This is a genomic window from Thermonema rossianum DSM 10300, from assembly GCF_000426825.1.
In the GTDB taxonomy this organism is placed as follows: domain Bacteria; phylum Bacteroidota; class Bacteroidia; order Cytophagales; family Thermonemataceae; genus Thermonema; species Thermonema rossianum.
The window spans coordinates 16,877-132,219 of sequence record NZ_KE384579.1 but is presented as its reverse complement, the minus strand read 5'-3'; the positions used below and the strand labels follow the sequence as shown (position 1 = coordinate 132,219).

Annotated in this window: 99 protein-coding genes (1 of these 99 cut by a window edge); 43 read left to right on the top strand and 56 right to left on the bottom strand. The window is 49.0% G+C overall.

Annotated features, from left to right (window positions below):
* Positions 1-481 carry the 3' portion of a ribosome maturation factor RimM gene (gene rimM / locus K384_RS12205; RefSeq protein ID WP_038032771.1) on the top strand. Its footprint begins 107 nt before the window's first position, so only the last 481 of its 588 coding nucleotides appear in the window; the start codon falls outside the window, past its left edge; its stop codon occupies positions 479-481.
* Positions 478-714, top strand: a complete 237-nt coding sequence (locus K384_RS12200; RefSeq protein WP_038032769.1) for a hypothetical protein — start codon at positions 478-480, stop codon at positions 712-714. Before rimM ends, K384_RS12200 begins: the two co-directional genes overlap by 4 nt.
* Here the strand turns inward: K384_RS12200 and K384_RS12195 are convergent.
* From K384_RS12195 to K384_RS12160, 8 genes are all read right to left on the bottom strand, one after another.
* Entirely contained in the window at positions 696-2,114 is a 1,419-nt protein-coding gene (locus K384_RS12195) for a hypothetical protein (protein WP_038032766.1), read from the bottom strand. The genes K384_RS12200 and K384_RS12195 overlap by 19 nt on opposite strands.
* The gene (locus tag K384_RS12190) at positions 2,089-2,676 is read right to left on the bottom strand and encodes a Maf family nucleotide pyrophosphatase (protein WP_038032764.1); all 588 of its coding nucleotides are present in this window, start codon (positions 2,674-2,676) and stop codon (positions 2,089-2,091) included. The genes K384_RS12195 and K384_RS12190 overlap by 26 nt, the downstream gene beginning before the upstream one ends.
* A 32-nt stretch (positions 2,677-2,708) precedes the next feature.
* The gene (locus K384_RS12185; protein WP_038032763.1) at positions 2,709-3,230 is read right to left on the bottom strand and encodes a DUF4442 domain-containing protein; all 522 of its coding nucleotides are present in this window, start codon (positions 3,228-3,230) and stop codon (positions 2,709-2,711) included.
* Positions 3,231-3,245: 15 nt separating this feature from the next.
* Positions 3,246-5,174: a sensor histidine kinase gene (locus K384_RS13515; protein ID WP_051633381.1), complete on the bottom strand. Its 1,929-nt coding sequence runs from the start codon at positions 5,172-5,174 to the stop codon at positions 3,246-3,248.
* A gap of 36 nt (positions 5,175-5,210) precedes the next feature.
* Positions 5,211-6,602: a histidine--tRNA ligase gene (gene hisS, locus K384_RS12175; protein WP_038032762.1), complete on the bottom strand. Its 1,392-nt coding sequence runs from the start codon at positions 6,600-6,602 to the stop codon at positions 5,211-5,213.
* 85 nt (positions 6,603-6,687) lie between these two features.
* Positions 6,688-8,181 (bottom strand): NADH-quinone oxidoreductase subunit N, encoded by a 1,494-nt coding sequence (locus K384_RS13510; RefSeq protein WP_051633380.1) that lies wholly within the window; start codon positions 8,179-8,181, stop codon positions 6,688-6,690.
* Complete coding sequence (folD, locus tag K384_RS12165) at positions 8,178-9,059, bottom strand: bifunctional methylenetetrahydrofolate dehydrogenase/methenyltetrahydrofolate cyclohydrolase FolD (protein ID WP_038032760.1); 882 nt, start codon at positions 9,057-9,059, stop codon at positions 8,178-8,180. The genes K384_RS13510 and folD overlap by 4 nt, the downstream gene beginning before the upstream one ends.
* A gap of 90 nt (positions 9,060-9,149) precedes the next feature.
* The gene (locus K384_RS12160; RefSeq protein WP_038032758.1) at positions 9,150-9,713 is read right to left on the bottom strand and encodes a hypothetical protein; all 564 of its coding nucleotides are present in this window, start codon (positions 9,711-9,713) and stop codon (positions 9,150-9,152) included.
* Positions 9,714-9,950: 237 nt separating this feature from the next.
* Here K384_RS12160 and infC point away from each other — a divergent pair, with 237 nt between their 5' ends.
* The 3 genes from infC to rplT all read left to right on the top strand — a co-directional run bounded on the left by infC (position 9,951) and on the right by rplT (position 11,362).
* Positions 9,951-10,541, top strand: a complete 591-nt coding sequence (gene infC / locus K384_RS12155) for a translation initiation factor IF-3 (RefSeq protein WP_051633379.1) — start codon at positions 9,951-9,953, stop codon at positions 10,539-10,541.
* Positions 10,542-10,689: 148 nt separating this feature from the next.
* Positions 10,690-10,887 carry a 50S ribosomal protein L35 gene (rpmI, locus tag K384_RS12150; protein ID WP_038032757.1) on the top strand — a complete coding sequence of 66 codons (198 nt, stop codon included), beginning with the start codon at positions 10,690-10,692 and terminating at the stop codon, positions 10,885-10,887.
* A 118-nt stretch (positions 10,888-11,005) separates the two neighbouring features.
* Positions 11,006-11,362 carry a 50S ribosomal protein L20 gene (gene rplT, locus K384_RS12145; protein ID WP_038032755.1) on the top strand — a complete coding sequence of 119 codons (357 nt, stop codon included), beginning with the start codon at positions 11,006-11,008 and terminating at the stop codon, positions 11,360-11,362.
* 538 nt (positions 11,363-11,900) lie between these two features.
* Here rplT and K384_RS12140 read toward each other — a convergent pair.
* Both K384_RS12140 and K384_RS13505 read right to left on the bottom strand, forming a co-directional pair.
* Positions 11,901-14,321 carry an alpha-ketoacid dehydrogenase subunit alpha/beta gene (locus tag K384_RS12140; RefSeq protein WP_038032753.1) on the bottom strand — a complete coding sequence of 807 codons (2,421 nt, stop codon included), beginning with the start codon at positions 14,319-14,321 and terminating at the stop codon, positions 11,901-11,903.
* Positions 14,322-14,584: 263 nt separating this feature from the next.
* Positions 14,585-16,582 (bottom strand): ComEC/Rec2 family competence protein, encoded by a 1,998-nt coding sequence (locus tag K384_RS13505; RefSeq protein WP_084147230.1) that lies wholly within the window; start codon positions 16,580-16,582, stop codon positions 14,585-14,587.
* A gap of 247 nt (positions 16,583-16,829) precedes the next feature.
* On the opposite strand from K384_RS13505, the gene K384_RS12130 reads away from it, so the two are divergent.
* The 6 genes from K384_RS12130 to K384_RS12105 all read left to right on the top strand — a co-directional run bounded on the left by K384_RS12130 (position 16,830) and on the right by K384_RS12105 (position 23,703).
* Entirely contained in the window at positions 16,830-17,276 is a 447-nt protein-coding gene (locus K384_RS12130) for an ATP-dependent zinc protease family protein (RefSeq protein WP_038032751.1), read from the top strand.
* 5 nt (positions 17,277-17,281) lie between these two features.
* Positions 17,282-18,196: a 30S ribosomal protein S6--L-glutamate ligase gene (gene rimK, locus K384_RS12125; RefSeq protein WP_038032749.1), complete on the top strand. Its 915-nt coding sequence runs from the start codon at positions 17,282-17,284 to the stop codon at positions 18,194-18,196.
* 228 nt (positions 18,197-18,424) lie between these two features.
* The gene (locus K384_RS12120; RefSeq protein WP_038032748.1) at positions 18,425-18,901 is read left to right on the top strand and encodes a hypothetical protein; all 477 of its coding nucleotides are present in this window, start codon (positions 18,425-18,427) and stop codon (positions 18,899-18,901) included.
* Positions 18,902-19,172: 271 nt separating this feature from the next.
* Positions 19,173-20,312 (top strand): NAD(P)/FAD-dependent oxidoreductase, encoded by a 1,140-nt coding sequence (locus K384_RS12115; protein ID WP_038032747.1) that lies wholly within the window; start codon positions 19,173-19,175, stop codon positions 20,310-20,312.
* 93 nt (positions 20,313-20,405) lie between these two features.
* Positions 20,406-22,634 (top strand): DUF5916 domain-containing protein, encoded by a 2,229-nt coding sequence (locus tag K384_RS12110; protein WP_211245255.1) that lies wholly within the window; start codon positions 20,406-20,408, stop codon positions 22,632-22,634.
* Positions 22,635-22,650: 16 nt separating this feature from the next.
* Complete coding sequence (locus K384_RS12105; RefSeq protein WP_038032746.1) at positions 22,651-23,703, top strand: ferredoxin--NADP reductase; 1,053 nt, start codon at positions 22,651-22,653, stop codon at positions 23,701-23,703.
* Here the strand turns inward: K384_RS12105 and K384_RS12100 are convergent.
* The 14 genes from K384_RS12100 to recF form a co-directional block, all read right to left on the bottom strand.
* Positions 23,700-24,344, bottom strand: a complete 645-nt coding sequence (locus tag K384_RS12100; RefSeq protein WP_038032745.1) for an alpha/beta hydrolase — start codon at positions 24,342-24,344, stop codon at positions 23,700-23,702. The genes K384_RS12105 and K384_RS12100 overlap by 4 nt on opposite strands.
* Before the next feature lie 5 nt (positions 24,345-24,349).
* Entirely contained in the window at positions 24,350-24,787 is a 438-nt protein-coding gene (locus K384_RS12095) for a hypothetical protein (protein ID WP_038032744.1), read from the bottom strand.
* 74 nt (positions 24,788-24,861) lie between these two features.
* The gene (locus K384_RS12090) at positions 24,862-25,791 is read right to left on the bottom strand and encodes a hypothetical protein (RefSeq protein ID WP_038032743.1); all 930 of its coding nucleotides are present in this window, start codon (positions 25,789-25,791) and stop codon (positions 24,862-24,864) included.
* A gap of 52 nt (positions 25,792-25,843) precedes the next feature.
* Positions 25,844-26,284 carry a hypothetical protein gene (locus K384_RS12085; protein ID WP_038032742.1) on the bottom strand — a complete coding sequence of 147 codons (441 nt, stop codon included), beginning with the start codon at positions 26,282-26,284 and terminating at the stop codon, positions 25,844-25,846.
* A gap of 18 nt (positions 26,285-26,302) precedes the next feature.
* Positions 26,303-27,208, bottom strand: a complete 906-nt coding sequence (locus K384_RS12080) for a hypothetical protein (RefSeq protein WP_051633376.1) — start codon at positions 27,206-27,208, stop codon at positions 26,303-26,305.
* Between the two features lie 26 nt (positions 27,209-27,234).
* Positions 27,235-30,441, bottom strand: coding sequence for an ATP-binding cassette domain-containing protein (locus K384_RS12075; protein ID WP_051633375.1), 3,207 nt, complete (start codon positions 30,439-30,441; stop codon positions 27,235-27,237).
* Between the two features lie 67 nt (positions 30,442-30,508).
* Positions 30,509-30,877 (bottom strand): DUF1987 domain-containing protein, encoded by a 369-nt coding sequence (locus tag K384_RS12070; RefSeq protein WP_038032741.1) that lies wholly within the window; start codon positions 30,875-30,877, stop codon positions 30,509-30,511.
* A 51-nt stretch (positions 30,878-30,928) separates the two neighbouring features.
* Positions 30,929-31,480, bottom strand: a complete 552-nt coding sequence (locus K384_RS12065) for a SiaB family protein kinase (protein ID WP_038032740.1) — start codon at positions 31,478-31,480, stop codon at positions 30,929-30,931.
* A 115-nt stretch (positions 31,481-31,595) separates the two neighbouring features.
* Entirely contained in the window at positions 31,596-35,261 is a 3,666-nt protein-coding gene (locus K384_RS12060) for a PAS domain S-box protein (protein WP_051633374.1), read from the bottom strand.
* Positions 35,262-35,276: 15 nt separating this feature from the next.
* Positions 35,277-36,122 (bottom strand): GAF domain-containing protein, encoded by an 846-nt coding sequence (locus K384_RS12055; RefSeq protein ID WP_038032739.1) that lies wholly within the window; start codon positions 36,120-36,122, stop codon positions 35,277-35,279.
* Between the two features lie 18 nt (positions 36,123-36,140).
* Positions 36,141-36,737, bottom strand: a complete 597-nt coding sequence (locus K384_RS12050; RefSeq protein ID WP_038032738.1) for a chemotaxis protein CheB — start codon at positions 36,735-36,737, stop codon at positions 36,141-36,143.
* A gap of 31 nt (positions 36,738-36,768) precedes the next feature.
* Positions 36,769-37,611, bottom strand: coding sequence for a CheR family methyltransferase (locus tag K384_RS12045; protein ID WP_038032734.1), 843 nt, complete (start codon positions 37,609-37,611; stop codon positions 36,769-36,771).
* A 54-nt stretch (positions 37,612-37,665) separates the two neighbouring features.
* Entirely contained in the window at positions 37,666-37,974 is a 309-nt protein-coding gene (locus K384_RS12040) for a DUF721 domain-containing protein (RefSeq protein WP_038032732.1), read from the bottom strand.
* Positions 37,971-39,080: a DNA replication/repair protein RecF gene (recF, locus tag K384_RS12035; RefSeq protein ID WP_038032730.1), complete on the bottom strand. Its 1,110-nt coding sequence runs from the start codon at positions 39,078-39,080 to the stop codon at positions 37,971-37,973. Before recF ends, K384_RS12040 begins: the two co-directional genes overlap by 4 nt.
* A gap of 63 nt (positions 39,081-39,143) precedes the next feature.
* Between recF and K384_RS12030 the strand changes: the two genes are divergently transcribed.
* From K384_RS12030 to murG, 5 genes are read left to right on the top strand one after another with little or no spacing between them, the layout of a single operon-like run.
* Positions 39,144-39,392, top strand: coding sequence for a DUF3098 domain-containing protein (locus K384_RS12030; protein WP_038032729.1), 249 nt, complete (start codon positions 39,144-39,146; stop codon positions 39,390-39,392).
* A 27-nt stretch (positions 39,393-39,419) separates the two neighbouring features.
* On the top strand, positions 39,420-40,220 hold the full coding sequence (locus tag K384_RS12025) for an undecaprenyl-diphosphate phosphatase (protein ID WP_038032728.1): 801 nt from the start codon (positions 39,420-39,422) through the stop codon (positions 40,218-40,220).
* On the top strand, positions 40,217-40,915 hold the full coding sequence (gene truB, locus K384_RS12020; protein ID WP_038032726.1) for a tRNA pseudouridine(55) synthase TruB: 699 nt from the start codon (positions 40,217-40,219) through the stop codon (positions 40,913-40,915). The genes K384_RS12025 and truB overlap by 4 nt, the downstream gene beginning before the upstream one ends.
* A complete protein-coding gene (locus K384_RS12015) occupies positions 40,899-41,831 on the top strand; it encodes a bifunctional riboflavin kinase/FAD synthetase (protein WP_038032725.1) in 933 nt (310 codons plus the stop codon). Before truB ends, K384_RS12015 begins: the two co-directional genes overlap by 17 nt.
* A complete protein-coding gene (gene murG / locus K384_RS12010; RefSeq protein WP_038032723.1) occupies positions 41,828-42,934 on the top strand; it encodes an undecaprenyldiphospho-muramoylpentapeptide beta-N-acetylglucosaminyltransferase in 1,107 nt (368 codons plus the stop codon). Before K384_RS12015 ends, murG begins: the two co-directional genes overlap by 4 nt.
* On the opposite strand, the gene K384_RS12005 is transcribed toward murG, so the two are convergent.
* Positions 42,903-43,790: a cupin-like domain-containing protein gene (locus K384_RS12005; protein WP_038032721.1), complete on the bottom strand. Its 888-nt coding sequence runs from the start codon at positions 43,788-43,790 to the stop codon at positions 42,903-42,905. The two genes, murG and K384_RS12005, sit on opposite strands and share 32 nt — an antisense overlap.
* A 187-nt stretch (positions 43,791-43,977) precedes the next feature.
* On the opposite strand from K384_RS12005, the gene murC reads away from it, so the two are divergent.
* The 6 genes from murC (at position 43,978) to K384_RS11975 (ending at position 51,705) form a co-directional block, all read left to right on the top strand.
* Positions 43,978-45,390: a UDP-N-acetylmuramate--L-alanine ligase gene (murC, locus tag K384_RS12000; RefSeq protein WP_038032720.1), complete on the top strand. Its 1,413-nt coding sequence runs from the start codon at positions 43,978-43,980 to the stop codon at positions 45,388-45,390.
* Positions 45,371-46,129, top strand: coding sequence for a cell division protein FtsQ/DivIB (locus K384_RS11995; RefSeq protein WP_051633373.1), 759 nt, complete (start codon positions 45,371-45,373; stop codon positions 46,127-46,129). The genes murC and K384_RS11995 overlap by 20 nt, the downstream gene beginning before the upstream one ends.
* 9 nt (positions 46,130-46,138) lie before the next feature.
* The gene (gene ftsA / locus K384_RS11990; RefSeq protein WP_038032719.1) at positions 46,139-47,464 is read left to right on the top strand and encodes a cell division protein FtsA; all 1,326 of its coding nucleotides are present in this window, start codon (positions 46,139-46,141) and stop codon (positions 47,462-47,464) included.
* Between the two features lie 206 nt (positions 47,465-47,670).
* Positions 47,671-49,242, top strand: a complete 1,572-nt coding sequence (ftsZ, locus tag K384_RS11985; protein WP_038032717.1) for a cell division protein FtsZ — start codon at positions 47,671-47,673, stop codon at positions 49,240-49,242.
* A gap of 134 nt (positions 49,243-49,376) precedes the next feature.
* Complete coding sequence (locus K384_RS11980; protein ID WP_038032716.1) at positions 49,377-51,185, top strand: T9SS type A sorting domain-containing protein; 1,809 nt, start codon at positions 49,377-49,379, stop codon at positions 51,183-51,185.
* 13 nt (positions 51,186-51,198) lie between these two features.
* Positions 51,199-51,705, top strand: a complete 507-nt coding sequence (locus K384_RS11975; RefSeq protein ID WP_038032714.1) for a SixA phosphatase family protein — start codon at positions 51,199-51,201, stop codon at positions 51,703-51,705.
* A gap of 27 nt (positions 51,706-51,732) precedes the next feature.
* Here K384_RS11975 and K384_RS11970 read toward each other — a convergent pair whose 3' ends face one another.
* Together K384_RS11970 and K384_RS11965 are read right to left on the bottom strand one after the other, a co-directional pair.
* Positions 51,733-52,698: a nucleoside hydrolase gene (locus K384_RS11970; RefSeq protein WP_084147226.1), complete on the bottom strand. Its 966-nt coding sequence runs from the start codon at positions 52,696-52,698 to the stop codon at positions 51,733-51,735.
* Between the two features lie 116 nt (positions 52,699-52,814).
* Positions 52,815-57,101, bottom strand: a complete 4,287-nt coding sequence (locus K384_RS11965; RefSeq protein ID WP_169737655.1) for a choice-of-anchor D domain-containing protein — start codon at positions 57,099-57,101, stop codon at positions 52,815-52,817.
* 208 nt (positions 57,102-57,309) lie between these two features.
* Here K384_RS11965 and K384_RS11960 point away from each other — a divergent pair, with 208 nt between their 5' ends.
* The 3 genes from K384_RS11960 (at position 57,310) to K384_RS11950 (ending at position 60,672) form a co-directional block, all read left to right on the top strand.
* On the top strand, positions 57,310-58,758 hold the full coding sequence (locus K384_RS11960; protein ID WP_038032712.1) for a trypsin-like peptidase domain-containing protein: 1,449 nt from the start codon (positions 57,310-57,312) through the stop codon (positions 58,756-58,758).
* Positions 58,759-58,951: 193 nt separating this feature from the next.
* Positions 58,952-60,070 (top strand): hypothetical protein, encoded by a 1,119-nt coding sequence (locus K384_RS11955; protein WP_038032711.1) that lies wholly within the window; start codon positions 58,952-58,954, stop codon positions 60,068-60,070.
* Positions 60,071-60,093: 23 nt separating this feature from the next.
* A complete protein-coding gene (locus K384_RS11950; RefSeq protein ID WP_038032710.1) occupies positions 60,094-60,672 on the top strand; it encodes a DUF350 domain-containing protein in 579 nt (192 codons plus the stop codon).
* Positions 60,673-60,739: 67 nt separating this feature from the next.
* Here K384_RS11950 and K384_RS13870 read toward each other — a convergent pair whose 3' ends face one another.
* The 3 genes from K384_RS13870 to K384_RS11935 all read right to left on the bottom strand — a co-directional run bounded on the left by K384_RS13870 (position 60,740) and on the right by K384_RS11935 (position 65,275).
* Entirely contained in the window at positions 60,740-61,501 is a 762-nt protein-coding gene (locus tag K384_RS13870) for a DUF1573 domain-containing protein (RefSeq protein ID WP_071837500.1), read from the bottom strand.
* A gap of 41 nt (positions 61,502-61,542) precedes the next feature.
* On the bottom strand, positions 61,543-62,802 hold the full coding sequence (aroA, locus tag K384_RS11940; RefSeq protein ID WP_038032709.1) for a 3-phosphoshikimate 1-carboxyvinyltransferase: 1,260 nt from the start codon (positions 62,800-62,802) through the stop codon (positions 61,543-61,545).
* 70 nt (positions 62,803-62,872) lie between these two features.
* Positions 62,873-65,275 carry an endonuclease MutS2 gene (locus tag K384_RS11935; RefSeq protein ID WP_038032708.1) on the bottom strand — a complete coding sequence of 801 codons (2,403 nt, stop codon included), beginning with the start codon at positions 65,273-65,275 and terminating at the stop codon, positions 62,873-62,875.
* Positions 65,276-65,590: 315 nt separating this feature from the next.
* On the opposite strand from K384_RS11935, the gene K384_RS13500 reads away from it, so the two are divergent.
* From K384_RS13500 to K384_RS11920, 3 genes are read left to right on the top strand one after another with little or no spacing between them, the layout of a single operon-like run.
* Positions 65,591-67,561 carry a hybrid sensor histidine kinase/response regulator gene (locus tag K384_RS13500; protein WP_084147225.1) on the top strand — a complete coding sequence of 657 codons (1,971 nt, stop codon included), beginning with the start codon at positions 65,591-65,593 and terminating at the stop codon, positions 67,559-67,561.
* 28 nt (positions 67,562-67,589) lie between these two features.
* Positions 67,590-68,156, top strand: coding sequence for a DUF2911 domain-containing protein (locus tag K384_RS11925; RefSeq protein WP_038032707.1), 567 nt, complete (start codon positions 67,590-67,592; stop codon positions 68,154-68,156).
* Positions 68,157-68,160: 4 nt separating this feature from the next.
* Entirely contained in the window at positions 68,161-69,969 is a 1,809-nt protein-coding gene (locus tag K384_RS11920; RefSeq protein ID WP_038032706.1) for a tetratricopeptide repeat protein, read from the top strand.
* Here K384_RS11920 and hutG read toward each other — a convergent pair.
* The 9 genes from hutG to K384_RS11875 all read right to left on the bottom strand — a co-directional run bounded on the left by hutG (position 69,953) and on the right by K384_RS11875 (position 80,699).
* Entirely contained in the window at positions 69,953-70,942 is a 990-nt protein-coding gene (hutG, locus tag K384_RS11915; RefSeq protein ID WP_038032705.1) for a formimidoylglutamase, read from the bottom strand. The two genes, K384_RS11920 and hutG, sit on opposite strands and share 17 nt — an antisense overlap.
* 130 nt (positions 70,943-71,072) lie before the next feature.
* The gene (gene porN, locus K384_RS13495) at positions 71,073-71,849 is read right to left on the bottom strand and encodes a type IX secretion system ring subunit PorN/GldN (protein ID WP_084147224.1); all 777 of its coding nucleotides are present in this window, start codon (positions 71,847-71,849) and stop codon (positions 71,073-71,075) included.
* Positions 71,850-71,961: 112 nt separating this feature from the next.
* A complete protein-coding gene (porM, locus tag K384_RS11905) occupies positions 71,962-73,560 on the bottom strand; it encodes a type IX secretion system motor protein PorM/GldM (RefSeq protein ID WP_051633369.1) in 1,599 nt (532 codons plus the stop codon).
* Positions 73,561-73,637: 77 nt separating this feature from the next.
* On the bottom strand, positions 73,638-74,450 hold the full coding sequence (gene porL / locus K384_RS11900; RefSeq protein ID WP_038032704.1) for a type IX secretion system motor protein PorL/GldL: 813 nt from the start codon (positions 74,448-74,450) through the stop codon (positions 73,638-73,640).
* A gap of 91 nt (positions 74,451-74,541) precedes the next feature.
* Complete coding sequence (gene porK, locus K384_RS11895) at positions 74,542-75,744, bottom strand: T9SS ring complex lipoprotein PorK/GldK (RefSeq protein ID WP_038032702.1); 1,203 nt, start codon at positions 75,742-75,744, stop codon at positions 74,542-74,544.
* A 122-nt stretch (positions 75,745-75,866) separates the two neighbouring features.
* Positions 75,867-76,829: a PorP/SprF family type IX secretion system membrane protein gene (locus K384_RS11890; RefSeq protein WP_038032701.1), complete on the bottom strand. Its 963-nt coding sequence runs from the start codon at positions 76,827-76,829 to the stop codon at positions 75,867-75,869.
* A 149-nt stretch (positions 76,830-76,978) separates the two neighbouring features.
* Positions 76,979-77,770 (bottom strand): uroporphyrinogen-III synthase, encoded by a 792-nt coding sequence (locus tag K384_RS11885; RefSeq protein WP_038032699.1) that lies wholly within the window; start codon positions 77,768-77,770, stop codon positions 76,979-76,981.
* 16 nt (positions 77,771-77,786) lie between these two features.
* Positions 77,787-78,941 (bottom strand): DUF4271 domain-containing protein, encoded by a 1,155-nt coding sequence (locus K384_RS11880; RefSeq protein ID WP_038032696.1) that lies wholly within the window; start codon positions 78,939-78,941, stop codon positions 77,787-77,789.
* Between the two features lie 27 nt (positions 78,942-78,968).
* The gene (locus K384_RS11875) at positions 78,969-80,699 is read right to left on the bottom strand and encodes a BamA/TamA family outer membrane protein (RefSeq protein ID WP_038032693.1); all 1,731 of its coding nucleotides are present in this window, start codon (positions 80,697-80,699) and stop codon (positions 78,969-78,971) included.
* Positions 80,700-80,714: 15 nt separating this feature from the next.
* Here K384_RS11875 and hemW point away from each other — a divergent pair, with 15 nt between their 5' ends.
* Positions 80,715-81,848, top strand: a complete 1,134-nt coding sequence (gene hemW, locus K384_RS11870; protein WP_038032692.1) for a radical SAM family heme chaperone HemW — start codon at positions 80,715-80,717, stop codon at positions 81,846-81,848.
* Positions 81,849-81,929: 81 nt separating this feature from the next.
* Positions 81,930-84,926 carry a tetratricopeptide repeat protein gene (locus tag K384_RS11865; protein WP_169737654.1) on the top strand — a complete coding sequence of 999 codons (2,997 nt, stop codon included), beginning with the start codon at positions 81,930-81,932 and terminating at the stop codon, positions 84,924-84,926.
* Positions 84,927-84,985: 59 nt separating this feature from the next.
* Here K384_RS11865 and K384_RS11860 read toward each other — a convergent pair whose 3' ends face one another.
* From K384_RS11860 to dacB, 11 genes are all read right to left on the bottom strand, one after another.
* On the bottom strand, positions 84,986-86,479 hold the full coding sequence (locus tag K384_RS11860) for an LptF/LptG family permease (protein ID WP_051633368.1): 1,494 nt from the start codon (positions 86,477-86,479) through the stop codon (positions 84,986-84,988).
* On the bottom strand, positions 86,479-86,871 hold the full coding sequence (locus K384_RS11855; RefSeq protein ID WP_038032974.1) for an START-like domain-containing protein: 393 nt from the start codon (positions 86,869-86,871) through the stop codon (positions 86,479-86,481). Before K384_RS11855 ends, K384_RS11860 begins: the two co-directional genes overlap by 1 nt.
* Positions 86,872-87,031: 160 nt before the next feature.
* On the bottom strand, positions 87,032-87,337 hold the full coding sequence (gene rpsJ / locus K384_RS11850; protein WP_038032688.1) for a 30S ribosomal protein S10: 306 nt from the start codon (positions 87,335-87,337) through the stop codon (positions 87,032-87,034).
* Between the two features lie 53 nt (positions 87,338-87,390).
* Positions 87,391-89,523: an elongation factor G gene (gene fusA, locus K384_RS11845; protein WP_038032686.1), complete on the bottom strand. Its 2,133-nt coding sequence runs from the start codon at positions 89,521-89,523 to the stop codon at positions 87,391-87,393.
* 27 nt (positions 89,524-89,550) lie between these two features.
* Entirely contained in the window at positions 89,551-90,018 is a 468-nt protein-coding gene (gene rpsG / locus K384_RS11840) for a 30S ribosomal protein S7 (RefSeq protein ID WP_038032685.1), read from the bottom strand.
* Positions 90,019-90,124: 106 nt separating this feature from the next.
* Positions 90,125-90,505 (bottom strand): 30S ribosomal protein S12, encoded by a 381-nt coding sequence (gene rpsL / locus K384_RS11835; protein WP_038032683.1) that lies wholly within the window; start codon positions 90,503-90,505, stop codon positions 90,125-90,127.
* 160 nt (positions 90,506-90,665) lie between these two features.
* The gene (locus K384_RS11830; protein WP_038032682.1) at positions 90,666-91,676 is read right to left on the bottom strand and encodes a FecCD family ABC transporter permease; all 1,011 of its coding nucleotides are present in this window, start codon (positions 91,674-91,676) and stop codon (positions 90,666-90,668) included.
* A 66-nt stretch (positions 91,677-91,742) separates the two neighbouring features.
* Positions 91,743-93,887 (bottom strand): ferrous iron transport protein B, encoded by a 2,145-nt coding sequence (gene feoB / locus K384_RS11825; protein ID WP_038032973.1) that lies wholly within the window; start codon positions 93,885-93,887, stop codon positions 91,743-91,745.
* Positions 93,888-93,905: 18 nt separating this feature from the next.
* Entirely contained in the window at positions 93,906-94,136 is a 231-nt protein-coding gene (locus K384_RS11820) for a FeoA family protein (protein WP_038032681.1), read from the bottom strand.
* 423 nt (positions 94,137-94,559) lie between these two features.
* Positions 94,560-95,774 carry a lysophospholipid acyltransferase family protein gene (locus tag K384_RS11815; RefSeq protein ID WP_051633367.1) on the bottom strand — a complete coding sequence of 405 codons (1,215 nt, stop codon included), beginning with the start codon at positions 95,772-95,774 and terminating at the stop codon, positions 94,560-94,562.
* Positions 95,775-95,873: 99 nt separating this feature from the next.
* Complete coding sequence (gene dacB, locus K384_RS11810; RefSeq protein WP_038032680.1) at positions 95,874-97,325, bottom strand: D-alanyl-D-alanine carboxypeptidase/D-alanyl-D-alanine endopeptidase; 1,452 nt, start codon at positions 97,323-97,325, stop codon at positions 95,874-95,876.
* On the opposite strand from dacB, the gene K384_RS11805 reads away from it, so the two are divergent.
* The gene (locus K384_RS11805) at positions 97,324-98,244 is read left to right on the top strand and encodes a DUF58 domain-containing protein (RefSeq protein WP_038032678.1); all 921 of its coding nucleotides are present in this window, start codon (positions 97,324-97,326) and stop codon (positions 98,242-98,244) included. The two genes, dacB and K384_RS11805, sit on opposite strands and share 2 nt — an antisense overlap.
* Before the next feature lie 83 nt (positions 98,245-98,327).
* Positions 98,328-98,888, top strand: coding sequence for a ferritin (locus K384_RS11800; protein ID WP_038032970.1), 561 nt, complete (start codon positions 98,328-98,330; stop codon positions 98,886-98,888).
* Between the two features lie 51 nt (positions 98,889-98,939).
* On the opposite strand, the gene K384_RS11795 is transcribed toward K384_RS11800, so the two are convergent.
* Positions 98,940-99,362, bottom strand: coding sequence for an EVE domain-containing protein (locus K384_RS11795; protein ID WP_038032677.1), 423 nt, complete (start codon positions 99,360-99,362; stop codon positions 98,940-98,942).
* A 439-nt stretch (positions 99,363-99,801) separates the two neighbouring features.
* On the opposite strand from K384_RS11795, the gene K384_RS11785 reads away from it, so the two are divergent.
* From K384_RS11785 to K384_RS11755, 7 genes are all read left to right on the top strand, one after another.
* Positions 99,802-100,170 carry an ArsR/SmtB family transcription factor gene (locus K384_RS11785; RefSeq protein ID WP_038032672.1) on the top strand — a complete coding sequence of 123 codons (369 nt, stop codon included), beginning with the start codon at positions 99,802-99,804 and terminating at the stop codon, positions 100,168-100,170.
* Between the two features lie 24 nt (positions 100,171-100,194).
* On the top strand, positions 100,195-100,821 hold the full coding sequence (merTP, locus tag K384_RS11780) for a mercuric transport protein MerTP (protein WP_038032671.1): 627 nt from the start codon (positions 100,195-100,197) through the stop codon (positions 100,819-100,821).
* A gap of 45 nt (positions 100,822-100,866) precedes the next feature.
* A complete protein-coding gene (gene merA / locus K384_RS11775) occupies positions 100,867-102,546 on the top strand; it encodes a mercury(II) reductase (RefSeq protein ID WP_038032668.1) in 1,680 nt (559 codons plus the stop codon).
* Between the two features lie 200 nt (positions 102,547-102,746).
* Positions 102,747-102,953: a PQQ-binding-like beta-propeller repeat protein gene (locus K384_RS11770; RefSeq protein WP_211245254.1), complete on the top strand. Its 207-nt coding sequence runs from the start codon at positions 102,747-102,749 to the stop codon at positions 102,951-102,953.
* 153 nt (positions 102,954-103,106) lie between these two features.
* Entirely contained in the window at positions 103,107-104,771 is a 1,665-nt protein-coding gene (locus K384_RS11765; protein ID WP_038032665.1) for a TonB-dependent receptor, read from the top strand.
* A gap of 44 nt (positions 104,772-104,815) precedes the next feature.
* Complete coding sequence (locus K384_RS11760) at positions 104,816-106,036, top strand: HU domain-containing protein (protein ID WP_038032664.1); 1,221 nt, start codon at positions 104,816-104,818, stop codon at positions 106,034-106,036.
* A gap of 70 nt (positions 106,037-106,106) precedes the next feature.
* The gene (locus tag K384_RS11755) at positions 106,107-106,793 is read left to right on the top strand and encodes a MotA/TolQ/ExbB proton channel family protein (protein ID WP_038032663.1); all 687 of its coding nucleotides are present in this window, start codon (positions 106,107-106,109) and stop codon (positions 106,791-106,793) included.
* 153 nt (positions 106,794-106,946) lie between these two features.
* On the opposite strand, the gene K384_RS11750 is transcribed toward K384_RS11755, so the two are convergent.
* The 3 genes from K384_RS11750 to fabG form a co-directional block, all read right to left on the bottom strand.
* Positions 106,947-107,636, bottom strand: coding sequence for a TapB family protein (locus tag K384_RS11750; RefSeq protein ID WP_157630161.1), 690 nt, complete (start codon positions 107,634-107,636; stop codon positions 106,947-106,949).
* 132 nt (positions 107,637-107,768) lie between these two features.
* Positions 107,769-109,829 carry a hypothetical protein gene (locus tag K384_RS11745; RefSeq protein WP_038032661.1) on the bottom strand — a complete coding sequence of 687 codons (2,061 nt, stop codon included), beginning with the start codon at positions 109,827-109,829 and terminating at the stop codon, positions 107,769-107,771.
* A gap of 4 nt (positions 109,830-109,833) precedes the next feature.
* The gene (gene fabG, locus K384_RS11740; protein WP_038032660.1) at positions 109,834-110,577 is read right to left on the bottom strand and encodes a 3-oxoacyl-[acyl-carrier-protein] reductase; all 744 of its coding nucleotides are present in this window, start codon (positions 110,575-110,577) and stop codon (positions 109,834-109,836) included.
* 129 nt (positions 110,578-110,706) lie between these two features.
* Between fabG and K384_RS11735 the strand changes: the two genes are divergently transcribed.
* Positions 110,707-111,927, top strand: coding sequence for a DUF445 domain-containing protein (locus K384_RS11735; RefSeq protein WP_038032659.1), 1,221 nt, complete (start codon positions 110,707-110,709; stop codon positions 111,925-111,927).
* Here K384_RS11735 and aroQ read toward each other — a convergent pair.
* Both aroQ and K384_RS11725 read right to left on the bottom strand, forming a co-directional pair.
* Entirely contained in the window at positions 111,910-112,347 is a 438-nt protein-coding gene (gene aroQ, locus K384_RS11730; protein WP_038032658.1) for a type II 3-dehydroquinate dehydratase, read from the bottom strand. The two genes, K384_RS11735 and aroQ, sit on opposite strands and share 18 nt — an antisense overlap.
* A gap of 88 nt (positions 112,348-112,435) precedes the next feature.
* Positions 112,436-112,657: a YgaP family membrane protein gene (locus K384_RS11725; protein WP_038032657.1), complete on the bottom strand. Its 222-nt coding sequence runs from the start codon at positions 112,655-112,657 to the stop codon at positions 112,436-112,438.
* A 141-nt stretch (positions 112,658-112,798) separates the two neighbouring features.
* Here K384_RS11725 and efp point away from each other — a divergent pair, with 141 nt between their 5' ends.
* The 3 genes from efp to K384_RS11710 all read left to right on the top strand — a co-directional run bounded on the left by efp (position 112,799) and on the right by K384_RS11710 (position 114,826).
* Positions 112,799-113,359, top strand: coding sequence for an elongation factor P (gene efp, locus K384_RS11720; RefSeq protein ID WP_038032656.1), 561 nt, complete (start codon positions 112,799-112,801; stop codon positions 113,357-113,359).
* 149 nt (positions 113,360-113,508) lie between these two features.
* Entirely contained in the window at positions 113,509-114,225 is a 717-nt protein-coding gene (locus K384_RS11715; RefSeq protein WP_038032969.1) for a DsbA family oxidoreductase, read from the top strand.
* Positions 114,226-114,238: 13 nt separating this feature from the next.
* Positions 114,239-114,826: a class I SAM-dependent methyltransferase gene (locus tag K384_RS11710; protein WP_038032655.1), complete on the top strand. Its 588-nt coding sequence runs from the start codon at positions 114,239-114,241 to the stop codon at positions 114,824-114,826.
* Positions 114,827-115,343: the final 517 nt, after the last annotated feature.

Below are 115,343 nucleotides of genomic sequence, written 5' to 3'. Positions count from 1 at the left end.
CATAGACACTTTGTGGGTAGAGCGCTTCGGCAGCCTCATACCCTACAAAGTAGAGTATGTGCACCCGCTCATGCACAAGCGCAACCGCGTAATTGTGAAGCTTGCCGGCATAGACCATATAGACCAAGCCGAGACCTTAGCCAAGAGCAAGCTGTATTTGCCTTTGTCTATGCTGCCCCCACTCGAAAGCGAAAACGCTTTTTACTATCACGAAGTTATAGGGTTTCAAATCATCGATGAGGAAAAAGGAAGACTGGGCAGCGTCAATACCATTTATGACTTGGAAAGCAACGCCCTCATATCCATGATATATCAGGGCAAAGAGGTGCTTATTCCCATCCAAGATGCTTTTATCTTGCGTGTGGACCGCGACAATCGCTGCCTGCATGTGCGCCTGCCCGATGGCTTGCTGGAAGTGTATTTGGAAGACAAGCACGACGAAGAAGCCGATGATGGTTTTTTTGAAACAGACCTGCTATGAAGCTCATAGATACCTTATTACTCTCTTTGACAGTGGCGCTGCTCATCATAGGCATTTATGAGGTATTCATGGGGCGGTTTGTTGAAAACTACTGGGTTTTTATGCTTATGATGGCTTCCTTCTTTGGATATGCCTACCGTCGCCGCCAACAAGCAGACGCGGCACCGCCTCCTGGGCAAGAGCCCCCGGCAAAGAAAAAAAGCGCCAAGAAACATCAAAAGCGCCGCCGGTAAATGATGCAGTTATAGCCTGTGCGCTCGGTAGAAGACAAACGAAAGAGGCGCTCCCAGCCGGTCAGGCAAGCAGGCGCCTGCCGCTCATAACGGGCTATAGGCTGCCATTCGCTGTTGGCTTGGTAAAGCGCCACTATGCCGGGCTTTCGCCAAGCCAAGTGGTCCGTAACAATCATATATTCTGCCCTGTATTCCTCTCTGTGAATGCGCTCCCGCTCTCCGGGGGTGTTGTAGTAATCCATCAGCTGGAGGTCGGCACCTGCTTCCAATAGTGCGTAATAAGGCATGGGCTCGCTGACCACCTTGCTGCCGGGCGGTATATGCCGGCGCACGAAAGCATGAAAGGCGTGGTAGTCGCGCATGGGCAAAGACATAAACACCTGCACTTGCTTGGCAAACGTATAGCCCACATTAAACAGCAACAGGCATCCCAATACAAGGCTGCGCAGGCGTTTGTTTGCAGCTTGCAAAAAGAAAAAAAGAAGGTAGTAATAAAGCGGTAAAATAAAAACGGAATACGGACCATAGTCAAAAACCAGCAAATAAAAAGTGAAAATGCTGCTTACGGAAGCAATAAAAAGTGGTTCTTTTGGAAGGCGCCGCCTGCCGGCAAAATAAAGCACCGCCGATAAGCACACACTTCCTATCAAAAGATATTCATGCTTGGGTACATAGCCGCTATTGCCCACGTAGTTTTTCAGCAGCGCAAAATCATATAGATAATGATTAAGCCATGCCTGTGGCGAACCAAAAGCCCACAGTATCCAAAGCGCATAGCCCCCGCACAGTGGCAAGAAGAAACGCCACTCGCCCCGCCTCAGTGCCGTAAACACAGGCGGCAGCAACAACACAAACGAGCGCGGCGTGGTCAGTATGGCAAGCAGCGCCATGACTCCTGCCATCCAAGAGGAATGCCGGCTTTTCCCTGTACGACAAAGGAAGTACCAGGCACTTAAGCTCCAAAAAACAGCCTCCAGGTCCATGCGCCCCTCATGCATGGAAAGCTGCAGGAAAGGGTCAAGGGAAAAGACAAGCAACATCTGCCACGGCAAGCCAAACAAACGACGGCACAAAAGCAACAGCAAGCAAGCAAACAAGAAAGTAGGCAGCCGGTAGCCCAGCGGTAGCGGCAAAAGCTGCATGGCAATACCATGAATGGTGAAACTGACAAAACCGTAAATCTTAAATGGCAAGCCATGCAAGGCTGCCGAAGTTACGCCGGGCACCAATGAGGCGCTTTCTATCCACTGGCGGCTGATAGATGCAAATACCACCTCATCGAACCAAGGCAGCGGTGCATAGGGCAGCGTCCACACATGCCACACCACATAAAACAAAGCATAGGCAATGGCTGCTGCCTTTGCGCCGGGCAGCTTACAACATGCTTTTAAGTGCCGCATATAGCTTATGAGTAGGCAAGCCCATCACATTGAAGTAGGACCCTTCGATGCGCTCAATGAATGCCATCCCCAGCCAGTCTTGGGCACCATAGCTGCCCGCTTTGTCATAGGGTTTATACTGCGCTATGTAATATGCTATTTCGTTGTCTTCCATCTCACGGAAATAGACTTGCGTGCTGTCTTGGATAATACGGCTTCCTTCGGCGGTAGCCAAACACACGGCGGTGATGACTTCATGCTGCTGCCCCGACAAACGACGCAACATGCGCGCTGCCTCTATCACATCGGCAGGCTTGCCCAGCACTTCGCCTTGATGAATCACTACCGTATCGGCTGTAATCACCAGCGTATCGGCGGGTATAGGCACAAAAGCAGCTGCTTTCTGTCTTGCCAAATAGGCGGCTACCTTCGAAGGCTCCGTGCCTTCGGGCACGAACTCCTCGCTATGGCGCACATCTACAATAAAGGGGATATCGAGTGCCTGCATCAGTTGGCGGCGGCGGGGCGAAGCCGAAGCCAGCACAATACGCGGGAAACGCTCTAAAAGTTGCTTTTGAATCATCCGTTTTTTGTGGCAAATATACCTATTTCCCTTTAAGCCGGCTTGGCAGTCTGTTTGCGGCTGCGCTTTTGCTTGTAGTATTCCTTAGAGGCTATGTAGAGCACCTTGTCTATATGAGCATATACATTTCCCTCTTTGTCTCTCCACTCTACGGGCAAGGTGATTTCCATTTCCTGTGTTTGCGCTATCTGCTGTTTGATTTGCTCTATGAGTGCGTCGTCTATTAAAAAGCGCGCATATACTTTCTTTTTGATGGGGCGCAGGAAACGGATGGTCGCCGCTTTATCCCATACTACATATTCTTTGCCCAAGATATGAATCAGCTGCAACATATAGAAAGGGTCCATGGCTGAGTATATGCTGCCGCCATAAACCACGCCCACATAATTGTAGGTAAAGAGGTTAAGCGAAAGCCGGATATGTATTTCCTTCCAGTCGGAAGAAATAAACAGGATGCGCCCCCCGGTGCCAAAGTAAGTAGGGAAGCAGTTCATCATCCAGCGGAAACGGCGTGTTTTCCAGCTCTCTTTGCGCTTGGTGGGGAATGCAGACATGGCAACAAGTCAACTTTAGTGGGTGTGTGGTGCTTTGTTTAACAAATTGGGTATTACAAAACGGAAGGTGGTACCTTCACCATATTTGGACTTCAGGGATATTTGCCCTCCCAGCTTTTCTATGGTTTCTTTTACTATGTAGAGCCCCAGCCCTGAACCGGCTTGGTCTTGCGTAGCCCGGTAAAACATATCAAAGATGCGTGGCAAATGTTTTTCTTCTATGCCTATGCCATTATCTTCTATGACGAACTCCCCTTGCTCTTCGTTTATTTTAATACTCACTTTGATATAAGGGTGCTCGCGGCGGGACGAGCTGTAGCGAATAGCATTCGATATCAGGTTGTTAAGTATAATTGTCAGGCGGCGGCGGTCCGAATAAAAAGGCACCGGCGCTTCTATGTGTACTTGTTTATCGATACGCCCGGCATTATCCATGTAAGCATACTGCTCAAAGACCCCTTTGATGAGCGCCTGCAGCTCTATTTCTTCGCGCTGCACTTCCAAACGTGCATTGCGCGAGTAGTCGAGGATATCCTGAATGAAACTGTCGAGTTTTTTAAGTCCTTTTTCCTGAAGGTCCAGGTAATGTTTTATCTGCTCCGGGTCGTCAAGCATCTTGCAGACAGTAATTACGCCCAATGCCGAAGCGATGGGGGCGCGCAGGTCATGCGAGGCACTGTACACAAAGCGGTCAAGCTCTTGGTTGATTTTTTTGAGCTCTGCGTTGTTCTTTTCAAGCATTTCATTGGTTTGGCGCAGCTCCTCCTGACTGGCAATCAGCTCAGCTTTGTGCTGTTCCAGTTCTTGGTTGAGGCGCTCGGCTTGCTGCAGTGCCTGTATGATGCGCTCTTCTGCCAGCACCTGGTTGGTTACGTTGTGTGCACTGATGAGAATGGCGCCGATGGCTTCTTCCCGGATCAGGTTTTTGGCTTGTGCTTCCAGCCAGTTGTAATAGCCCTCTTTGTGCAAAGAGCGATAGGTAAGCTTAAACAGCTTTTTGGGGGTGGAAGCAATTTCCTTAAATACCTTTTCGAAGAAGTCGCTGTCATCGGGATGCACCAGCTTTTGTATGCTCTGCCCCACCAGCTCTTCTACGGTATATCCCCATTGTTTGAAGCAAGAGGGCGAGGCATACAGGATAAACCCTTCTTTATCAACGAGCAGCAGGGTGTCTTCGGTGCTTTCGATGAGCGTTTCGAAGAACTTTTCCTTCGAGTCCAGTTTTTTCTCCAGAGCTACCTGCTCGCTGATGTCCCGCGCTATCACAATGATATACTCTTGATTCAGATAGCGCTCCAGCTTCAAGGTAGCGTCCACATCCAGTGTTTCGTCGGGGGTCAGGCGCAGCGAGGTGCGCACACTGCGGCGCTGTTGGGGTTCTTCGCGCAGTTTTTCCACAAAATCCTGCCACTGTGCCTGTGTCGTATATAGGGGGAAAGAGGTATCTATTTGATACAAATGACGCTTCAAGAGCACCAGCCGGCTGAAGCCCAGTTGCTGCACGGCGGTTTCGTTGGCATCGATGATGCGCCCGGTGGCGGCATCTACCACGATGATGAGGTCGGTGGTCTCGTCGAGCACTGCCCGGAAACGCTCCAGCAACTGCTGCGAGGGCGAAAGCGGGTGTGCAAGCATATACACACGCCCCTCTTGTTCTTTCAACTTGCCAAGAGTAACCGCCGCATTGGTCAGCTGCTCTCCTACTTTGAAGGTCCACTGTCCTTGCCATTCGCCCTTGCGCTGCACCTGTGTCAAGGCGTGAGACAACTCTACCGGATTCAGCAGCCAAGCTGCCAATGGTTGTTCCGGCTTGAAGTCGGTAAGTTGCAGAAAAGCAAGCAGGCGGTCGTTGACAGAGAGCAACTCCCCCTCGGGGCTTAGCTCTGCCAACAATACAAAGCGGTTGAGCAGCTCACCATATACATGCTCCAGTGTTTTTTGCATAAGACCAAAAACGTAAGCGTCTTATAAAAGGCAATATTAACGATTATACAATTTTTGTTTCAAAAATCCAACTACTTCGTCCACAGCTATCTCGACCTGCTCACCGGTATGCATGTTCTTCAACTGCACCGACTGCCTTTGCAACTCTTCGCTTCCTGCCAAAAGCACCCAAGGGGTTCCTTTCTTATTGGCATATTTCATCTGCTTTTTAATCTTATCGGCTTGGGGGTAAAGTTCTGCCTTGATACCAGCACCGCGCAAGCGCTGCAACAAAGGCAGGACGCCCTTACGCGACTCCGCATCAAAATGCACGAGCATTACATCGACGCCGGCGCGTGTGTCTTTTGGAAACAAATCGAGCGCTTCCATGACGTCATAGAGGCGGTCCAAACCGAAAGAAAAGCCCACGCCGGTCAGCCCCTCTTTGCCAAAAGTACCGGTCAGATTGTCGTAGCGCCCGCCGCCGCTCACACTGCCTATTGCCACATTGTTCACCTTCACTTCGAAGATAGCCCCCGTATAGTACGAAAGACCACGCGCCAGGGTTGGATCCAGCATCAAGGGGAAGGTATTCAATGGTTGCCCGCTTGCTTCCTCCAGCAGGCTTTGAATCGCCTGCAGGTCTTCAATTGCTTTTTTTGCCGAAGCAAGTTCTTTCATTTGTTCTGCGAAGTGTTTCAACACCTCGGCATAAGTGCCATTTACTTCAAACAAAGGCAACAGCTGCTCTATTTGGTGTTGCGCAAAACCCCGCTCTTGCAACTCGCGCACTACGCCCTCCTGTCCTATTTTGTCCAGTTTGTCAATGGCAACGCAGAGCGCCTGTTCCTGCCCCGCGGCACCAATCCACTCACTCATGGCACGCAACAGCTCGCGGTGATTGATTTTTATGGTATAGTCTTCAATGCCCAAACGCCGGAATACTTCCGTAATCATCAGCACTATTTCGGCTTCACAGAGTAGCGAGTCGGTACCTACCACGTCGGCATCGCATTGGTAAAACTCACGATAGCGTCCTTTTTGGGGCGAGTCGCCACGCCACACAGGTTGCATCTGATAGCGCTTGAAAGGGAAAGCCAATTCATGCTGGTGCATCACCACATAGCGGGCAAAAGGCACGGTGAGGTCATAGCGCAAGCCCTTTTCGCAAATCACATTGGCTAAATGCGCTGCCCCCTTCGCTATGTCTTCTTGCGATACATCTTTCAAAAAGTCTCCGGAATTGAGCACACGAAACAGCAGTTGGTCGCCCTCTTCGCCATACTTGCCGGTAAGCACCGAGAGCAACTCCATAGCAGGCGTTTCGATGGGCTCATAGCCAAACAGCTCAAACACTTCGCGGATATGGTTCATGATATAGTGGCGCTTTGCCACCTGCTCCGGTCCAAAATCGCGGGTTCCTTTGGGTATGCCTAATTCTATTTTCATAAGCGTTTGAAGGTATAAGTGACTGGTTGGTTTTCGTGAAACAGTGCAAATTTACAACTATTCAATTCAAATGAACGGCTGAACATCAAGCAAAGGGGTAGCCCCACAGGATAGCCAGCACCAACAGCAGGGCAATCATCATAGCCGGCAACAAGGCGGCATCTGCTCCTGCCGGGGCGCCCGCCTCGCTTTCTTGCTTGAAAAAGAGCGCATAAGGTATTTTGATGTAATAAGCCAGCGCCACGGCTGTACTCAACAAAGCCGTTACCCACAACAGCAAGGCAAGGTTGTGCGAGGCAGCCATTTTCCAGAAGTGTACAAAGACACCCAACTTTGCCAAGAAACCGGCAGTAGGCGGCAGCCCTGCCAGAGAGAAAGCCACCACGCCCCATGCGAGCTTAGCCCCTGTCGTATGGTTAAAACGTCTCAAATCGGCAATTTGGTCTATTTGCTGCTGTGCTGCCAAGGCAAATGCCACAAACAGCGTGAGCGCATACACCGCCCAATAATATAAAAACACTTCTTCTGCTCCCTCGTAGCCTGCGGCAACTACCGGCAACAGAAGCGTGCCCATGTGTGCGATGGTAGAATATGCCAGCAGGCGCTTCAGATTGTGCTGCCGCAAAGCGATGAAGTTGCCAAGCAACAACGAAGCCAGTGCCACTGCCATCAGCAGTTGCCCCCATACTGTCTGCAAGGCAGCAAATGCCGCCATCCGGCTGTTCAACAGCATCATAAAAGCAAGTATAGCCACCTTGGGTATTGCCGACACAAAAGCAAGGCTCATGGCGGGGGCGCCTTCGTAGGCATCGGGTGCCCAAAAATGAAAAGGCACTACGCTCAACTTGAAAAACACACCTGCGGCAAAGAGTGCCCAAGCAATATACAGCCATAAGGAAGGCGCTGCTTGCAAATGCTGCCAAAAAGCCGCTTGGGTAAACTCTATACTTCCGGCGAGTCCATAAATCCACGAGATGCCGTAGAGCATCAGGGCAGAGGCAAAAGCCCCGAACAAAACATACTTCATGAGCGCCTCATGCTGTCTTCGCTGCCGCCCCACGCTCAATAAGAAATAAGTAGCAATAGAGCTCAATTCAAAGCTCATATAAAAAGTAAGGAAATGGGCACTTAGCAGCAGCAAATCCAAGCCCAGCAGAGCCGAGAGCGCCCAAAACAGCCACTCCACACTTTCCTTGCGGTAGTGCCCCAGCAATTCAAAGAGAAAGACCACGCCAAACAGCAAAGCCCCCAAATTCAAGGCTATGCGTGCCTGTATTTGCAGGGGATGAAAAACACATAAAGTATCTGCCATCAAATAGAGGGGGGCTTCGTCCGGTAAGCTGCGCAGTTGCCCTACAAGAAAAAAGAGCTGCGCAAACAAACTCGCCATCATGATGGCGACTGCCCAAAAGGCAAGACGCAACCCATAGGCTTTGCGTGTGCTTATGGCAAGCAGCAACAACAAAACGATGCCTGCCAAGAGAGCCGCTTCCGGCAACAAAAAGCCCACGCTTTGATAGATATTTTCAAAGCGGTGGGCAAATGACTCTATAAAAGGATTGCTAAACAGTTGCTTCATGAATAAATTTTCTTCTGTGCTGCCAATAAGGTATTGTACAGCAAAGATACAACGGTCATGAGACCTACACCACCCGGCACCGGTGTAATGTAACTTGTTTTTGGCGCTACTTCGTCAAATTTCACGTCGCCTTTGATTACATAGCCCTTGGGGGCATGCTCGTCTTTCACCCTTGATATCCCCACATCTATTACTACTGCACCTTCTTTCACCATATCGGCGGTCAAGAATTCGGGCTTGCCCAAAGCAGCCACAATTATGTCTGCCTCGCGGGTGAAGGCGGCAAGGTCTTTCGTATAGCTGTGGCAGATGGTCACCGTGCAGTTGCCCGGCTCCCCTTTGCGTGCCATCAGGATGCTCATGGGCATACCTACTATCTGGCTGCGCCCAATGACCACACAGTGCTTGCCGGCAGTAGGCACCTCATAGCGCCGCAGCATCTCCACTATGCCAAAAGGTGTTGCCGGTATGTAGGCAGGCAAGCCCTTCACCATGCGCCCAATGTTGATAGGGTGAAAACCATCCACGTCTTTTTCGGGACGTATGGCTTGAATCACACGGCTCTCGTCTATGTGTTTGGGCAAGGGTAACTGAACAATAAAGCCATCTATGGCGGGGTTTTCATTCAACTTTTCTATCTCTTCGAGCAATGCCTCCTCTGTTATATTCTCCGGCAAGCGCACCAGGGTAGATTCAAAGCCCACCTCATGGCATCGCTTTACCTTGCTGGCAACATAAGTCTCGCTGGCACCGTCGTTGCCAACCAATACGGCTGCCAGATGCGGTGGGCGCTGACCCGCATCTTTCATACGTTGTACTTCTTGTGCCAATTCGGCTTTGATTTCTGCCGACAGCTTTTTGCCATCCAATAAAATCATGACTATAAGTTGTTTTGGGTGATTGAAAGCATAAAAAAAGAGAAAACAAAAAAGGCAGCCGTGCAGCTGCCTTCTTCTTTACTATAGACGTTAGAAGTTGAAATGAAAGCCGATGCCTGCATTCAGCGCCACCCACGGACGCGGGGCTATCTCTATATACAAGCCCATATCCACAAATAAGGAAAAGAAGTCGGCTTGTGGGAAAAACCACTCCAGACCCGCCATGCCATTGGGACCCAAACCCAAAGCCGTACCTTCGGTATCCAAGTTGCCGTCACCGTCGCTATCGTAAAGGTAGTTGAACGAACGCAGCTGCAAACCGGGACCGGCATACCACTGCAATCCCTCTACCCCACTGATGGAGTTCTGCCACAAGTAGTCAGCCATAATAACCAAGCCACCACGACGATAGTAATAATCTTTGTTGTATTTCTTGTAATAGCCTTTGTAACCCGGATAGGTGCTGCCATAGCCATAACCGTAGCCATAGGTACCAATGCCAAACTCAAGTGCGTTGCTTCCGCCGTTCAGGTATTTCTTCACGCTCAGTCCGGCGGGTTCGGGCACACGCACTCCCACTGCCCACTCACCTTGTGCCATGGTCCAGTGAGCTGCAATCAATAAAAAAAGCAAACATACAAAACGTCTCATCATAAGATTCTCTTTTTGGTTTTGTGAGGTAAAGTTAGTACTTTTTACGGTAGAAAAAGCAAGGCGTTGAACTTAAAAAGAAAAAAGAAAATAAGCCGCTCAATAAAGAATGCCACACTTGCAAATTTCATCATTTGATTCTAAACTTGCAGAACCATTCGTGAATCTTTAAAAGATTTCATTGTTAACCGTTTAACAACAGTTATTACTTCATTTAAAAAAGGACGTTAAAAACACACAATGCGTAGAAAATCAAGAAGACCAAGAGGAGGAAGAGTACAAAAAGAAGAACCCTACCGCATCAACGAGAAAATACGGGCTAAAGAAGTTCGTTTGGTAGGCGACAACGTAGAGCAAGGCATCTACCCCATCGAAGAAGCCCTGAAAATAGCCGAACAACAAGGGCTGGATTTGGTAGAAATAGCCCCTAATGCAGACCCTCCTGTTTGCCGGGTCATCGACTACTCTAAGTTCAAGTATGAGCAAAAGAAACGCGAAAAGGAAATCAAAGCCAAAGCGCAAAAAGTAGTCGTCAAAGAAATCCGCTTCGGTCCCAACACCGACGAACACGACTTCAACTTCAAGCTCAAGCATGCGCGCAGCTTCTTGGAAGAAGGCGCCAAAGTGAAAGCTTATGTGCACTTTGCCGGTCGCAGCATCGTTTTCAAAGACCGCGGCGAAGTACTGCTCCTGAAAATGGCTACCGAACTGGAAGATGTAGCCAAAGTAGAGCAGATGCCGAAACTGGAAGGCAAGCGTATGATTATGATGCTTGCGCCCCTGCCTAAGAAAAAGAAAAAGTCAGACGATAAAGACAAAGAAGAGGAATAGAAAGAAAAATATTGCTCCTTAGCACAATCGCAGGCAGGCAAGTCGTCTGCCTGCGGTCTTTTTCCATAGAAGGGGCATTTGTGTAATTGCCTCTTTACTTGTAAATTTGCCTTCCTTTTCAAGTATTGTTGCATAAAATCAGACAGTTATGCCAAAGCAAAAAACAAACTCAGGAGCCAAAAAGCGTTTCAAGCTGACGGCTACCGGCAAAATCAAGCGTAAGCACGCTTACAAAAGCCACATCTTGACCAAAAAGAGCACCAAGCGCAAGCGCAACCTTACGCATTCTACTTTGGTGCACCCTGCTGATGCCCCGCGCATCAAAGCTTTGTTGGCACTCAAGTAAACAGGTGTCAACGTATTCAATCTTAATTAAAAACATTTCCGGTTTCAATGTTTCACCCGGTGTCCGGTATTAAGTATGCCATAGGAGCATCGCCGTTCACCAAAAAAAGAGAAAAACTATGCCTCGTTCAGTAAACCATGTAGCATCGCGCGCACGTCGCAAAAAAATGTTGAAGTTTGCCAAAGGTTATTTTGGCAGAAGAAAGAATGTATGGACCGTAGCCAAAAACGCCGTAGAGCGCGCATGGCAGTATGCTTATCGTGACAGAAAGCGCCGCAAGCGTGATTTCCGCCGCCTGTGGATTATGCGTATCAACGCGGCAGCTCGCCAGCATGGTATGTCTTACTCTCAATTCATGGGCTTGTACAACAAGTCGGGCATGCAGCTCAACCGCAAAGTATTGGCAGACTTAGCCATGAATCACCCCGAAGCCTTTGCTGCTATCGTGGAAAAAGTAAAATCGGTACAAGCTTAATTTAAACGCTTTTATCATATATTCCCAAACCGCCTTTTGAAAGGCGGTTTTTTTCTTTACCCCCCTCTCACTTCGAAAAGCACAAAGCGCAGCCTGTCATTTCGAACGAGCGTAAGCGAGTGAGAAATCTCATCGCACCACGCCACAAGAAGCAACAGAGATTTCTCGCTATCGCTCGAAATGACAAAGGGGGGGAAGCTCGAAAGGGCAAAACAAGGCACAGAAAGCAACTACAAAAATGCTGCCTGCCATTTCGAACGAAGCAAAGCGTAGAGTGTCATCTCGAATGAGTGAACCGCAGCCTGTCATTTCGCACGAGTGTAAACGTAAGCTGTCATTTCGAACCGAGCGTAAGCGAGTGAGAAATCTCATCGCACCAAGCCATAAGAAGGAAAAAGAGATTTCCCGCTTACGCTCGAAATGACAAAAGGGAAACTTTGAAATAACAAGAGGGATGCTCGAAATGCCCAAGAGGACAACAGACATAACAAAAAAGGGGCAAGTGCCCCTTTCTGTTTTTATCACTGATCAACTGCATTTATTCATACAAAGCGGGAAACTTCGCCGGGTTGAACTCATGCATCATGGCATACACTTTATCCACGATTTCCTCTACATTGGGTTTAGAGAAGTAATCCCCATCGGAGCCATAAGCCGGGCGATGGTCTTTTGCGGGGATGGTCATGGGTTGGGAATCCAGCCAGCGGTAAGCACCCTGCTCTTCCACTATCTTTTGTAACATAAAGCCGGTAGCACCACCACTTACATCCTCATCGGCAACCACCAAACGGTTGGTTTTCTTCACCGACTCCACGATGCGGTGATGGATGTCGAACGGCAATAAGGACTGCACGTCAATCACTTCACAGCTGATGCCCAGTGCCGCCAATTCTTCGGCTGCCTGCATCACTATGCGGCACATGGAACCATAGGTTACGATGGTGACGTCTTCGCCCTCACGCAACACCTCCGGTACCCCCAAAGGCACCGTAATCTCTGCGAGATTATCGGGCATGCGCTCCTTCAGGCGATAGCCGTTCAGGCACTCGATAATCAAAGCAGGGTCATCGGACTGCATCATGGTGTTATAGAAGCCGGCGGCACGTACCATATCACGCGGCACCAGCACATGCATGCCTCTGAGGCTGTGCAACAGCATGCCCATGGGCGAACCCGAATGCCAGATGCCTTCGAGGCGGTGCCCACGCGTGCGCACAATCACCGGGGCTTTCTGACGCCCTTTGGTGCGGTAACGCAGGGTAGCCAAGTCATCTGACATGATTTGCACGGCATAGAGGATGTAGTCGAGGTATTGGATTTCGGCAATGGGGCGCAGCCCACGCATGGCTACCCCTATGGCTTGTCCCAAGATGCTGCACTCCCGGATAGAAGTGTCGGTAATACGTATTTCTCCGTACTTTTCCTGCAAGCCTGCCATCCCTTGGTTTACGTCTCCGATGCGTCCCACGTCTTCGCCAAAGGCAATCACGCGCGGGTCACGTGCAAAGAGGGCGTCGAAGTAGTTTTGCATGATTTCACGCCCATCTACCAAGGGGCTGTTGTCAGAATAAACAGGCTTGACCTCAGCCACTCGCAGGGGCGACTCTTCGGTTTCGCTATACAGATGCGAGCTGTACTCGTCGTGTGCCCGGGCGGTTTTTTCTTTCACCCACTCCACCAATGCATGACGCGCAGGCAGGTCTTTTTCATCGCGCAGCACACGTATGGCACGCTTGACGGCACGAAAAGCATCGCGCTTGATGGGGTTGATGGTTTCTTTAAATTCTTTGGTAATGGCAGCAATTTCTTCGGCATGCAGCTTCGAGCTACCGGCTGCTTCTTGCAGCAGCGCCAGCGCACTGTCGGTGTATTCCTTCACTCCTTTCAGGTAGTTGCTCCAAGCGGTATTGCGCGCCTGTTTCACACGTGCCAAGGCTTCTTTTTCTATCTGCTCCAGCTCTTCTTCGGTAGCGATGCCGTTTTCAAGAATCCACTCTTTGAACTTACGATTGCAATCATAGGTGCGTTCCCATTCCAAACGCTCGGGTGATTTGTAGCGCTCATGCGAGCCGGAGGTAGAGTGCCCCAGCTGTTGTGTGATTTCGGTTACATGCACCAATGCGGGCGTGTGGTTTTTGCGGCATCCGGCTGCTGCCTTGCGGTAGGTTTCCAACAAAGCGGGGTAGTCCCACCCTTTCACCTCATAAATTTCAAAGCCCTTGCCGTCTTTGTCGCTCTGAAATCCTTTCAGGGCTTTTGATATGCTTTGTTTGATGGTATGATATTCTTGCGATACAGAAATGCCGTAACCGTCATCCCATACAGACATGAGCATGGGCACCTGCATGACGCCGGCAGCATTCATCACCTCGAAGAACATGCCTTCGGAAGTAGAGGCATTGCCAATGGTACCAAAAGCTATTTCGTTGCCATTGTTAGAAAACTGCTTGAAGGGACGCAGGTCGGGGTTTTCGCGGTAAAGCTTGGATGCCCATGCCAAACCCAAAAGACGGGGCATCTGACCTGCTGTGGGCGAAATATCGGCAGACGAGTTGTAGAGTTCGGTGTGGTTCAACCACTTGCCCTGCTCATCGACAAGGTGGGTGGCAAAGTGGGAGTTCATACAGCGCCCTGCCGTGGCGGGTTCATGCTCCGGGTTGGTATCGGCATAAAGCTGTGCGAAAAACTCTTCGAGCGTGAGGGCGCCGATTGCCATCATAAATGTTTGGTCGCGGTAGTAGCCCGAGCGCCAGTCGCCTTTTTGGAAAGCCTTAGCCATGGCTATTTGCGCCAACTCTTTGCCATCGCCGAAAATGCCAAACTTGGCTTTTCCCATAAACACTTCCTTCCGCCCCAAGATGCTTGCTTCACGGCTTTCACAAGCCAAGCGGTAATCTTTTAATATGTCTTCTTTGGTTAATTGAAGCTTAGAAAGAATTTTTTTTTCTGCTACTGCCATGAGTGTAAATGTTTAGGTTATTTGTGAGCAAGGTTGATAAAGGATTGTTTTTGAAAGAAGCTGCAAGGCACTGTGCAGCCCTTGCAATATACATTTTTTCAAGCAGAAATCATAACACAAAATTGCACCTTGCAAAGATTTGTTTGCACTATTTCATACAAAAAATTTTCCATTTCACCTGTTTCACTCTAAATTATTTCATACAAAAAACTCATACACAATTCTTTGTTTTACCCACTTGGCAAAAATCCAAATTTTACACTTTATTCTACCGGCGAATTTTCGCTCATACACCAAGCTCCCTCTTTGCTTAGCTCATGCACTACGAAGCGCCGCCGCAGGGCTTGCCGTTGTTGCATGCTTACCTGCCGCCCCAAAACAATCAAAGGGACATGCTTCAGATATCTGTCCGGGATAGTGTAATAAGTATTCCACACGAGCACATCCGGGGGCTGCTTCCACAGCCCTGCCGTATCCACGGGGGTATTGACCAAGGCAATATGCTTGCCGTTCCATGTAAGCCTCCATATGCGGGCACGCGCGCACCACGCTTTATCGGAACACCAAGCCTGCTGCCCCTTCACAATCCATACCTCGCAGTGCTTGTGTTGGCTGTTATACCATACATACAAGCGGGCTTCCTTGTTCAGTGCATACTGTTTAGATACATTATGAAGCGTGCCTATCAATAGCACCCCCGCCGCTCCAATAACTGCTTTTGAAAAAGCTATTTCTTTGGTCAGATACAGCCCCAACAGCAACAGTAAGGCATACGCTACCCACGTGTCCGCCATATCCCAATAAGGAACAGGCACAGGCGGGCAGTAGTGCTGTAGCCACTGCAAACAACGCTCAATCAGTGATTGCATGACTACCAATGCTTTTGTGACAAGGGCAATGAAGGCAGCGGGGGCACCCGTCCACGCCATGATGCCCAAGCCAAGTGAAGCCAGCAGCAAGAAAGGCGCCGGGGGCACTACCAATAAGCTACTGGCCAAACTTGACAAAGGAAACTGACGGAAATAAAGCAATGTAAGCGGCAAGGTGGTCAGCTGGGCGGCAACTGAAACGCACAATAACTCATATCCCTTTTTGAGTATAAGGAAGCGGGGCTGCCAAAGCTTCGACAAACGGGGATAAAAGAACAAAATTCCCAAAACTGCCAAATAAGAAAGTTGAAAACTCAAATGGAAGAGCAGTAACGGATTCCATAACAAAAGCAAAAAAGCCGAAAGCGCCAATGTGTTGTAAGCATTGGTGGTGCGGTTCAGGCAAGAAGCCACCGAGAACAGGGAAAACATCAGCGATGCCCGCAGGACCGAAGGCGACGCCCCGGTGAGCAAAGCATAGCCCCACAATAAAGGCAAGGTAGTCAGTAGGAACAACCAGCGCCACGCGGGGCGTTGCCCCGGCTGCCACAGCCATTGCATCAACAAAAACAGAATACCCACATGCAAGCCCGACACCGCCAAAACATGCGAAGCGCCCGTATCGGCATACAATTGTTTTATGTCCTGTCGTAAGAGACTTTTATCGCCCAAGCTTAGTGCCAGCAAAACACCGGCATGCTGCTTCACGCCGGTTTGTAGAAGCGATTGTTTTAAGCGCACCTGCCAATGGGCAATATGGCGCCGGATAAGCCCCCACCCGCTCAAAGAAGTGTTGACAAGCAAGCAACTGCTTTGCTTCACCCAAGCGGTGAGATATATGTTGCGGCTGTGCATATATGCCCGGTAGTCGAAATCTCCGGGCTTCAAAGGTGGTGCAAAAGGTTCTATTTTGCTTCTCAACAATAAGTGGTCAGCAATTTGCAAGGTCTTCAGGCTGTCCTGCAAGCGCAACAACACCGTGCACGGGCGCCCGGGCAACCGCCATGTTTGCCGCTCTGTATCGTAGTAAGCGACCAAAAGGGCTTCTGCCTGTGTGTAATTGGCTTTGCGGACCGGCGTTTCTTGTATTTCTGCCAGCCAAAGAACGGGACGCCCTTCCCAACGGGCATATAAATCCATGGCAATAGGCTGCCGGTTTGTTAGATTGTACCGGCTATTGGCACACAACAACACCAACAGGTAAAATAGAATAGAAAGCACTATGTCATGATAAGCGCGCCTTCGGCCTTGAACATACCACCAATAAGCCGCCAACAAAACGGTGGAAGCACTTAGTACTACACACAAAGTAGCAGGCACGCGCACCCAATGAAAGCGCGCAAGTAAGATGCCGGCAATACTCATTAGCGCAAGCCGTACAAATGGCGGCATGGTTGGCAGATATTAAGGATTAGTGGTTTAACTACAAGATAATCAATAGATTTATAAAAATCCATTCATTCCCTCTTCCCTGCTTCCATTTTTTTACATTCCACGCACTATTTGTTAAAAGCCCCCATTGAGCAAGGCAACAAACCCACAAACTTTACTTCATCATTTTTTTACACCAACAATTGCCAAAACTTATGTTTATTTGCAGGCTTTTTCTTTATATTAAAGAACACAACATTGCCATTGCATGAACCATCGACTGTTGATAGGTGCCTTCGATAAAATTGATTTACCGGAATTTGAGCTTTACGACTTGGATTGCAAGATCGACACGGGCGCTTATACTTCGGCCATACACTGCCACCGGGTATGCCTGATTGAAGCCCCCGGCGGTCAGCGGCTCTTGAGTTTTCACCTGTTGGACCCTGCCCACCCTCAATACAACGACCACGAATACCGCACCGCCCATTTCTATGAAAAAAAAGTAACCAGCTCATCCGGGCATAGTGAATACCGCTTTGTAATTCAAACAAAAGCCGTTCTCTTCGGCAGGCCGTTCGATATTGAGTTCACCCTGGCAGACCGGGAGCAAATGCGCTACCCTATCCTATTGGGCAGAAAATTTTTGAAGAAGTATCACTTCTTGGTGGATGTAAATCAAAAAAACCTTTCTTTTCAGCAGAAAAAGCAATAACAACTATGCGCATAGCCGTTCTTTCACGCAACAAACAACTTTATTCCACTGCCCGGCTCTTGGAGGCTATCCGGCAGCGTGGGCATGAGCCGCTGCTCATCAATCACACCAAGTGCTACATGGTGATGGATGACGATACGGCCGATGTATTTGTGGGCGACCATCGTATAGAAAATGTAGATGCCATCATTCCCCGCATAGGCGCCTCGGTTACTGCCTATGGTGCGGCTGTCATTCGCCAGTTTGAAATGCAAAAGGTGTTTACCACCTGCGGCTCGCTGGCGCTTATACGCTCACGCGACAAGCTGCGTAGCCTTCAAATCCTCGCAAAATCGGGTGTAGGCATTCCGCGCACCGCCTTCGCCAAATACCCCAGCGATATCGACTACCTCATCAAGCAGGTAGGCGGTCCCCCGCTTATCATCAAGTTGCTGGAAGGCACTCAGGGCTTGGGCGTAGTGTTGGCAGAAACCAAGACCGCAGCCCGCTCTGTGTTGGAGGCTTTTTACGGACTGGACGCCGAAATTTTGGTGCAGGAATTTATCAAAGAATCGAAAGGCAGCGACATCCGGGCATTCGTTGTGGGCGGCAAAGTAATAGCCGCCATGAAGCGGCAAAGCGAGGGGGGCGATTTCCGTTCCAATTTGCACCGGGGCGGCAAAGGCGAAGCAGTCAAGCTAAGCCGGAAAGAAAAAGAAACCGCCATCAAAGCAGTGAAAGCTTTGGGACTACAAATCGCCGGGGTCGATATGTTACGCTCCGAACGGGGCCCCTTGGTTATAGAGGTCAATTCGTCGCCCGGTTTGGAGGGTATAGAAAAAGCTACGGGTGTAGATATAGCAAGTAAAATAGTGCAATATATAGAAGAGCACAGCCAGAACAACAGAGACCCCAAAAAAAGGGACAAGGTGGGGGTTTGAGCAGTCTTTTCAGAATCTTATTTCAAGATAAGCAAAAAAACAGAATAGACTGTTAATATACACGTGTTTCATACAAGATATAGCCGGCAAACAAAACTATATTTTGTACAATTTAAGCAAGCATACAGGTAAAATAGAGGCCCCGGCAAACAAAAAAATGCTATAATTTTCACTTGCAATCATTGAAGATTTACTATCTTTGCAATCGATAAGCGAGCGCGCATAAGCATGCAATCACCCATACAAGAGCAATTGTGGAAAGAGTGGGAAGATGCCTATCTGCAAATTATCGATAGGTGTTTGAGTATGGGTAAGCTGATGGAAGAAAACCTGACTGCTGCAGACGCCAGCCAACCAGCTTCTCTATTGTCACAAGCCATTATGGAATGGGCAAACGGGCAGTTAAACACGCTGTATCATCTGCAGCAACGCATCGAAGCAGCGGGACTTGCCATGCAGGTACCTGTTCTCTTTCAGCAATTTGCGCTTTTATTTCTGGCTCTTTTGCAAGAAACCGGTAAAAACAATGTAACAAAAGAGCAGAATGGCACGAAATTTATGGTATATTCAGTACCATCAATGCTGGAAAGCATCAAAGCACTAAAAGGCTTGGAGGTGTTTTTTGAAGAAGAACAAGACAAGGTGAAAGCCATGTGGCAGGAAGTTCGGCAATACATCCGGGCTTTTTATGGAAATGAAAAATAAAACGGGGCAACTCTGCTCCTTTAAGATATTCAACGATTTTTTTAATCGATTTTAATAAGCATCAGAAAAAGGCCTGCGGCATTGCTGCAGGTTTTTTTGTTTCTGAAATTGTGTAACAAGGTGCAAAAGTTGCCTCCGTTTTAGGGGCGTAAGTTAGCAAAATTTTAAGAAAAAACACAAAAACAATAGAAAAGCCTAAAATAAACCCCACTCTTTTGCGTTTTCTTTTGTTGTCTCTTTTAATGATGGAACCTCAAACTATTGACAAGCCATGCAAACAAGCAGCAATAGCTACTGGGAAAGACAGTACTGGAGTAGTTTCGATTATATTATTGTAGGCGGCGGACTGGTAGGGCTCTCCTGTGCCGCATCTTTAGCCGAAACCCATACAACTGCCCGTATTTTGGTATTGGAGCGCGGCCTGCTTCCTACGGGGGCAAGCACCAAAAATGCGGGGTTTGCCTGCTTTGGTAGCCTTACCGAGCTGCTGGCCGACCTTCAACATAATGACGAAAACATCTGCCTGCAAACCGTGGAACGCCGCTGGCAGGGGTTACAAAAGCTACGCCGGCGTTTAGGCGATGATAAAATAGGGTACGAAAGCTGCGGTGGGTATGAGCTGCTGCTGCCCGCGCATCTTCATGCCCTGGAGCATATGCCTTATGTCAACCGTTTGTTGCAAAGCATCTTTGGTCAAGATGTGTTTCGGTTAGCCGATGACCGGCTGCCTGCCTTTGGTTTTCGGGGCGTTCCTCATCTGCTTTACAATGCCTTTGAAGGAAAAATCAATACCGGCCTGCTTAGCCGCGCTTTGCTTGCCTATGTGCAGCAGTTGGGCGTAACTGTGCTTAGCGGTGCCGAAGTAGTGCACATAGAAGAAGATGATGAGCGGGTAAGAGTACAGGTAAAGCAAGCTCATAGCCCGGCGCCCTTCAGCTTTGAAGCGCCTCGTGTGGCTGTGTGCACCAATGCATTCTGCCGCCAATTATTGCCCCAGCTGCCCGTTACCCCCGGTCGTGGACAAGTGCTTATTACCCGCCCCCTCAAGCAACTCCCCTTTAGCGGTATCTTCCATTTCGATGCGGGCTATTATTACTTCCGCGACATAGACGGCAGAGTGCTTTTTGGTGGCGGGCGAAACTTGGATTTTGAAGGCGAAAGCACTACTGAGCTTACCCCCACGCCTTTCATTTACAACCATTTGGTCCAGCAGCTGAAAGACATGATTCTGCCGGGCATTCCGTTTGAGATAGACTATGCATGGGCAGGCATCATGGCTTTTACTCCCAACCGTCAGCCCATTGTAAAAAAAATATCGCCTTCCATAGCTGTGGGGGTGGCACTAAATGGCATGGGGGTTGCCATTGGCACAGAGGTAGGTGCACAAGTAGCCGAATTATTACATAGCTGACCCGGGCAACCACCCCCACCTCCATACTTTCCATTCGGTTCACACGTTTGTTTAGTGCAAACCAGCCTGTCTTTACTTCACCTTTAAAAAATTATGAAAGGAATGATGTTGTACCGTTTTTTTACACTATGTCTTATGGTGTGTAGCGTAGGTTGTGCCATAGGCTATGCACAAAAGCAAGAAAATCATGAGTTACTTGCCCGTAAGGTTTCGCCCGGCAGCATAAAAATAGACGGGCTGCTCGACGAGCCCGTATGGCAACAAGCAGCGGTGGCGAATCATTTTTGGCAAAATTTCCCCTACGACAGCTCCGCTGCCAATGCGCAAACCGAAGTACGTGTGCTTTATGACGAAGATTACATCTATATAGGTGCCATTTGTTACGGACAGTCTCCGGATGAAATTGTAGTCTCTTCCTTACGCCGGGATTTTAGCCCATGGAACAATGATTTTTTTCTTGTGAACTTCGATACTTTTCAAGATGGCACCAACGGCTTTCAGTTCGGGGTAAACCCTTATGGGGTGCAACGTGAAGGACTGATTGCCGACGGTGGCAACCGCGGCACCGATGAAGCTTGGGATAACAAATGGTTTGCCGAGGTGAGCCGTCAGACAGACTACTGGGTGGTAGAAATGGCGATTCCCTTCAAGTCCATTCGTTTCAAGAATGGAAGCACTGAATGGAAAGCCAATTTTTTGCGCGGCGACCTGGCCCACTTTGAGCGTTCAAGCTGGGTGCCGGTGCCACGCAATTTTTCTATTTCCTCATTGGCTTATACCGGCATCCTCCGGTTTGAAACCCCACTGCGCAAGCCCAAGTCCAATATTGTGGCAATTCCCTATCTTACAGGTAGCTACAACGAAGATTTCACGCAAGACACGACCGGTGCTGTGTATAAAGGCAATGCCGGGGCAGATCTCAAAGTAGCTCTCAGTGCATCTTTAAACCTGGACCTCACCTTTAACCCCGACTTCTCACAAGTGGAGGTCGATCGGCAAGTAACTAACCTTGACCGCTTCGAGATATTCTTTCCTGAACGAAGACAGTTTTTTCTTGAAAATGCTGACCTCTTTGCCAACTTCGGATTTTCCCGCATACGTCCTTTCTTTTCACGGCGTATAGGTATTGCCCGCGACACCGTCACCGGACTGATTGTGCAAACCCCCATTTTATACGGCGCCCGCTTGAGCGGCAAGGTGAATCGCGACTGGCGGGTGGGGCTCCTGAACATGCAAACGAGCCCCGATGAAAACCGGGGCATTGTAGGCAAGAATTATACCGTAGCGGCGGTGCAGCGCCGTGTATTTACCCGTTCAAATATCGCTGCCGTGTTTGTGAATGAACAAACTACCTCTACCGAGCAACAGGATTTCACGTTCAATAGCAACCAATATAACCGGGTAGTAGGCTTGGACTACAACCTTGCCTCTGCCGACAACACCTGGCAAGGCAAGTTTTTTTATCATCAACTATTCACACCTGAAAACCTGCCCGGGCAATTTGCCCATGCCGCTTACTTGGCTTACAACAAGCCTACCTTTTTTGTGGCTTGGAATCATGAATGGGTGGGCGGAAACTACAAACCCAGCACCGGCTACGTGCCACGCAATGGCCATTTTCGCTTAGAGCCTTTTGCACGCTACACCATTTTTCCCAAAAAAAGTAAACATATTGCCCGGCACAATATCTTTTTCTACAATAGCTTTTACTGGGACAGCCTCGGTACCTCTACCGACCGCTTCAGTCAGCTTCGCTATGAAGCCGTTCTGCAAAACACGGCCGGACTTAACCTGACAGTGCGGCGCAATTATGTGCGTCTTTTCTTTTCGTTTGACCCCACCAATACCGGTGGCTTGGAACTGCCCGAAGGAAGCGAGTACACCACTTACAGTGCCGAATTCAACTTCAACACTGACAGAAGAAAGCTGTTCAATTTAGATGGTGGCATCAACTACGGGCAGTATTACAATGGTCATCTGCTGGGGATTCAAGGCTCTGTAAACTACCGCTTTCAGCCTTTCGGAAGCATCAGCCTGTCGGGCAACTATATACGGATTTTGCTGCCACAACCTTATAATTCGGCAGAGTTGATATTATTGGGTCCCCGCATCGACCTTTCGTTTACCCGTAAGCTCTTTTTAACTACTTTTGTACAATACAACAACCAAATCGACAATGTAAATATCAATGCGCGCCTTCAGTGGCGCTTTAAGCCGGTTTCTGATATTTTTGTGGTATATACCGACAACTATTTCGCCAATGAACTGCAACAAAAGAACCGGGCATTGGTTATAAAAGCAACGTATTGGTTAAATATTTAAAAAAGAAAATAAGTCTATGAAAACCCTTTCTTTAACTATAAAAGGAGTCAGAAAACTCACGCCCGATGCCATCGAAATCACTTTTGAACAACCCGGCGAAGGCGCTTTGAGCTATCAGGCAGGGCAGTTCCTTACTTTTATACTAAACATAGAAGGGAAAGAATATCAACGTTCCTACTCTATTTGCAGCTCTCCCTATACCGGAGAGCTACCCAAAGTAGGCATTAAGCGGGTCAAAGGTGGGATTGTTTCCAATTATCTGAACGACCATGCCCAAGAAGGTATGGTCATTGTGTCGCAGCAGCCTTCGGGACGCTTCACCCCTACCATCACGCCCCCACACGCCGAACATTATGTACTATGGGCAGGCGGCAGCGGCATCACCCCCATGATGTCCATCATCAAGTCGGTATTGCAGGCCAATCCGGAGGGCAAAGTTTCTTTGTTCTATGCCAACCGGGACGAAGCAAGCATTATGTTTTATGAAGATTTGAAAGAATTGCAAAAAGAACATGCCGGCCGTTTGCATATTACCCATATTTTGGAACAAGCCCCCGAAGGGTGGCAAGGTCTCACCGGCCTGCTCTCGCCCGAACGCGTACAAGAACTGCTTCGTCCTTTGTTGCAAGCCGGCGAACCTATAAGTCACTGGATGTGTGGTCCTTCCGGCATGATGGAACAAATACAGAAAGGATATGATGCCTTGCAGTTGGGCAAGGAGTTGCACAAAGAAGTATTTACTTCATCGACCGATAAAAGTAAGACAGATGCCACTGCCGGCAATACACAACCGGAAATCAGCCGGGTAATTGTGCACTTTGACCGCGAAACTTATGAGTTTGAAGTTCCCAAGGGGCGCACCATCTTAGACGTAGCTTTGGATAAGGGAATTGACTTGCCCCATTCTTGCCAAAGTGGCATCTGCACAACCTGCATGGGCAAGCTTAAGAAAGGCAAAGTAGAGCTGGAAGTGAAAGACGCCCTCACCGAACAAGAGATTGAAGAAGGCTATGTCCTCACTTGTGTAGGCCATCCACTCACAGAGGAGGTAGAAATAGAAATAGACTAAACCAAGGTGGCAAGCACACTTTCTTTTACTTCGTGTCCACCTTCATAAAACAGCGGCTTCATATCGAAGCCGTATTTTTTATGCATATCTATAAAAGATAGTAACTGTTCAGGGGTAATGAAGCGGTCCTCTTTTCCAAGAACAAAATAAACAGGCACACCCCGCAGACGCTCCGCCGCTTTTTCAAAATCCCAGTCATGCGGGAAAACACCTCCCCACAAGATAAGTTTCGAAGGTGTAAAGCGGCTGTGTAACAGCCAGCGGCATACTGTGGCACAGCCCTGCGAGAACCCCAGCAAATGCATTTCGAATGGATGTTCCCAAGAGGCATACACCTCTTGCTCTATTTTCCGGAAGTAATTTAAATAGTCTGCAATCTCGGCTTCACGCATTTCCTTGGTCATCCAAGAAGCGCCTACCTGTCCCACGCCTGATTTCAGGTAAAAACGTGAAAGCCCTTCGGGGGCAATCAACAGAGTTTGTCCGTCATCGAGACAAGAGAAGGGCGTCAGGAAGTCGGCAGCCAGTTGTCCATAGCCATGAAAACACCACCATATGCGGCGGATATGGGCGCCGGCATGCCCTAAAGTATAAAAACGCGCGGTGCGTGTCACGCCAAGGGTATGCATTTCATACTGCATGACGCTTAGCGTTTGAAACCAAGAACTGCGGCCGCACAATCATGTCTTTTGTCAACCAAAGTGAAGCGCAAATAATAGATGCCGGTGCGGTTGCAAATAATTTGCACGGCGGGCACGTAGGTATCGCCTACAAAACTTTTGGCTATTTCGTTACGCTCGGCATCTTCTACCGTCACAATCACCCCCTCTGCATTCTTTTTGCCGTTGTTTACAAAAATCATATAAGTGGTGCCGGTGCTGAACACATAAGAATATTCTATTTCCTTATTGGTGCCCCTTTGGCCATCTATCTTGTAACTTTTAAGGAAATTGAAGTTTTTTTCCTTCAAGAAGTTAAGTGCTTCTTGAACAAAAGGCTCGGTATCGCATTGAGCACGAGCCGATGAGACGCTCCCCAACAGATAAAAGAAAGCAAAGGATAAAAACAAGCACCACCGTTTCATTATTCATCATTTTTTAGGTAAAAGGGCTTCCTTGAGGAGCAAAACAAACCCAAAGAAGCCCTGCCGGTATCCTTTTATTCAACGATCAACCGGCGCATTTCTTTTACAATAGAGTATATCTTTTGAAAATCTTGTTCAGTGAAGTTTAACTCTACGGACTGATCTTCTTGCACTACCGTGGGCACGCCGTCAATGACCGTGTCTTTCGATATTGTTTCCACTTTCAAGGAAACATTGGCATAGGCATCTTGCAGCTGCTTTGCTTTTTCATACAGTGCTTTTGCCTCGGGGTTAATCGCTTGAATATCTTCCAACAGCTTTACAATGTTGTCAAGCGATACTTTTTGGTCAGCAATATGCTCGAGCAGCTGTTGTTTGTTTTTGGCATTTTCAGCCACGTGGCATCCCAGATAGAGCGCTTCCACCCAGCCGCCGGTTACAACCAATACCGTGATGTCGCCCCGGTTTTCTTTTTCCAAGCCATCCTTCATGGTCTGCAGGCTGGTAAGCGTCTCTGCCAAGAGTTCATCAATGCTGGCATTGGATTCGGTCAACTGCTTGAGGCGCTCAAAATCGAAGTAAGAATCTACTTTCAAGCCTGTTGACAAGTCGCGGATGGCCACCAAATAGTCGATTGCGTCTTGGTTTTTACCATAAAGATGAGCAAACCCCAAGTCAGTACTGTAAACGCCTACATTCAGTGCCCGTTTAAAATCAGAGCCGTAATTTTTGGCTTTGTTGGCATCGTGCAAGATGGCAGGGTCATACTTTGCCCCCGACTCCTGCACCAAAGAGGTCATTTGGATGGGGCTGGGAATGGCACGTAATAAGGTAAAATCATTGCTTAGCTTCTGAAGGGCTTCCTCTACATTCACTGTATTTTCAGTGGTTCCATTAGTTTGGCTGTTACCTTCACCCTCTTGTTGTTCGGCTTCTCCGCCTCCACAAGAGGCCAATAAACCCATAGACAGCAGCAGTGCAATTGATAAATATTTTTTTAACATGGTTGGCAGTTGTTTAGTTGTTCGAAAAGTATTGTTGTCAAGCAACTCCGGATTAACGCTTAAAGCCTACTACGCTTACCAGGCAATAATCCTTCACAGAAGGCTCAAAGGTAAACTTCAGGTGGTAAATGCCGGTTTGACTGCACCGGAAGGCAACGGCTGTGCGGTACTGCTTTAAAGAAGGATTGTAGTTGTCAATCAGCTTGCGGCGCGAGCTGTCAAACAACTCAAATAAAATGCCCGAAAATTCTTTGGGGTTTGACTCATTGGCAAAGGTGATCATATAGGTTTGTCCACGGTTGAAAATATACGAGTACTCTACCGTCTTGTTAGAGCTGGCATCGATGCGATAGCTCTTGAGGAAGGTATATCCGCGCGGACGCAACTGGTTCACACACTTGCGCGTGTACTCCCGCATTACCTCCGGTGTGCACTGCTGTGCGTAAGCAGCGCCTCCAATCAACAAAAAGAATAACAAAACATAGCGTTTCATGGCAGTTCTAATTTTGGTTTAGTTAACGATTTGATCTCTTATATCACGAACTTTGTTCAATATAGCATTTAAATCATTCAGTGTAAATTGCACTTCGGCTTTTTGCTCTTGCTCTATGGTCAGAACACCGTCTATTTCCACTTGCTTCACTTCACCGGGCACATACTTCACCTCTACGTGCTCATAAAGCTCAGCCAGTTCTTCCAACTGACTGCGCAGACGTTTGATTTTGGGGTTAAAGTCTTCATAGTTACGTAACAGCACCAACAACTGTTCCAACACTATTTTTTGCTCGGCAATGCGAATCATCAGCTCTTCGTTGTGTTGTTCGCGCTCTACATTGCAGAGCAGGTACAGCCCTTCCAACCAACCGCCGGTTAAGATAAGCACTGTCATATCGGCACGCCCCTCATTTTGAAGGGCTTCGTTCATGCGCTCCAGGCTGCGGGTCGATTCCATTACCAACACGCCCAAGCTGTCTTTATAAGCAGCCAGTTTGCGAATATGTTCAAAATCAAAATATTTCTCTACGTTCAATCCGGCTGCCAGGTCGCGAATAGCCGTAAGGTAGTTGATAACGTCTTGGCTTTTTCCATAGGTGTTGGCATAGCCCAAGTCAGTACTGTAAATGCCCAAGTTCAAGGCGCGACGGTAGTCCGTATTGTATTTGCTTACGTTTTCCGGCGAGTTTAGCAGTGTAGGGTCATATTCTGCCACTTGTTCAATCAAGAAAGCAACCTCTACAGGGTTGGGAATTGACTGAATGATGCCCTTGATAACTTCCGGTGATAAGCGGGTAGTTGTTTTTTTTGAACTATCCTGCATTGCTGTGACAGAGGATGCCTTATCTTCTTCGATGCTTTCACCACAAGCACCGAAGAGTAAAATACAAAGGATGAGGTAAAGCCACGATGTGTTTTTCATATTATTTAGCATTTATTACAAGCAATTTATTTATTTATTTTGAAAGACTTAGCCATTTCCCACCCCTTCGACAACGATAGTTTGTTAAAGAAGTCTGTATAAAGTGTAAAATACAATAAAATCGTCAATATCCATATAGCGGCTATATCGAAATAGTAGGTATCGAAGTAGCGTCCCAAGAAGTGTTTACGAGGCGCCATAAAGTGAGCACGGTAGTCAAGGGCATGCTTATAATCAGTAGGGTCCTGGAAGATAGGATCCATGTGTTGTAAAAACTTGCCTTTATATAGTTCTATCTTGTCTTTCATATTGGCATTTTTAGCCAAATCGGCCAAAGCATCATTGTAAAACAGTCCTCGCAGTGAGTCAAGGTTTACCCCTTGGCTTTCGACATTAAACAAAAAGAATTCTTTTTGACGCCGTGCTGTGTTGAAACGTTTTTTGTAATACTCTTCGAGGGTGTTGAAGTACTCTTCCAGATACTCTACCGTTTTGCGAGAAAACCTTTCGGGCGTCAGCTCATGCAAAAGATTTTCGTAATAGGGCGTTTCGGGGCGGTGTTCCCGCGCATAGCGATAACGCGCATCGGCACGCTGTTCCCGCTCCAATTCCTTAGCCAAAAGAGTCAGTTTTTCCTCCAACGGAGCGCGTGCTTCGCTTTTGGGCAGCTTCAGCAAATCTTCGGCCGCGCCCAGCACCTCACGCATCTCTTCCAACCAAAAAGAGCGCCGGTAGTCGGCAATACTTTCCTCTTTATCGAAGCCATACACAGGCGCCTCGTAAGGGTTATCTTTAAACTGCCGCACGGCAATGGCTTCAAAGCCCCAGCGCGATACCATCAAATCTGCCAAAAGAGGCACACGTCCTTTTTCACTGACTACTGTGTTCAGCTTGTTAAAATTGAAAATAATACCACTCAATATCATTTGGGGAATAAGCAAAAGCGGAATGGTAATATAAACGGTTACTACCGAGTTGAAGGTGTTGGATATATTCAACCCCAGCATGTTGGCAAAGCAAGAAACGGAAAAGAGCACCAACCAGTAGGTCCAGGTCATTCCTTGCACTTCCAGGATGGCATTGCCTATAAGCACAAAAGAAAGTGTTTGAACTGCCGACAAGGTAAACAGTATCAACACTTTGGAAAGCAGATAACTATGCTTGCTTATATTCAAAAAGGCTTCGCGCTTCCGTATCTTACGGTCCTTGATAATCTCTTCGGCACTGACGGTCAAGCCCATGAAAAGGGCTACCAGCACACAAATGAGGATATAGGCAGGTATGTTGTCATTGAAACGATAGACATACTCCCCTTCCGGTGTATTCTGATAACGAATCACAAAGGAAAGCAACAAAGCCAACAAGGGCGCTTCCAAGAGGTTGATGGCTACATATTGGCGGTTTGTTACTTTCGACAAGAAATCGCGCGTAGCCAGAATGGCCGTCTGTTTGATTTTACTGGGCAAATCCAAAGCTTTGGGAGGCAGTTCGGTTACTCGCTCTACCAGCTCGGTTTTGCCTCCAAACTCTTTGAGGTACTCTTCGTGCCATTGCTCGGGGGTGCGTTTGCGTTTGTTGGTATATACCCCTTTTTCGGTTACTATCCGCTCTTCTATAATATCAAAGATTTCCTCGGGCTTGGTATTGGCGCAACGCTCGCAAGCCGGTTCATCGGCGCGCGGATACTGCGCCTTGCGACGGAAATAACTGATGGCTTCAATGGGGTTGCCATAGTAAATAGGATAACCTCCTGTATCAAGAATCAGGAGCTTATCAAACATCTTAAATATTTCGGATGAGGGCTGGTGAATCACTATAAAAATGAGTTTTCCTTTCAAGGAAAGCTCTTTGAGCAAGTCCATGACGTTCTCGGAATCACGGGACGAAAGCCCGGAAGTGGGTTCATCCAAAAAGAGCACGGAAGGTTCGCGAATGAGCTCCAAAGCAATATTCAAGCGTTTGCGCTGCCCCCCACTGATAGTCTTTTCCAAGACCGACCCCACTTTCAAGTCTTTGATATGCTCCAGCCCCAAGTTGGCAAGCGTATCCACCACCCGTTCGTGCAGCTGCTTTTCGGTCAGGTCCTTAAAACAAAGTTTGGTACTGTAGTATAAGTTTTGATAAACGGTCAGCTCTTCAATCAGCAGGTCATCCTGTGCCACATAGCCAATCACCCCCTCGATGCGCTGCTTGTCTTGCTCGTCGTGAATGTTCACACCATTGAGGAGCACTTGCCCCTTGGAAGGCTTTTCCAAGCCGGAGAGCACATTCAGCAAAGTGGTTTTCCCGGCTCCACTGGCTCCCATGATGGCAATCAAGCGGCCGGCGCCCTCCTTCAGGTTGATGTTGCGCACGCCGATGTTGCCGTTCTTGAAACGGAACTCAATATCTGTGGCTTCAAAGGAAATGGGCTTGATGCTTTTGCCTATAAAGCCACTTACTACCTCGCTATAATAGACTACTTCGAGCTGTGTACGGATGATGCTTCCCCGTGCAAAAACTTCCACGACATTGGGCACTATTTCCACCGCATCAAGGCGAACCACTTCATAGTCACCTGTTTTGTCGGGGAGGTAACGCAAGAAGAACACATCTACATCGGGGATGCGTAAGAAGACCAAAGCACCTTTCAGGCCCTTTTCGGGCGAAAGGTGCTTTGCCAATTGCTCATGGGTAGGATAAAAATCGGAGGCTATAATGAGCACTTCTTCGTGTATCAGGAGGTCTTCCAGCTCTCCCAATACGAAGTCTTTGATCAGCCCAAAATATTCTTCCAGCTGGAGTGATTCTGCAGCGGTGCGAATCACCTCCATTCGCCTGGCACTGAGATTATTATCACAGGCCACCAGCTCAAGCATACGAATTAAAGCAAAGACCTTCTGTTGAAGGTCGAGGTTGTTGTTGATTTCCCGGCACATCTTTAACGCACGCACCGAGAAACGCATGAAAGCCCTTTCTTCTATCTCTTTGGCTACTTCAGCAGCATCTACTTGTGCCCCTTCTTTTTTCTTTTTGAGTTTTTCGATCTCTTTCTGCCGGGCACGTTCTATATTCTCCTGAAACTCGCGCTCTACCTGCTCATAGATTTGGAGATACTTGGGTACCGAGGCTTTATCAAGTACGCGTTGAAAATAGTCCTCCACATAAGCACGCTCCTTTGGGGAGGCACCTCCATCTTGCATTGTTGTAATGGCAAACAACTTTGCTAAAGCCTCTAATACGTTTTCACTCATAGACTTTCTTTTGGTTCGATACTGCTGCCCGGCAGCCCACTACTTAGCATTAAGCAGAAAAGTAGCGTTAGTCTGCCAATATTCTAAATTCAAATTCTACATCCACCATGTCTTCAAACTCTTTTCCTGCTTCTTCCATGTCTTCATCGTCTTCGAAGTGATACCATATCACCTTGGCATTGGGAATGCCTTCCAAAGTCTGCAGCACATCTAACAAGAGCTTGGAAGAAGCTGTATTAAAGTACTCAAGTTTGAAGTTAAATACAGTTTCGGGGTTGGGGTTCGAGGCATACTCTTGCAGCCATTCGATAATGGGGCGATAGAACTCGCGCGCATCTTCGGGGAGAGAACGGCCCGAGATCTCAAACACGCCATTGTCTTTATCCAAGATCACTTTTGGGGTATCCTCTTTTCCTTCTAAGCTGATGATGTTCATATGTCCTTCAGTTAGTTTGTAGATTACAAAATTATAAAAAGTTAGATTGAATTAGTCTTCCCGGGGAACGGTAATTTGCAAAGAGAAGAAAGAAAACTCATCATTGATAGGCTCAAACGAATACTCGAGTTTTTGTCCTGACTTACGCGCCATGTCGATAAATCCTAACCCGGCTCCTCCTTTTTCAGAAATTTCGCCTTTTTTGATTACCTCTTTATACAACTGCTTCAAACCGTCTTTATCCAGGGCGTTGACTTGGTCTATCTTAGAGGATATGGACTCTATCACTTCGTTGCGAACGGGGTTACCCGAAGTAATCAAGTACTGCGATACGCTTTTGCCTAACAAGAAAATAGCGTTGTTGCGCAAACCGTCTTCGCCTTTTTCGTTGAGGTCTTCGGCGTGCTTCACGATATTTTGCAAGCACTCGACCATTACATTAAACACCTTTCTTTTTACACCGGAGCTCTCACCAATGGCATCCATGTTGCGCTCAGCCATGGCCAAAATAGACTTGGTGATTTCTTGTGTAAACTCCCCCTCATATACTAATATGAGGTTGTGTGCCAGCATCGTTTTGTGTAAATCAAAAACATATTTCATAGTCAAATACTCATTTTGGTTAATTGTAAAGATTAACAAAATAAAATTAAATTTCCACTAATTTATACATAAAAAGCAAAATTATATATGCTTTTTCGTATTCAATCACTTTGCATCAAAAGCGAATACCGATAAACAGCACGTCGTCTGTTTGCTTGTTGTCGCCCATCCACTCCACGAAGGCAGTATCCAATGCCATGGCTATTTGGTCCATGTTTTCTTGTCTATGCTCTAAAAGAATGTTACGTATTCTTTTAGAAGAGAACTTCCGGTTTTGAGGACCTCCAAACTGGTCCGGCATGCCATCAGAGAAGAGGTAAATACTCAAGCCCTGCGTCAAATCCAGCTCATGCACGGAGAACTTGTCCCTGTCGCGGAACTGCCCACCGCCAATGGGCATTTTATCGCCTTTAATCTCTTGCACATCCTCATCGGAAGGATAGAGATAATAGAGCGGCCGGTGTGCACCGGCATACAGTATCTTATTGTTCTTCAAGTCGATGCGTGCCAATGACACATCCATACCGTCGCGGGTTACACTGTCTTCACGGTCTTGGCGTAAGGTATGGGTCATCTCTTTGTCGAGCAGGTCCAGGAAGTCGTTGGGTAAAATGTCGCTATGGGTGTCTATGATGTTGTTCATGAGGAAGTAACCGATAAGCGACACCAAAGCACCGGGCACGCCGTGTCCGGTACAGTCGGCGGCTGCCACATAAATATAGTCGCCTTTGCGCACAATCCAGGGGAAGTCGCCACTAACCACATCCCGGGGTTTGAAGATAACGAAAGAGTCGGCAAAGTAAGAACGCAGCAGCTGCGTATCCGGCATGATGGCATCTTGAATACGCTTTGCGTAGTTGATACTGTCGGTTACTTTCTTATTGGCAGTTTCTATTTCGAGCTGGTATTCCTTCATTACGGTGATATCGTGCAGTACAACCAAAATAGACTCCAGCTCGTTGTCTTCACCAAACTCCGGAATAGCATTCAGCTGCATGACGCGGTCGCCCAAAACCGAAGGGAAGTTGATTTCGAGCGTCACTTTTTCACGGCGGGCACTGACACCTTCCAACACACGATACATCTGACGCACCACCTCTTCGGGCAATAACTCATTGCTCAATACCTTTTGCAGGTATTCTTCCTTAGCCTTCGCCGTATAGTTTTCAATGGTCGGGTTGATATAGTAGATAACCCCTTCGAGGTTGAGACGCATAATCAAATCAGGCGAGTTTTCGGAGAGCGCCTGCATCTGCGAGCGCATCCGTTCTTCGCGCTCGGCGCGCTTGCGCTCCGTAATATCGCGCATATTCACAACAATCCCTTTGATGACGGGGTCTTGCAAGAGGTTGGTGCCGGTCACTTCCACCCAGATGGCTTCGCCGCTTTTTTTGCGGTATTCCATTTGAATGGTTACCCGCTCGTCGGGGTATTGCTTCAGTTCTTCGAACATGCGGCGGTAGGCTTCTTTCCACTCCTCTTCCACATGCACTTCATCGTTGATGCCTACCATTTCATCTACGCCGTAACCAAGGATTCGTTCTACCGAGGGGCTGATGTAGCGTATATGGATGGTTTCGTCATAAATGATAATTACCTCCGAGGCGTTTTCAAGCAGGATTTGCGTTTTGCGCTGCTCGTTCTGCACGGCTTGCTTTTCAAGCTCCAGCTGTTCAACTGTTTTTTGCAGCTCACGGCTTTTTTCCTGCAAGTCCTTGGCAATTTTTTCCAGCTCTTTTTGACGCGCCTGCAGTTCTACGTTCAGCTGGGTGGTTTCGGCTAAGAGCTTGGCTTCTTTTTCGGCTGTCTTAATGTTGAAGATGGTACGGGCGATGATACCACTGATTTCCTGCACAAATTTCACTTCGCGCCCGTCTTCTTCGAAGGGGTGCAAAGATGCCAGCTCCAAGCAACCCATCACCTCGGTCTCGTTGGTAATCAACGGCATGATGAGCAAACTGCGGGGGCGCTGCTCGCCCAATAAGCCGGAAGTAACGGTCAAGTAATCTTCGGGGATTTCGGTACGCCGTATCATATCGCGCTCGATGGCGGCTTGCCCCACCAGTCCTTCGGCGTATTTTCGTGTTACCTTGAAGCGGGCTTCCAAATATTTCTTTTTATTGTAAGCATAGCTGGCATACATTTCCAGATAGCTCACGCCCTCTTCATTTTCACTTTCATTCATCACATAAAATGCCCCTTGCACAGCACCTATTCTTTGCACCACGTAAGCCAGCAATTCTTCGCCCATTTCCTTCAGGTCGTTACGTGCACGCAGGATATCACCCACTTCTTTGACGCCCTCTACAATCCAACGCTTTTCGTCTTCTTCTTTTGCCGAAGCCACAATGCTGTCCCGCATGGCAAGCAGGGCGGTGGCCAACACATCGTCTTCGCCGGCGGGTTTAAACTCCACGTCAAAATCTTTTTTACCAATGCGTGAGGCGAAATTTGCCATGCTACGCAGGTTTGCCACCAGGCGGTTGAGGTAAGAGGCCATTTCGCCGACCTCGTCTTTTGAGTCCACCTCGATGGAGGCAGGCAGGCGCCCTTTTGCCAAAGAAGCAACGGCATCACGCAAAATACCCAAGGGCTGCACAAAAAACTGCGAGAAAATAAGTCCAATAAGCAAAGCAACCAGCAGGGTAATACCTGCTGACAACAAGAAACGTTTCAGCAGCCCAAAAGCAGGCGCATATACCTCAGATGTATCAATTTTGGCAATCACGCCCCACTGCAGTTGAGGGACATAGTCGGTCACGGCCAGCACCTCTTTGCCCCGGTCGTCTGTCTCCTCCAACTCGGCTTGCTCGCCCGACAGTGCTTTGCGCACGGCCAGCGGCACGTCCAAGGCGTCGAGGGTGCCCATCTGTGTGAGGTTCATGCTTTTTACCGGGTCATCTTTTTCCAGCAGGGGGCGCTTATTGAGCACATACACCGTATTGGAACCTTGCAGCTGCACCAGCAGTACTTCGCCCGTATTGCCCAAGCCGGTACGGTCATTGATGAGACGGTCGATGCGCTCAAAGTCTATTTCAAAAACAAGATAACCAATGCGGTCTTCATTGTCCTTAACGGGAGCAGCTGCCAGCAAATAAGGGGCGTTGTCTTGCAAAAAGACTTTGCTGAAATGTAGCGAATCACGGCTTGCCTCAAGGAAACCGGGCTCAACTACAGGCGGTTTGAAAGGCTTGTTTTCCTCTTGTACCGTTGTTTTTTTATCGGCTATGTATTTGATATTCTGCTTTTCATCGAGCAAATAAATGTTGTGCAAATCATACACTTTTCGCAAAATCGCGATGGCACTATCCAACTCGGCTTCGGGGGTAAGAAAGAAGGTCAGCGGATCGACTGCCGGCAAGGAGTCTTCCTGCTCCTGTGTGCCAAACAGAGGTTGGTTGTCTTCTGCAAAGATGGGGTCATCGGGCAAGATGTCGCTTTCATCATAGTCTAAAGCAAAGGGGTCATTTTCATCTGTTGCAAAAGGGTTGGTCCCGGCTATCTCTTGGTCTCCGGACTCGTCAAACAAGATGCGCCGCTTGGCGGCATTGAGGCGTGTGCCGATGGATAAACCCCGCTCAATTTCATGGACAAAGGTATTGATTTTCTCTACCTTCAGTGCCGATACTGCGTGCAGCGATTCTATGGCACTCTTCCTAAAAGCGGTTTTGCTTTCCTGAAAGGCAAAGTAGCTCACTGAGGCAACGGCCAACAGTGCCACCAGCAATACTACCACTGTGATTTTCAGCCCTAAGCTTATATTTTTCCGCGTTTTCATCATTCGTATGGCTTTTCTTTATTCTTTGTCGTCGGAAGTGGTTGCCGGCAGAAAAACATGGGGTGCCAGCAACATCATGGCTTCTTCGACCAACAATTTATCTTTTTCCGTAAAATTCTTAAAGCTTGCCAGCTCAATGGCGCCCAAAATTCTTTTGTCGGCATCCAACATAGGGGCAATCAACAGGCTGCGGGGGGCTCCCTTACCCAAACCCGACACCACCGGCACGGAAATATACCCTTCGGGCAGCTCGTTAAAAACAAGCGTTTTTTTGTCCTTAACTGCTTGTCCAATAAAGCCTTCGCCTACTTCAAAAGCCTGTGGCAAGCCCTCCGATGCATAGTAGGCATAGCCTGCTTCTACTTCGAGATACTGCACGCCATCGTAATATTTACTCAGGTAAAGAATGCCCTGACTGGCCTCTACCGCCTCGGCAATGGCTGCCAGCGCTTGCGTGAAAAACTCATCGGTGCCGGCTTTGGCATTTACGATTTCCCGGATACGTGCTACTTTTTCTTCTATTTCGCGCCGCATGGCGGTAGCAGCATCTTCAAGCACCGCTTCTTTTTCTTGCTTGCTGCGCTGTATTTCTTCTTCAAGCTGTTGGGCAATTACTATTTTGGCTCTGCTGGCGTTCAACACCAAAAAGAAAATAGCCAAGAGGGCGGCGGCTATGGTGAGTGCCACGTGCAGGGTCAGCTGCCAAAGCACCGGCTCCATTTTTTGCCTCTGTGCCAAATCTTTCAAATCCAGCACTTTTGCCAATTTATCTTGCAAGGAAATGAGGTCGTTGACAAGGAAAGCAACGCCTGCCAAAAAAGCCAAAACAAAAAGGATAGCTGCTATTCTGTATATGTTCTTCATGGACAATAGCGTGTTTTTTTAAGCGTATTGCTTATGTAATTTACGTAAAAAATCAATTATTTGGTCACTTCGTAATACATAATCTATGCGGGTGGCCTGCATAGCCGATGCAGGCATGGTATCTATCAGGCATTCCGATGGCTCCTGCACGATGGTAAGCCCTCCCCGCTCGTGTATTTTTTTCATTCCCCATGCCCCATCGCGGTTTGCTCCCGACAACAAAATACCAATCAACTTATCGCGATAAGCATAGGCAGCCGTTTCGAACAGCAGGTCAATAGAGGGGCGAGAATTGTTCACCGGCTCTTCGGTAGAAAGAGAGAATGTCTGCCCCAGTTCCACACATAAGTGATAGTTTGCCGGCGCCAAATAAATCGTTCCTTTTTTGATAAGCTCTTTATCGAGCGGCTCCACTACCGGCTTGTTGGTTTTTAAGGAAAGCGCTTCGGCAAAACCTTCCCGCACATCTTTGAGCCGGTGCAAACACATGGCAATGGGCAAAGGGAAATCTTCGGGCAGTGCCTGCAAAATACGCGAGACTACCTGAAAGCTGCCTGCCGAGCCCCCTATGACAATCAGTTTGTATTTAGAACTTATATGGTCGAAACGCGCCATGCAATCAATCGGTGTTAAGATGGAAAAAGGTTTAATCTCTTATTTTTTTGTAAATCTTTTCATTGTTGTTCACAATGATGAATTTATTGGCATATTCGCACCATATGAGTGATTCCTTCGAGCCAATTGCCAAGTAGCCATAGCGCGGCAAGCTGGCATGAAACAGCTTTAATACTTCGTTTTGCAAGGTTTGGTTGAAATAGATCATCACATTGCGGCAGAGAATAAGGTCAAACACTCCTATTTTTTCTCCGTTCACAAGATTGTGCTCTACGAACTGCACGTTTCGAAGCAGCGTTTTATCCATCACAGCCTTGCCGTCCTCTACCTTATAGTAAGCTTCGAGCGTGCGTTTGCCCATGAAGCGCTGATAATTCTTTTTGTTTACCTCTTCCATGTTGCGCAGGTTATAGGTAGCCTGCTGCGCCTTGTCCAATATGCTATAATCGATGTCGGTAGCTACGATTTCGACTTGGTCAAGAATTCCCATTTCATCAAGCAGAATTGCCATAGAAAACACCTCCTCACCGGAAGAGCAGCCCGCATGCCACACGCGAAACTCCTTTTTGTTCATCAAAATGCTGGGAATGATTTCATCGCGCAATTCTACCCAAAAAGTAGGGTCCCGGAACATTTCCGTGACGTTCACGGTAATTTCGGACAGGAAGGTTTTGAAAAACTGCTTGTCCAGCTCCAACTTGCGAATAAGCTCCTCCATGCTTTCTATTCGAAACAACTCGATGAAGCGCTGCACCCGGCGCCGGAACGAAGACATGGCATAGTTGCTGAAGTCATAATCGTAGCGCTTCTTTATCATTTCTATAAGGCGGCGCAGCTGGGCAATTTCGATTTCCGGTTTTTCTATGTTTTCCATAAGCGCTTTTAATCAATAACCTACTGTTCACAAAAAGAAACTAAGTTTTTTGCCTTAGTAAAGTACGATTTTTTTTATCACTTCCCGCTTCATTTGGGCGTTTAAGCGCTCTTTAATTTTTTCTTTGGCAAAAAGAAGTTGATTTTTCAAGACAGGCGAACGCAGGTAAACGTACAGCGTATCGCCGCGCAGGTAAATTTTTTCGGTTTGCTGGGCAACATTGGCGCCCAACAGCTGTGCCCACAGGTCACCGATGCGCATGCCATAAAAACGGTACTTGGCTTGATGCTGCTCTATCATATGCGCCAACACCTCGCTAAAGCTCAGGGGCTTTTGATGTGCTATTCTGTGTTTGTCTTTCATAATTGAACTGCTCTTCCTTGTTTGACTTCGAAGAGTGCGCCCGGCAAGTGGCTTTCTGCAAGCAGGCGTTGCATGCGCTCCGGCTCGGTGTCTGTAATGAACACCTGCCCCAAACGTTGCTGCCGCACCAATTGCAGCAATGCCGACACTCTCTCAGCGTCCAATTTATCAAAAATGTCATCAAGTAACAAAAGCGGGTTTTGTTGTTTTCTGCGAAACAGCAAATCACTCATGGCAAGCTTAAGCGCCACCAAAAAAGTTTTTCGCTGCCCTTGTGAGCTGCTCCACTTCATAGGCACGTCGTTGAGCAGCAATAGCCAGTCGTCGCGGTGTATGCCTTTGGACGTAAAGCCCATTTTAAGGTCTGTGGGCAAACTTTCTTGCCATAGCTGTTGCAAAGAAGCCTCGCTCAGCTGCGAGCGATACTCTATTTTGATAAACTCCTTTCCTCCACTCAATTTTTCGTAATAAAACGAAACCAAAGGGTTGAGCTCGCCGGTGAAACGGCGGCGCAGGTCATACAGCGGATAAGCTTCTTGCTCCATTCGCATATGAAAAACTTCAAGCAAGGCTACGTCCGGAGCGTGTTGTTCGCGCCACTGTTTGAGCAAAGCATTGCGGCGGCGCAACAGGGCATGATATTGCACCAAGTGGACGGCATACTCTTGTGAGAGCTGCGCAAAGAAAGCGTCCATGGTGCGGCGGCGCTGCTCGGCTGCCTCCCGTATCAAATCAATGTCATTGGGCGTGAAACTCACCACCGGAAAGCGGCCGTAGTAGTCCAACAGGCGTTCTACACGGCTGCCGTCGATAAACACAGCCTTGCGGTCTTGTTTAGGATAAAAAGCACAACGCACATGATGCAGCCGCTCTTCTTCGGCAATTTCGCCCTCTACGCTCCACCCTTCGCTTCCATAACGAATGGCATGGCGCTCGCTATGACCTTGCAAGCTTTTGCCCGTAAGCAGCCAATAGATGGCCTCCAACAGATTGGTCTTTCCCACGCCATTCTGCCCCACAAGAATATTGAGCTTTTCATGGAAGCTTAATTTCAAAGAAGCATAGCTTTTAAAGTCCGTTAAACTTATATTTTTTAGGTGCGTCATGGAATCAAGCTTGCTTGGCATTCCCACAAAATAATTGTTTCTTTGTGGTCAAAACAAAAAGCCATGGAAAATAAGCACACCCCTTCCAGCACCTCGCCCAATGTATTTGGCAAATTCAACTATATACTGCTTGTCGTCAGCGTATTGGTGATAGCCTTGGGCTACATCATCATGATGATGGACGACGCACCCTTTGGTTTTGGTTTTCTTGGGCTCACACTGGGTCCTGTTGTGAGCTTTTTGGGTTTTATGCTGGTGTTTGTGGCTATTTTTTACAAGAAAAAAGAAAATACGCCCCACACCGACGCTTAATTTTCATCCAAACCATTGACCATATCTATGAACTTCTGGGAAGCCGTATTGCTCGCTATCGTGGAAGGACTGACGGAGTTTTTGCCGGTTTCTTCCACCGGTCATTTGATTATCGTTTCTACTTTTCTGGACATCGCCGGCAACGACTTTGTCAAGTTTTTCAATGTCAATATTCAATTCGGTGCCATCTTGTCGGTAGTTGTGCTTTACTACAAGCGCTTTTTTAAAAGCCTTGACTTTTACTTCAAACTGCTGGCAGGCATGCTGCCGGCTGTGGTAGTAGGGCTGCTTGCGGGCGACTATATCGATGCACTACTTGAAAATGTATGGGTCGTAAGTGTTTCGCTCATCGTGGGGGGCTGGGTGCTGGTAAAAATAGACGACTGGTTGCCTGAAGGCAGCGCCATGCCCAATAAAGAGGTAGGCTTTCGTGAGTCTTTTATCATCGGATGTTTTCAATGTATAGCCATGATACCGGGTGTTTCGCGCTCGGCAGCTACCATCATCGGCGGGCTGGCGCAAAAGCTCAGCCGCATCACTGCCGCCGAATTCTCGTTTTTCCTGGCAGTGCCCACCATGTTTGCTGCTTCGGCTTATAAACTATTCAAAGACTTCTATAAGAGCGGCTCCATAGCTCTTTCTTCGGAAGAGTGGCTGCTGCTGCTGACAGGCAATGTGGTGGCTTTCGTGGTAGCTATGATTGCCGTAAAAACTTTTATCACCTACGTAGGCAGACACGGTTTCAAAGTATTTGGCTACTATCGCATTGTATTGGGCGGCATCTTATTGATTTTACTGCTTTTAGGCATAGACTTACAAATGGCATGAACAACACAACACAAACGGGCGAGATTATACTCATCGATAAGCCGTATGGATGGACTTCGTTCGATGCGGTGAATTATATCAAGCGCCGTTTGAAAATAAAAAAAGCGGGGCACGCCGGCACCCTTGACCCACTAGCCACCGGCTTGCTGATTGTATGCACCGGCAAAAAGACCAAGCAAATACAGCAGCTGCAAGGCATGGAAAAAGAATACCTGGCCATGTTTCTGCTGGGGGCCGAATCGCCTTCCTACGATCTGGAAACAGAAGTGCGCCGCACGGCTTCGCTGCAGCAGGTGCTGGCACTGCGGCAAGCAGACATACAACAGTGCATACAAAAACACTTTGTAGGCGAAATCATGCAACGCCCGCCTCTGTATTCTGCCATCAAGCGTCAAGGCAAGCGGCTTTACGAGCTGGCACGTCAAGGAAAAGAGATAGAAGTAGAAGCGCGCCCGACAGTCATTCATGCCTTTGAAATACAACAATGGGCCCCCCCTCACCTTTATGCACGCATAGTGTGCAGCAAAGGGACCTATATCCGCAGCCTTGCCCATGATTTGGGACAAGCACTCCGGGTGGGCGGCTGCCTGACAGCCCTGCGCCGCACGCGCATCGGTAGTTATGAAGTGAGCAATGCCCTGTCGCCAATCGAGTACGTGAAGCAGTATAAAAGCAGAAATGAAAGTTTATCATAATCTACACGATTACCGGCCTCATCGTCCTACGGTGGTCACTACCGGCACTTTCGACGGTGTGCACCAAGGACACCGCCGCATCATGGCACGCCTGCGCCGGGCAGCTCAAGAGCGCCAAACCGAATCGGTGGTTATCACTTTTTGGCCCCACCCGCGCCTGGTGCTGGGGCAGCCTGTAGAGCTCCTCAATACCATTGAGGAAAAAATAGAGCATATCAGCCAAGAAGGCATAGACACGCTTATTATGCTGCCCTTCACCGAAGAGTTTGCCCGTCTGATGCCTATCGAATACATAGAAAAAGTGTATGTACAGGGGGTGCATGCCGGGCTCATTGTCATTGGCTATGACCATCACTTTGGCTACCGTCGCCAAGGGAACATCCGGCTGTTGCAACAGGTAGCACCGCGCTACGGCTTTGAAGTAGAGGAAATTCCGGCTCAAGAAGTCGATGACATCACCGTGAGTTCAACCAAAATACGCAAGGCACTCAAAGAAGGGAATGTAGAGCTTGCCAACCAGCTGTTGGGCTATGCCTACACTTTGAGCGGCACGGTCGTACACGGCGACAAAATAGGACGCACCTTGGGCTTTCCCACCGCCAACCTGCACATAGATGCCGCCTACAAACTCATACCGGCAGCCGGCATTTATGCTGCCTATGCTTCCGGTGAGCAATTCGAACGCAAAGCAGCCCTGGTGTATATAGGCACGCGCCCCACTTTGGGCAAAGAGCAAAGCCGGCCCAGCATTGAAGTGTTCTTGCTGAACTTTACAGGTGAGTTATACGAAGCTCCCTTACGCGTGGAATTACTCAAAAAGTTGCGCGACGACCAAAAGTTTGATAGCTTGGAAAGTCTGCGTCATCAAATTCAGAAAGACTATCAGGAAGCCATTTCATTTTTCAACGCATTATGAAACAGGTCATCATCAGCGGCGGCGGCACCGGCGGACATATCTTTCCGGCATTGGCAATAGCCGATGCACTCAAAGCACGCTTCCCTTCAATAGATATTTTTTTCATTGGGGCAAAGAACCGCATGGAAATGGAAAGGGTCCCCAAGGCGGGCTACCCTATTGAAGGGCTCGATATTGTGGGTATTCAAAGGCGACTGACCCTGCGCAACCTGCAGGTGCCTGTTAAATTGTGGAAAAGCTACCGGCGGGCAAGTCAAATCATAGCAGAAAAAAAGCCGGATATCGTCATAGGGGTGGGAGGATATGCCAGTGCCCCCACGCTATTGGCAGCCATCCGCGCAGGCGTGCCTACGCTTATTCAAGAACAAAACTCCTATGCCGGACTTACCAATCGATGGTTGGGCAAATATGCGCAAAAAATATGTGTGGCTTATCCGGACATGGAAGCTTTCTTTCCTGCCGAAAAGATTGTTTATACCGGTAATCCGGTGCGTCAAGACATCCTGCGGCTTCCTCCCCGCACAGAGGCTCTGCAAGCCTTGGGGCTCAAAGACGGCGCCCCGGTGCTGTTGGTCATGGGGGGCAGCTTGGGAGCGCGTGTCATTAATGAAAGCATACAGGCTCAAATACGACGATTTGCCGACAACCGCATTCAGGTGATTTGGCAAACAGGCAAGCACTTTATCGAGAAAGCCCGGCAGGCAGTCGAAGAGCAACAAGCTTCCGAATGGGTGCACCCCATGGCTTTCATCGAACGGATGGACCATGCCTACAGCGCTGCCGATTTGATTATATCCCGTGCCGGTGCACTCTCCATTTCTGAACTTTGCATTGTAGGCAAACCGGCTATTCTGGTGCCTTCGCCTTATGTAGCCGAAGACCACCAAACCAAAAATGCCATGGCATTGGTACACCGCCAAGCCGCCAAAATCATAAGCGAAGCGCAAGCCCCCGCCTTTTTGGTCAGCGATGCACTTGCGCTCCTCCACTCTCCTGCCGAGCGTGCCCTGCTAAGCGAAAACATACGCCGGCTGGCACGCCCCAAAGCAACCGAACATATCGTACAGTGTATCATACAGCTTGCGCATGGTGGCGCTTCATAGCCTGTTCGGCACGCTCAAAGGCTTTGCGGTGCTTATATTTATACCAACTTTGAGTAAAGTATTTACGCAAAAAGTTGTCTAAAGGCATTTTTACAAACAAATTGGCTGCGCCTTCCAGACGTTTCATCCAAGAGGGATTCAGCGCCCGCAGGCTCATGCCAAAACCACCTTCTATGTATTCGATATAGTGCCAATAGCCGGCAGGAATAAAGAGCGTATCGCCATATTCCAAATAACACTCATAGCCTTGCACATAGCGCAATGCCGGATAGCGCTCGAAATCCGGCTCGTTCACATTTACATAAGACTGCACCGTAAAGGGCAGATGGTACAAGAAGGGCGTGTATTCCGGTGCAAACAGCACGACACGCTTCACGCCCTTGAACTGTGTCAAAAAGACATGCGACATGTCAATATCATAGTGCATGTGTACGATAGAGCCGGTTCCTCCAAAAAACAGGAAAGGAAGCTCTTTCAAAAAACCGTCTGTCACATCAGGCACCCGGTAGTCTTCTTTTAATTGAGGCGCATATTTCATCAAGTTAAACAAGAAAATGCGCAGGTCTGTGGGCTCACGCTCAATCAAATCCAAATACTCGCCGAAGGTCATGCGTGCATCGGGCGCCATGCAGCTTTTATCGGGCGCTGCCGGCAGGTTATTATACAAATCCACCATCACATGCCCCGCCAACTGCTTGAAATAGTCATAAGTCCACTTGGTGTAGGCAGGCCAGTCATGACTGAGATCTTTAAAAATCACAGGTTTGTTGGGCTTCAGAAACTCTTCATGAAAGCGCTCTTTTTCCTTGACCGAAATGCGCTCAACCGGATGCAGCGGAATGGCTTGTGTTTTCATAGGCTTGGCAATTTAATGATGTGTCAAACAAGCACTCTACAAATCTTATGCAAAAGCTATGCTTGTCAAATCGCTTGCATTCAATACGAAAGCATCGGAAAAAAGTTGACTGCTGCCCTTTCTGCCTCCCCCGAAGGACAAAAAAATGTACCTTTGCTTATCAGGAAAGTCAACACATTTTTGTCAAATGAACAATCTCGAACAATATACACATGTGTATTTCATAGGCATTGGCGGCATCGGCATGAGTGCGCTTGCCCAGTGGTGCCGGAGCCAAGGCATGCAGGTGGCAGGCTATGACCGCAATGCCTCGGCAATTACGCGTATGCTCGAAGAAAAGGGCATCTTTGTAACTTATGAAGAAGGTTGCGAACACATTCCTCTTGACTTCATCCATAGCGACAAAGTACTGGTAGTATATACGCCTGCCGTTTCGCAGGAACATCCGCAGTTGTGCTATTTCCGCGAAAACGGCTTTGAGGTTATCAAGCGGGCAGCTCTGCTGGGGCTCATCAGCCGCACGCACCGCCTAATTGCCGTTGCCGGCACGCATGGAAAAACCACCACCACTGCCATGATTGCCCATATCTTGCAACAGGCCGGCGTGCCCGTCACCGCTTTTGTCGGTGGCATCATGCGTAACTACCGGAACAACCTGCTGCTTTCATCGTCTCCGGAAGCCTGGATTGTAGCCGAAGCCGACGAGTACGATCGCTCTTTCCTGCACCTGCACCCCACTATAGCCGTGGTTACCAACATAGAAGCCGACCATCTGGACATCTACGGCAGTGAGGCGGCCATCGTTGACAGTTTCGAAGCCTTTCTGGGCAACATACAAAGCGGTGGTATGCTCATTGCCCACGAAGAGGTGCGTGCTGTGCCGCCCGCTTCATTGCACACGTGGCGCTATGGCAAGCATCCCGGCTGTTCGTATAGCATAAAAGAGCTGCGTTATGAAAACGAGCAGCTTTGCTTCACACTCATGGTCGCAAAGGAAAACAGCTATGCGCTGCGCCTACAGGTGCCCGGCTTGCACAATGCACTCAATGCCACCGCTGCTTTTGCCGTAGCTCATCGCATAGGTATCGCTCCTTCCTGCATCATCGACGCCTTGGCTTCGTTTCAAGGGGTCAAGCGGCGCTCGGAGGTGTGGTATCGCTCGGCACACTACGTACTGGTCGATGATTATGCACACCACCCTACCGAGATAGAAAGCACCCTGCAAGCCATGCGCCGGCTATACCCTCAAAGGCAGTTGGTGGCTGTGTTTCAACCACACCTGTACACCCGTACCCGCGACTTTGCCGCTGCCTTTGGCAAAGCCCTGGGGCTTGCCGACCGGGTGCTGCTTACGCCCATTTATCCGGCCCGGGAAGCCCCTATCGAAGGGGTGGACAGCGCACTCATTGCCCACCATTGTCCGGTGCCCACGCTTATAGCCCCAACCGCCGATGCTATAGAAACATCGCTCGAGCAGCTGCTTCGCTCTGCTGCTCCTCCGCTGACGGTAGTAGTCATGGGCGCCGGCAATATAGAACAACATTTGCCAATTTTTTTAAATTTGCTTAAAACACTCGAACATGAGCAAACGCAGGCTTAAGCCTTGGGTACAGTGGTTCCTGACTTTGTTGGGCCTAAGCCTTTTGGTGGGCGCCATCAGCAAAAACTATGATGAGCAAAGCTGCCAAAGGGTGGTCATACGTTTCTTTCCCGAGAACGCCGACGGCAGTTTTCTTACCGAAGAAGACATATTGGAATTATTGAGCCGTCATGGAGGGATCTTCCTGCGTGGCGAAAAATACAAAAACCTCAATTTGAAGCAACTGGAAGAACAGGTGGCAAGTAGTCCCTATGTGGAATACTGCAATGTGTACCGCGATTTGGCAGGCAGCTTGTTTGTGGAAGTGCATATGTTTGAGCCTATTGCCCGCTTTTATAACCCACAGGGCGAAGATTATTATTGGAGCCGTAAAGGGGCGCTCATTCCGTTCACTTCACACTACACGCCACGCGTGCCGGTGATTACGCGCGAAGGCGAAGAGTTGCTGCCCAACCCGCAAGAGCGGGAAGAAGATGCCCGGCTCCTGGCTTTGATGCAGTTCATACACGAACATCCCTTTTGGCAAGCTTGCATTAGTCAAGTACATGTAAACAAAAACCAAGATATTTGGCTTTATCCGCAAATAGGCGGACAAGCCATTCATATAGGAAATGTAAAAGACATAAGTAATATATTTGCAAAACTCAAAATTTTATACGATACTATACTCCCCATTCAGGGGTGGTATCGTTACCGCAAGGTAGATCTCAGGTTTGAACGTCAAATCATTTGTGAATAAAAGAGCATTATGTCAAAAGATAAAATTGTTGTAGGCTTAGACATTGGCAGTACCAAGATATGTGCGCTGGTAGGGCGCAAAGATAAGTACGGCAAGATAGAAATCTTGGGCATGGGCAAAGCGCCCTCCGAGGGTGTTATTCGCGGCTTTGTTGCCAACATAGACAAGACCGTCTATGCCATCACCCAAGCCATCCAAGAAGCAGAAAAGCAATCCGGCATCAATATTCGCATTGTGAATGTGGGTATTGCCGGGCAACACATCAAGAGTTTACGCCAACGTGGCAGCATCACCCGGGAATCAACCCAAGATGAAATCTCGGCGGAAGACGTCAACCGCCTGATCAATGACATGTACAAAATACCTACCCCGCCCGGCACGGAAATCATCCATGTCATGCCGCAAGACTTCATTGTGGATCATGAGGTGGGCATCAAAGAGCCGGTAGGTATGTCGGGCGTAAAGCTCGAAGCCAACTTTCATATTATCACAGCCCAAACCACGGCCATCAACAACATACGGCGCTGTGTGCAAAAAGCAGGACTTGAAATCGAAAATCTGATACTCGAGCCGGTGGCTTCCAGCATGGCGGTGCTTGCCGACGAAGAGAAAGAAGCCGGTGTGGCTTTGGTCGATATAGGCGGTGGCACCACCGACCTGGCTGTTTTCTATGATGGCATCATACGGCATACAGCCGTCATCCCGTTTGGTGGTGCCATCATCACCGAAGACATACGCCAAGGCTGCAATGTCATGCGCAACCAAGCCGAACTGCTTAAAATACGCTTTGGCAAAGCCATATCGGAAGAAGCCAGCGAAAACGAGGTTGTATCCATACCAGGCATTCGCAACCGCGCACCCAAAGAAATATCGGTAAAAAACCTGGCGCTCATCATCGAAGCACGCATGGGTGAAATCATTACCTTAGTGCACGAACAAATACTAAAATCCGGCTTTGAGCATCTTCCTGCCGGCATTGTTATCACCGGTGGGGGCTCCATGCTGGCTCATTGTGCCGAGTTGTTTACTTACATCACCGGCATGGAAGTGCGCGTGGGCTATCCTACCGAGTATCTCAGTAAGCACAATATAGAATTGGTAAAAAACCCCATGTATGCCACTACCGTAGGTTTGGTGCTTGCCGGCTTCCAAGCACTCGACTACCGCGAAGAGAGCTACCAAATTTATTCGCAGCCGCAGAGCAGTGCACGCACCGGCAACGACAGAAAAGAAGAAAGCGGCAGCAAGAAGCGAAGCAACGACTTCTTTAAAAAGTTGTTAGAAAAAACAAAAGGCTTACTTTTAGACGACTTCGACGAAAACGACAGCTTTTAATGTTTGATACCTTACTTCAACACCATTACAAATATCCTTTCCCAAGAACGTCTGTTTGAGCCTTACGTAGAATAATAAAAGCGATTCGTCGAAAAATGTAACTTACATTTGCATTTTAAATTACATTTGCACAAACACAGCAAAAAAGCTTAACTTTTACGAAGCATCGTGCGTATTTACCTATTAATAAAGAAGAGGGTTGAACTATGTCATACAAGTTTAATATAGGCGGACAGGAGAAATCCATCATCAAAGTGATTGGAGTCGGTGGTGGTGGTTGCAATGCGGTCAATCACATGTACAACCGGGGAATCAAAGATGTAGAGTTCATCATTTGCAATACCGATAAGCAGTCTTTACAAGCGAGCCCCATTCCCAGCAAGCTGCAAATAGGAAGTGCTCTAACCGAAGGCTTGGGGGCAGGTGCCAATCCCGAACGCGGACGCGAAGCCGCCCTTGAGAGCAAAGAAGAAATCAGGGATCTACTCAGCGACGGTACAAAAATGGTATTCATCACGGCAGGCATGGGCGGTGGCACCGGCACCGGCGCAGCCCCCGTTATTGCCCAAATTGCCCGCGATTTGGACATCCTGACTGTCGCTATTGTAACCTTTCCTTTCTCCTTCGAAGGGCGCGTCAAGCGTGAACGTGCTACTGCCGGCATCGCCGAGTTGAAGAAGTACTGCGATACGGTACTGGTTATCTCCAACGATAAACTGCGCGAGATATACGGCAACCTGCCTATATCGGAGGCCTATGCCCAAGCCGACAATATACTGGCAACCGCTGCCAAAAGTATTGCCGAATTGATTACCACGCACCTCTATATCAACATAGACTTTGAGGACGTAAAAACAGTGATGCGCAATGCCGGCACGGCAGTCATGGGCTCTGCCAAAGCCGAAGGCGATGACCGTGCACTCAAAGCCGTAGAGCAAGCGCTCACCTCGCCCCTGCTGGATAACAAAGACATCCGCGGCGCCAAACGCATCTTGCTCTCCGTCATGTCGGGCGACAAGAATGAACTGCGCATGGATGAGTTCGATGAAATTACCCGCTATGTAGAAGAAAAAGTAGGCGACCAAGTCGAATACAATATTTTTGGTACCGGCATTGACCCCAGCCTGGGCGACAGCCTGCGGGTAACCATTGTGGCAACCGGTTTTGGAAAAGAAGAAGAAAACGCCTCCATAGAACCGGAAGAGCAAAAAAAAATCGTTGACCTCGAAACCGGCAAAACCATAGGCACTGTATCTGAGCAAGATATAGTGGAGCAAACCAAAGAAGCGCGCACTTTTATCCTTAGCAACTTCGATACGCCCGCAAGCAAAGAGCAAAGCAGCAAGATAGAGCCGGAAGTTCATATTGAAGAAGAAGAAGAGATGGCACGCCCCGTTGCCGAGCAGCCTGTGCCTGATAAAACCCCGGAAAAGGTAGTACACACCCTGGATGAGCTGCCTATGGAAGAGGAGAGCGAAAACGACAGTGCCTATGAGGAAGAGTTGCGCCGCGAGCAGGAGCGCCAAGCCAAGCAAGCACGCTACTCACGCGAAATGCAGGAACGGCTCGAACGTTACCGTAAACTAAAAAACCTAAGCAATATAGATGGCACCTCGGAAGACATATCCGACAAACTGGAAATACCGGCCTATCAACGATTGAATATCCCGTTAAAAGACACTCCGCCGGCATCAAAGAAAAATATATCGCGCTATAACTTGGACGAAAACAATCAAATATTGGGAAACAATAAATTTTTCCACGATAAACCCGACTGATGCAGCTGCCCATGCAGGCAAAAGGAGCCATTGAAGCCTCAGTGGCTCCTTTTCTTTTCTATTGTTTTGGTATGCAATCGCTTTACTTTATCTTCGTGTCATGTATTTAGCTTAAAAATCAACTTTTTGCTTTCATGCTTATGCTCCGTCTAAGCTTTTTGTTTTGTTGTTTGTTTAGCTTCCGGCTGTCGGCTCAATGGGTCATAGCGCCCTATCATCCCGCCCCTGTGCAAACCGCCACCAAAAAGGTGTTGAGCCTCCCCTTCTGGGACGACTTTTCTTATTACTCTTACAGCACCCAAACAGATGGGGCAAGATGGACTGCTCAGAATGTATTGGTCAACAACAACCTATGTATTGACCCGCCTACCAAAGGAGTGGCTACCCTCGATGCCTTCCGCAGCGACGGCACAACCTATGATATAAGCAGTCCTACACTGAAAGGGTATTCCGATACCCTGCAAAGCCTTAGCATCGATTTAAGCAGCTATAATGCAGGTAGTGGGCTTTATTTGAGTTTCTTTTGGCAAGCAGGCGGCTTGGGCGAAGCCCCCGACCCTGAAGATTTCTTAGTGTTGCAGTTCCTCGACGACAACGGCAGTTGGCAAGAGGTGTGGCGCCGTACCGGCGAAAACAACGACAGCACCACTTTCACCCAAACACTGATTCCTATTGACCAAAGCCGCTTTTTGCATAGCAACTTCCGTTTTCAGTTTATTCGCTACGGCAGGCTCACCGGTACCTTCGACTATTGGCACCTCGACTACGTTTACCTAAACAGCGGGCGCAACAGCAACGATATTTACTACCGCGACATTAGCACCGTGAACCGGCCACTCCGTTATTTTGCCGGCTTCAGTGCCATTCCTCTCCATCATTTAAGTGCAGGCTTTGCCACCACCGGGAAAATAAGCACGCGCCTCCGGAACTTGGATAACAACTTCCGCGCCTTGACCTATCAATGCCGCGTATATGACAGCAACAACAACGTGCTCTTAACACTTCCGGTTACCGCCGTTGCCCCCAACGCGCCGCTTATCTTTCCGGGCGATGACTTCCGTTTGGAAGCCACTCCAAGCCCCATTCCGGTTCCCGCAGGCCCCACTACCCTGCGTTACTGCTTCGAAGTAAACACCAGCGATGACAACACGACCATTCCCCCTTATGACTTGCGTGTCAATGATACCATTTGCGGAGAAACCGTTTTAGACGATTACTATGCCTACGACGATGGCAGCTTTGAATACGTTGCCGGCATCAACCAGCGCTTTGGCAAGTTAGGGGTGCGTTTTGTGCTGCCCGGCGGTCTTCAGGCACAGCTTACAGCTGTTGATATTTTATTCGTGCCCTACAAAAAGGACCTTACCGGCCAAAGCTTTGTGCTGTGGGTAGCCAAGCGCCTGAATGCCCCTGCTGCCGCTGACGAACTGCTCTTCCAGCGGGCATACCCTATTGAATACCCCACAAGCTATGGACAAGTGGTCCGCTTCCCTGTCGATATTTACGGCACCGTCATGCTTAGCGATACGTTTTATATAGGCATACAACAAACCACCGATGATTTCTTGGCAGTAGCTTTCGACAAAGACCTCGACAGCCACGAGCATGTGTTTGCCAATGTGTTTGGCTTGTGGGAACAAAACCCCGACATACGGGGAAGCTTGTTTATCCGTCCGGTGTTTTCGCCCAATCCGGTAACTGCCCTCACGCCCCCGGCAGAGGCGGTGCGCTTGTTCCCCAACCCCGCTTCTGAACAAGTGCAAGTTGAAGGGCTCACGGCACCGATCAGTGCCTGCCGGCTCCGTGATCTGCAGGGCAGGCAGCACAGCTGCCCGTGGCAAGGCAACCGTCTCTTCATAGGAAGCCTACCACCCGGATTTTATGTCATAGAACTGGAGTTAAGTAATGGCCGGCGCCATCTTCTCAAACTCATCAAACAATAAACATCTCTTCCCTATGAAGTACCTGTACCTCATTCGGCATGCCAAGTCTTCTTGGAAAGAACCACTTTTACCTGACTTTCAACGCCCATTGAAAAAAAGAGGCATACGCGACGCCAAGTTCATGGGCAAGTGGTTGAAAAGAAACAAGCATATCCCCGACATCATCATAAGCAGTCCGGCAGTGCGTGCCCGCCAAACTGCCGAGTTATTGGCCGAGCAGATGGACATGCCCCTCACCCGCCTGCACTTCGATGAATCTATTTATGAAGCCCACCTTGCCGATTTGCTCAGCATTGTAAACAATCAAAAAGCGGAAATGAAGGCAATGGCTCTCATAGGACACAATCCGGTGCTGACCGACTTCGCCAACTTGCTTACCCAAAATGTGCATTTGCAAAATATTCCTACCTGTGGTATTTGGGCAGTGCAGTTTAGAGTTGAGCATTGGCAGGACATACAAGAAGACAGCGGGCAGTTTTTGTTTTTTGAGTATCCGAAAAAGCACTACGAAAAGCTGTAATTCGCCTTTCTGATGCAAGGAGTATTGTTAGTTGTCGGGCGATAGATAAGAGTTCCAAAAAGCTGCTTTCATTGCCGGGGCATCAATAGCCGTGTAAACCCACACCTTGCGTTGCCTGTTTTCGGGCGGTGTAAACACTTCCTCCTCTCTTGCCAGCAACGGCTGCATATAAGCTATTGCCAATGCCAAGTCCCACATACTCCACGCTTCTACTTCACCCAGCCGCTGCCATCGCTTAGAAAGGCAGGAAGACAACTTGCCGCCCACCCGGGCAAGTTTTTGTTGGGTTTCCTCTTTGGGAAATACGAGTTGCCGGGCAACAGATTCGGGCATGATGTGCAATTCCACTTCGCTGTTGAGCAAATAGTCAAAGGCATTGAGGTCGTTCCGGACATTGAACTCTGCTTTGTTCCATACCCCTTTTTTAGGGTCATAGTCGCCCCCCATGGCATATACCACCAAACGATGCGCTATCTGCGGTTGCTCTATGATTGCCGACACCACATTGGTCACAGGACCCGTAACAATCACGTGGAGCTTCTCATCATCATTGAGCTTTATAGCTTCTTCTATAATCAAGCGTGAAGCAGCTGAGGGACGCGGAGTGCTTCCTCCCCATGCTCTGCCAACCATGGAAGAAGCCCCCGGCACGCAGCGCACATAATGCCGGCACCCGGCTGCCCGCAACAACTTTTTATTTAGCCGGTAGCTTATTTTCATCGTGCGGATACCCTTGGTTGAATAGCCATTCCAGTGGCGATAGCTCAGTAAGTCCGGGTTGTTAAAATGAGCTGCCGTAAGCGCCACCACCCGGCTACCGGCTTGCTGCAACAAATAGGCAATAGCATACAAATCGTCAATACTATTGCCGGTGTCTGCATCGATAATGATGGCAGACGGCTGCCCCGCCAAATGCATATGCCCTCCCCAGAGACAGCAAAACAGAAAAAGAAGACATTTCGACAAATAAAGACGCATTGGAAGCATAGTCATCTTTTTTTCGGTAATTCAAAGGTATGCCGGACAGCAGTAATTTTCCAAAAGATTTTCGCTACAAGAAAAAGCCCTCACCGTAGTGAGGGCTTCATATCGCTATATCATCACTTGCTTTATTCTTTAACCAGTTTCAGACTATGCCGCTGCGTCCCTTCTTGCAGCAGTAGTATATAAGTACCGGCAGGCAATGAACTTAAAGTATTTTGCATGCTTGCCTCCACACTACGGAGGTCCCCCTGCCACTCACCTGCCACCTGTCCGTAAGCATTCAGTAGGCGCAAGGAGATTATGGCATTGCCGGCTATACCTTCTATATCCAATTTAACACCTCGTGGCAAAGGGTTGGGGTATATCGACAAAACAGCTTCCGTACCTTCCACGTAGCGTATGGCTGTATATTTGGCGCTTCCATCGGCAGCAATAGCCCCTATGCGATAATAAGCCCCTGCCCCCAAGGTATTGTCTATCCACTGGTAAGCATTTTGCCCGGCTATAGCCTGCACCTCGCCCACCACTTCAAACTGCCGTGCATCGGTTGATTTTTCTACAACAAAGCCGGTGTTCTGCTCTGCATTGCTTACTTCCCAGCGCAACACAGCCGACTGTTGTTCACGATAAGCCTCAAAGAGCACCCACTCTACCGGCAAGGGGTTAAAGTAGGTAGTAGATGCCAAAGTAAAGGGGCTAAAAGAAGCAATAGGGGCTGCCGTGCTTACCGTGCGGTTCGAGGTATTCACCGTACCCCCCTCATCGAACCATTGACTGCCGGTCCAGTGCGCCACGCGCAAGTCGGTTTCTTGCCCTGCCGTAATGCCACAACTGCGCACATCATCATAAGAGAGCGTAACCGTCACTGCCGAACTGCCTGCCGTGCGGTTGAGCATCCAGAATTCGCAGTTGCTCACATGGCTCAATGTAGGTGATTTTTGATTGATGTCGTAGTAAGGTGCCGGCGATACGTGGCGATAAAGCGCAGTGAAATGGTCTGTAACAGTCGCCGGTGCGGACATACCAATGGGCGCATAATAGCCATCGTCGCCTATGGGGAAAGTAAAGGCATCATCGCCTTCTTTGCGCACCCAACCTGCCACGTAACTATTGTTTGAAGCCCCAAAAGCCAAGGCATTGTCAGCAAACTCTACACGCGGGCTATAAGTGGTTGAAGTGTGGTCTTGATTTGCCAGCACCACCCCGTCTTGAAATACCATCAACTGTTCCACGCGCAGGTTGGTAGCATTCAAAAATAAGCCGGCGGGGTTTTCCATATGTACTTCGTAAAAGGCTTCATTTCCTGCGACACTGTATAACTGCTGCTGTGTATTGCCTACCCAATAAACACTGCCTTCCCCGGCATCGAAGGCGGCAGCCCCTGCTTGGTTGTTCCAATGGCCGGCAATCAGCAAGGTACCGTCCGGATTAGCGGCAACGCCGTCATTCATATCCAAGCTTCCTCCTGCGTCAATCACCAAATTGCCATACACATGCAAGACGTTGGCAGGGTCGCCTTCGAGGCGCACCGCCCGTGAGGTAATGAAGAGATGGCGGCAGCGTGCCGTGTCGGCATAGGTATCGGAATAAGCAGCTGCAGCACTAATGACCAAGTCATTAGGCGCCGAAGCGCTGACAGTAACATCCACAGTTTCGTCAGGTACGCGGCGGGTTTCCCAGTTGCGGCAGTTGAACCAATTATTATCGTCTATGCCGGTCCACAAGCCATCTGTTCCGGGACCGGTCACGGTGAAGCTTGTTCCACATATAAAAGCAGAAATATTGTCGCTGCCATCACCATTGTCTTCTGTCCAATTGGTTACATAATTCAATATAGCCCCTATCAAAGCCGGTTGGCTGCCGGTAGTAGGTCCACTGTAATAAGCATAATAGTTGATAGGGCTTCCAATGCTTTGAATGGCAAAACACTCGATGGCAGGCGGAATACGCGATTGACGCTTGGCAGCACCGTCAGGCAGGCTACTTAAGTCATCGCTTACGCTATACCAATTACCCCCCGACTGAATACCCGAGAGCACACGCCCGCTGAAGGTGTAGTAGCTGCCATGGCAAACCCAACTCCCTTGCATCAAAAAGATGGCATCGGGATCATTGGTAGATATATTCACAAAAGGAGACATATTGCCACATCCCCCATCGATAGAAGACACAGCGAAGTCAGTCGAAGGGGCACCGCCCACACTGAAATTGGTAGCATAGCCCGTGCCCGGCAAGTCCATGCAAATCACCGAGCCGGCAGGCAGGTTAGCCGCTCCGTTGTAAGTAATACGATAGGCGGATATGTTGGTACCGGCTGTTCCATTGCAATCGAACCAGCGCCCCGAACGCACGTTTGCCGGGTCGCCTACTTCATACACAGCATTGGCAAGTACAAAAGAGGTACCGGGTATAATATCCACCAACGCCACTATTGCCAAACGGTCGGTTGGTCCACTGATCGAGTTATCGTAGCCAACAATCATCAGGTCGCCGGGTTGCAGCACGGTTTGATTGTACACATTAAAGGGTGTGCTTGTAGCAGCACTCAAAGCGGTAGCAGCGGCTTGCAAGGTCAGTCCGCTTCCCGGGGCGGTGTGTACAATATTGTTGAAAACCGCTTCCCCGTTGGCAGCAGTTATCACCAAAGGCGCGGGCGACATGCTGCCTGTGGAACTAAGCGTGATATTGGCACTGTAGTCCAAGTCTATGTTGTTGTTGGCATCCACTGCCCGCACCCGCACAAAAGGTGTCATTACGTCTTCAATACCTGTATCGGAAGGCTGTTGTGCAAAAAACAGCGCTGTGGCCACTACCTCTATGCGGTTGTCGTCGCCGGCAATAGACGTCTGCGCTCCGCCGGCATCATCAGCTGCAAAAAGCGATGCATTGGGATCTTCGGTTGCCGAAAGTACTGTTAAACGTATTTGCTGGTTATCAGTCACCGTGCTTCGAAAGCTTACTATCACACGGAAGGTCTTGGTGCCGTTGTCCGGTGCTACCAAGTTTAAACCGCTGAAATTGGCAAAACTGCATGAGGGCGTTATCTCGGCTATTTCTGTAGTGCCGTCATAGATAGCTATACGGCGGATGGATGCACAGCCCTGTACCGCAAAGTTGATGCTCTGCAGCACGGTCGGTTGGTTGTCGTTGTCGGCAGTTCCACCACCGTCGCGGATTACGAAACGCGCTATTTCAATGGAAGATGTGCCTATGTTGGAAGGAGTGATATCTGTTGCTTGGTAGTTTATGTAGGGGATATTGACCGGATAAGTAAAAGCAGGGTCAGCGATAATATCGGATTGGGTGGAGTAACTTCCCGTGCCCTGAATAGCAAACGTATAAGGATTTTCATTGGCGTCATCGTTGGCAATGCTCACCGTGGCACTGCGTGTGCCTAAGGCCGAAGGCGTAAAGGTGATTTGAAAAGAAGTGCTTCCTCCCGCCGGAATGGGCGTAGACGGCAAGGCAGTCACCGCGAAATCGCCGGCAGCGGGTCCGCTGATGCTCACGCGCGGCGTGCCTGTCAGGTTCAAGTCCACGCTGCCTGTATTGTGAATGGTAAATGTGTGTGCGCGGCTGCCAAAGCCGGCTTCTACTGCCCCAAAATCGGTATTATCAGCAACCGAGGGGGTGGCATCACCCGAAACAATGCTGATGCCATTCCCCCGGACGTCTATTTCAGGTCCGAAAAAAACCGCCGACACACTGATGTCATCCAAACCGAGTTCATCACGGCTGCCGGAACCGCCGGCGTCATTGCTTGTCCAGCGCAGGTAATAGTAAGCTCCCGGTGCTATATTCAGCCCGCTGATGGTGATGCTGCGCGTAACAGTCTGCCATGCAGGTGACGCATCGGCACCTGCCGGCGAAGTGTAATCCAAGGCAACTTCGGGTACGTAGGTCACATCATCTGCCGAGTGTTCGAAGTTAAAAGTACTTGCCCTTCCTTGGTCGTTATATACCTTGATTTCATAGGCTATGCTCAACTCCGTGATGGCTGTGCTGCCCGTGTTTTGAATGCGCAAAATAAAAGAGCCGGGGGTAAAATCAGTACCTATGGGCTGTACTCCCAAACAATAATCACCGGCGGCGGTTTGGAAGGCATAAATCCCGCCGGTCCCTACGCCACCATTTCTTGCCCCCCGCGCAAAGTCACCGGCGGTTGCACTGCCACCAAAAGCAAGGGCACCGTCGCTTAAGCCGGTAACCGCCCAAGCATCGGAATCGAGCTGCCCTGCTACCGGCGAGGGTGTAAATCCGCTACCATCAAACTGTGCGTTGTTTACCCCTGCCACAGTAGCATCGAAGGTGATTACTTGTGCGGGGTTCGTATTGCTCAAAGAGAGCTGTGCATAACTCCATGTACATGCAATGAATGTGAGGAACAGTGTTAAGCCTAATTGTTTTTTCATATTTACAAGTTTCATCTCTGCAAATTTATTCGCTGACTATCAAAAAAGTAAGCCTTTGCTATTTGCTTAACAAAAGCTTAATATTGAAGTGTTTCTTTACTTAGACGAGTGCAAACACATACTCGATCAATGGTTTGATTCGTTCCACTAAGGAACTCTGCATATAAACTTTTACCTTTGTAGATAAGAACCTTAACTTAAATCAAGAATGAAGAAAACCATCGGAAATATTGCTATTGCGCTGCTTGCCGGTATGGGAGGCAGCTTCCTTTACAATCATTACTTCTTTTCCCCTGTGCAAGATCTGCCGGCAGGAGCAACAACAGACACTTCACCGCAAGCAGTTGTTTATCAAGCCCGTTACGACAGCAATGCGCAAAGCAAACTGCCCCTTAAAGATGACGCTTTTGTGCAGGCATCGGCGTTGGCAACCCCCTCGGTCGTTTATATCAAGACCTACTACGAAGGGCGGCAGGCAGTCGATTATTGGGATTGGTTCTTCGGCTACGGTGGGCAAACCAACATTGAGCTAAGCTCCGGTTCGGGCATTATTGTCTCACCGGACGGCTATATACTCACCAACAACCACGTCATCGACGACGCCCAACGCATCGAGGTCATTCACGGGAAAAACAGCTATACGGCACGTTTGGTAGGCACAGACGTATCTACCGATTTGGCAGTATTGAAAATAGAGGCTCAAAACCTGCCGGCTATCCGCTGGGGGCGGTCGTCAGAGGTGCAAATAGGCGAATGGGTATTAGCCGTAGGCAATCCTTTTAATCTTACTTCCACCGTCACGGCGGGTATAGTCAGCGCCAAGGGGCGGCGCCTCCACCTGAACAAAGGACAGTTCCCCATTGAATCGTTCATTCAAACCGACGCACCCATTAACCCGGGCAACAGTGGTGGTGCATTGGTAAACCTGCGCGGCGAGCTCATCGGCGTCAATACAGCCATCTTATCCAAGCACGGCTCTTATGTAGGTTATGGCTTTGCCGTGCCTGCCGACATCGCCAAGCGGGTGTACGAAGACCTGCGCCGCTATGGTATTGTACAAAAAGCGGTGCTGGGTGTGGAAACCGAAGAAATCACTCCCGATATAGTAAAGAAATTAAGCCTCAAACACACCGAAGGTGTGGTGGTTGTAGATGTTTGGAAAGATACACCTGCCGAAAAAATGGGATTGGAAGTAGGCGATATCATCACACAAATCAACAATACCCCTGTTCGCAGCTTGGCCGACTATGAGGAAATCATCGGTTTGCTATCGCCGGGCGACCAAGTGACCGTACACTTCCGCCGTGGCAACCAAACCTACAAGAAGAGCGGACAAGTGGTAAATATAGACGGGAAACCGGCAGTGTATAAGCCCCATACTTATCAATCTAAGGTGCTGCATGCTGTTTTTGAGGCAATCCCTGCACTTGAAAGAAAACGATACGGCATTCCCAACGGGGTAAAAATTAAAGAGCTGCATGGCGGCCTTTTCTACCGCCTGGGCATTAAGGAAGGTACGATTATAGTGCGAATCAACAATATAGAGATAGAACAGCCTGAGGAAGTAGAAAAAGTTATCGAGCGCATCGCCGGCGGCATCGTTATGGATATCATTACTCCGGAAGGCGTTCCCTACCGGGTGCAGTTCCGTTATTGACAAAGTCAAACACAAGTGACACTACAGACTACAGGCAGCATATCCGGCGTATGCTGCCTTGTTTCTTTTTATGTAAGGCGCGAATCTTCTTGTACAAAAGCGTTTTTTCACAAAGCCTCTCTTTATTTTCCCTGCTTTTTTGTGTCAAAGAAAAAGGCTGTGTATATTTCTATAGTGGAAATCATTACACTTTATGGGTTTTTTAAAAACGATATTTAATTTTTTTAAATGGGTCCTTATACTCACTTTCACACTCTTCGGCTTGTTGATTGCGGCCGGCGTGGTGGCTCTGTATTATGAAGACTACCTCAAAAAAGAGGTAATGCTTGCCGAAGAAGAGGTGTTACAAGACGATAAGACTGCCGAAGAGCTTTTCATTGAAGAAGAGGAAGAAACAGAAGCAAACAACGAAATAACAGACGCGAAAGAGGCAATAAAAGAAGTAGAAGAAAAACGCGAGCCTGTTTCACCCGATGACCGTCAAGCCTTGCGCGACAACAAACGCGAGGAGATAGTGTCGCGCCACGAGCAAGAAGAGAAGCGTGTACCCGATGCCCCGCCCCCGCCTCCCCGATTCGCCCGCCTGAAAGGGAAGGCTGTTTTTGATGCTGACCCGGAACCTCCATGGTATCATTTCCGCTTCTCTTATCAAGACATCATGGAAGACCTTTATATGTGGGAATGGTTGTTGCGCCAAGCAGAAGTGGATCGTAGCCTGCGCGTCTATGGCCTGCCCAAAAGCTTTTTCCAAAACTACTACGAAGAGGAACAAGCTGCGAGAATTCTTAAAAAAAGCTTTTTCCGCTACGACAAAGAAGGCTATATATGCACCGATTACAACGCGGTGCTGCGTTACTATCATCGCTATACGGAGCCGCTGTATGAGCTGCTCAAAAAGAAAGTAGGTGATGATGCCCCCCTTACCGATTATATAGAAGAGCTTTTACGTTTTTGCCAAGATATTCCCTATAAACGTCCGGGCAACTACTATGGTAACAAATACATTTGGGACTTCTACACACCGGTGCATATCATGCTCGAACGCGAGGGCGACTGTGATAGTAAATCGGTACTCTTTGCCAGTGTACTTATGCACGACCGCCGCTTTCGCGATAAAATCGTTTACATCACCGTAGCGGGGCACCTGCTTCTGGGCATAGAAGGTGAGCCCAACCCCTACCAGGATTGGGTGGATTTCCAAGGCAAAAAATACATCATCTGCGACCCGGTAGGTCCGGCACACACTGCCTTTGGTGTCTCGGCTTGGGATTATGGTCCGGTATTGAACATAGAAAAAGCATCTTTGAACTGACACAACTCTAAACACTCACACCTATGAACCAACAGCTGGTATTTGTGGCTCTTTACGAAACTGCCCTTTCGCTTATCTTTGGTTTGTTGACGCTTTACCTGGCGCTCAAGATTGTAGATAAGCTTATTTTAAAACAAGACTCGTTGCGCACCATACAGGAAGGTAATCTGGCAGTGGCTGTCTTCAAAGGGGCTTTGGTATTGTCCATTTTCTTAATGGCACAAAACAGCATCGAGCCCTCGGTGCAGGCTTTGAAGGTAATGGTACTCAGTAGCAATAAGCTTAAAGCCGGCATGTTGGCGGTGGCTTTCGCTTATTTTATCGTCTTCTATTTAACTTCACTGGTGGGCGCGCTCTTGCTCATTCTCATCAGCCTGAACGTGTATGTTTCTGCCACCAAAGACATTGAAGAGATAGAAGAGATAAAAAACAAAAACGTGGCGGTGGCTGTTTTGCTCTCATTTGTGATTGTGGGCGTTACCATCTTCATCCGTCCGGCTTTTGACAACCTCATTACCAGCTTTGTTGATTTCAGCGGGCTCACCCGCTATGAGCAAGCCGAAGGAAGCCGGGTAGCTCCATCGCCAAGCATTCAGCCCTAAAGAAGCAACAGCGGATGAGGTCCGTCTGCCGCTCATCCGCTGCTTGTTTTCAAGAAAGAATAGTCTCTCAAAATCCCAAAGGATTGGCGTTGTTCTCTTTCACCGGCGAGCTGCCTATCACATCTGCCATGATGACCAATGAATGGAAAGTCTGTTTTCCATCATTGGTTTGCAATTGAATGTAGTCGCGCACTTGCTTGCCTGCTTTCTTGGCAGTATAAAGCACTTCAATGGCGGTGGTTTCACCGGGCTCTATTCTTTTCTTGCCCAGGGTGTATTCTATGCAATCACAAGAAGTGCTTACGCGGTAAATTTCCAGCGTTTTCTTTCCGTTGTTTCTTAAAATGAAAGTGCCCTTGGCCGATTGCCCCTGCTGCAGACTGCCTACTTGCCATACGGTCTTGTCGAAACGCAGGTCAGGCGCATCGGGGTTGGTCTTGGCTTCTGTTTTGGGATGCACATAGCCCTTAATCAAAAGGGTTTTGATGGGCTCGCTCGCATTGCTTCGAATGGTCACGCTCTTGGTAAAAGCACCGGGGCGCCCCAAGCTGTTATAAGACACTTTGATAACGCCTTTCTTCCCGGGCAAAACGGGCTCACGGGTATAGTAAGGCGTGGTGCAACCACAAGAAGCCGACACACTTTGCAGCACAATGGGCTGATCGCCCACATTGGTAAACACAAACTCATAAGTAGCCACGGTGCCTTCGTCTATGTTACCAAAGTCATGAATTTCTTTATTGAAAGAAAATTTACCCTGTGCCCATGCCGCGGAGCTGCACAGGAGCAATAACCATAGCACAATGCCCACATTGATTCTTTTTTTCATGGCTGTCCGGCTTTTTATTTTTAATAACCCTCAATATCCGCTTATTGGTTCGTAAACTCCAAGCCAAACCCGGCTTTTTTCAGGTCTTCCCAAAAGTGGGGGTACGATTTCTTTACCACTTCCGGGTCGTTGATTTTCACCTTGCCCAGTTTCAAAGCCAAAGGCGCAAAAGCCATGGCCATACGGTGGTCTTTATAAGTATCGAAAGCGGGGATTTTATCCGCATTTCGCTTCGATACCCTCACCAGCTTCCACTCGCCGTTGTGTTTTTCGTCGAGCCAATAGCCCAAGGTCATCAATTCGTTTTGCAAGGCGCGGATGCGGTCAGTCTCTTTCAGTCTCAATGATTCCAGACCGTAGGCTTCCATTTCGATGCCTTTGGCGGCAGCCAGTGCAATAAAGGTCTGTGCCAAATCGGGGTTGTCGGTAAAGTCAAACTCTACCTCGCGAGCTTCATCGGTTTTGGTAAGCACAGCCCCCTGTGGGGTGAAAGTAGTGTAAACACCCATGGGGCGCATCCACTCGACCAGCCGCTTATCGCCCTGGAGCGAGTTTTCTGTCAAAGCATTCAAGGTGATATGTGCAAAAGGTGCCAAGGCAGCAATGCTATACCAATAGCCGGCAGCTGACCAGTCGGGCTCCACGGTATAGTCGCGCAGTTGGTACTCTTGTGCCTCCACCTTGATGCGGTTGCCTTCCCAAACTACCTTCACGCCAAAGTATTCCATCAAGCCCACAGTCATTTCCACATAAGAGCGCGAGCGCAAAAATCCGTCTATGTTTATCTCCAGCCCATGCGGCAAGGTGGGGGCTACCATCAGTAGTGCCGACAGGAATTGACTGCTCACCCCGCCGGGAATGGTAACCTTGGGGTAACGCTGCACAAACCCCCGGATTTTGATGGGGGGATATCCGGGGCGCTTGACGTACTCTATCTGTGCCCCTAACTGATTGAGGGCATCCACCAAATCGCCAATGGGACGCTCTTGCATGCGATAGGTACCGGTAAGAATCACCGGCAGGTTGTTAACAGCACAGTAAGCCGTCATGAAGCGCATGACCGTGCCGGCATCTTCTACATCCAGAATAGCGCCTTCTTTGGCTTCCTGCAACAAACGCTGCATCACCAAAGTATCGTTGGCAGTTGAAAGGTTGCGGAAGGTGTAGCCGCTTTGTTTTTTTTGTTTTTGAGCCAAGGCTTCAATCAACAAAAGGCGGTTGCTCAAGCTCTTAGAAGCAGGTAAGTCTATATCTACGCGTATTTCTTTTTGTTCAGGTTTGTTTACAATGACGCTTTTCATGGGCAAACTACACTACATTTGAGGTAAAATACGAAAACTATATAAGAGGAACGGGATTTGTTCCAATAAATTATGCCATTTTCACGATAGTCACTCCATCGCCCCCCCGCTCTATGTGTTCATCGCCGAATGAAAGCACTTGGGGGTAACGCCGTAGTTCTTCGCGCACCAGTTTGCGTAAGATACCATCGCCTTTACCATGCACAATGCGTAGTTCTTTGGCACCTACCAAAATCGCTTCGTCCAACCATTTATTGAGCAACTGAATGGCTTCTTCGCCGCGCATTCCGCGTAAGTCTATTTGATGCGAAAAATTTTTAAACTTCTCATGTAAATCGCTACCATAACGCACGCCCACTTTGGCTTGCTTCATTTGCTGCTTGGCTTGGCGGCGGCTGATGCGCTCCAAGCGGTTGAGCTTCACTTCCGAAACCAGCTGCCCAATCATGATACGGGCATCTTTTCCGGTGATTTCCATCACTTCGCCAATGGTTTCAGGGGCATCCTTGAGCCGCACCCAGTCGCCGGCTTGAATTTCGCCCCCTATCACCTCGTAGTCTTCTGTTTGGTCAGGTGCTGTTTCTTCCACCTCGGCAAATTGCTCTTTCAGTTGCTCTATTTCTTGGCGTATTTGCTTGGTTTTGTTTTGCTCGGCTTGTTGTTCCCGTATTTCGCGTATGGCATTTTCTATCTTGCGGTTCACATCGGCAAGCAACTCTTTGGCTTCTCTTTTCGCCCGGCGAATCCATTCGCTGCGTTTTTCCTGCAACTCTGCCAACTTCTTCTCGTAGGCTTCCTTTTCTTTTTGTAAACGGCGCTTTTCTTCTTCCGTTTGCTGGCGCAGCTGCTCATAGCGTTTACGCTCTTCTGCCAGCTCCTTCAACAGCTTGTCATAGGTAAAGGCATCGTCGCCCAGTTTTTCTTTCGCCCGCTGCAAAATCTTTTTAGGCAATCCTATTTTGCGCGCAATTTCGAAAGCATACGAACTGCCGGCTTGCCCTATGACCAATTGATAGAGCGGCTCGAGCTTGTCCAGGTCAAAACGCATGGCAGCATTGACCATGCCGGGCGTACGGTCGGCCAAGCGCTTCAAGTTGCCATAGTGTGTATTCAACACACCGTAAGCCCCTTGGGCATGCAGCTCTTCCAATATGGCTTCGGCAATGGCACCGCCCAACTGTGGTTCAGTGCCTGCCCCGAACTCATCGATAAGGAAAAGAGTGCGCTCACGGGCATGCTGCAGGAAAAAGCGCATATTGCTCAGATGTGAGCTGTAGGTACTTAAATCGTTTTCAATGGACTGTTCGTCGCCTATGTCAATGAAGATATCTTCAAAGAACCCAACCGTAGAGTGTTCGCTCACCGGAATCAACAAGCCACATTGCCACATGTATTGCAGCAGCCCCACGGTCTGCAAGGCGATGGACTTACCACCGGCGTTGGGTCCTGAAATAACAATGATGCGCTGCTCTTCATCCAAACGAATGGATAATGGGACTATGGGCTTGTTACTTTCACGATGCGCAAACAAAAGCAAGGGATGCACAGCCTCCCGCCAATCTACCATGGGGCGCTCGACAAAGGCGGGCGCCGTGGCATTCATATCTATGGCAAGCTTGGCTTTTGCCATCACGAAATCGAGCTTGGCAATGACTTCAAGCCCCTGCAAAAAGGCAGGCAGTTGTTCTCTTATTTGGGCGCTTACTTCCGACAAGATGCGAATAATCTCGCGTTTTTCTTCCAGTTCAAGCTCGCGTATGTCGTTATTGATTTCCACCAGCTCGGCCGGCTCTATATACACGGTCTGCCCTGTATTCGATTCATCCTGAATGAAGCCCTTGAGCTGACGCTTGTTTTCCACTCTTACGGGAATGACTATGCGCCCATTGCGTAAAGTAGGCTGTGCGTCGTCGGGCGTATAACCAAGGCTTTGCGCACGCTGCAGCACACGCTCTGCCTGCTTGCGCAGCTTCTGTCTTAAGTTCAACAGCTCCTTGCGTATCTCAAACAGCTGCGGTGATGCATGGTCCTGCAGTTTGCCTTGGTCATTTAAGATACGCTCTATACGCCGAATCACGTAGTCATCCAGATGCAGCTGCTCGAACAGGCTTTTCAGTTCGGAGTACTGCCGGGGCTCTGTTTTATCGAAAAAACGAAGTACTTCCAGCAAAGAGCTGAAGGTCTTCTTGAAATCAAACAGTTCTTCTTCGGTAAGAAAAGCCCCCTCTATTTTCAGATGGCGCAGCGGCTTGCGCAAATCGACATAGGTCTGTGCCGGAAAGCTGACTTCATGTTTCAGAATTTCTACCATTTCGGCCGTTTGGCGAGTCAGGCGCTCCACCAAACGAAAGTCTTTCGAAAAACGCATGTTTCCAACCCACTCCCGCCCCAGTTCACTGCTGCACAGTTCCTCTAAACGGCTTCTTAACTTATCGAATCCAAGCTTTTGCTCAATCGTACGCGGATAAATCATATGATATGCTTCACTGTTTTAAAAGTGGTCAAATTTAGCTAAATTCAGTTATAAAACAGAAAAGAGCTCCTCATAGAGGAGCTCCTTTACTTGTAGTCTCACGACTACAAACATCACTAAATCACTACAAATATACATGTTATAACACAGTTTCACATAGCTACTCGACGAATGCACGCATTTTTTCCATAAAAGCTGTGTTTTTCATGGATGAACGGCTGTTGTTACCGGTCTTGCTTTCAAAACTTTTCGTATCTTTAAGCCCGAGCACTGCCCTACATCCATGCTTATCATTGACTGATATTTTTCGTACCTATGTCATCTAAACAAGCAAACTTAGCAGACATTTTAAATAAATTCTTAGAAGAGCGGATTCAATACTTGGTATTCCGCTTTCATGCAAAGACGGGAAGTATTGAGGAAATATATCCGGAGCATTTATTAAGTAAGTTTATACAGTTTGCGCCTGCCAATTTATATGATCTTATTCCACTGCTTTTCAGCCTGCAAGATACCCTTATCACTGAACGCAACGCTATTACGCTTCCGCATATCAATATGCCCATAGCCCAACTACCGGCTGTTGAGGTGGCCAATCTGCACATACTACCTTATGGGCGCAGCAAATATGCCTATGTGTGCATTGTTGAGAACCTCAGTCATGAAGCCCGGTGGCTGCAAAATATACAACAATCGGCACATGACTCCAGCATACACAACGAACTGTTGCTTGCGAACGAAAAGATATTAAAGCTTGAAAAAGAAAACCTGCAGTTACGCAACCAAGAGTTGGAGCAGGTGCAAGCATTCAAAAACCGCCTGTATGCTGCCATTGCGCATGAACTGCGCAATCCTACACAAGGTATCATAGGGCTTGCCGAACTGATACAAGAAGAACCGCTTAGTGCCAAGCAAAGCGAATACATTAAGAGTATTTACCGGGCAGCACAACACATGCAAACCCTGCTCAATGACTTCCTGGATTACTCGAAGCTGGAAGCCGGTGAAATCAGCCTGGTACAGCAGCCTTTTTCTATTCAGGATATCCAGAATCACTTGGAACTGTCATTACTTAAGGCTACTCAAGAGAAAGGCCTGTTTTTGCGCATTTATGTGTCGGCAAGCATTCCACCGGTCGTCATTGGCGATGCTGCCCGCCTGCTGCAAATACTCTATAACCTCACAGGCAATGCCATCAAGTTTACCGAACAAGGCGGCATTTCCATAGAAGCATATCTTGATAAAAGCGACGAGCAAGAGTGCCACGTACGATTTGAAGTAAAAGACACGGGAATAGGCATTCCCCCTGAAAAGATTCAAACCATTTTCGAGCCTTATAAGCAAGCAGAAGATACTACTTATCAGCGCTTTGGCGGTACCGGTCTGGGATTGGCCATCGTGAAAGAGCTGGTCGAGCGCATGGGAGGCAGCATTGAGGTGCAGAGCAAAGTAGGCAGAGGAAGCACCTTTGTTGTCTTACTGCCATTTAAAATGACGGAGGCAGTAACCGGCCTGCCTGAAGAAGACTATGCCCCCACCCCGGAAGACTTTCACGGTATCCGGGTACTTCTTGCCGAAGATAATCCCGCCATTTCGCTCTACCTGCAAAAAATACTGGAGAAGCGCGGTATGCAGGTAGATCCGGCATCATCGGTAGCCAAAGTGCAAGAACTGCTTGAACAGAACCCCTATCAGCTTTTGATTTGTGACTGGCACCTGTCCGACGGCACCATAGAACCCGTATTAAAACACCTACAGGCGCAGCAACGCGAACAAATACGCCCCGCTGTTGTACTGATTAGTGCCAGTGAAAAATTAGATACTTCATCACTACCTTGCGATGCCATCATCCCCAAACATTTCAATGAAAGTCAGTTTTTTCATAGCCTGTCGCCCATTCTCAAACGAGTACGCCCGTTTCCGCGCCTTATTTCTTTTGAACACCTGCTTGAGTACACACAACACGACGAAGAACTGCTGCTTTCTATCTTAAATACGACCATACCGGAACTTGAGCGCCAGAAAGAAGCTTTGACTAAAGCCTATGCCGGTAAGTTGATAAGAAAAATTGGAGATATTGCACATCAAATGAAGCCTATTGCCCAGATATTGGGCTACGATGAACTTATTTATCATGTAGAGAAGGTGGAATTTATCATTAACAACCAACTCAACCCGCATATGCGCTTGAAGCCGCATATTAGAATGATACAAGAAATGCTACCCGAAATGATTGCAGAATTAAATCATTATAAAAAACAATTAGAGAACATGTTGTCGTTATAAACGATGAACATCTAAAATTCACTTTGCCATGAAAAAAATCATATTCACCCTCGGTTTGCTTATTGCCACTGTTGCTTTTGCACAAGCCCAGATAGACATACTGAACGACAGCGTGCGGGTCATACGCCCCAAAAAACGACTTAGCCCCATTGCTATAGCCTCCTACAAAAAAGGAGACACCTACATAAAAATCACCTACGGACAGCCATTTAAGCGCAACAGGGAAATATTTGGTGCTTTGGTGCCGTATAACCAAGTATGGCGAACCGGTGCCAACGAAGCCACTGAAATCACCCTTACCAAAGATGTGAAAATAGGGAATCATATCCTTAAAGCAGGCACCTACACCATCTTTACCATCCCCAACCCGGATGAGTGGACCATCATCTTCAACAAATCGCTGGGATTATGGGGAGCTTACGATTACGAAAAAGTGAAAGCACAGGATGTCCTGCAGGTGAAAGCGAAGGTAAGCCAAACAAAGGACATGTACGAAGCCTTCACCATTAAGCTCACCGAAGCCCCCTATGGTGTTGATATGGAGCTCATTTGGGACAGAACAAAAGTAACGTTACCCATTCACTTCATAGAGTAGGTAGATGGTAAAAGTACTGCACCTTTTCGTATTTCTTTTCCTTTTTCTCGCCGGGCTGCCGTCTGCTCAATCACAGTCTATCGAACGCCGGCTGAAGCAGGCATACAAACAATCGACCAAAGGCAAGTGGGACAAAGCCCTCGAAAAGTTGCAGGCTGCATTTGCAGAAGACAGCCTGCATTTCGATGCGCTGTTGTTGAAGGGCGATATATTGCTTCGTAGCGAGCAATGGGCAGACGCCTACCGGACTGCCCTTCAGCTAAGCTGCCATTACCCCGATTCGCTCGCCTCTTGGCTATTGCTTGGTGAAGTGCAAACGGCACTCGATTCTTTTCCACAGGCAGAACAAGCCTATCTTCAAGCCTACCGCCTTGCCCCCGAAGCGCCGGAGTTGCACCTCAACTTGGGGATACTTTATGCCCAAGCCGGGCTTGCCGAAGCTGCTGAAACTCATTTTGATTATGCTTACCAGGCACTTCCCGGCACTTCGCCACTGCGCCAAGAGGTGCTCTTTCACTTAGGCATGTTGTGTCTTGAAAAACAGGAAGAAGAGCGTGCCTTGGGCTACTTTAATCAAATCATTAACGAAGCCCCCGGTTTTTACCTTGCCTATGTGGGCAAAGCCTATTGCCAATATAGGCGAAAACGCTACAAAGAAGTGCTTCAACTGTTGGCATGGGTAGAAAAAAAAGCCCCGCAGTTGCTGAATAAAGAAGACTATGTGCTGTGGGCGAAAAACCTGTATGGTTTAAAACAGCGCAATAAAGCCATACAGGTGCTTCAGCTCCTTCCCGAACCTTTGCCCATAGAGGGATATCAACTGCTCGCCCGCATGCTTTATGAGAACAAAGCCTATGAGCAAGCACTTGATTACTTACAAAAAGCCATTACAGCTGCTCAAACTCCGCAAATGCTGGGAAGCTTGTTCCACGACCGCGCGCTGGTCTATTTAGCCTTGCAACAACCTCAGAAAGCTCTTGCCGACTATTCCGAAGCCCTTTATCTTTGGTATCCGGTTGTCCGGCTGGAAACGCAAAACAAACACCAAGGCGTGCTGCAGGCCTGCCTTTATGATGCCGGAAAATTGCTCAGCCAACACTTTTCAAAAGACACACTCGAACACATACGACGCCAACAATGGCATGAGCTGGCACTTACCCTTTTATATGAAGGCGAGGCAAAAGAGGCAGAAAATATTTGCAAACAACTCATCGCCCACGATTCCGCCGATGCACTTGCGTGGCAGTACCAAGGCACTGCTCTACTGCTGCAAAACCACACGGAAGAAGCTGAAAAAGCCTTATTAAACGCTTTGAAGTTCCGCACTGCCGATAGCGTGCTTGTTTATGAATTGCTTGCTGAAGCAGCACTGGCTCAAGAAAAAATCTCAAAGGCACATCAATACATAGCCCTTGCCATCGGGGCGGCACCGGCAAATGCCGACGCACTGCATTTCAAAGGCTATCTCTACAGTCTTCAAGAAGACTACCTGTCTGCCCACGAGTGGGCATGCCGTGCCCTAAAATTCGCCCCCCAAAATAGCGACATAAGAAAAGATGCCATGCAGTGGGCATTGCGCGCCGGCTTATGTGCAGAAGCGCAACTTCATGCCGGCATACTCTTGAAAACAGAGGTCTATGCCATAGAAGCGTGGCTCACCAAAGCCCACTGTGCTTTGGAACAAGGCAACCTAAAACAAGCGGAAGACTTCTACGAAAATGCAGCTGCACTGGCAAACGATAAGCCCGAAGTCCGGCGCTTTTACCGAAAACTTCAAGAAGCACAAAAGGCTGCTTCTACTCCTGCACCTTAGTTTCCACTACTGAATACAGCAGCTTGGCCGCCAGTTTAGCCGTACGCCCATCTATGTCATACTTGGGATTCAGCTCGGCTATATCAAAAGAGAAAGGTTTTCCGGAAGCTACCAGATGTCGCAATAAAGGCAAAACATGCCACGGCGCCAACCCTAAGCCATTCACCGCACTTACTCCCGGTGCAAACGCAGCGGAAAAAACATCCAAGCAACAAGTCAAATAAAGGAAGTCTTTATCTGCCACAAACTCATCCAGCAAAGTATAGAAGCCCGGGATGGGTTGTTCATAGAGTGCTTCCAATGATATATAGCGCACCCCTAAAGCCTGTGCCCTTTCAAAAAGAGCGCGGGTGTTTCCCATTGAATGAATGCCTATGACAAGATAGTGAAAGGCCCACCCACGGCGCTCACAGTCGTGTGCAATCTGCAAAAAAGGTGTGCCTGACGAACCAATATCCAGATAGTTGCGCAAGTCAAAGTGAGCATCAAAGTTGATAATACCTATAGATGGTTTATCTTTCTTTTTTGCCATGTGCCGGGCTATTCCCTGAAAGTGCCCCCAGGCTACCTCGTGCCCCCCACCTATTATCAGCGGCGTAACGCCTCTATCCAAAAGCAACTCTACCTTCTCTCCCAAATCTTCTTGTGCATCTTCCAAGAACTTACCCAAACAGCACACATCGCCTGCATCCCAGACACCTAACTGTTCCGCGCTCCATGGGTAAGGCAAAGAAGTAAGTGCTGCCCGCAGCGCCTTAGGGCCTTTTGCTGCCCCTACCCTCCCCAAATTACGTCTTACGCCTTCGTCAGACATAAAACCAAGCAAAGCTACCTGACAAGCAGCAGTAAGCTGCGGCAACGACTCGGTAAGATTTACCGGCACTACCGCCTGATGCCAACGCAGGCTATTGCCTTTTTCCCATTGGTCAACACGCCCTTTTTTCCAATAATCTGAAGCAGGAGGTCCGTACATAATGCTTGATGTTTTCTCTTTGGTTAGTTGCAAATGTATAGCATCGATGTCCTAAAAACAAAAAGGCTATTGCGTTTCAACACAATAACCTTTTTCGATTTACACAGGAAGTGTATGGATAAAGGGAGAGTTAAAACTCCCATAAGTTGTGCTCAAACTCCATCAGTTCGTATTCAATTTCACGAGACTTATAAAGCTGAGCTTCTATGTTACCTTGCAACTCCGGATATTCAGCGATGAATAAGTCGTCGGGGTTGGAGATTTTCACAATACGGGAAGAGAAGAGGCGCAACTCAAAGGCATCGGTCAAACACATGTGCCGGCGGTTGTTTTGCGGATTGTACCACAAACAACGTGTTTGATTGCTTTCTTCATATTTTTTACGGAAATACTCTGCCAGCTCTTTGTACTTAAAACGGGCAATGTATAAATCTGTGCCACCGGCCTGCTTATTATAGCCCGGTGCCACCAAAGCCAGTGATAAAATATTGATATACATGCGCGAGCGACGCTTATCAAAGATAACCTCCTCCGTAATTTCCAATACTGAAATATTGGAGGGGTCCATGGGCAAGTCCAAGTAGACATCAAACTCGTCTCTTTCTGCTATTTGAGAACGCCAGGCACTGTCAGAAAGGGACACCTCCATCCGTTCATCGGGATAGCTGTAGGCAGTCACATAGCCGGAATCCACTGCCCAGATAATCTCCTGAGCAATATGGTGTCCAACTGCTGCAAAAGGCCTGTTCTGTTTCTCACGCAAATTAATAACACGCGTCAGCACACGACGAAACATGATGTCGTCTTCCAGAACGGGGTGCAATGCCAGGGGATTGTAGCCATACTGAGCCCATGCCGATACCGACAACAAGCAAAGCAACATCAAAATACCAATGCCTCTTCTCATAAGATTCTTCAATTATTGTACTTTATTAACTTTCATCAAATATTATGCCTGAAACCAGCCCGGAGAATATTCAGCAGAAGCAGACAACTGCCTGCCTCCGCTGTTTTTATCATTATCCTGCTATCACAACACTCAAATACTTGGGTCTCACCGATGCAGGTATGACAGCCCCGCGGTAGTTGGTACGCACAACCGACTCTACAATGATTACCACCGTGTCTCCGGGGCGCACACTACCTACTACACTCGCCAAAGAGTTACCGTTTGCCACCGGACGCCCTGCACGGTAAACTTCCACACGGTACTGTTGTACACGATAATTGGCTTCCTTAGGCAAGAACTCGGCAAAGGAAGGATCTGCCTTGGCAACTACCTGTGCACTACGCAGCTGTCCGCGGGTAATAGATTTTTCTACCTCACGACCATTGACCACCAATGCCAAAGAAGCTGCCGGCACCTTCTTCACCGCAAATTCTTGCGTACCAATGAGCTGACCACCGCTGCTTACCGACATCACTACCTTATTCACGCCTCTCCTTGGTACGATAATCACATCACCACGGTTTTTGCCCGGAATAAAAGTAGCACCGGTACCGCTAAAAGAGGGGTTATATTCGTCACCCAGAGAGGGCACCAACACTTGAATTTCGTTGCCACACTCCTCGTAGAGAGCCTGCACACTCTTCGATTGAATCTGCATTACGGGGCGTACAACCTTGTATTCGCCTTCCACAACAAAAGTAGTGTCATCACCACCGGCTTTGGGAATCGTAATTTCCCCTTTCCACTTTTTAATTACCCCTTCGGGGGTGCCACCTGAGGCAATCACTTCATAAATGCCTTTACCGCCTTCCACTTTCACCGGCTGTCCATCTACCTTGATAACAGGCTTCACGTTTGAAGCCGAAGCAAAGATAAAGAGCTCGGCACGGTATTTCATGCCATTGGCAACCACACTCGTCGGTGCCGTGTAGGTAGCCTGAATGACGTCGAACTTCAAGGTAACCCCAGAGGCTTCTTTAGCCAATTCACTGAGCACAATGCTCTCATAACGGAGCACTTCGTTGGCTCTTTGTGAAAGCACTGCCAAAGCTGCTGCCACAGGCGTATGAGAGAAGTTGGCTTGCACCCAGTCTTTATCCAACTCGATCGGCTCGTTCTTGTAAAGCTCTTTTGTAACGGGATTCTCCCTATTGCTTTGCGTAAGAGAGACCAGCTGTGGCGCCACAGAAGGTACCAATTTTTTCAGCTCGTCCACATAATTATCCAGTTTTTTCTCGAGCTCGTAGCCCTTGCCGTTTTTTTGCCCTTCGGGTCCTACCATCAAAACCTCTAATTTGGTTTCTTCGGCAGGTGTTTTTACCCGTCCGGTTTCGGGGTCAATACCTCCCCCTGCTTTTTCAATGATTTCCTTTCTTATCTCGGCGATTTCTTTCAGCATATTCTCGGTCAGCTCCCGGGCTTTTTGCGCTTTCTGCAAAGCAGCTTTGGCTTTAGCCTCGGGGTTTTCCTCTGCAGCTTTTGCCACAGCCTGCACTTGTCCTTGGTTTACTTTTATGGACGCTTGCATGGCTGCCTGCAGGGTAGAATCAATGAACAAGAATTTGTCAAGAATAGTACTATTTACTTGTAAGGCAAGCATGGCTGTTAACACCAGATACATCAGGTTAATCATCTGCTGCCTTATGGTTTCTTTTCCTCCTCCGGCCATAGTTTCTTTTAGGTTTTAAAGTTGAAAAACAGAGAGGCTTTGCAGCCTCACCACACTCTTTTTAAAAAAACAGATGATTACTGAGCAGCACCTTTCATGGCGGTGAGCATAGCACCGTACACTTTGTTCAGGGCTGTCAGGTTGCCGGTCAAGTTTGCCAACTGTACTTTAAACTGTTCAGTATCCTTAGAAGCGTCTGCCACATTCTGCATGGCAGTAGATATGCTTCCGTAATATTTATTTAAAGCCTCGATGTACTTCTTGCTATCTTGCAACTCCATTTCATAGGCGGTATTCAGGCTTGCCAAAGTTTTGGTCAAAGCTTGAATTTGCGCATGATAAGCTTTCGCATCCTTCGATGCTTCGGCCATGCTGCCTACCGCTTCAATAGCTACCGAATAAGATTTGTTCATTTCCGCTACTTGATTTGCTGCCAGTTTCACGTTCTTGGCATACTCCGAGGTAGCCACGGCAGCATCTCCCAATTTGGTCATCTTCTCTACATTCTCAGCCAGTTTTTTTATCCCTTGACCAAACTGATCTATCATTTGAGGCTGTATTTTATCAGCCAGCTGTGCTTCCAAAGCAGCCAGTTTTGCGGCAACATTTTTGTCCAAGGCTCGCCCCGCAGGTTGTGCAGAAGACAACGCGTCAACCAACTTATTCCAATCGGGCTGCTCATGCGGTTCTTCAATAGGCGCAAAAGCAGTAATGAAGAAGATAATAGCTTCCGTACCCAAACCGGCAATTAGCATATATCCGGCACCAGGCCAGTGCATGAGCTTGAACAAAGCCCCCAAAATCACGACAGATGCACCTACTGAAATAATTCTTGGTACTACATAGGTGTAGAAATGTTCTGTTCTGTTTAACTTTTTCTTTGCGCTCATATTTTTTCAGATTTTAAGTTGTTTGATTGTTCTATATTATAGAATGGTTTTATTTAAAACAAGCAAAAGACAATAGATTTAGCGGTAAATTTTAATAAACACCAAACTCTGTACCTCCCGAGCGTCCCAGATAGGTCATGGCACAACGGAAACCTACCGAAGTAGAAGTAGAGTCATAGTGCATGTAGGTGCGGGTGCTTGTTTCAAGGAAATAAGCGATGTCTTTCCAAGAGCCCCCACGAACCACACGACGCGGATATCTTTCCAAGTCAGAAGTCAAGCCGGGCATTGCCGGGTTGGGGTTGGGCGCCGGCGGGTCAAAAACAGGGTTCAAGTCCCAAGTAATAGGATAGGCAGCTTCATAGTAAGCATCTTGGCACCATTCTGCCACATTGCCGGCCATGTCGTAGAGCCCCCAGTCATTGGCAAAGTAAGAGGCTACCGGCGAAGTATAAGCAAAGCCGTCATCGTAGTAATTACCACGCCCAGGTTTAAAGTTAGAAAGCACACAACCCAAGGTATTGCGCACATAAGGGTTACCCCAAGGGTATTTCACCAGGTCACGGCCTCCTTTGGCAGCATACTCCCATTCAGCTTCGGTAGGTAAGCGGAAGCGTGGTGCCGGCGGGTAACCTTGTTCTATTTCACGATAGCGGTTCAAGTGGTAAGTACGCCACTGGCAAAACAGCTGAGCGGCTGTCCACTTCACCCCTACCACGGGGTAATCGTCAAATGCAGGGTGAGAATAGTAATATTCCATCATGGGGTCGCCCATGTGGTGTGCATATTCGTTTTTCCAACGCATGGTATCAGGATATACCCGGCGCATCACTTCCAATGAGTCGGGCTTTCCGTTAGGGAACATCACGTTCATCACCTGCTCTTCATAATCGGGGTCAAGCACAATACCGGAGTTGGTGCCACTGGCATAAGCCAGCATCACATCGGTGAACATGCGGTATTGGTTATTGGTGATTTCCGTTTCATCCATAAAGAAGGCGCTGATGGTGATCTGCTTGTTAAAGTTCAGTTGTGTATGCGCCACATCTTCATCGGCTTGCCCCATGTGGAAAGTACCGGAGGGGATAGCCACCATTCCTTGCGGAACGTATTGGTCCCAGCCCGGACGCACTTCCTCAAAGGAGGGAATCTCGCCTTTTGAATATTTAAGGCGGGTATTCAACTCGCCTTGATTCTTTCCTCTCTTGCCTCCTATGAGCCCGCAACCCGTCATCCAAACCGAAGAGGCTGCCAACATCAAGACTGTGACCAATCGAAAGCCCATTCTATTCATAACTTCCTGTGTTTATTTAAGAATACATTTTAGTACAATGCTAACAAATATCATACAAAACTTTACGAAAAATCTGTTTTTTTTATCGTTTTTGCAAATCTTTAAGCTTATTTAAAATCATTTTAGAAATAAAATCTTGGTGTATATTGTTTTGGCGGCCTTGTCGATAAGCGTATGGGCAAGGTGTAACGTACCATAAACTCGTGCGAAGTGGCACTTTTGGCTTGCACATTGCCCACCGTATAATCGAAGGCATAGCCCACACTCCATTGCCTATCGTTGGTAAGGTAAGTACCCAACAAAAGAGCGGCTGCATCACCTTGACGGTAAGAAAGCCCCCCCCAATACCGCTCGTCAAAATAAACCATCATCCCACCTTCTATGCTGTAGGTGTTCAGGTCTGTACGCACCAGCAGCATAGGTTCCCACTCCCAACGATACGTCAGTGGATATTTATACGAAGCTAATAAATAAACGTTGCGCGACAAAGTATTTTTTAATGCATCGATGCCGAAGTTCAAAGAGAAAGGCACAAGATGTGTGGCACTTAGCGCCAAAAAAAGGCGCTCCGACTGCCAGGCAACGCCCAGACTTACATCGGGGCTCCATTGTGTTTCTTGCCCCTGCAATCCAATCAGAACCGGATCGTTTCCGTCTTTAGGGCGGTAAAGGTTGTAGTTGATTTTTTGCATATAAGCCCCGGCGCGTAGCCCTACCGAAAGGGTAGAGCCTGAGATATTCAATCGCTTGGCAAAAGACAACTGCACTTCCATATTTTGCACAGGCCCCAGGCGGTCATTGGTCAGATGCAGCCCGGCCCCCAAACCTGACGGCAAAGGCATGGAAGCCGTAAGTAATTGGGTGGTAGGTGTGCCCCCGTCGTCAAAGCTGTTTTCATAGCCTACCCACTGACTGCGGTGCAGCAAAGTGGCTTGGAAGGCATCGGTCGACATACCGGCTACTGCCGGGTTATAAAAAAGCGGGTTCAGTACATACTGAGTAAACTGCGGACTCTGCTGTGCTCGGCTTTCCGGCACATGAAGACAAAGCAGCAGAAGCAAATACAGGCAGTAGGTCTTCTTCATAAATTATTTATTTGTGCGACCGCTTACTAACGTAGCTTTTTTAAAGATAGTGTAATTCATGCGAATCACCAACAGCTCAAACAAAAAAGTCGCACCCTCAATCATGGAGAGAGTGCGACTTGGGAAAATCAATGCCTCTACATACAGCTTTATTTCAAGCCGTTGGCTATTTTAATATACTCCTCAATGGCACCGGTCATAGAAGGTGCATTGGGTAAAGGCGCTTCTATATCCACAATAAGACCTGCTTCGCGGGCTGCCTGCGCCGTAGTAGGTCCAAAGACAGCAATACGTGTGTTTTCCTGCTTGAAATCAGGGAAGTTGGTAAAAAGCGACTGAATGCCCGAAGGACTATAAAAAACGATGATGTCGTATTTTATATCAGAAAGGTCAGACAAGTCGCTGGCTACGGTTTCATACATCACGGCTTCGGTCAAATGCAGCCCCTGCTCTTTAAAGAAATTCGGGATATCGTCTTTACGGATGCTGGAGCAAGGGTACAAGTACTTTTCGTCTTTGTGTTTTTTGAAATAAGGGAACAGGTCTTTGGCAGTTCGCTCGCCTACAAAGAGTTTGCGCTTGCGAATGGTGATGTACTTTTGCAAATATTTTGCGGTTTGTTCCGATATGCAGAAATACTTCATATCGGCGGGCATCTCTATGCGCAGTTCTTTACAAGTATCAAAAAAGAAGTCAACCGCATTACGGCTGGTGAAAATAATGGCGGTATGGTCTAAGATATTGACTTTTTGTTTGCGGAATTCCTTCACGGGCACACGTCGCACTTCAATGAATGAGCGAAAATCTATTTTAATACCATATTTTTCAGCCAGTGTAAAATAAGGGGCATTTGACGGTTGGTCCTTGGGCTGCGAAACCAAGATGCTCTTTACCGGCTTCATTCTTTCCTTCACATCCTCAAATAGTTTGGTGTCTTTCATTTGACTGTGGTTTAAATCATTGAATTGCTTTCAAGAACCAGAACAGGGGTATCCATTCGGTGGCGCAAAAATACAAAAAACTACGCAAAGAGAAGTAGTCCGGCTGAGCACTTAACTGCCTAAGTACCCACAAAGAAGAAAAAACAGCAGCTAAAGCAAGTGCATAAAAACGAAACTGCTCCAGCCGGTCGAAGCGGTAATAGAGCAAAGCCATGAAAGCAGCTGTCAATAACAGCAAAACGAGGTATTGAAATATTTGCAAGAAACGGAAATAATGCAAGGTGGCTCTTTCTTTTAAGTTCAACACATAAGCCACCAACACACAGGCAAGCCACTTGCCCAGCAGCAGCGCCAATACACGAACAAATACTTTACCCCAAATCAAAAAGTAAAAAGCATAAGAGAGGCGTGTGTCGCTCGTAAGAGACACCTCGGGGAAAAGCAGCAACCACAAAAGAGCTGTCAGTGCCGATAACCACAACAGATGCAAAAACCAAGTAGCTGAAAACAAAGAATAGCTTTGCGCCGTCTCACGCGTGCGCTGCAGCTGCCCCCATGATATATTCATGAAAGCTTGCATGTTGCGCGGCGACATGGCCAGCAGCCCCTGGTAAGCCATAAAAAGGGCCAAAACGCCCATTAAAGCTATGTCCCGCAAGCGGGCTATGTTTTTTTTCTTCACAAACACCTTAGGTGTGGCAATTGGCTCTTGTAGCTGCACTTGTTTGTCGCTTTCTTGATTTACCTGAAAAGAATGCAAGCCTGTTGAGCGCTGTGCCACCCATGTTTGCAGCTGCTCAACGTCACCTTCTTTCACGAACAAGGAAATAAAGGCAGACTCCTGTTCAAGCAGCAACGCTTCGCAGGGCAAAACCACCCACCGCCGGGCCGGTAATATTTGCACCAAACGCTGATTCAACCACAAACTACCTTCATGCGGCAACCACAGCAACAGTTCATAAGGGCGGTACTGCCGGTGCAAAAAGAAATGTATGCTTTGCCCTTGGTGGCGCTCAGGCAGGTAAGGCACATAAGCATCGTAAGCCTGGTCATACACCAGCCACTCTTCCTGCAGGTTGTGTACAGGCAAATAATTTAAAGTATCGGGAAAAGCCGTGGCAGACAGGCAAGCACTCCAAAGGCTTATGAATAACAAGAGTCGCAAAAGCATACATTTTATATTGGCTACACAAAAAAATCAAAATACACTCACATAACCAAAGTGTATCTTGGCACGGTTGAAAGCGAAAGGCTGCTGCGGGGCTGCCCCTACCGCATAAATGAGCCGGAAGTTGCCCGCACGCGTAAACAGCTGCAAGCCGCCGCCCAAAGCACCCGCCCCATATAATTCCTTTGCCCCCACCTCACCGGCCAGCAGGGCATAGTCGGCAATGAGCAACAAATAAGACTTTGGCGGCAGTACATACTGCCATTCCACCGTCCACAAAGCGTAAGCAGGTGTAAAAAAGAAATTCTCATTGAAGCCACGAAGCGAGCGCAACCCACCAAGCCGCCCCCATTCATTACGCAACAACAGCGCCGCCTGCCTGATTTCGCCTTGCTGTTTGAAATGCAGCACCTGCCGCTGTGTCAGAGACCAGTATTTTTCTACCATCCACTGCAGGTGCCATTGAAAAGAGCGCAACTGCAAGGTATCATAATAAGCCTCCGGTAAAAAAGGATTGCGCAGCACGGTCTTATTCCCTAACTCCAAGCTTACCTCTGCCTGCCAGCCTTGTGTGGGAAACCAGCGGTCATCGAGGCGCGACTGTTGCCACCCCAGAAGGTAATACAAATAATCGGTTTCCTGATAGCGAAAATCTTCGGCTTGTGTACCCGTGGGCGAAAAGCCCAAGCGCGAACTGCGCACCCCTACTCCGGCTTTTACATAGCTGCCATCCGCCAAAAGATGCCATAAGGTTACATGGCGGTTGACGTTGATAAACAGTGTGTCTTCTCTTAGTAACGACAGCACGCCCTCTATGTCAAAAGCCCCCCACAGGCGCCGGTGCAAGTAGGCTGCTTGCAGCTGCTCAGAGGTCGGGCGCATCTTATTATAATAAAGCTGCAGGCGGCTTGCCCGCCGGAACAGGTTCAGCAAACGCACACTCAACTCACCGGTTACCAACAGCTCATTGTCTTTCTGTTCGTTGGGAAGAAAACCCAAAAAACCTTGTATTTGAGAACTATTGCCCCACTCGACAGGCAAACGCAAGTCCGCTTGTAAGCCTGAAAAACGCACTTCGGGCTCCTCTTTCAAACGAAGGAACCCAAGCATCTGCAGGCGCCGATCGATTTGCTCGATGGCACGGCGACTGAAAGGGGCATCGCGCTCTATGCCCAAATATTTGCGTAGAAAAGTGCTTTGCAGGCTTCCTTTATCCGGGCTGATAATAAGCGAATCGAAGGTAACAAATGTATGCAACTGCAAGTGCAAAGCGGGCTCCCATACTTTTTTGGCAGTATCGAAGCGGGCTTGGCCGGTATGCAGCTCTGCAAAAGGATATCCGTAGTTTTCTGCCGTCTCCACTATCGTTTGCTGCAGTTGTTTCCACGATGCCCAATCGAAGGGCATGGGCTTTCGCAGCAGGCGCCGCACCTGCGCCGGTAGTTTCCAAGCTGCCGGCAGGCTGTCGATGGATGCCAAACGCAGTTGCCAACGTTCCCCAAGGTTGTAAACACACTGCACCGTTTCGCCGGCTTGCCAGCAAGAGTCGAGGGCTGCATCCCAATAGCCTTGGGCGTGCAACTCTTTCAAATAAAGCCTGTGCAGGCTATCGGCACTGCCCACCGGTGCTACCGCCATGCTACGCCGCCATTGCGGCAAGTCAGGATGCGTAAAGAAGTGCCAAATATCCTGTGCCTGCCCCCGGAAAACACACAACACACAAACGCAGAGCAATCCATATCTTTGCAGAACAGTCAACATATTTTCTAACTTCTTATGGCAGGCATTTATATTCATATTCCTTATTGCAAACAGGCATGTTATTATTGCGATTTTCACTTCAGCACATCACAGCGCACCCTTCCTGCCATGATAGACGCCATTTGCCAAGAATTGAACTTACAAAAGGATTACCTTCCGGGCAAGCCGTCTTTGCAAAGCATTTACTTCGGCGGCGGCACGCCTTCGTTGTTGTCGCCACTTCACCTGGAGCGCATTTTGAATACCATTTATAAACTCCACCATGTAGAAACAGACGCCGAAGTCACTTTGGAAGCCAACCCCGATGACCTTTCGCTTGAAAAGTTACAATCATTTTACCAATTGGGCATCAACCGTTTGAGTATCGGCATTCAGAGCTTTCAAGATGACGTATTGCGCCAACTGCATCGTGCCCACTCAGCCAAGCAGGCTATAGAGGCGGTCAGGCAAGCGCAAGCCGTTGGCTTCCGTCACATTAGCATCGACTTGATTTATGGCATTCCGGGCGTCAGTCACAACCGCTGGCTCAAAGACATCGAACAAGCCCTTGCTCTTCAGGTAGGTCATATTTCGGCCTACTGCCTGACCATAGAAGAAAAAACCGTTTTTGGGCGATGGTATCAAAAAGGGAAACTCACCCCTACCGATGATGCCGTGGCTGCCGCGCAGATGGCACTGCTCATAGAGCGCCTGGAAGCAGCCGGTTTTGTTCATTACGAAATTTCCAACTTTGCCTTGCCGGGGCAATTTGCCCGCCACAATAGCAGTTACTGGAAGCAGCTGCCTTACTTGGGCGTAGGACCGGCCGCCCATTCGTATGACGGACACAGCCGGCAGGCCAACATTGCAAACAATGCGCTTTACATCAAAAGCATTGCGGCGGGCAAGGTGCCTGCCCAAGGTGAAGTCCTTTCACCCCAAGACCATGCCAACGAATTGTTGCTCACCGGCCTGCGCACCATTTGGGGCTGCTCTTTATCACGCATCAGGCAATACCTCACGCCCCGCCAATGGGACGGCCTGCAGCAAGAGATAGCACGCTATGTTGCAGAAGGCTATTTACAACTTGAAAACGACACTTTGCGTTTAACGAAAAAAGGTAAGTTTATTGCCGACAGCATCTTGGAAGCTCTTTTCGTTGTGGATTAAAGCCGCCACTTCAAATGATATATGTTTTTCATTCGTTTATTTTTTAGTTTAGCTCATGGTTCAATAGCATACAGCAATCCTATGATGAAGAAAAGCCTAACCGCCGCAAGCTTACTCTTAAGTCTTTCTCTCTTCTCGCATAGTCATGCCCAAAGCACCTATGGCATACAAGCAGAAGCCATCCATTGGCAACATGCCCAGAACCTGCAATCCTTGGGCTGGCGACTGGGCGCTTTGCCGTCCTGGAGTTTTTACAAAAAAATAGCCGGACCGGACGCAAGCCTCTATGCTGCTTTTCACGAAGCAGCCGACGCATTGCGCACCCGGCAGGCCGATGGCACAAGCTTGGCAGAGGCGTTTGTCCGTGCACACCGCTTTCATCCGCTCAGTCAATACATGTATTACGAGCTGGGACGCTATCATTTTCAAGAAAAAGATTTTGCCCGTGCCCTGCAGGCATTGGAACATATAGAAAGTGACCGTCTGGCACAGGATGCCCGAAGCGATACGCAATGGATGCTCGGATATGCTTATTTCACACAAAATCAGTATAACAAAGCCTATGACCAGCTTGCACCTTTAAAAAGCTACGCCAACCCCTACCGGGGGGCAGCACTTTATTACTGTGGTTATATACGCTATCAGGAAGGAAAAAACGAAGAAGCCCTGCGCGACTTGTCGGCTGCTACCGAATACAAAGATTTTGCACCACACGCCCACTACCTGATTGCCCTTACCCACTATCGCAAACAACAATACCGGGAAGTGGTGGCTTATGCCGGCAAGGTGCCTATGCAAGAAGCCAATCCTCAGTTTTTGCTCATCTTGGGCGACAGCCACTATCAGCTGCAGCAATACGGGGAAGCGGCCCGGGCTTTCGAACAATATCAGCGCAAGCAAAGCATTGCACAACTGCCTGCATCCATGCGTTACCGCATCGCTTACAGCTATTATGCCTCGGAGCGCTACCCGCAAGCCATCGATATCTTTCGCTCTTTGGCAGGGCTGCAGTCGCAGGACAAAAGCGAGATGCAACTGGCACAAGAAGCCATGTATTACATGGGCTTGGCTTATTTAAAGCAAGAGCAATATCAAAGCGCACTGCTGGCGTTTGAGCAGGCGCGTAAAGCCACCCATCAGCCGGAAGTAGCCCGCCTGGCACAGTTCTACTACGGCAAGCTGTGTTACCGTCTGAACCGCCGTGCCGAAGCCATCGAAGTGTTGAACCAGTATGTGCTGGAATATCCCAACAGCCCTGAAGCCAAAGAAGCCAAGCAGCTGATTACGCGCTCGTATCTGTTCAATAACGATTACCCGAAAGCCATCACTTATTTGGAGCAGCTGCCGCGCCTAAATGCCGAAGAGCAAAAGATTTACCAGGAAGTAGCTTTTACGCAGGCGGCGCAGCTGTTCAATAGTGGTAATTACCGGGAAGCGGTTACCTATTTTGAAAAGGCGGCGCGCTATCCGGTCGATGCCTCTCTTACCCGCCGGGCTTACGTAGGCGCCGGCGATGCTTATTCGGCATTGGGCGAATATGAAAAAGCCATTGCCGCTTATCAAAAAGCTTTGTCGGCTGCACCCACAGGTGACATTACAGCCATGGCACTCTATGGTTTGGGCTATGCCCACTACAACCTGCAGCAATACAAAGAAGCGCAGCAGCACTTCGAGCGCTTTTTGAGCCTGCCCAATACAAGTGAAAAACTGCAAGCCGATGCGCTGGTACGCCTGGGCGACTGCCACTATGTATTGAAAAACTATTACGCCGGCTTTGAAAGCTATGCCAAAGCGCTGCAAAAAAACTACCCCGACCAGGATTATATATACTACCAACAAGGCATCATTCTGGACATTCAGGACAAAGACGCCGATGCCCAACGTAGCTTGCAGCGTATTGTGCAAAAAGGCAGCAACAACCTCTACTATGACAAGGCGCTTTTCCAATTAGGACAAATCGCCTTGGAAGGGCGGCAATATCAAGAAGCAGTCAATCATTTCTCTACACTCATGCAACAAAAACCCGGCAGCCCCTTGGTGCCCTACGCCCTGCTGCGCCGGGCTGTGGCTTATACCAACCTGCAAAAAGTAAACGAAGCGGTAGAGGACTACAAACGCATCATAGAGCAATACCCCAATCATCCGGCTACTACCGGTGCGCTAACCGGCGCGCAGGAGCTGCTTACCCAACACGGACGCAACGAAGAGTTCGAAGCGCTTTTGGCTGTTTACAAGAAAAACAACCCCAACAGTGACAATCTGATTGCCTTGGAATTCGATGCCGCCAAAGGCATGTTTTTCAACGAAAAATATGGCAAGGCCATAGCCAGCTTTTCGCTCTTCCTGCAAGAACACCCCAACAGCCCTTACGCCTACGATGCCCGCTATTATTTGGCGGAGGCTTACTTCCGGACAGGCGACTTCGAACAAGCCGAAAAACTGCATCTGCAAGTCATAGAAGAGAAGAAAAGCACGGGCTATACCCGCTCTTTGCAGCGCATGGGCGACTACTACATGAGCCGGAAAGAATACGCCAAGGCCCAACGTATGTGGCAGGAGTTGCTGCAGGCAGCCATGAACCGGCGCGAGCGCAGCAAAGCCCTGCAAGGACTCATGGAAGCCCACTACGCCATGCAAAGCTATGACTCTACTTTGCACTACTGCGAAGAGATTCTAAAAGATGAACTTGCCAACACACTTGCCTACAGCGCTGCCCAGCTTTTCAAAGCCAAAGCCCTTATTGGCAAGCAGCAGTTCGAAGAAGCCCAACAGATACTCAAACGCATGGCAACAGAAAACACCGACGTGTTTGGAGCCGAAGCGCAATACCTGATAGGCGAGCTGTTGTACAAACAAAAGCAATACCAAGCATCGCTGGATGCGCTTTTTGCACTCAACGAACGCTTCCCCAACCAAATCAAATGGCGCCTGCGGGGCTATCTGCTGATTGCCGACAACTACGCTGCATTGGGCGATTATTTCCAGGCAAGGGCTACGCTCGAGTCAATCATACAGAACACACAGGATCCGGAAATATTAGCTAAAGCCAAACAAAAACTGGCTCAGTTGCCCAAGTAACAGATGTGGTACACAAAAAAAAGGGGCGCATCGTGCCCCTTTTTTTGTCCTTCGTGCTGCTAAGCTTCCTGCACCACTTCTTGACTCTTACCACGCAAGCGCTGCCCCAAACGGCGGAAGTAGTGAATGTAAATGTCTTTGTCGAACATGCGCGAGTCGTTGCGTGCCTTCTGTAAGAAGAACAGCCCAAAAGCCAATAAAATGAAGTCGGAAGTCCACATGCCCCAAAAGACGGACACAACGCCATCCTTAGCCCACTTCTCGCCTGTCATGGAAAGGGCGTAAAAGAGAATAAAAAACACAATAGAGACCAGGATGGGCACGCCCAAGCCACCCTTTTTAATAATGGCACCCAAGGGCGCCCCTATCAAAAACATGATGAAGCAGGCAAGCGAATAGGTATATTTCCTGTGTTTTTCAATCAAATGCTCACGCACTTCTTTCTCTTTGTCTTTGATAAGCTTTTCGCGCATGTCCAGAAACTGCTTCACGCCTCGCGCCTGCCCTACTGCCCGTTGTAAAATGATGGCTAATTGAGATTCAGGGATAGAACGCCGTTTCAGCGAGTCGAGAAACTCCTTGGGCAGCTCAATGGCTTCATTCGAAGCAGCACGCAAGCGCAAAGTGTCGGTTGGTTTGGGACGCAGCTCTTCAAGATGATAGGTGAAGTACGCAGCCATGTTCTGTGGAATTGTTTCCTTTAAATTCACCACTTGACTGCTCAGCGAATCGGCGTCGGCTTCCAGCTCGTTGATGGTTTTCATCATGCGGTGATGCACAAAGAGGGAATCGGGGATTTCGCTCATCTCAAAAGCAGACAAGCTAAAGACCATCTTGGTATGGTCAAATTCATGCCGCAAAAACTGCGTGTTATTGGCGCTGCCTTCTATGTAGTCGGAATAGCTGCGCCCCTTGAACAACTCCATCACCAAATATTTGCCATCCAGGATGGTGTACATATAAGCCGAGTCGGCCAGTATCACCTCTTTGTTGCCCTTGTTGGCAGTGTGATTGTATATCATCACCTTGCGCAACAGCTTGCCGTCGTTTTCCTTTTTCGCCACCTTGATGCTATAGCCCGGCAAGCCATTATAAAAAGCGCCTTCTTTTAAATCGATGGATGCTTTGGTAATCCGTATGTTATAAAGCGTGCTGTAAGCCTTTAAATTGGCATAAGGCACCACCCGGTCGCTAAACCACAGGGCTATAGCCGTGATGATGGCTGCAAACACACCAATGGGATACAAAACACGCACCAACGAGATGCCTGCACTTTTGATGGCGGTCAGCTCGAAATGCTCACCCAAGTTTCCAAAAGTAATCAAACAAGAAAGCAATACGGCCAAGGGCAATGCCAGCGGTGTCAGGCTCATGCTGAAATACATGAGCATCTTGGCAAACACCACAAAACCAACGTCCTTACCCACCAACTCCTCCACATAGCCCATCATGGTATGGATGAGCAAAATGAAAACAACGACGGCATATGTGAGGAAAAACGGACCTAAAAAACTTTTTAAAACTAATTTGTCAATGATTTTAATACGTATCATTATCCTCCGACAATTTCTTTAAGGCTTTGGATTAAGCCATCCCACAGCTCGTTCAGTTCCTCTTCGTCGTCCATTTCCGAGTAATCGACAATCGTCAGAAAAGTGGACTCGGTAATGTCGTTATACGAGAGGAAGAACTCCACAAAATTAGCTTTTATTTCGTCATCTCCGCTGTCGGTAAACACAAACTTTACATGCTTGTTCAAACGACGGCTTGCCACACGGGCAGGATGCTGCTCGCCTTCCCATTCAAAGAGGTAATCGCCTCCCGGCAACACCTTCACATCGTCGGCAAACCACTGCGCCAAACCGTCGGGATTCAGCAAGTAAGGATACAGCATGCGCGGCGACGCTTTTATTTCAAACTCTTTTTCAAAGCGATACTTTTCCATAGCCCTTTCTTTTAATTTGAATGCTATCAGTGCTTTTTGCAATTAAACAATTTTTAGTATTTCGCAAAAAAGCCGTACTCATTTCCCATCGATAGAGTAGCGAAAGGGTATAAAAAAAGCCGTGCAATTGCACGGCTCCGGAAAGAATGCGGTAAAATCCTTATACTTTGATTTTCACATCCACTCCACTGGGCAGCTCCAGTTTCATCAAAGCATCTACTGTTTTGGGGCTGTTGGAGTAGATGTCGATCAAGCGCTTGTAAGTGCACAGCTGAAATTGCTCACGCGACTTTTTGTTTACGTGAGGCGAGCGCAGTACAGTGTAAATTTCCTTTTTGGTAGGCAAAGGAATGGGACCACTTACCACTGCGCCGGTGGCTTTCACAGCCTTCACAATACGCTCAGCCGACTTGTCTACTAAATCGTGATCGTAGGATTTTAGTTTGATTCGAATCTTTTGTGCCATAGTTTTTTTATGTTTAAGACGGTGCCCGTCCGGCACCGCCGTTAAAGCCTACATTATTTTACAGAAGCCCCTTTCAGGTCTTCAAGAATCTTAGCCTCCAAGTTGGTAGGCACAAACTCATAATGCGAGAACACGATGGTTGCCGATGCACGTCCCGAGGTGATGGTACGCAGGTCGGTTACATAGCCGAACAGCTCTGCCAAAGGAACGAAGGCACGAATCACCTGGGCGCCGGCACGGGTGTCCATACCACGCAACACACCACGACGACGGTTCAGGTCACCGGTTACAGCACCGGTAAATTCGTCGGGGGTTACTACTTCCACGCTCATGATGGGCTCCATCAAGCGCGGTGCTGCTTTCTTGGCAGCTTCTTTGAAACCAAGCTTGGCAGCCAATTCGAATGACAGCGAGTCAGAGTCCACCTCGTGGTATGAACCGTGGAACAAGCGCACGTACATTGACTCTACGGGGAAGCCGGCCAAAGGACCATTTTTCATGGCTTCCTCGAAACCTTTCTGTACGGCAGGGATGTATTCCTTCGGAATAGCACCACCCACGATTTGGTTTACAAACTCCAAGCCGGGCTTGTCGTCTTCTCTGGGTCCGATTTCGAAAACGATATCGGCGAATTTACCACGGCCACCCGTTTGTTTCTTATATACTTCGCGGTGTTCTACGCGCTGCGTCAAGGCTTCTTTGTAAGCTACCTGCGGTGCACCCTGGTTGATTTCCACTTTAAACTCGCGCTTCAAGCGGTCGATGATAATTTCCAGGTGCAGCTCGCCCATACCTTTGAGGATGGTCTGTCCGGTTTCCTCGTTGGTTTCCACTTGCAAAGTGGGGTCTTCTTCGAGCAGCTTACCAATTGCCTGGCTCAGCTTGTCGCTATCGGCTTGCGTTTTGGGCTCGATAGCATAGCCAATCACCGGCTCGGGGAACTCCATAGCTTCCAACAAGAGCGGATGGGCTTCGTCGGTAAGGGTATCCCCTGTTTTGATGTCTTTGAAACCAACGGCAGCAGCAATATCGCCGGCTTGCACGCGGTCAATGGGGTTCTGCTTGTTGGCGTGCATCTGCATCAAGCGCGAAATACGCTCTTTATTACCGGTACGGTTGTTCAACACATAAGAACCGGCTTCCAGCTGCCCCGAGTATACACGCATGAAGCACAAACGACCTACGTAAGGGTCAGTAGCAATTTTGAAGGCAAGTGCTGTGAAAGGACCCGAGTTTTCAGGCACACGCTCTTCTTCTTCGCCGGTTTTGGGGTTGGTACCTTTTACCGGAGGCAAATCCAAAGGCGAAGGCAAGAAGGCGCAGGCAGCGTCCAATACAGCCTGTACCCCTTTGTTTTTGAAGGCAGAGCCACACAACACAGGGAACATCTTCATGTCGATAACTGCCTTGCGGATAACTGTCAGCAGTTCTTCCTGTGTGATAGAGTCGGGATCTTCGAAGTATTTTTCAAGCAGTGAGTCATCATATTCGGCTACTGCCTCTACCAACACTTGGCGCCACTCTTCTACTGTTTCTTTCAAATCTTCGGGAATGTCCACATACTCGTAGGTCATCCCCATATCTTCTTCGTTCCAGATGATGGCGCGGTTTTTAATGAGGTCAACCACCCCGCGGAACTTGTCTTCTGCACCGATAGGTACCTGCAAAGGTACTGCGTTGGCGTTGAAGCGCTCTTTGATTTCGTTTACCACACGGAAGAAGTCGGCCCCCACACGGTCCATTTTGTTTACAAAACAAATACGGGGCACGCGGTATTTGTTGGCTTGGCGCCATACAGTCTCAGACTGCGGCTCTACGCCACCCACGGCACAGAACAAAGCCACCGCACCGTCCAATACACGCAACGAACGCTCTACCTCTACGGTAAAGTCCACGTGACCGGGGGTGTCAATGATGTTGATACGGTATGTTTTGGTATCGGGTGTAGGCAATCCTTTCTCGGTAGGGTACTTCCACTGCACCGCTGTTGCTGCCGAGGTGATGGTGATACCACGCTCTTTCTCCTGCTCCATCCAGTCCATGGTGGCAGCCCCTTCGTGCACTTCCCCTATTTTGTGGCTCAAGCCGGTATAATAGAGGATACGCTCGGTGGTGGTGGTCTTACCGGCATCGATGTGCGCCATGATGCCGATGTTACGCAGATACTTTAATTTTAAATCAGCCATTGTATTTCGATAATTTGATTGATGGGATTAGAATCTGAAGTGAGAGAACGCCTTGTTGGCTTCTGCCATACGGTGTACGTTGTCCTTTTGCTTCACGGCGGCACCTTCGCCTTTCGAAGCAGCGATGATTTCGTTTGCCAGGCGCTCTACCATGGTTCGTTCGCCGCGGGCACGCGCAAAGCGAATCAACCATTTCATGCCCAATGACTCGCGACGCTCAGGACGCACCTCGGTAGGCACCTGGAAGGTAGCACCCCCCACACGGCGGCTACGCACCTCCACGCTAGGCATTACATTGTTCAGTGCTTTGCGGAATACTTCGATACCTTCTTCACCGGTTTTCTCTTGCACTATATCCAAAGCACCGTAAAATATTTTGTAAGCAAGGCTTTTTTTGCCTTCCTTCATCAGGTTGTTTACAAACTTGGTTACCTGAACATCACCAAATTTAGGGTCAGGTAATACGTATCTTTTTTTCGGTTTTGCCTTTCTCATGATAAATCTTGTTTTGGTTACTCAACCGGTAATTAGCAGTGCCGTTTACCGGCTGTTCGCTTCACACTATGACGATAGAAACGAAAGGTTAAACAATCAGCTTAAATTACTTTTTCTCTTTGGGGCGCTTGGTTCCGTATTTCGAACGTCCCTGCTTACGGTCAGTTACACCGGCAGTATCCAAGGCACCACGCACGATGTGATAACGCACACCGGGAAGGTCTTTCACACGACCACCGCGTACCAACACGCGAGAGTGTTCTTGCAGGTTGTGGCCTTCACCGGGGATGTAAGCAATCACTTCTTCGCCGTTGCTCAAACGCACCTTGGCTACTTTACGCAAAGCCGAGTTCGGCTTCTTGGGGGTCGTTGTGTACACTCTGGTACATACCCCACTCTTCTGCGGGCACTTGTCCAACGCAGGCGACTTACTCTTGTAAGTCTTTGGTTGTCTTCCGATTCGTACTAATTGTTGTATGGTTGGCATGTAATCCTAACGTTTTGGTTTACTCACACTTCATTTTTTTGAACTGCAAAGGTAGATAAAAAAGTATTGAATTCCAAACAACTATCCTCTTTTCGTTGCAAGGGAAGCTTCGGTCGTATTCCGGGCCACTTTTGCCGGCAGGTCAATGAAAGACAAGGGATTAAGTAACCAATGTTTTTTTTCTTCTTCGCCAAAAGATAGAGAGCACCAACGGTGCCCCTATTAAAGAAGTAACCACATTGACAGGTAAAGCATAGTAAGCATCAAATAAACGCGACAAGAGGTCGCAAGCCATGCAGAAAGCAGCCCCCATAAGCCAGGCAAAGGGAATGGTAAAGAAGTGATTCTGCTGGCGTAAAAACAAGCGGGTCAGATGAGGCACAGCAATCCCCACAAAGCCAATAGGGCCACAAAAAGCCGTAACGAGAGCGGTGGCAAGTGCCGCCCAGAAGACCATCCAACGACGCATGAAGCGCAGCGAAACACCCATGCTGCGAGCATAGTCTTCGCCCATCAGCAACAAATTCAGCTGCCGGGCAGTAAACCAAGGTGCCAGCAGTAAAAGTAAACTGCCGCCCAGCATCCAGGGCACGTACTCAAGCAAAAGACCATCGAAGCTTCCCATCATCCACACAAAAAAGGCTTGCAGCTGCTCCGGGCGGCTGAAGTACTGCCACACACTGATGAGGGCACTCCCCAAATACCCCAGCATCACGCCCATTAACAAAAGCATGTTGTTGTCGGTCAGGTACCAGGCAAACGAAAGCAACAACAATAAAACAAGAGCTGCGCCCACAAGAGCGGCTGCTATCACCCACCCCAGGTGGTGAGTAAGCGCAAGCGCCCCCCATGCTCCGCCCCCCAGCACCAACACCACGAAAGCAACCCCTATGCTTGCGCCCGTACTAATACCCAAAATGGAAGGACTTGCCAAGGGGTTACGAAAAAGCGTCTGCATCAGCAAGCCCCCCACCGAAAGCAGCGCGCCACAACAAGCCGCCGCCAAAGCACGGGGCAAGCGTATTTGCCAAAGTATCTTTTGCATGGCCGGCAGCTGCATGACCGAAGACGCCGGCAAAGCGCCATTCCCCCAAAGCAACTCCAGCACGAACAACAGCAAGCAAAGAAGCACAAGCCCGCCACCACGCCATAATAAAGCCTTTTTGTGCATGAGTTTTTGAATTGTGTGGGCTTACAAAAGTGCAAAAAATACAATAAAAAGAGCGGCCACCTTCGCTCAGCTCAACCACTGATAGGCCGCCCATGCACTTATGTAGGCAATCGCCGACATATAAAGCAGCTGCAAGAGTGGATACTTCCAACCATTCGTTTCACGGTACATGACAGCCATGGTGCTCATACACTGCATGGCAAAAGCATAAAACAGCAACAAAGAAACAGAAGTAGCGAAGTTGAACACCGGCTCACCGGTGCGCGGATTGACTTCCGAGCGCAGGCGCTCCACGATGGTCATTTCATCTTCGCTGCCGATGCTGTAAATGGTAGATATGGTGCCCACAAAAACTTCACGCGCTGCAAAAGAACTAATCAGAGCAATGCCAATCTTCCAGTCGTAACCCAAAGGACGTATAGCCGGCTCTATGATGCGCCCCAGATGACCGGCATACGACTGCTCCAGCCGTGCCGAAGCCACGGCATTCTCTATTGCGGCGGGGGCAAACTGCCCTTGCATTTGTGCACGCACCTGTGCTTCGGCCTCTTCCATGGCATTGCCGGGGCCAAAAGAAGAAAGCGCCCAAATCAGAATCGAGATCAAGAGAATGACCTTACCGGCTTCTACCACAAAAGTGCGGGCTTTTTCCCATACAGTCAACAAGAGGTTGTGCCAGCGGGGCAAACGATACAAAGGCATTTCCAGCATAAAGAAACTCCGCCCCTGCTCCATGCGAAGGAAACGGTTGAGTAACCATGCCACTACCAACGACATCAGCGTTCCCAACAAATAGAGCGCCAGCATCACCAGACCTTGCAGGCTAAGCCACCCCCACAGCAAAGTGTCGGGAACTGCCAAAGCCACCAAAACCGTATATACCGGCAGGCGCGCCGAACAGCTCATCAGTGGCACCACCATCATTGTAATGAGGCGCTCTTTGGCATTGGGAATGGTGCGTGCCGCCATGATGGCCGGAATAGCACAGGCCACACCCGACACCAAAGGCACCACGCTGCGCCCGTTCAGTCCAAACTGACGCATCACCTTATCCATCAACACCGCCACACGCGCCATGTAACCGGTTTCTTCTAAAATACCCAGCAGAAGGAAAAGGATGGCAATTTGGGGCACAAATACCAGAATTCCGCCCAAGCCGGCCAGTAAGCCGTCGGCTACAAAAGACACCCACAGGCTGTCGCCACCCTGCTCATGTACCCAGTTCACGAAGTCCGAAAAAGAAGCATCAATCCAGTCCATGGGCACACTTGCCCATGTAAATACCGACTGAAAAATGAGCAGCAGCACCAGCAAGAAAGTAACATAACCGGCTACCGGATGCAACAACCAACGATCCAGCAGGGCGGTCAAGCGCGAATAGCTGCCTTTGCTTTCTTTTTTGTGCAGCGTTTTTTCCAGAATGGCATCAATCTGTTCGTAGCGGTGCAATATCTCTTCGCGCTGCAAATTCAGCGCTTTGAAAGGCTTTTTGGCATGCAGAATAGCCCGTTGAATCGCATCTTTTTGAGACTCGCTCAAAAAAGACAGGCGCTCAAACAAATGAATACAGAGCCACTGCCCGTAAGCACTTAGTCCCGGTGGTAAGTGCTCTTTTACAGAAGCTTCAAAATAGCTGTCAATCAAGGGGGCTACTTCGTAAAAAGAGCGCTGTGGCGGCTGCAGGTGGGGCAAGCGCTCTTTCAATTGAGCAACACCCGTACCTTTGCGGGCATTGGTCGTTATGACTTCCACACCCAACAAATGCCGTAGCTGCTCAACATCCACCACAATACCCTCTTTTTCTGCCACATCGACCATGTTGAGCACCAGCAGCAGCGGAATTCCCAAATCGATGAGCTGGGTACAAAGCAGCAAGTGCCGTTTCAAGTTTGCGGCATCGGCCACCACTACCACCGCATCAGGGTAGTCTTTCCCTCCGGGATGCAACAACACATCCAAAACCACCTGCTCATCCAAAGACTTGGGATAAAGGCTGTAGATTCCCGGCAGATCCACTATTTCCACACTTTGCCCACCGGGCAAGCGGCAGGTGCCCGTTTTTTTATCTACCGTTACACCGGGAAAGTTCCCTACTTTTTGATTTAAGCCGGTGAGTGCGTTGAATAAAGTCGTTTTTCCGCTATTGGGATTGCCCAGCAACGCCACTTTACGAATACGGCGCTCCGCGCCTATGGTCAGTTCGCTATTCATGCGGTGCGCGTCTTTCATTTAGGAAGCGATTAGAATGGTTTTTGCCTCTTCTTTTCTTAAAGAAAGCTGATAGCTTTCGTTGATGCGCACGCCAATGGGGTCGCCCAATGGAGCCACAAACACCAATTCCACCCATGTATTCGGCAAAAAACCCAGTTCAAAAAGTTTTACCGAAAGCTGCTCATCCAACAATGCCACGATGCGGGCACGCTCCCCTTTACGCAAATCTGCAACGCTTCTCCGGTTCATATTTTATTTAGACTTGTTTTAAATTGCCGCAATTTAAGAAAACTGTGCTTTGCCGGCAAATGTAACGCCCAATAAAAAGGCAAGCAATGAGTTTTGTCAATGCAGGCAGCCCTGCCGTTCCGGCTGTCATTTTTCACAAAGCGCAAGCACAAGCTGCCATTTCGCTCTCCACGCAGCATGTCATCTCGAACAAACCGTAGTTTGTCATTTCGAACCTCACGCACTGAGGCGAGAAATCTCAATCCCGCCAAGCTACAAAAAGCAAGAGCAAAAGAGGTTTCTCGCTTGCGCTCGAAATGACAGAGGGCTCGAAAGGACAAAGAAAGATTGCTATACACGACAATAAAGAGCACTTGAAAGGACAAAAAGGAAGGGGGGCAGGGACGAAGGAATGCCTCGATGCCACCCGTCTTTCTCTTTGCCTTATGGCTTCAAACGCCTGAATCCGGAAATACCCAGCGGTATCCATCCAATCAGCGGCAGATAGTAGGCAATCACTTTGGGGTTTTTGAACAAAATACGCAGGGTGGACAAAAAGCCCAGTTTCAGTTTGGATTTGCGATCGCCTTTTTTGATGCGCACCCGTTCCCACTCGGCAAACAACAAGGGCCATCCGATGGGCAAGGTATAGGGGAAGTAGCGAATCCATTTCCATTGTGCTTTGAAGAAAGACTTCCAGTCGTATGGCTTTTGCCCGTATTTCTTGACTGCCTCGTTTAGCTCTTTTTGCATCATGTCGCGTATTTTATCGGCAATAGCCCGGAAGTCTTCATAGGTCATCTCTTCATAGGGCTTGTCGGTCATTTCGTAGGGCTTGATGCGCTTGCCTTTGATGAAGGTCAGGCGTGCGGGAAAAGCCATGTAAAAGATCCAGGGGAAAAGAAGAATGAAGGGGGTAATAAACCCAAGAGGCAAAAACGGAATGCCAATCAAGTTGACCAGCTTATTCAAAAAGTTAGAGCAGTAGCTGTAGGGGTTGATGTACTCACCATTGACCGTATAGAACGGAATGATGTCAGTTTTGTATTTGATGGACATATGCACCATAGAACTCGAAAAGCGCTGCAACTGATAGCGCCGGTGAAACCCCTTGCCTATGCCCGGCACCCCTTCCGGATAAATCATCACATTGAAATCGTTTTGGTGCATCATGGTTTCAAAATTCAAGAAAGTGGCATCAACGGCGCCCATGCGTTTCCAAAAGTATTTGATTTGATAGGGGTGCATCAACACCGAAGCCGACAACATGGGGGCAGTTAAAGCCCGGATACCATCCGGTCCGTAATTGCAATGCTTATGAATACGATAGCCCCACACGATACCATCCCAAGGGAAAGCCATGCCCGAGTGGTTGCTGGCAAATATCAAAGGGCGTTTTGGGTTGTTGCGCTTTGGGAAGGGGTCGAGGTCTATGAGCCGCGAACGGAAATAAGCGCCGTCGATCAGCTCCATGATATCCTCGGCAAAACACTTGCCCAATTCTAAATCGAAGTATTCGTCATAAATATGACGGTTTGCAAGCACCTCTTGCGATGGTGGCACATTTTCCAGCACTTGCTCTTGTGTCTGCTCCTCGCTTTGGGAAGGGCGCACAACCCCTTCTTGCGAAGTGACCGGCTTTTTATCTGGGCTTTGCATGGCAATCACGGTTTGCGGTTATCATAATTTCAGTATCCAAAAAGATACGATATTCCCTCTGAATTTCCAAAAGAGCCGGGCGGCCTTACACGCTGCTTTTCATGGCAGTTGCAACAACAAGCGAGCATACAACTGCATGACTTCTGTATAAGAGGCATCGGCTTTGTTCAGCATAAAAGCAAAAGCATAGTGCCGCCCCGAAGCGCTATGGTAATACCCTGCCAAGCTGACCACATCGCGCATGCTGCCCGTTTTTGCCCACACCCGGCCGGCCAGGGCGGTACCTCTGCCAAACCAACGCAGGGTGCCACTGCTGCCTGCCTGTGCCAAAGTATTTCGAAACGAAGCAGCATGGGGCATGCCTGCCATGACGCGCAACAAGGCTACTATCATGCGTGGCGTCAGCGCATTGGCAGGCGACAGCCCGCTCCCGTCCAGAATACGGGCTTGGTCAAGCACGACGCCCTGCCCCCGCCAAAAAGACTTGATGACTTCCGCTGCATCATTGTGTGGAGTGTGGGCGCCCATACGCACCGCCAAGGTTTTATACAAACCTTCGGCAAACAGATTGATGCTGCGCCGGTTGGTTTCACGAATAATATCCTCCAAGCGGGGCGAACGATGCACCCACAACAAGCGGCTTTCCTTGGGCAAGGCCACCCGGCAGGGCTCCGGCAGCGGGCTGCAACGGACACCGCCTGCCCGCAAGTGCTCGCCCATTTCTTGCAAAAAGTACACAGCCGGATAATGCATCATCAACTTCACCGGGAAAGTACCGTCCATGGGGTAAGTACCTCGCAAGAAGCCCTGCACTTGATAAGCTGCCCGGTCGGCATATACCTGGTCACCACTGCCCGCTTTGCCCGTAGTTACTTGGTTGGTCCATGCCTCTACGGCAAAGGGCAAGGCAGGTTCCACCTTGCGCAGCAAAGCCGGTTCACCGGGAGCTCGCCCGGGAGAAAAATAGGCATAAAGCGTATTGTCGCGCCAATTCAGGTCAAAAGCCGGGGCTGCATAGTAGTTGCCCAAATCTTCCCATATCCACCCGTCGGGGGTTACGTTGGGGTCAAAGTCAGTTTCCAATAAGCACACCCCCTGCGCTACAGAATCGATGCCCTGCTGCCGGATTGCCTCCGTCATGGCTTGCCAAAACAGGCCGGGGGCTGTCTCTTCAAAGTAGCGGCTTCCCAAAGTAGGGTCCCCCGAAGGGGCTATCATCAAATAACCATTCAACACCCGGGCGTTGACGGTGCCCACGGCATATATCCGGGTTTCATAGCGAAAATCAGGACCCAAGAGCTGCCAGGCAGTGGCCGTGGTAAGCAACTTCATGACTGACGCAGGTGCCAACAGGCGTCCGCCATGCACATCCAATATTTCTTTTTCCCGGCTTAAGTCGTAGATATACAAGCCGTCCCAAGCCGCCCGGTAAGCCGGCTGCTGCATCTGTTTTGCCCACCACTGCGCCAAATCGTTCTGCGCGGCGGCTTGGGCTCCATAGACCAGCATTAGCAAGAAAAGCGTATATTTGATAAAACATGCGTGATTCATGGCAAAACGTAGTATTGATTTAGAACAGATACGACAATTTAGCAATATAGGCTTACTTGCCAAGACTTTGGTAGAAGGCTTCATCGTAGGCTTGCATCGCTCACCTTTTCATGGGTTTTCAGTAGAGTTTGCCGAGCACCGCCCCTACAACACCGGCGAGAGCACCCGCCACATCGACTGGAAAGTGTATGCCAAAACCGACCGGCTTTATACCAAACGCTACGATGAAGAAACCAATCTGCGGGCTTATTTGGTTTTGGACGTCTCGGCGTCAATGTATTACCCTCTGCCCCACTTCGACAAGCTTACTTTCAGCGTGATGGCTGCCGCTTCCTTGGCTTACCTGCTTCACAAGCAGCGCGACGCCTTTGCCTTATGCACCTTCGATCAGCAGCCGGTCTATAGCAGCGAGCTCAAAAGCACCGCCACGCATCTGTCGCAACAGCTCGAACAATTGCAAGGTCTTTTGCAGAGCGAGCGCCCCCCTTTATCCAAGGGCACGGCTGCGGCCGCCGTCTTGCATGAACTTGCCGACAAAGCAGGCAAACGGGCTTTGTTCGTTGTTTTCAGCGACATGCTGGAGCAAACCGAACAAGTCGATGATGTATTTTCGGCGCTGCAGCATCTGCGCCACAACCGCCATGAAGTGCTGCTTTTTCATGTCTTGGACCACCGCACGGAAGCCTATCTTGATTTCCCTGACCAAGAACAAGAATTCATCGATTTGGAAAGTGGCACGCGTTTGAGGCTGAACCCCAAAGAAGTGCGCCGGCAATACCGCCAACAGGTACAACGCTATTTGCGCGCACTTAAACTGCGCTGTGGACAATACGGCATCGACTTCATAGAAGCCGACGTACGCATGCCTTTTGAGCAAGTGTTGAAAAGTTATTTGCTCAAGCGCAATAAAATGGCATGAGCAACCCGGTGCAGCTTATTGCAGGAAAAATTTTTTTCATTAAATTTATTTGTGTCAAGTTCAACATAAAACATCCCGGAAAAATGTCTAAGAAGAAAGAAAAAAAAGAAGAAAAAGGGCGTCGTAAGACTTCCTTGCAGAGCGAAATAGAAAAAGCACTGAATGAACAGGTAAAAAGAGAAGCCTTGTCATCGGCCAACTACCTGGCAATGGCAAGCTGGTGCGACGTTCATGGTTTTGAAAACAGCGCCAACTTCTTCTACCGCCAATCAGACGAAGAGCGCACCCACATGCTCAAGATATTCAAATACATCAACGACATGGGCGGGCATGCAGTCACACCACCCATCGAAGCCCCTAAACAAAATTACAACTCTTTGCGGGCTGTTTTCGAAGCTGCCCTGGAAAACGAAATCGAAGTGACGCAGTCTATCCGCAAAATAGTGGACATGTGCCGCGAACACCACGACTATGCCACCGAGATGCTCATGCAGTGGTTCGTGCGCGAGCAGGTAGAAGAAGAGTACATTGCCCGCCGCTGTCTCGAGCTGTTCGATATCATCGGCGAAGAAGGCTTGGGGCTGTTTATGATAGACCAACAAATTCCCAACATCAGCTACACCAGCCCGGATACCGAAGCGTAAGCAGAAAGCGAAGCGCTACCGGGGCAACCATCGTTACGATGGTTGCCTTTTTTATTTGCCTGCGGCTGCCTCTTCTGCCATCCGTAAAATGGTTTCATATTCTTCTTCGGTTACCGGCATCACCGACAGACGCGCCTGCTTCACCAACTTCATATCCGACAAAGCAGGTACCTGCTTAATCTCTTTCAGCGGTACGGCCGCCGGCAATCTGTGCTTGGCACGCAGCTCTACTGCCACCCAATCGCCTTCCTGCGCCGTAGGATCGGGAAAAGCCGGCCGGCTTACCTCGGCAATGCCCACTATCTGCTTTTCCTTTCCTGTGTGGTAATAAAGCACCAAATCACCGGGCTGCATTTCACGCAAGTAATTACGTGCCTGATAGTTACGAACGCCCGTCCATACTGTCTTTCCATCCTGAAGCAGTTGCTCGAAAGAATACTTTCCGGGCTCTTCTTTTACCAACCAATACGCCATTGTCTTTTGTTTTTGTTGTTTGCGGTAAGCAATATAAAAAAATGCACAAGCTCACGCCTAATTAGCCTCACTCACAAAGCAAAAGTGTGCTCTCATTTCGAAACAAGTACGGCGAAGCATGGTTATTTCGAATGAAACGGAATGCATCCTGTCATCTCGAACGAGCGAAGCGAATGAGAGAGCTCATGCCCGCCAAGCCGCAAGAAGCGAAGAGGTTTCCCGCTCACGCTCGAAATGACAAGGGGAGGCTCGAAAAGGAATACCCAAAAATCATGTTTTTTAAACAATCTTATTTTTTCAATCCATTACCCCGCCGGCCGGCTTTTACCCTTCATCATTCGTAAAAAGCAATCCATTATTTAAGTGTTTGCTTAAATAATGGACTATTTACATAACTTGTTGTGTTTTTTTGTTGACATTCACTCAAAAAAACAAGCGCATGCCTAAGAAAACCCCTTTATGTATTCGCCAACTGGCCAACCCGGCACAAATCGGGCGTTGTCGTGAAGCACTGGAAGACAAGCAATCCATCTTCCGGCAGTTCAGCCAAATATTTGCCCTAACAGGCAACGAGGTGCGGTTGAAAATACTCTTTTTGCTCGAACAAGAGGGCAAGTTGTGTCCTTGCGACTTATCAGACATTTTAGGGATGAGCATTCCGGCTGTGTCGCAGCATTTGCGAAAGCTAAAAGACGCGCAGTTGATAGAAGGGCAGCGCGAAGGGCAAACCATTTTCTACTCTATCAGAAAAGATGCCCTGCCTATCCTTCAAGTCTTGCTTCAACAACTCACGGTAGAAAGTCCATGATTTCAGCTCAGAACTTGTAAAAAAATGAAAGCAAACTCAAAGAAAAACAGCCAAGTCTTTGCAGGGGCAAGCATTTTGTCAGCCGTGGCGGCTTCGCTCTGTTGCATCACTCCCCTGCTTGCTTTTTTATCGGGGGCTACCGGCCTCGCTTCCACCTTTTCATGGATGGAAGCGGCACGCCCCTACTTCATAGGCATCACCGTGCTTATGCTGGGCTTTGCCTGGTACCAAAAACTAAAACCACGCAAACAAGAAACCGCAACCTGTGCCTGCGAAACGCCCCCGGCTTCTTCATTTTGGCACTCCAAAGCCTTTTTGGCCATTGTGAGCCTTTTCGCCATCATCATGCTTGCCTTCCCCTATTATGCCTCTATGCTCTACCCTTCGAAGCGCCAACAAGCTGCCCTGCCGGCCGCGAACAACGACAGTCTTGCCACCCGGTCCATATGGCTGCAGGTAGAAGGCATGAGCTGCGAAGGCTGTGCCCGGCATATCGAAGAAGCACTAAGTGAGGTGCCCGGCATCATAAAGGCACATGCCGATTATCAAAAAGGATTGGTAAAAGTAGAATTCACCCCACAGCAAGTAAAACAAGCCCAAATCAAAAAAAGTATTGAGGGAAGTGGCTATCAGGTCAGCGGGCAACCGTAATTTTTTTCACTGAATATTTAAGCATTTAATTAAAAGTTAAAAACCATGAAAAAGCAAAGTGTAACGCTTAGCATAGAAGGCATGACTTGTGCCCATTGCGCCCAAAGCATAGAGCAGCTCTTGAGGCGGAAGAAAGGTATTCTCGACGTTTCAGTAGATTTTGCCGCCGGCACCTGCCACTGCTCTTTCGATGCTTCTCAGACAAACGAACAGGACATTATAGACAGCATCAACCAAACACAACAATACAAGGCAAAGCAGGCAAACCCACCCCGCACCGAAGAAAAAAGCAGCGGTCCCTTTGTTTCTTCTTCTGCCGGCTCTTACGATTTGATTATCATAGGCGGTGGCTCGGCCGCTTTTTCTGCTGCCATCACGGCAGAGTCACTTGGGCTGAAAACCCTGATGGTCAATGCCGGATTGGACATAGGGGGCACCTGCGTAAACGTAGGCTGCGTGCCTTCCAAGTACTTCATTCGTGCAGCGGAAGCCGCCCACCGCGCCCGGCATGCACATTTTCCGGGCATTCGTCCCCAAGGGGCACATATCGACTATACTCAATTGCTGCAAACCAAACGGCAGTTGGTTGCCACCCTCCGGCAACAGAAATACATAGACGTGGTCAAAGACTTCAAACACTTGACCATCTTGCAAGGTTATGCCAAGTTCCGGGACAGTCATCATATTGAAGTCAATGGGCAGGTGTTCCGCGCGGTCAAGTTTTTGATAGCCACCGGCGCTACCACCCACATACCCAACATGGAGGGCTTGAAAGACATTGACTATCTTACCCACAGCTCGCTGTTCGAACTGGAGGCGCTGCCGTCCGGTCTCACCATCATGGGCGCCGGTTACATTGGCTGCGAGCTGGCCATGGCTTACAACCGGCTGGGCGTAAAGGTGCGTATCATAGAGTTTACCGACCGTGTGTTGCGGCATCAAACGCCCGATGTCAGCCAAGTCATCGAAGCACAAATGCGAAAAGAAGGCATCGAACTGTTGCCCAACCACAGAGTGGTGAAGTTCGAAAAGAAAGGCGAGCAAACCATCATTCATTGCCGCCGCCCCGACGGCTCCACCATACAGCTCACAGAAACGGGAAGTGTGTTGGTGGCTACCGGCACCCAACCCAACACATCGGGCATGGGCTTGGAAACTATAGGTTTGCAACTTAGCGATAGCGGACATGTGGTGGTCAACGAACGAATGGAAACCAACCTGCCACATATTTACGCTGCCGGCGATGTGGTCAACACCCCGGCTTATGTTTATACGGCTGCCTATGAAGGCAAAATAGCCGTAGAAAATGCATTTACGGCTGCCAACAAGCAGTTCGACTACAGCGCCCTGCCCTGGGTGATTTTCACGAGCCCGCAAGTGGCCGGCACAGGCTTGGACGAAGCCCAAGCAGCTGCCCGGGGCATTCCCCACGAAGTATCCAAAATTGAGCTTCGCGACGTGCCCCGCTCCATCGTAGCCCAAGACACCACGGGCTTCATCAAATTGATTCGCCATAGCAAAACCCACCGTTTGCTGGGGGCAAGGATTGTGGCGCCGGAAGGGGGCGAGCTGGTGCAAGCACTCAGTATGGCCATCCAATACGGCATTGACGTGCAAGCGCTTGCCGAAAACCTTTATCCCTACTTGACACTAAGCGAAGGCATTAAGTTGGCAGCGCTTGCTTTCAACAAAGATGTATCGAAATTGAGCTGTTGTGCAAGCTGATGCTTGCTTGCCTTCGTACAACAAGCGAAGCGGGCAATCGCAACCGGCTTCCCTGTAAAAAATGGTTTCTTACAACTTCCATACACCCGGGGCAAATGAGGGCGCTTCTCTCCTTTTGCCCCATTTTGTTTTTCACACACTTTTCAAAGAGTGCCATAACGCCCATTTTCAATATAATTGCTAACTTATTGCTAAAAAGCATGATAAAGGAAACAGAAGAAAATAAGTGGACAACATTCAGAGGAAACAAAGCACGTACCGGCTCTTATAGCGGAAAAGCTCCTTGGAAGCATCCCCATTTAAAATGGAAGTTCAAAACCGGGTATGTCGTATCGTCGAGCCCTGCCGTATCGGACGGAATCGTATTTTTCGGAAGTTGGGACTATTACCTGTATGCCCTGGGTTAACACAGTTTTGCATGGTTTCAAAAGCCCAAACAGCCTGCGTAACCCGCTCCTTCATTGTTACGTTCTGACCCAATGCTTAAATTGGCAATTCAATATCTGTGCTTCAGTTATTGTTTCCTAAATTGACAGCTATATTCTAAAACCGTTTTCAATATGAAGAAATACCTTTTGGCTATTGGCATATTTGTTTGGGCAGGCAGCCTTTATGCACAGTCACCGACCGGTATAGAAAATGCCGAATTTGTCATAGAAAAAGAACGCGAAAACAAACTCCCCCCTGCGCAACGCTCCTTCGAAAGAATATCATTTGTTCCTTATTGGGTAAAAGACAGCACTTTTAAAAATACACCTGCTTTTCAAATCATTGAACTAAACTTGCCGGTACTCGCCCCCATGCAGCCACAGGTAGAAGCCCAACCGGCACGTATTGTGAAAGACGAAGTACAAAGCGGCACAATGCTACGGGGCGGCTTTGGCAACTACGGCACCCCACTGCTGGTAGTGCAACATGCGCAAAAAGTATCCGACGAGCTTAGTTATCATGCCAACTTCACGCACCGTTCCTCTGCCACCGGTCCCACCGGCGACAACAAATCTGCCGATGCTTACAATCAACTGCGCATAGGCAGCCGGCACCGCTTACACCCCAGCTGGATGGTGAAGCCTTCGGCAGGCTTCGAGCGCCGCGGCTTTTACTTTTACGGCTACGCCCCTTTACAACTGGAATCCATCCGTCGTGATTCCATCAAACAGTATTTGCAGCGCTTCGACATCGATATAGAAATTCAAAGTGTGCAAAGCAAAAGCCCCTGGCAAATAACGGTACGCCCCGCCTTCTATCATTTCAACGACCGCTTCAGCGCACGCGAGCAGACCTTTACGCTTCCCTTGCGTTTACAATACCAAAAAATACGCTTTTGGCAGGCAGGTTTAGAAGCCGAATGGCTGTACAACCGGCGCACCGACAGCTCACGCGTCAAACGTTCGCTGCTGCAGTGGCGCCCTTATTTCAGATGGCAAAAATCACAATGGGACATACAAGCGGCTGCCCGCCTTACCATAGACAACGACAGCACGCTCAACAGCAGCCTGCATGTGTATCCCGACCTGGCCGTTGCCTACCATTTCCTGGTAGATTTTACCGCCAAAGCCGGTGTGCGCGGACGCATGCAAGCCAATACACTGTATGATTTTAGCCGGCAAAATCCTTGGCTGGCGCCTGAAATACAACTGCTTCATACGCACATACCGCTTGAAATATATGCCGGCATACAGGTAACGCCCACTCCGGCGTGGCGCATCGAACCGCAGATAAGCATTTCATGGCAGCAATACCGCCCTTTCTTTATCAATAGCCCCACTGACTCATCCCGCTTTGTGGTGCGCTACAACCAAGAGATGATGCAACAAAGTGAGCTAAGCTTGCAAGTCGAATACAACAATGGGCGTGGTTTGTATTGGACACTCCAGGGCAGCCTGTGGCGCTATGCTCTCAGCGACAAAGAAACGGTGCTCGCCGAACCCTATCACCTGCCCACTTGGGCATTCAATAGCCGTTTGAGCTGGCTGCCTCTGCCTAAATGGGAAATGCAAATGCAAGCCCACTTGCTGGGCGGCATTCAAGCCCTGCGCCCCGATGGCAGCACGGCTAACCTTGACCCTGTCTTTGACGTAGGTATTTACAGCCACTACCAAATCACCCGGCAGTTGGGCGCTTTCGTGCAGGCATCCAATATCTTTGGGCAGTCTTACAGTCGTTATTTGTACTATCCAAGCAGAAAGATTACTTTTATAGGAGGTCTTTCTTACCGTTTCTGAAACATGCTTAAAAGAGGCGCAAGCCCACGATTAAATGCAGTCTTATGGAAGAAGTAATTAAAACAATCAAAGAAACACTCTACCGGCACGGGCAAGTGTGCTTGCCGGAGCTGGGGTGTCTGCAAGTAAAGTATCAAGGGGCGCAAATCCACGCAGCCATCCATAAGATTTCTCCACCAAGTGGCAAAATTGTTTTTACTGCCGACAAGCAATCGGACAGCCACCACCTGAAGGAAGCTCTTCAACAGCAAACCGGACTGCCCGCCGGTGAAATAGAGTCGATATTAAAAAACCTTAGCACCGCCATTAAAATAGAGTTGGGCACCCATAAGAAGTTCACCATTCCGGAATTGGGCACCTTTAAACTACAATACGATGAAAGCATAGAATTTGAGCAAGATCCGGAAGTGAACTACCTGCCCGATGCCTTTGGCTTGCCCGAAGTATTTGGACAAGTAGTAGTGCGCACTGAAGAGGAAGAGGCAGCCTTGCAGCAGCAACTCACCGAAGCGGCCGGTGGCGCCGGTACAGCCTCCCTCCATGAAGATACCCCGCTTGCCATGCCCTCAAAAAGCAAGCACAATTGGGGTGGCATTATTGTGGTAGCTTCGCTTTTTTTGATAGCCCTGTTCGCCAGTTATGTGCTGTTCATAGACCCCTCGCTTAACCCCTTCAATGCCTTATTTGGCTCAGAAGCCAAGCAAAATGCCACTAAAAACACAGCAGAGCCGGCAGTGGTGGCAAACGAAGAAACCAATACCGGCACAAATGACGAAGCAAGCACCGAAGAAGAAACCATGGCAGAGCCGGTACCATTGGATACGGAATCTTCTGTGGCAGCCTCCGAAGAAGAAGAGAACAGCGCAAACGACAAGCAGGCAACACCCGATGCCAACACTTGGAACTACGAAGCCAATAACAACACAAACTCAGCCCCAAGCACCACACAAACACAGTCCACTTCCGCCATCGACAGGCAGCCAACACAACAAGAAAACTACAACAAAGCCGTTGAGTTTTACACGGTAAACAGCCCGCAAAACCAATACTTTATCATTGCCGGCAGCTTTACCAATAAAGTGCATGCCTACAAAGCTGCTGAAGACTTCCTTCATAAAGGATTCAAAAAAACCCGGGTGGTTGTTTCCGATGGGCGCTACCGGGTGGCCGTGGGCTTCGAAGCCGACAAAGACAAAGCCGACAGCCTGCGGCTTGCCTTACAACAACGCTTAGGAAAAAATGATCTTTGGATTTTGAGATACTAATTCATTCTGTATTGTAAATTTACGCGGTCTTAGTCCCCTTTCATCACACCAAGAGAAAAGTAGAAGCTCTATGTTGTTACAAGTAGATACATTACAAAACGCGCTTTTGAGTGCCGAGGCCCCCGCCGACGAAGCCATCAACCTTATAGACCTTCTCATGAAGGGTGGCTGGGTCATGGCAGTGCTCCTGCTGCTTTCTTTTGTTACCGTTTATCTCTTCGTGCAAAAAATTATTATTCTCAACAAAGCAAGCAAGACCTCGCCGGGCTTCATGGACCAAATACGCACCCTTGTGCTCAATGGCGACATCAACGGTGCCAAGATGCTTTGTCAGCGGGAAAACACCCCCACCGCCCGTATGATTGAAAAAGGATTGAGCCGCCTGGGCACTCCTCTAAAAAACATAGAAGCAGCCATCGAGAATGTAGGACGCATTGAAATTTACAAGCTGGAGAAGAACTTACCGCTGCTGGCAACCATCTCCGGTGCTGCGCCCATGATTGGTTTCTTAGGCACCGTTACCGGTATGATCAAAGCCTTCATGCGCATTGCCGAGCTCAAGAGCCAAGTGACACCCGGCGACCTCTCCACCGGCATTTATGAAGCCATGATTACCACTGCCGCCGGCCTGGTTGTGGGCATTGTTGCCTATCTTGCCTACAACTACCTGGTTACCAAAGTACAAAAGGTAATTCACGAAATGGAGTACAGCAGCATCCACTTTATGGACCTCCTGCAAGAACCTACCAAAGTGTAAAATCGGCAACATTTGCGATTATGAACGCCCGGTAGCAATGCCCGGCGTTTTGTTTTTTGTGCCTGCCACGCTTTATGGCATAGCCGGGGCAGTGAAAAAATAAAAAGGGAAGCAGCGGATGCTGCCCCCCTCCTTGCACCTTTAAAAGACACGTTATTTGGTGAGGGAAGTCAAAACGGAGGTGCCTATCAGTCTGCCTCTTTTGTCATATGATTCACTTTTTACCATACCTACCCCTCTTGCTATCCACGATTTACTTTTAGTAGTAACCGTGCGCCTCATGCCCATCATGTTCATGGAAGAAGTGGTGGTTTCAGAGAGACGGTAAGTCTCAAAGGTGCCGGCAGGTGTGGTAATTGTTTCTTTTCCATCAACCGTACGCTTGATGGAAATCTCATTCGTCATATTCATGGGGGCGCCTTCTACTTTTATGGTAACGGTCCCTTTTGCCTCGGGCAGTTCCTGCCCGGGCGTCAGGTCATTGGGCAATTCCATAAAGTCGCCCTCCATGATGATTTCGGCATCTTTTGCGCTTTTGTCGTTCAGGTTGCCCACGGCAAACTGCCGGAAGTCAATTTTTATGCGGTTGTCTTCACAAATAACCGTGTACTCATTATCAACGAGCTTGTTTCCGTCTTTGTCGTGCAGCTCGGCATGAACGAACGCTTCATTGCCTTCTACTTTCAGGATTTTGGTAATGTTTTTTCCGTCTTCTCGCCCTCTCTTGTCATAAGAAGTATATTCGAAAGTAGCACCCTCGTCAAAAGAGAAAAAAGCCTGCTCGCATTGAGCGTAAATGTTTGTGCTGAACAATGCCAGCAAAATTGTAATAAAAGGTTTCATCTTGCACTTATTTTGGTTGATAAAAAAACAAGCGCAAGAATCAAACCAAACAAAAACAATTAACAGGCAAGAAGATAAATATTTTACGGTAAGTAGCACCGGGTAAGGCAGTGCCTTACCCAACATGTAAGTTTATACATAGCCCTGATACTTTCTGACGGCCCATTCCACTACTGCCAAAGCAAACAACAGCCAAAACAACCAAGGCAGTGCCACCACTTCCATCAAGCGGTTTTGCGTGTGCAAGCGCGCTTTTGCTTCACCTATGGAAGCCTGCCAGGTGTCGAAGCGGTCGGTAGTAACGAAATCGCCGCCGGTGGCTTGTGCCAGCTGACGCAGCCAATCGAAGCGGGCGGTGCGGTCATAAAGCTCGCGCTCGGCACGGCGCACCACGAAGCCCCCGCGCACCTCTTCCTCTTTGCCGTTGATATTGGCTTTTGCCACAAAGCTATAGCGCCCGGAAGGCAGCGCTGTCAAAGCAAAGCGGCGCTCCGTTTCGCTCAATTGCAGGCGGTAGCGCTCTTGTTTTTTTTCACCTTGCAAAAACACCTCAAATGCCAAAGACTTGAGCGGCTGAAACAACTCATCGTAAGCCTCTGCCTCCAGCCATACCGGCTCCCCTTCTTCATAGTCTGCCTTGTTGGTACTGACCAGAAAACGGCGCTTGCTGCGATCGGCCGTCAAGTATTGCACGGTTTTGTCGATGAGCTCATCCACTATGCTTTGGTCTTTGAACAAGGCATAAGCCTCGAGGCGCCAACGCCACAGCCCTTCGGCTACCAGAACCGCCTGCCGTGGCGACGCCTGCCCCAACACCCACAAAGGACGCGTGGTGGTGGTTGTGCCTACCTGCTGATACAACAACACCGTGGCAGCAGGCAGCAGGTTGTAACGTGCATAAGGCGCCAATAAAGGGGGCAACTTGCGCAAGGATGCATTCAAGGCTACGGGCACTGCAAACGCCCGGAATTCTTCTGTTACATAAGCGCCTACTTCATCAGCACGGCTGCCCGAAGGCAATACGGTCAGCAGCTTTTGCATACGGTTCAGCGCGTTCCAGTCGGTTTGCGCGCCCCCAATCCACCACTTGGGCAACGGACTTGCCAGCAGTTCCTGCAAGGCGGCAGACAAAGGACGCTGCCGGTTGGGCAGCTGATACGCAATGAGCAGGTCGTAGTTTTTGCGGGGCAGCTCCCGGCTCACGCCGTCTATGTAAAACGACACTTCGTAGTTGCCCGTACGCTCCAAAGCACTGCGCAAGGCTTTCAGGTCGGGATGGGCCACCGAAGCCAAAATCAAAATACTTTTTTTACGGTCAATCACTTCCACCACCACCGAACGGCGGTTATTGACCGTATTCAACTCGCCGGCAACGGGACTTACCTCTACCGTATATTGAAAAACACCCTCTTCGGCGGCACGCAGCTCGAAGGTGTGGGCGGTAATGCTCCCCTCTGCTGCTTGGATGCTGCGCTGCTCTAAAACCTTTGTCCCCTGACGCAGGCGCAGCAGCAGCTCACGCTTGCCGGCACCCCTGTTCTCCACCTCCGCAGTCAGTTGAAAGCGGTTGCCTTTTTGCACGATGCGCAAGCTGTTCAGGCTGTAAATAGAGAGGTCAGGATAGCGGGTGGTGTCCCCTACCGCCAGCGTATGCACCTTGAAAGGGAAAGACATGTAAAGCGGGTTTTCGCCGGCATTCACGATGCCGTCCGACACCAGCAACACATTGGCGAGGTAGTCGCCTTCGTGTTTGGTTTGTATTTGCCGCAGCATGGCTGCCAGGTCGGTGCGGTCTTGATTGAATTTCAATGAATCGAGCGCCGGCAGTTGCCCGTTCAAGTCAAAGACAGACACCTCATAGCCCAGTGCCTGCAAGCGGGCTTGCAGGGCTTGCAACTGCGCCATGAAGTCTTGGCGCTGCGTGGTGTCTTTCCATGACAAAGCCACCGAACGGGAATTATCGATGGCGATAGCCCACACCGGGCGCTCTTCATAGCTTTCGACTATCCGCCACAGGGGCGCCCACAGTGTCCATACCAGCAGGGCTACCAATAAAAAACGTATGCCAAAAAGTATTTTTTTGGGCACGGGTGCAAAGGGGCTGCGGCGGTAAAGCCCCCATGCGTAGGCTAAGCCTGCCAAGACACACAAGCCCCCTTGCCACCATGCCGTATGTTGCAGTAAGTCGTTCATGGGCTTAGGTCAGCATTCCACCATCTACTTGCAGCACCTGCCCGGTTACATAGCTCGACATGTCGGAAGCCAGAAACACGCAGGCATCGGCTACCTCTTCGGGGCGCCCGCCACGCTGCAAGGGAATCTCTTTCAGCCATTCTTCTTTGTTTGCCAGCTCGCCGGTCATGTCTGTTTCAATGAAACCGGGTGCTACCACATTGCAACGGATGTTGCGGGAGCCCAGTTCCAAAGCCACCGACTTGGAGAAACCAATGATGCCGGCTTTCGAAGCGGCATAGTTGGCTTGCCCTGCATTGCCGCGAATACCCACCACCGACGATATGTTGATGATGCTGCCTTTGCGGTTTTTGAGCATGGTGCGCATCACTGCCTTGGTCAGGTTGAACACCGACTTCAGGTTGGTATTGATGACGGCATCCCACTGTTCTTCACTCATACGCATCAGCAAGTTGTCTTTGGTGATGCCTGCATTGTTCACCAAGATATCGATGTTGCCGAAGTCTTCCAGCACTTGCTTCACCAATGCTTCGGCTTCAGCAAATTGAGAGGCATCGGAGCGATAAGCCTTCACCTTCACCCCGTACTTCTCACTCAGCTCTGCCTCCAGGGCTTTGGCTTTCTCTTCGCTGGACAGGTAAGTGAAGGCTACGGCAGCGCCTTGCTCGGCAAAACGGGCAGCGATGGCACGCCCGATGCCTTTGGAACCGCCTGTTACAATCGCTACTTTGTCTGCTAATAACTTCATTGTGTTCTTTCTTTTGGTTGTTTAATTGATTTCCCAAAACTAACAATTTGCAAAATAATAAAAGGCGCACATATCTTTCTTATGCTTTTTCTTATTTTTAAGCCAAGCGCTTAATGTATCTGCCCCACTATGGAAGACATCAACTGGTTACGCCTGCTCTCTTTGCTTAGCATACCGCTCATTAGCGGCTTCATAGGCTGGTTTACCAACTGGCTGGCACTGAAAATGACTTTTTACCCTATAGAATATGTGGGCGTACCTCCCTTCGGATGGCAGGGCATCATTCCGGGCAAAGCCCACAAGATGGCAGCCAAAGCGGTGGATATGATTACGACCAAACTGCTGCGTATCGAAGAGCGCTTTGCGCGGCTGGACCCGGAACGTGTAGCCCTCGAAATGCAACCGGCATTGGAGGACATCAGCCGCAAGATAGTGAACGAGGTCATGCAAAGCCAGGCACAAGGCATCTGGGAGCGCACCCCCGACTTTGTAAAAAAGCGCATCTACCAGAGCATCGCTGCCGAGCTGCCCCACATCACCATGCAGATGATGGAAGACCTCAAACAGCACATCACCGAAGTGCTCGACATCAAGGCGCTGGCTATCAAGATATTGTTGCGCGACAAAGCTCTGCTCAACCGCATTTTTCAGGAGTGCGGAAAAGAAGAATTCAAGTTTATCGAACGGTCGGGCTTTTATTTCGGTGCTTTGTTCGGGCTGCCGCAAGCCGTCATCTCTTATTTCTATGCCCCTTGGTGGCTGCTGCCCCTTGCCGGGCTCATGGTGGGTTATATCACCAACTGGCTGGCACTCAAACTTATTTTTTACCCTCTGTATCCCAAAAAATATCTGTTTGGGCTGGTCACTTACCAAGGTTTGTTTTTGAAACGCCAGAACGAAGTGGCAGAGGCATATGCCAAGATAGTAAGCGAAGAGATAGTGAGCGTAGAAAATATGGCGGAGTTTGTGGTGCGCGGACCCGGTGCCGAGAAGCTCGCCAAACTCATAGAGAAGCATGTGGAAGCCTTGGTGGAGCATACCGTAGGCGATACCAGCGTGGCTATCCTGCGCACGGTGGCTGCCGACCGCATCGAAGCCATCAAAAACATAGTAACCTACCGCTTCATGGAGGAGCTGCCCATCTCGGTACGCCGCCTGTTTGCCTATGCCGAAGACGCCCTGTCGATAGAAGAAGAGCTGCGCGAACGCATGAAAGCGCTGAGCCCTCCCGAGTTTGAGCGTTTTCTGCATCCCGTCTTTGAAGAAGACGAAACCACCCTCATCATTGTGGGTGCGGTGCTGGGCGGCATCGCCGGGCTCATTCAATACTACCTACTGTTCGTGCTGTAGGATGTCCAGTAGATACTGCACAGCCAAGGCATAGCCGGCAAAGCCCAAGCCTACAATGCTACCCACGCATACCGGTGCCAAATAGCTGTGGTGGCGAAAAGACTCACGGGCATACACGTTTGAGATATGCACTTCCACGACCGGTGCCGCAATGGCGGCTACGGCATCTGCCAGCGCAATGGAGGTGTGCGTATAAGCCCCCGCATTCAACACGATGCCCACCTTGCCGAAACCCACCTTGTGCAGGTAGTCGATGAGTGCCCCCTCGCTGTTCGATTGAAAGTAATGCAGCCGGTGCCCGGCAAAACGCTCTTTCATCTCCTCGAAAAATGCTTCGAAATGCCGCTTTCCGTAAATTTCAGGCTGGCGGCGCCCCAACAAATTCAAATTGGGACCATTGACAATATGGATATCTGCCATGAGACTACTCTTTTGGAAAGCAATATAAACAAAAAAGCATCGCTGCGGTTTCGCGCAACGATGCTTGGCAGTGCAGGCGCTCCGGCGCTCAGGATTGCTGCTTCTGTTGCTTCACCGGACAGGTATTGATGCCCAGCAAGGCATACAAACCGCAAAAGCCTGTGGCAGCCGTAGCCAGCAACACAATAGAAACTACCAGTGCCACGGTGCCCCATGTGCCGGTAACCACATCGGCAAGGTACAAAGCCAGCAGTATGGCGCCCAATACAAAACGCACCAAACGGTCGATTTTTCCTTCATTTACTTTCATAAGGCATACAATTTGGTTTCTTTGATTAAAACATAAACATATTTTTAGATATTTCCTAAAACCTGTGTCATTTTCTTTGAACGGCAAAAAAAACTAAATTTGCGGCATTGTATTTTTCGTTTCTTAACCCTTAAAGAATATATGGCACAGGTTAATGAAATTACGCGCGGCTGTTTTGTCCGCTACAAAGGCGAGCTGTTACAAGTGCTCGAATATGAGCACCGCACGCCGGGCAACTTGCGCGCCTTTTATCAGGTAAAATTCCGCAACGTGCGCAACGGCCGTCTGGCAGAAGAGCGCTTCCGCCCCAGCGATGAAATCGAAATCGTGCGTGTAGAACGCCGCGAGCAACAGTTTCTATACCGCGACGGCACCCTGTTCTACTTCATGGACATCAACACCTACGAGCAAAACCCCGTGGACGAAGTGGTGGTGGGCGACGCCGTGAAGTACCTGAAAGACGGCATGGTGGTGTTCGTGCACTACGACGGCGACGAAGCCGTGATGGTGGAACTGCCCCCCAACGTGGATTTGGAAGTAACCTACACCGAACCGGGCATTCAAGGCGACACGGCCACCCGTACCCTGAAGCCGGCTACCCTCGAAACCGGCTTGGAAGTGCGCGTGCCTCTCTTCATCAACATTGGCGACGTGGTGCGTATCGATACCCGCACCGGCGAATACGTGTCGCGTGCAAAATAAGTCCGCACACCTTCTTTTTCTCTTATGATGAAGCAATAACGGACTGTCCCGCGCAGCCGTTATTGCTTTCTTTTTTCATGAAAGGAACCCCGCCCCTTTCTTTTCATGTTTACTCAGGCGTAAGTTCTTTTGTTTACAAGCCCACAAATATGAAGCACACCGTTCACATCGACGTATGGAGCGACATTGTTTGCCCTTTCTGTTACATAGGAAAAAAGAAACTTGAACGTGCCATTGAAAAGCTCGGTGCACAAGAGCATGTGCACATCGAATGGCACAGCTTTCAGCTGGACCCCCACATGCCCCGCCACCTGGCCGTGCCCACCGTCACCCACCTGTGCAAGACCAAGGGCTGGACTCCCGCCCAATTTGCCGAGATAAGCCGGCAGCTGCAGCAGATGGGGCTTCCCTACAGCATCCAATTCCGCTTCGACCAAGCCCTGAGCTTCAACACACGCGATGCCCACCGCCTGCTTCACTGGAGCAAAACATATGGCGCACAAAACGCACTGCAGGAAGCCTTGATGCGTGCCTACTTTACCGAAGGCAAAAACCTGGCTGAAACAGAGCAGCTGCTCGCCATAGTGGCACAAACAGCCTTGCCCGTAGCCGAAGCGCGCGCCGTACTCGAAAGCGAAGCCTACGAAGAAGCCGTGGAAGAAGACCTCTACCAAGCCCGCATGTTGGGCATACAGGGCGTGCCTTTCTTTTTGATAGAAGAAAAAGTAGTGATTGCAGGGGCGCAAAAAGACCTGCTTTTTGAACAAGTATTGAAAACAGCCCTGCAAAGCAAAAACATCACTACCGGCATGGCAAGTCCCGCAACGAAGCCGGCACAATGCGGCATCGACGGCAAAAACTGTTAAAAACACATGGCTTATGAAAGAATTTTGGAATGAACGCTTTGCACAAAAAAACTTTGTTTACGGCACGGAACCCAATGCTTTTTTCCGTCAGGAGATAGACCGGCTGTCGCCGGGGCATTTGTTGCTGCCTGCCGAAGGCGAAGGGCGCAATGCCGTGTATGCCGCACAAAAAGGATGGCAGGTGTATGCCTTCGACTATGCCGAAACCGCCCGCGAGAAAGCGCTGCAGCTGGCAGCCCGGCGGGGCGTTCAGCTGCAATACGAGCTTGCAAGCTATGATGAAATACAGCTGCCGGAAGCCCATTTCGATGCGCTGGCTCTCATTTATGCCCATACAGAAAACTGGCAACACATTTACCCGCGCCTTTTCCGGGCACTGCGCCCCGGCGGCACGCTCATAGTGGAGCTATTTGCCCCGGCACAACTGGGACGCCCCTCCGGTGGTCCCAAGCAAGCCTCCCTTTTGGTCAGTGCCGAAGCACTGCAAGCCCTGCTGCAAGACTTTTCCGAAAGCCGCGTGTGGGAAGAAGAAACCTTTTTGAACGAAGGCGCCTACCACCATGGCGAAGCGGCCGTCACCCGGGCGGTAGCCAAGCGGTAACTCCCCCTTCTGTGGCAGACTCTTTGCGGCAAAACATACACCCCTGCATTTTTTTCAAAAAAAATTTGCATATTTCAAACAAAAGCACTAAAATGCTTTCACTTTGCAAGTGGCTTACCGCATAGGCGGCAAGTAAAGATGTATGACAGCCGTGTACTGACATTTTGTACGAACGGCTGCATTTACCCGATGAATGAATGTTCATTTCAACACCCGCCCGACGAACGGAAGCCCGGCAAAGCACGTTCTTTGACATATTGTTTGGTGAAACCCTTGTTTTCTTAAAGAAAATTCCGGATAAAATTCCAACCAAATTGGAAAAAACGGGCTTTTTAAGCCTTTTCTTAAAGCTAATCACCTGTAAGTCAAATAGTTAAATATAGAACTCACACAGCGCATCTACCATTAAAAGAAGGATTGCGACCTTGCTGGGCAAGCAGCCGAGCGCTCTCCGATATGCCGCACACAGCGCATCTACCATTAAAAGAAGGATTGCGACGGTATTTCCCCCGTCGTT

Bases quoted from the DNA above. Each gene is read 5' to 3' on its own strand.
- K384_RS12200 (WP_038032769.1), top strand. From the start codon at position 478: ATGAAGCTCATAGATACCTTATTACTCTCTTTGACAGTGGCGCTGCTC.
- K384_RS12195 (WP_038032766.1), bottom strand. From the start codon at position 2,114: ATGCGGCACTTAAAAGCATGTTGTAAGCTGCCCGGCGCAAAGGCAGCA.
- K384_RS12190 (WP_038032764.1), bottom strand. From the start codon at position 2,676: ATGATTCAAAAGCAACTTTTAGAGCGTTTCCCGCGTATTGTGCTGGCT.
- K384_RS12185 (WP_038032763.1), bottom strand. From the start codon at position 3,230: ATGTCTGCATTCCCCACCAAGCGCAAAGAGAGCTGGAAAACACGCCGT.
- K384_RS13515 (WP_051633381.1), bottom strand. From the start codon at position 5,174: ATGCAAAAAACACTGGAGCATGTATATGGTGAGCTGCTCAACCGCTTT.
- hisS (WP_038032762.1), bottom strand. From the start codon at position 6,602: ATGAAAATAGAATTAGGCATACCCAAAGGAACCCGCGATTTTGGACCG.
- K384_RS13510 (WP_051633380.1), bottom strand. From the start codon at position 8,181: ATGAAGCAACTGTTTAGCAATCCTTTTATAGAGTCATTTGCCCACCGC.
- folD (WP_038032760.1), bottom strand. From the start codon at position 9,059: ATGATTTTATTGGATGGCAAAAAGCTGTCGGCAGAAATCAAAGCCGAA.
- K384_RS12160 (WP_038032758.1), bottom strand. From the start codon at position 9,713: ATGATGAGACGTTTTGTATGTTTGCTTTTTTTATTGATTGCAGCTCAC.
- infC (WP_051633379.1), top strand. From the start codon at position 9,951: ATGCGTAGAAAATCAAGAAGACCAAGAGGAGGAAGAGTACAAAAAGAA.
- rpmI (WP_038032757.1), top strand. From the start codon at position 10,690: ATGCCAAAGCAAAAAACAAACTCAGGAGCCAAAAAGCGTTTCAAGCTG.
- rplT (WP_038032755.1), top strand. From the start codon at position 11,006: ATGCCTCGTTCAGTAAACCATGTAGCATCGCGCGCACGTCGCAAAAAA.
- K384_RS12140 (WP_038032753.1), bottom strand. From the start codon at position 14,321: ATGGCAGTAGCAGAAAAAAAAATTCTTTCTAAGCTTCAATTAACCAAA.
- K384_RS13505 (WP_084147230.1), bottom strand. From the start codon at position 16,582: ATGCCGCCATTTGTACGGCTTGCGCTAATGAGTATTGCCGGCATCTTA.
- K384_RS12130 (WP_038032751.1), top strand. From the start codon at position 16,830: ATGAACCATCGACTGTTGATAGGTGCCTTCGATAAAATTGATTTACCG.
- rimK (WP_038032749.1), top strand. From the start codon at position 17,282: ATGCGCATAGCCGTTCTTTCACGCAACAAACAACTTTATTCCACTGCC.
- K384_RS12120 (WP_038032748.1), top strand. From the start codon at position 18,425: ATGCAATCACCCATACAAGAGCAATTGTGGAAAGAGTGGGAAGATGCC.
- K384_RS12115 (WP_038032747.1), top strand. From the start codon at position 19,173: ATGCAAACAAGCAGCAATAGCTACTGGGAAAGACAGTACTGGAGTAGT.
- K384_RS12110 (WP_211245255.1), top strand. From the start codon at position 20,406: ATGAAAGGAATGATGTTGTACCGTTTTTTTACACTATGTCTTATGGTG.
- K384_RS12105 (WP_038032746.1), top strand. From the start codon at position 22,651: ATGAAAACCCTTTCTTTAACTATAAAAGGAGTCAGAAAACTCACGCCC.
- K384_RS12100 (WP_038032745.1), bottom strand. From the start codon at position 24,344: ATGCAGTATGAAATGCATACCCTTGGCGTGACACGCACCGCGCGTTTT.
- K384_RS12095 (WP_038032744.1), bottom strand. From the start codon at position 24,787: ATGAAACGGTGGTGCTTGTTTTTATCCTTTGCTTTCTTTTATCTGTTG.
- K384_RS12090 (WP_038032743.1), bottom strand. From the start codon at position 25,791: ATGTTAAAAAAATATTTATCAATTGCACTGCTGCTGTCTATGGGTTTA.
- K384_RS12085 (WP_038032742.1), bottom strand. From the start codon at position 26,284: ATGAAACGCTATGTTTTGTTATTCTTTTTGTTGATTGGAGGCGCTGCT.
- K384_RS12080 (WP_051633376.1), bottom strand. From the start codon at position 27,208: ATGAAAAACACATCGTGGCTTTACCTCATCCTTTGTATTTTACTCTTC.
- K384_RS12075 (WP_051633375.1), bottom strand. From the start codon at position 30,441: ATGAGTGAAAACGTATTAGAGGCTTTAGCAAAGTTGTTTGCCATTACA.
- K384_RS12070 (WP_038032741.1), bottom strand. From the start codon at position 30,877: ATGAACATCATCAGCTTAGAAGGAAAAGAGGATACCCCAAAAGTGATC.
- K384_RS12065 (WP_038032740.1), bottom strand. From the start codon at position 31,480: ATGAAATATGTTTTTGATTTACACAAAACGATGCTGGCACACAACCTC.
- K384_RS12060 (WP_051633374.1), bottom strand. From the start codon at position 35,261: ATGATGAAAACGCGGAAAAATATAAGCTTAGGGCTGAAAATCACAGTG.
- K384_RS12055 (WP_038032739.1), bottom strand. From the start codon at position 36,122: ATGAAGAACATATACAGAATAGCAGCTATCCTTTTTGTTTTGGCTTTT.
- K384_RS12050 (WP_038032738.1), bottom strand. From the start codon at position 36,737: ATGGCGCGTTTCGACCATATAAGTTCTAAATACAAACTGATTGTCATA.
- K384_RS12045 (WP_038032734.1), bottom strand. From the start codon at position 37,611: ATGGAAAACATAGAAAAACCGGAAATCGAAATTGCCCAGCTGCGCCGC.
- K384_RS12040 (WP_038032732.1), bottom strand. From the start codon at position 37,974: ATGAAAGACAAACACAGAATAGCACATCAAAAGCCCCTGAGCTTTAGC.
- recF (WP_038032730.1), bottom strand. From the start codon at position 39,080: ATGACGCACCTAAAAAATATAAGTTTAACGGACTTTAAAAGCTATGCT.
- K384_RS12030 (WP_038032729.1), top strand. From the start codon at position 39,144: ATGGAAAATAAGCACACCCCTTCCAGCACCTCGCCCAATGTATTTGGC.
- K384_RS12025 (WP_038032728.1), top strand. From the start codon at position 39,420: ATGAACTTCTGGGAAGCCGTATTGCTCGCTATCGTGGAAGGACTGACG.
- truB (WP_038032726.1), top strand. From the start codon at position 40,217: ATGAACAACACAACACAAACGGGCGAGATTATACTCATCGATAAGCCG.
- K384_RS12015 (WP_038032725.1), top strand. From the start codon at position 40,899: ATGAAAGTTTATCATAATCTACACGATTACCGGCCTCATCGTCCTACG.
- murG (WP_038032723.1), top strand. From the start codon at position 41,828: ATGAAACAGGTCATCATCAGCGGCGGCGGCACCGGCGGACATATCTTT.
- K384_RS12005 (WP_038032721.1), bottom strand. From the start codon at position 43,790: ATGAAAACACAAGCCATTCCGCTGCATCCGGTTGAGCGCATTTCGGTC.
- murC (WP_038032720.1), top strand. From the start codon at position 43,978: ATGAACAATCTCGAACAATATACACATGTGTATTTCATAGGCATTGGC.
- K384_RS11995 (WP_051633373.1), top strand. From the start codon at position 45,371: ATGAGCAAACGCAGGCTTAAGCCTTGGGTACAGTGGTTCCTGACTTTG.
- ftsA (WP_038032719.1), top strand. From the start codon at position 46,139: ATGTCAAAAGATAAAATTGTTGTAGGCTTAGACATTGGCAGTACCAAG.
- ftsZ (WP_038032717.1), top strand. From the start codon at position 47,671: ATGTCATACAAGTTTAATATAGGCGGACAGGAGAAATCCATCATCAAA.
- K384_RS11980 (WP_038032716.1), top strand. From the start codon at position 49,377: ATGCTTATGCTCCGTCTAAGCTTTTTGTTTTGTTGTTTGTTTAGCTTC.
- K384_RS11975 (WP_038032714.1), top strand. From the start codon at position 51,199: ATGAAGTACCTGTACCTCATTCGGCATGCCAAGTCTTCTTGGAAAGAA.
- K384_RS11970 (WP_084147226.1), bottom strand. From the start codon at position 52,698: ATGACTATGCTTCCAATGCGTCTTTATTTGTCGAAATGTCTTCTTTTT.
- K384_RS11965 (WP_169737655.1), bottom strand. From the start codon at position 57,101: ATGAAAAAACAATTAGGCTTAACACTGTTCCTCACATTCATTGCATGT.
- K384_RS11960 (WP_038032712.1), top strand. From the start codon at position 57,310: ATGAAGAAAACCATCGGAAATATTGCTATTGCGCTGCTTGCCGGTATG.
- K384_RS11955 (WP_038032711.1), top strand. From the start codon at position 58,952: ATGGGTTTTTTAAAAACGATATTTAATTTTTTTAAATGGGTCCTTATA.
- K384_RS11950 (WP_038032710.1), top strand. From the start codon at position 60,094: ATGAACCAACAGCTGGTATTTGTGGCTCTTTACGAAACTGCCCTTTCG.
- K384_RS13870 (WP_071837500.1), bottom strand. From the start codon at position 61,501: ATGAAAAAAAGAATCAATGTGGGCATTGTGCTATGGTTATTGCTCCTG.
- aroA (WP_038032709.1), bottom strand. From the start codon at position 62,802: ATGAAAAGCGTCATTGTAAACAAACCTGAACAAAAAGAAATACGCGTA.
- K384_RS11935 (WP_038032708.1), bottom strand. From the start codon at position 65,275: ATGATTTATCCGCGTACGATTGAGCAAAAGCTTGGATTCGATAAGTTA.
- K384_RS13500 (WP_084147225.1), top strand. From the start codon at position 65,591: ATGTCATCTAAACAAGCAAACTTAGCAGACATTTTAAATAAATTCTTA.
- K384_RS11925 (WP_038032707.1), top strand. From the start codon at position 67,590: ATGAAAAAAATCATATTCACCCTCGGTTTGCTTATTGCCACTGTTGCT.
- K384_RS11920 (WP_038032706.1), top strand. From the start codon at position 68,161: ATGGTAAAAGTACTGCACCTTTTCGTATTTCTTTTCCTTTTTCTCGCC.
- hutG (WP_038032705.1), bottom strand. From the start codon at position 70,942: ATGTACGGACCTCCTGCTTCAGATTATTGGAAAAAAGGGCGTGTTGAC.
- porN (WP_084147224.1), bottom strand. From the start codon at position 71,849: ATGAGAAGAGGCATTGGTATTTTGATGTTGCTTTGCTTGTTGTCGGTA.
- porM (WP_051633369.1), bottom strand. From the start codon at position 73,560: ATGGCCGGAGGAGGAAAAGAAACCATAAGGCAGCAGATGATTAACCTG.
- porL (WP_038032704.1), bottom strand. From the start codon at position 74,450: ATGAGCGCAAAGAAAAAGTTAAACAGAACAGAACATTTCTACACCTAT.
- porK (WP_038032702.1), bottom strand. From the start codon at position 75,744: ATGAATAGAATGGGCTTTCGATTGGTCACAGTCTTGATGTTGGCAGCC.
- K384_RS11890 (WP_038032701.1), bottom strand. From the start codon at position 76,829: ATGAAGAAGACCTACTGCCTGTATTTGCTTCTGCTGCTTTGTCTTCAT.
- K384_RS11885 (WP_038032699.1), bottom strand. From the start codon at position 77,770: ATGAAAGACACCAAACTATTTGAGGATGTGAAGGAAAGAATGAAGCCG.
- K384_RS11880 (WP_038032696.1), bottom strand. From the start codon at position 78,941: ATGCTTTTGCGACTCTTGTTATTCATAAGCCTTTGGAGTGCTTGCCTG.
- K384_RS11875 (WP_038032693.1), bottom strand. From the start codon at position 80,699: ATGTTGACTGTTCTGCAAAGATATGGATTGCTCTGCGTTTGTGTGTTG.
- hemW (WP_038032692.1), top strand. From the start codon at position 80,715: ATGGCAGGCATTTATATTCATATTCCTTATTGCAAACAGGCATGTTAT.
- K384_RS11865 (WP_169737654.1), top strand. From the start codon at position 81,930: ATGATGAAGAAAAGCCTAACCGCCGCAAGCTTACTCTTAAGTCTTTCT.
- K384_RS11860 (WP_051633368.1), bottom strand. From the start codon at position 86,479: ATGATACGTATTAAAATCATTGACAAATTAGTTTTAAAAAGTTTTTTA.
- K384_RS11855 (WP_038032974.1), bottom strand. From the start codon at position 86,871: ATGGAAAAGTATCGCTTTGAAAAAGAGTTTGAAATAAAAGCGTCGCCG.
- rpsJ (WP_038032688.1), bottom strand. From the start codon at position 87,337: ATGGCACAAAAGATTCGAATCAAACTAAAATCCTACGATCACGATTTA.
- fusA (WP_038032686.1), bottom strand. From the start codon at position 89,523: ATGGCTGATTTAAAATTAAAGTATCTGCGTAACATCGGCATCATGGCG.
- rpsG (WP_038032685.1), bottom strand. From the start codon at position 90,018: ATGAGAAAGGCAAAACCGAAAAAAAGATACGTATTACCTGACCCTAAA.
- rpsL (WP_038032683.1), bottom strand. From the start codon at position 90,505: ATGCCAACCATACAACAATTAGTACGAATCGGAAGACAACCAAAGACT.
- K384_RS11830 (WP_038032682.1), bottom strand. From the start codon at position 91,676: ATGCACAAAAAGGCTTTATTATGGCGTGGTGGCGGGCTTGTGCTTCTT.
- feoB (WP_038032973.1), bottom strand. From the start codon at position 93,887: ATGAATAGCGAACTGACCATAGGCGCGGAGCGCCGTATTCGTAAAGTG.
- K384_RS11820 (WP_038032681.1), bottom strand. From the start codon at position 94,136: ATGAACCGGAGAAGCGTTGCAGATTTGCGTAAAGGGGAGCGTGCCCGC.
- K384_RS11815 (WP_051633367.1), bottom strand. From the start codon at position 95,774: ATGCAAAGCCCAGATAAAAAGCCGGTCACTTCGCAAGAAGGGGTTGTG.
- K384_RS11805 (WP_038032678.1), top strand. From the start codon at position 97,324: ATGGCAAAACGTAGTATTGATTTAGAACAGATACGACAATTTAGCAAT.
- dacB (WP_038032680.1), bottom strand. From the start codon at position 97,325: ATGAATCACGCATGTTTTATCAAATATACGCTTTTCTTGCTAATGCTG.
- K384_RS11800 (WP_038032970.1), top strand. From the start codon at position 98,328: ATGTCTAAGAAGAAAGAAAAAAAAGAAGAAAAAGGGCGTCGTAAGACT.
- K384_RS11795 (WP_038032677.1), bottom strand. From the start codon at position 99,362: ATGGCGTATTGGTTGGTAAAAGAAGAGCCCGGAAAGTATTCTTTCGAG.
- K384_RS11785 (WP_038032672.1), top strand. From the start codon at position 99,802: ATGCCTAAGAAAACCCCTTTATGTATTCGCCAACTGGCCAACCCGGCA.
- merTP (WP_038032671.1), top strand. From the start codon at position 100,195: ATGAAAGCAAACTCAAAGAAAAACAGCCAAGTCTTTGCAGGGGCAAGC.
- merA (WP_038032668.1), top strand. From the start codon at position 100,867: ATGAAAAAGCAAAGTGTAACGCTTAGCATAGAAGGCATGACTTGTGCC.
- K384_RS11770 (WP_211245254.1), top strand. From the start codon at position 102,747: ATGATAAAGGAAACAGAAGAAAATAAGTGGACAACATTCAGAGGAAAC.
- K384_RS11765 (WP_038032665.1), top strand. From the start codon at position 103,107: ATGAAGAAATACCTTTTGGCTATTGGCATATTTGTTTGGGCAGGCAGC.
- K384_RS11760 (WP_038032664.1), top strand. From the start codon at position 104,816: ATGGAAGAAGTAATTAAAACAATCAAAGAAACACTCTACCGGCACGGG.
- K384_RS11755 (WP_038032663.1), top strand. From the start codon at position 106,107: ATGTTGTTACAAGTAGATACATTACAAAACGCGCTTTTGAGTGCCGAG.
- K384_RS11750 (WP_157630161.1), bottom strand. From the start codon at position 107,636: ATGAAACCTTTTATTACAATTTTGCTGGCATTGTTCAGCACAAACATT.
- K384_RS11745 (WP_038032661.1), bottom strand. From the start codon at position 109,829: ATGAACGACTTACTGCAACATACGGCATGGTGGCAAGGGGGCTTGTGT.
- fabG (WP_038032660.1), bottom strand. From the start codon at position 110,577: ATGAAGTTATTAGCAGACAAAGTAGCGATTGTAACAGGCGGTTCCAAA.
- K384_RS11735 (WP_038032659.1), top strand. From the start codon at position 110,707: ATGGAAGACATCAACTGGTTACGCCTGCTCTCTTTGCTTAGCATACCG.
- aroQ (WP_038032658.1), bottom strand. From the start codon at position 112,347: ATGGCAGATATCCATATTGTCAATGGTCCCAATTTGAATTTGTTGGGG.
- K384_RS11725 (WP_038032657.1), bottom strand. From the start codon at position 112,657: ATGAAAGTAAATGAAGGAAAAATCGACCGTTTGGTGCGTTTTGTATTG.
- efp (WP_038032656.1), top strand. From the start codon at position 112,799: ATGGCACAGGTTAATGAAATTACGCGCGGCTGTTTTGTCCGCTACAAA.
- K384_RS11715 (WP_038032969.1), top strand. From the start codon at position 113,509: ATGAAGCACACCGTTCACATCGACGTATGGAGCGACATTGTTTGCCCT.
- K384_RS11710 (WP_038032655.1), top strand. From the start codon at position 114,239: ATGAAAGAATTTTGGAATGAACGCTTTGCACAAAAAAACTTTGTTTAC.